The organism is Proteus vulgaris, assembly GCF_023100685.1.
GTDB lineage: Bacteria > Pseudomonadota > Gammaproteobacteria > Enterobacterales > Enterobacteriaceae > Proteus.
The window spans coordinates 115,343-230,685 of record NZ_CP090064.1 but is presented as its reverse complement, the minus strand read 5'-3'; the positions used below and the strand labels follow the sequence as shown (position 1 = coordinate 230,685).

The following is a 115,343-nucleotide window of genomic DNA, read 5'->3' as shown; positions in this document are numbered from 1 at the left end:
TCATCATATTGACTGGCTTTCACACGCTCAACTAAACCACTACCAGTATGAGTGCGAGTATTCCATTCATCCATTAAACTCAGTTGTTCATCCGATTGGTGTACAGCAATTACTGGGCCTTCGGCTAAAATATTAAGTTGAGGATCTGTCACAATGGTGGCAATTTCGATGATACGGTCACATTCAGGATCAAGACCGGTCATTTCCAGATCTATCCAGATCAGATTGTTCTCGCTTTTTGACATAATATATCCTAGCTGTTTCTAAGTGTGAGACATGATATTTTAGCGTTTATCATAGCGCGTTTACTCAATAAGCACGACAGAAGAACATCTAACCGAATAATACAAGTGAGGATCGGTGACAAAACGTAAATTATCTAAAGGCCAGCAACGTCGAGTACAAGAAAACCATAAAAAGCGTTTGCAGAGCAAAGAGAAAAAAAACCACGTTGAATTAGACGATACGCAATTAGGCGAAGCGTCCGAAGGTTTAGTCATTAGCCGTTTTGGCCAACATGCAGATATTGAAGCAACTGACGGCTCGATTACTCGATGCAATATCCGACGCACAATTTCATCCTTAGTGACAGGTGATAAAGTTGTGTGGCGCCCTGCGCTACAAATACAAGAAAATGTCCGAGTGAATGGTATCGTTGAAGCGGTACATGAGCGTACCTCTGTGCTAACACGCCCTGACTATTATGATGGAATTAAACCTATTGCGGCAAACATTGACCAGATTATTATTGTCTCCGCCATTTTGCCTGAGTTGTCTTTAAATATTATCGACCGTTACCTTGTCGCTTGCGAAACGTTAAATGTTGAACCTCTAATTGTGCTCAATAAAATCGATATGTTAGATGAACAAAGTCGTAAGACAGTTAGTGAATGGATGCAGACTTATAAAGACATTGGTTATCGTGTCCTTGAAGTCTCTAGCTATACTAAAGAAGGGCTAGATGCGCTCACGCAAGAACTTATCGGCCGTATCTCTATTTTTGCTGGGCAGTCTGGTGTGGGTAAATCAAGCTTACTTAACACGCTACTACCACCGATGGAAGAAAGTATTGTTGTTAATCAGGTCTCTGATAACTCTGGTTTAGGGCAACATACAACAACCGCATCACGTCTTTACCATTTCCCACAAGGCGGAGATGTGATTGATTCTCCAGGTGTCCGTGAATTTGGCTTATGGCATTTAACGCCTGATCAAGTGACAAAAGGATTTGTTGAATTTAGACCGTACCTTGGTGGTTGTAAATTCCGCGATTGTAAACATTTAGACGATCCGGGTTGCTTAATCAGTGAAGCCGTAAAGAAGGGTGAAATATCAGAAACACGCTTTGAAAACTACCATCGTATTTTAGAAAGTATGAGTCAGGTGAAAGTTCGTAAGAACATTAATTTAGACTCTTAATAATTGATTCACTGACAACCCTATTAAGGGTGGGTACAATAGACCCCTTTTGTCTATTTTTTATCGTTTAATCCCAGAGGTTGCCATTTTGGACAAGCTAAAAATTAAACTACAGTATTTATTGCCTAAATTATGGCTCACACAGCTAGCAGGTTGGTTTGCAAACAAAAAAGCGGGTGCAATCACCCAGTTTGTTATCAAAGCCTTCGCAAAAGCCTATAAAGTCGATATGAATGAAGCGAAAGACAGCCAGTTCCAAGCTTATTCAACATTCAATGAGTTCTTTATCCGGGCTTTAAAAGACGGCGTACGTCCTATTGTTGAAGGTGATGACAAACTTGCATTACCAGCAGACGGTGCTGTCAGCCAACTTGGTCTTATCCAAGACGATCAAATTCTGCAAGCTAAAGGACATCATTACACTCTTGAAGCGTTACTCGCAGGTAACTTTATGTTGGCAGATAAGTTCCGTAATGGTCAGTTTATTACGACATATCTTTCGCCTCGCGATTACCACCGTGTTCACATGCCTTGCGATGGTTTATTAAAAGAGATGATTTATGTTCCTGGTGATCTCTTCTCCGTTAATCCATTAACGGCGGCCAATGTACCAAACTTATTTGCACGTAATGAACGCATTATTTGTCTTTTTGAAACACAATTTGGTCCAATGATACAAATTCTGGTAGGTGCAACTATTGTCGGTAGTATTGAAACGATTTGGTGTGGCATGGTAACACCGCCTCGTGAAGGTATTATTAAACGTTGGACTTATCCTCAAGCAGACAAAGCAGGAGCGATATTCTTGAAAAAAGGTGAGGAAATGGGCCGATTTAAGTTAGGCTCAACAGTCATCAACCTTTTCCCTGAAAATACCGTTCAATTGAATAAAGATCTTATAAATGGCTCCGTTACATTAATGGGGGAACAATTAGGTTCCATCATCAATGTTGCTGGCAATGACGCTAACGCCATCAGTGAATAATACGTAATTCGGAGTAACCTTTGTGCGCCTGATAATCAGTCTTTTCTTCTCGCTCTTTTTGACTTTTTCGTTAAGCACATCTGCAATATCAGCAGATGTAGAGAAATTACGTCAAGATATTAAACAACTTGAAGGAAGTACTAATCCTCAAGATATTGAGGCTGTTCAGGCGCTACAAGGCACTATCAACTGGATTAATGATGGTGAAAAAGCGCAAAAAAATGCAGACAACTATCAAAAAACCATTGATGATTATCCAGAGATCACCAAAGAACTCAGAACTAAGCTTCTTGAAGAAAGTCACGCAGTTCCAACTATCCCAGAAAAAATTAGCATTCCTGATTTAGAACAGAAAATTATTCAAGTCAGTAGCCAATTAATGGAGCAAGCAAGGCTTCAACAGCAAGAACAAGACAAAAGCCGTGAAATCAGTGAGTCTTTAAATTTATTGCCTCAACAACTCTCGGAAGCACGTCGTTTATTGAGTGACGCAACAGCAAGGCTTGCCTCTGTCAGTGCATCAACAACACCGTTAACAGAAGCTCAAAATAAGCTGACTCAAGCTGAAGTAACAGCTCGTAAGGCGATGGTTAATGAGCTAGAAATGGCACAGCTATCAGCGAATAATCGCCAAGAAATAGCACGTCTTCGCTTAGAACTATTTAAAAAACGCTATCAACGCCTTGATGTACAACTACAACAATTACGTAGTTTATTGAATATAAAACGCCAAGAAGTCGCTGATCTTGCGTTAGAAAAAACAGAGATGTTAGCAGAACAAGGTGGCGAATTACCTGAGTTTCTGACAAAACAGATCCAAACTAATCGTGAACTTTCGCAGATCCTGAATAAACAAACTCAGGAAATGAGTGAGCTATCAGAAAAACAGCGCATCACCACCCAACAAACACAACAAGTCCGCCAAACACTAACAACTATTCGAGAGCAAGCTCAATGGTTAAGTGGCTCAACAGCCTTAGGTGAAGCACTAAGAACACAACTTTCTCGTTTACCTGAAATGCCTCGTTCACAAGAACTTGATAGAGATATTATTCAATTACGTGTTGAGCGTTTAGGTTATGAGGATATGCTGGAAAACTTAAGTAAGATCCAGCCACCAGAAACTGCCGATGGCTCTAAATTGCCTGAAGCTCAGCAATATATTTTTGATTCTCTTATCCAAGCACGCCATGAATTATTAAATTCTCTGCTATCCGGTTATGATTCTCAAATTCTTGAGTTAACAAAACTGAAAGTTGCCACAACACAATTAGCGGATGCTTTAAAAGAAACAAAAGACGCGACAAACCGTTATATGTTCTGGGTTGCCGATATCAGCCCTATCAAATTCAATTATCCGGTTTTATTAGTCAAAGATATCACTCGGTTACTTTCGTTAGATACCTTTTCACAATTAGGCCATGCAGCTGTTAGCATGCTTAAAAACCAAGATACGTTTCTATTCCTGTTTGTTACCTTATCAATTGTTGGTTTTAGCCTTCGTACTCGAAAGCACTACAACGCCTTTCTTGAAAGGGTCAGTAACCGTATTGGTAAAGTCACTCAAGATCATTTTTCACTGACAATACGCACCGTATTTTGGTCTATTTTAATTGCACTTCCGCTACCTCTGTTATGGTCTGCGGTTGGTTATGGCTTACAAAGTGTTGAATGGCGTTATCCAATGGCTGGCGCAATTGGCTATGGTGTAACGGCGGCCGCTCCCGTGTTGTGGCTATTTATGATCAGTGCAACCTTCGCACGTCATAACGGTTTATTTATTGCTCAATTTAAATGGAAAGAAAGTAGAGTCAAAAAAGCAATGCGTTTTTACCAGCTTTCCATTTTTGTCATCGTCCCGCTGATGATGTCATTAATTACCTTTGAATATTATAGTGATAGAGAATTTGCACCAACCGTTGGTCGCTTCTGTTTCTTGCTACTCTGTATCGCCCTAAGCTTTATTACTTCCAGTCTTAAAAAAGCCCATGTTCCCCTTTATCTTGATAAACATGGATCTGGTGATAATGCAATAAACACTATCTTATGGTGGTTCTTACTTCTTGCTCCTGTTATTGCAGGATTAGCCGCTGTTTTAGGTTACCTTTCTACCTCGATTGTCTTGCTTGGCCGTTTAGAAATGTCAGTAGCAATTTGGTTTGCTTTACTGATTATCTATCACATTATTCAACGTTGGATGCTTATTCAACGTCGTAAATTAGCCTTTGAACGAGCTAAACAGAAACGAGCTGAAATTCTCGCCCAACGTGCAAAAGGCGAAGATGAAAATACCATAGTAGGCAGTAGCGGTGAGAGTACTGTAGGGCTAGAAATAGAGGCTCAAGAAATAGACCTTGATGCAATCAGTGCGCAATCTATTGGTTTAGTTCGCTCTATTCTGACTATGATTGCACTAGTGTCGATGATCTTATTATGGTCTGAATTAAACACTGCATTTTCCTTTGTCGATAATATTCGTCTTTGGGATGTAACCTCATCGGTGAATGGAGTTAACACCATACAACCTATTACCATGGGATCTATTTTAGTGGCGATCCTTGTGATTATTATCACTACGCAATTGGTGAGAAACTTACCCGCTTTACTTGAACTGGCTATTTTACAACATTTAGATTTAACGCCAGGTACAGGCTATGCCATTACTACCATGACTAAATACAGCATCACTCTAATTGGTAGTATTGTAGGCTTCTCTTTATTAGGGATTGAATGGTCAAAATTACAATGGTTAGTCGCAGCAATGGGGGTTGGGTTAGGCTTTGGTTTACAAGAAATTTTTGCCAATATCATTTCAGGGTTGATGATCTTATTTGAAAAACCGATCCGTATTGGTGATACCGTAACCATTCGTAATTTGACGGGGAATATTTCTAAGATCAACACCCGAGCGACAACGTTGACCGACTGGGATAGAAAAGAGATTATCGTACCGAATAAAGCCTTTATCACAGAACAATTTATTAACTGGTCTCTGTCGGACTCTGTTACCCGTATTGTGATGACCATTCCTGCCCCCGCAGACTGCAACAGTGAGCACGTCACCAATGTCTTATTAGAAGCATCAAAACGCTCTACGATGATTTTAGAGAACCCAGCGCCTGAGGTTTATTTAGTCGATTTACAACAAGGTATTCAGATTTTCGAATTACGTGTTTATGCCGCAGAGATGGGGCATAGAATGCCAGCGAGACATGAAATTCATCAAAATATTCTCTTAGCTTTTGCAGAACATGGTATCCCATTACCATTCCCACCATTCCAAGCAAGAGTGGATATGATGGGTAATACAATTCGTAGCTCAATGCGAGCAACACCTAGAGAAGTCGGTGGGTTATAATCCCCCTTCAATTTATTTGATAAAAAGCCATTATCTTCTTGAAAAAAAAGAAAGGTAATGGCTCTATTCTTTTCTTCCTCATTCCTTTCATCCCCTTTTCTGACGCCTTTTTTATTCTATTCTGTGTAGCTGTTTCTCTTATAGCTTATTGATTGTATAAAATTAATCCGCATTTTCTTCTTAGCCTCTTATTTCTAGAAAAAAAACAAATTATTTTTTGATTTTTTGTTTAATAAAATTGATAAGTAATAACATAAAGAAACTATCTACCACTCGATAGTAGTATGAATATAATAAAGTGAGCATCATAAAAAGCTCACTATTCTTTCAGGAAAATATTTTTAATACGGTATATTTTTCTAACTAATGACCAATTTATCCAGAAAATAAAATGTCATTTTGGATAAGGTATTTAATTTACCTTAAGGTGAAATATATTTTGTCTTACCTTTATTATTTTACCGCTCTGTTAACGGAATCGGACTCCTAAATAAAATCAGCTTACAATTATTGATCTAAATCATGTCATTACGTTTTTATACTTAATTACACTCCTTAAATGAGTAGAAATTACTCTTTGTTGGTTTTTAGCTTTTAAATTATTATCGCTAACCGATCATTTTCCTTCCCTAAGTTAAATAAATTAAGTCATTTATAGCGTACAATACTTAACATCAGTATTTAAAATGCCAATAGCTTTACATAGTAGAACACTTCTGAATATCGATATTTAGCACTAAAAAATAGTCTAATTTGGATTAATAAACAGCAACTATCGTTAAAGGCAGTCTTATTTATCTTACTTTAATCACCTTAAGTCAAATATAAAATATTTAACATTCTAAGTTTTAATGCTAAGAATGAATAAGAATAGATAAAAAATAAAAAGAAAAATAATTATAAATAATAAATTCACGATTATTTTAAAACAATAAAATTTAAAACATACTTTAATTAAAATCTATAACTTAATAAAAAATTAAATTAAAAATAAAAAATGAATAAACATCAACAATAATATAAATAGAAGATATTACTTATTGTTCCAAGTAACACCTTTTAGTTATATGGAAAAAAATAACGAAAAAGAATAAAAAAAACATGTCTAATTTATAAAATAAAAATCTTCAAATAAAAAATAATAAATACTTTTCTTAGAATTGTATTACTTATTAATAGATGACATTACAGATTATAATGTTAATATTTTTTAAACTTGATTTTAAAATGAGTATTACTACCTATTAACAATGCTAAGATATATTGCTAGCTTCATTTTTAATGAGTATTAAATAAACAATAATATAAAGGTTCCATTATGGAAAAATCCCGAACGACTCTCGATCAGTGGATTACCTTACAAGCTGTCGTTGACTACGGTGGCTTTGCTCAGGCCGCAGATGCATTATATAGAACACAATCATCAATTAGCTATACTATCAATAAATTAGAGCAGACTTTAGGCGTTGAGATCCTCTCTTTAGAGAAAAGGCGAGCGGTACTTACTCATGAAGGTAAAGTATTACTTGAACTCTCTAGAGAAATTACTGAAAAAGCGATTTCATTAGAAAAAGAGGCTAAAAATTTTTTATTTAACAATAAGTTAAAGATAAACATACTGATAGATCCTTTATATATTTCAGGTCTTTTCTGGAATAAAATTTCTCAATTTATTAAAGACAATAAACACTATGATATTAATATTCATAAAACAGCGCTTAGTAAATCAGATTTTTTAGCACAAAAAGATCAAGATTTGGTGATAACACATTACAATATAAAATCATTGCAACCCATTGATTTAGAAAGTATTAAAACAGTGTTAGTAACACATCCTAAGAGTGTTTTACAACATCTACAACATGATGAATTATCAAAGGAATTACAACAACATACTTATATTTCTTTACTCGCTAACAGCTCAGATGCCGATCATAATAACCAAATTATTCATGTTGGCTCTGTGGAAACAGCAATAAACTTTGTTAAGCAAGGCCTTGGTTATTCTCGACTTCCTTTAACGGTTGTTCAAGAAGAATTGAATAAAAATACGATTAAAAAATTAAATATACATAATGAAGATAAAGAATATAAGTTCTATCTTTATTTGAATAAAAATTCATTTTCAACAGGAGATATAACAAATTTATTATCTTTAATAAATAATAAATGACTATACCAAGATTTAATTTGTGACTAATTAAACATTATTTTTAATTTTAAAAACGAACATTAAATAATTTGATATAAAGACAAAAAAACTCATGTAAATCTTTATTAACTTAAATTTTTCGTGATGTTATATTTTATTGGCATATTTTATATGCGAATAAACCAATACTTAAATCTATACTTATAAATAAATTAAAAAGTAAAGATAATTACTTTTTATATAGGACCGTTCATGAGCAAATTAAATAAATCTCTCTATTTATTAGGGATGAGTCTCTCTCTACTTTCTGCACCTGCTGCTTTTGCATCGGGCACAATTAATTTTACCGGAGAAATAACAGATCAAGCCTGTACTGTGGATAGTTCTTCTAAAAATCTAACCGTAGATTTAGGAAAAGTATCATCAAAAAGTTTAGCGACTAAAGGTGAAGTTGCTGGCCTTAAAGACTTCACTATTAAACTAATTGATTGTCCTGTTGATACGACAGTCGCTGTCCGTTTTGGCGGGACTCGTGATGCAATTGATAGCGATATTTTAGCCATTGACCAAGTCTCTGGTGGCGCGACAAATGTGGGTATCGCTCTGTTTGAAAAAGATGCCGTATCTCAAATAAACCTATATGACGATTCAAAAGAAGTCGAAATCAAAGGAACTGAAATTAACTTAGATTATGTTGCACGTTACAAAGCAACAGCCCAAGCAACACCAGGCCCAGCAAATGGATCTGCTGTTTATAGCATCCAATATAAATAATAAAAACGAGGGTAATCCTTATTACCCTCTTATTTCCCTTAACTTTGTAGCGCCATTTATGAAAAAGAATATTTTTCTAACTCTATTTTTATTATTTTCTCTCATAACGGTAAGCCATGCTGCTGGAGTAAGTGTGGGGGGAACTCGATTTGTTTATAACGATAATGCTCGTGAAATAAGCATTCCTATTCTAAATACCGATAAAGAAAAACCTTATCTCATCCAAAGTTGGGTTTCTGCTTTTCAAGGCACAGAAAAACCCCCTTTTATTGCAACACCACCGCTTTTTCGTATTGAGCCTGATGGAACAGGAACTGCGCGTATTTCCTATACTGGTGAACCGTTAAATTCCAATACTGAAGTCGTCTATTGGCTTAATATAAAATCAATCCCACCTGTTGAAAAGAGCCCTGAGAATCAATTGCAACTCGTCATTAATTCTCAATTTAAACTCTTTTTACGCTCCCATGATATTGAGCCACTTAACTTTAATAACGTCGAATTATCAAAACAAAGCCAAGGCTTGGTGCTTAACAACAAAACACCTTATCACCTCACGATCAAACATATTTTTATTGATGACAAACGCTACCCTTACGACCCTTTAATTAACCCTTATCAAGAAGTCGTATTACTTAAAGAGAGTCCAATTGCTCAGAAAGTCACTGTGCAGTTTATTAATGACTACGGTGCAACTGTAGATAAAGTATTAAATTAAGAGTGTAGAGTTATGACTTTATCCATCATCGCATTACCTACAAAACGATTATCGGTATTTCCTACTGATAATCTCTATCGCCACTGTTTACTTGCCATGGCGATAGCCTCTATTTTATTTCCTTATCAGGTCATTGCTGAAGAGCAATTTAATCCTGATGCGCTCAATTTAGGAATAGAAAATCAGGTCGCGGATATTAATAGCCTTGATTATTTTTCTTATACTGGAGGACAACTTCCTGGTATCTATTCTGTTGATATTTATCTCAATAATAAATTAATCGATAATCGCCAAGTCCGTTTTATTTTTGATGAAGAAAAAAAGACACTAGCGCCAGAGCTCACCAAACAAGATTTATTAAATTGGGGAGTAAAAGAGTCTGCAACTTCGCAATTTAACCAGCAAGCGAGTACATCAACAGTTACCGATATTGCTAGCGTTATTCCAAATGCAAAGTATGAGTATGATTTTTCACGAGCACGTTTGTCGTTTTCTATACCACAAATTGCTTTATACAATTATGGGCAAGGCTATATTCCACCAGCACAATGGAACGATGGCATAAATGCTGCCTTTGTAAATTACACTTATCGTCAAAATCAGTATTGGTATCGTGACCAAAATAATAGTAACTCTATTTTCTTAGGATTACGTAGTGGTGTTAACGTGGGCGCTTGGCGTTTACGTAACCACAGTAACTACAATAAAAACAGTGATAATTCATCTCAGTGGAATAGCTTACAGACTTATGTTGAACGAGATATTCGTAGTTTAAAAAGTCGTTTAACTATAGGTGAAACCGCTTCTGATAATGATGTATTAGAAAGTATTCCTTATCGTGGTATTAAATTAGCTTCTGATGAAAGCATGTTGCCACAAAGCCAACGTGGATTTGCTCCCATCGTCAGAGGTATCGCGCAAAGTAATGCTGTTGTCACCGTTCGACAAAATAACAGCATTATTTATCAGACCTCCGTTCCACCAGGTGAGTTTGCTATTTCAGATTTATATCCCACTTCTTACAGCGGTGATTTACAAGTTACGATCGAAGAAGCCGATGGAACAACCCGTACCTTTTCACAACCTTTTTCTGCTGTTCCCATGATGCAACGCGCGGGTAGCTTAAAATACAGTGTAGATATTGGTAAATATCATGCAGACGCAGCTGCAAGAAAACCTAATTTCTTTCAAACCTCTGCTATTTATGGGCTTCCTTACAATTTTTCCATTTATGGTGGCACATTAATCTCTGCTGATTATCAAGCTTATGCATTAGGTACTGGGATTAATCTTGGCTATTTGGGTGCCGTTTCTGCGGACATTACTCACGCGAAAACAACCTTAATAAATGACAATGAAGCCCAAGGACAATCTTATCGTGTTCAATACTCAAAATATTTACCTGATACCAAAACGGGTTTTTCATTAGCTTCTTATCGCTATTCAACAAAAGATTATTACGATTTCTCAGCGGCTAATGAGCGATTTTCTCATCTCTATCGTAAGAAAAAACAGTTTCAGTTATCTGTATCGCAATCTTTAGGAGATATGGGCTATCTCTCATTAAATGGTTATCAACAATATTATTGGTATCAAGACAGAGTCGATCGCAATGTAAATGTGAGTTTTAATTCAAATTATCGTGCATTAAGTTATAGCGTCTCTTATGCCTATAACAAGCGTCAAGAAAATGGATTAGCCGATCAGATTTTATCTATTAACTTTAGTCTTCCATTTAATATTGCTCAGAATAACAACTGGTTAAGTTATCGCTATAACACCAGCAAACAAGGTGATTCTATTAGTTCAGTGAGTTTAAGTGGTACACAGTTAAAAGATAACAACCTGCAATATGATATTTCACAAAACTACAATCATTCTCGTCAAGAATACAGTGGCTCTGTTAATGGCAACTACAGTGCTTCTGGAGGCGAGATTAGTGCAGGTTACAATTACGACAAACGCTATCAATCAATAAATTGGGGCGCGACGGGTGCACTTTTGGTTCATCAAGGAGGGATCACCTCCTCTCGCACCATTTACGATTCTGCTATTTTAATTAAAGCAGAAGATATTGATAACTTAAAAGTCAGTAACGCGCAAAGCCTTTATACCAATGCACAAGGCTATGCCGTTATTCCGAATGTTTCACGTTATGAACGTAATAAAGTGACGGTTGATCCCTCTTCTTTAACGGGTAATAACGATGTTGAATTAACATCAACAACCGTTATTCCAACCAAAGGAGCAATTGTCTTAGCCGATTTCAAAGCAAGAAAAGGCGCTCGAGTACTTGCAAACTTACACTACAACGGAACACCACTGCCATTTGGTACCCAAGTTGAGATTTATAAAGATGACCAAGTGCTTTCAAGTGGGATTGTAGCCAATGATGGTGAAGTTTTCTTAAATGGCGTACCTGAACGTAGCCAACTACGTGCTAAATGGGGCAATAGTGCTGTCGAACAGTGCCAAACAGCATTAAATGTGGATCTTGCCTTAGAAAAAATCCAATTTTTACAACTTGAATGCAGATAGGTGAGCACAATGAATAAATATATAACTCTTGGTTGTCTGTCTGCTGTTTTGTATACATCAACCACATTTGCAGAGTTTAGGGCAGACCTTACCACTAAAACAGTCACCTATTCTGCTCCCATTTATGTCTCACGTTCAGCACCTATTTTAACCGAAGTCGCAACGATTAATTTAGGAACTGTGAATGCATGGACTTGGTGGAATCTCTCCGGTGGTGCAGTAAGACCAGGGATTTATTTACCAGGCTCTTTTAATGCATCAAGCCCAAGAGTCAATGGCGCTTATGTCAAAGAGCTTAACAGCAGTGGTGTAGGTTATACCTTACATGGCACCATTAGTGGGAGTTGTAGTGGCTCTGCTTATGTCGATGGTCAGCAAAATATTGATGGTAACTACAGTAATCGCCTTATTTGCTCAACTAATGCGACCAGCGGTAATTATTCTGTGTCATTAGAAATGAAGCTTTATAAATTACGAGATAATGTGAAATCACAAACGATCCCAGCGTCATGGGTCGCAATGCTTATTCTCTACAATAATGGCTTTATTACCAGTGACTATGTAGGAAAAAGTGAACCTAAAATTAATCTATCATCTTTAAACATCATCTCTAGTGGCTGTGATGTTGTGAATAATAATATTAATGTGCCACTGGGTGCAGTACCTAAATCGAGTTTTAATGGTGTTGGCTCTGTCAGCCCAGAGAGTATCAAAGATTTTAATATTAATTTGAGTTGTGATCCGGTTTCACCAATTAAGATCCGATTTGATGGTGTTGCTGATGACCAACAAACAACTGGAACCATTGGTTTAAGTAACCCAACAGACAGCAATACCGCTAAGGGTTACGGTATCCAAGTTAAATATAAAAATCAGCCTATTAAGCTGGGGCAATTAATTACTGTGAGTGAAAAAAATAACGCCGCAGGCAGTTATTCTATTCCTTTAGAGGCAGGATATATCCAAACATCTAATACAACGAGTGCAGGCAAAGCAAATGGAACATTGCAGTTTACGATGCAATACCACTGACGAAATGTAGATAGATTTAAAAAGAACAAAGAACAAGGCGAACAACATTTTGTTCGCCTTGTTCTTTAGAAGGGATCACACTTGGTATAACTTGCGTAAATAATGAGGAACTGCTTCATCCGCATTAGCACCAATGACTTCCATATTGGGTAGCAGATCTTTTAATGCCTGATGGGCATTTTCCATAATGCAACCTTTACCCGCTATCTTTAGCATCTCTTTGTCATTCATACCATCACCAAATGCGATAGCATCTTTCGCTGAGTGTTGCATCAGTTCAGCCACTTTCTCTAGTGCCTCACCTTTAGATACGCCCCCTGCCATCACTTCTAAGCAATTACGCAGTGAGAAACTCACATTGACCTTATCACCCCAACGCTGATTAATTTCATTCTCTAGCTTCAGTAATAGCTCATGATCTTCAGAGGTGAAAAAGACCTTACAGACATTGGTAGTCGGGAATCCGGTTTTACAATATAATTCATAGCTAAAGTCTGATTCTCGAAAAAACTCACAAGCCCCCGGCATCTCTTTATTAACATACCAGTAGTCACCAGCATAAATATTAGTTTCAATTTCAGGGTGTTCAAAAACCATAAGAGCCAAGTCATAAGCGATTTCAGGCTCAAGATCTTGGCTAAAAATAAGGTCACCATGCGTGTTATGCACTCTTGCACCATTAGACGTTATCATATAAGCGTTAATGCCTAACCCGTCACGAATTTGAGCAACATCAACATGATGACGACCCGTTGCAAATACAAAATGCACCCCTTTATTAATAAGTAGGTGTAGTGTTTCTTGCGTATAGGGAGTTAATACATGATTAGGTGATAACAACGTGCCATCAAGATCTGAAGCGACTATCGAATACATACACATTCCTGATTAAAATAAATGCTTATCATAAAACTCACAGATTTCATTCAATGCTTGTGAGCGTAGCTTATCTATTTCGAACAAGATTTCATGATGCGCACCCTTAATCACCAGTGGCAATTTTTGCTTTTCTTCTCTTGTTCTGGACTGACTATAACGTTCACAGAAAGCCCTTAGCTCTTGATTATCCACCACCTTGTCATGCTCAGCTTCAAGCACTAATAAAGGGGTATCAATCTCTCCCGCATGTTCAATTAACCAATCCCCTGTTTGTAGGCTTTCTCCTATCCAATGATAAGTAGGGCCACCTAATCGTAATTCAGGATAATCAGCGTAATAACGTAAATAACGACGGTATCGTTCATGGCTATGTGTTAACACATTAAGAATAAAAGGTAGTGGAAACCATTTACCTGTTGATACTGCGTAGTTATTTCTTTCAGATTGACTTTGTTCTGCTCGATTGACTAAAAAATTAGCCACCCAGCGAGGTATCGGTAAATTAATACCAAACATCGGCGCACTTAATGCGGCTGCTTTAAAAACATGAGGATGTTTTAGAAGATATCCCGCTAAGATAGCACCACCCATTGAATGGGCTAATGCAAAATAATGTTGGTATTGATAAGGCAGCACTATCGTATCAATGAATGTTGAGAAGTCATCAATATAATCACTGAATTTTTCTACATGACCTTTTTGTGTATCTTCTAATAGTCTGCCTGACAGGCCTTGCCCTCTATGATCAAGCAAAAAAACATCGTAGCCAATATGGAAAAAATCAAATGCAACTTCAGGGTACTTTACATAGCTTTCACTACGGCCTGAAGAAATTACTAGTGCTTTATTGTGCGATGCTGAACGCCAATGAACATAACGGATCTTTACGCCATCAACGCCCGTAAACTCACCTTCTTTACGCTGGTTCCAAAAATCCAATAAAGTGCCATTCGTAAAAGCAGAAAACTGCTTTTCACGAGATAACCACGAATGTTTAAAAAGAGTGGTTGTCATTGGCTCTCCTTGTTGGCGTTATTCGAAGCCCTCAATATGGTCACGGATCAGTATCATAAAAGCGGGTCCAAATCGTTCTAATTTTCGTTGACCGACACCATTTATTAATAACAACTCATCAGGATAAACAGGGCATTGCTCTGCCATCTCTATCAATGTGACATCATTAAAGACCACAAAGGGCGGAATATTTTCTTCATCAGCAATAGATTTACGTAATTTACGTAGTTTCGCAAATAATTTTCTATCGTACTGTCTATGTGCATTTTTTGTTTGTTGATTACGGCTTTTTGTTGGACTTAATAATCTAGGCACGGCTAATTGTAATGGAACTTCACCCCGTAAGATGGGTCTTGCCATCTCAGTAAGCTGTAATGCAGAGCGGTGTACAATATTTTGTGTCACCATCCCTAAATGAATAAGTTGGCGTATCACGCTCACCCAATGTTCATGACTTTGTGCTTTACCAATACCATAAACAGGTAATGTATCGTGCCCTGCATCGCGAATACGTTGATTATTCGCGCCTCTTAATATTTCGACAATATAACCAATCCCAAAGTGCTGCCCCGTACGATAGATGCAGGATAAAGCCTTTTGCGCATCGACCAATCCATCATATTGTTTAGGAGGATCAAGACAAATATCACAGTTACCACAGGCATTTTGTCGATGTTCATCGAAATAATTAAGGAGTACTAGTCGTCGGCATGTTTGTGCTTCAGCAAATGCCCCCATTGCGTTGAGCTTATGCATTTCAATCGCTTTTTGGTCACTTTCTGGCTTTTCATCTAAACAACGACGCAACCACGCCATATCAGCGGGATCGTAAAATAATACGGCTTCTGCAGGTAATCCATCTCGCCCTGCTCGCCCAGTTTCTTGGTAATAAGATTCAATATTACGGGGTATATCAAAGTGAACCACAAAACGCACATTAGGCTTGTTTATCCCCATTCCAAACGCAACGGTTGCAACCACAATTTGCAAATCATCACGCTGGAACGCCTCTTGCACTTTGGCTCGCTGTGTCATTTCCATTCCGGCATGATAACCCGCAATACTCAACCCTCGCTTACTGAGTCGCTCTGCGGTTTCTTCTACTTTACTGCGGCTATTGCAGTAAATAATGCCTGACTTTCCTTTTTGACCACGAATAAAGAGCCAAAGTTGATCAAGTGGCTTGTATTTCTCAACTAAAGTGTAGCGGATATTCGGCCTATCAAAACTGCTGATATGAATTAAAGGATCATGCAAGACTAGCTGATTTATAATGTCATAACGCGTTGTGTTATCTGCTGTTGCTGTCAGTGCAACAATTGGAACATCGGGGAGATATTGCCTTAATAATCCAATTCCTCGATATTCAGGGCGGAAGTCATGCCCCCACTGTGAAATACAGTGCGCTTCATCAACAGCTAACAATGCAGGTTTCCACTGCACTAACTGGTGAAGAAAACTCTCCATCATCAAACGTTCAGGAGCAATATACAGCAGTTTTATTTCACCCTTTTGACAACGCACTTGAACATCAAGTTGCTCTTCACGAGTTTGTGTTGAGTTTAAATAAGTAGCTTCAATGCCATGAAGGCAAAGCTGATCGACTTGATCTTTCATCAAGGAAATCAAAGGCGACACAACGACGGTTAATCCATCTAACAATAATGCTGGGATTTGATAGCAAAGGGATTTTCCACCCCCTGTTGGCATCACAACAAGGCAATCACGTCCTGTTGTAATAGTATGGATGATCTCTTGCTGACCAGGACGAAATTGCTGATAACCAAAGGTTTCTCGCAAAATAGTCTGTGCTGATGGCATTGAATTAAGAACTTCTGCTGTGGACACGCCGTTCCTCTGAAAAGCTGCTGATAAAAACTATGATGAGGAGTCAAAGAAAAGGCACCAATATGAAGGTGCCGTCATCATTTATAGCGTTATGCTACCCCAGAACGAGGAAAATTACAGCATATCATTCAGCATCACACCCACACCAACACGTGTCTGGCGAAAATTATAGTCAATCATCGATTCACCATAACCACTAAATACTTGGGTATAAAAGCGAACATGCTTAGTAATTGGATAGCTCCAACCTAATTCAGCAGCACCATAGCCACTGTTCCAGTTATAGCGCCCAGTAGCAGTGATCACACTCTCACCTAATCGATAACCTGCTTTTAAACGATAATAGCCCATGTAACGATTAATTTCTGGATTATCATCACGTTGTGCACTTTCGCTAAAACGATACCATGGTTTTAAATCGAGCTGAAAATTACCTTTTTGTGCCATAAATCGCGCATAAACTCGATTCCAACTACGAGATGTAGGATCTGAACGCCCATTTGACTCATGATTAAAACCTGTCTCAATTTCACGAAGTGTCCAACCTGCAAATTTATAGTCAGTAGCCCAACCTAGAAAGAGTTGTGGCTCATAGTTCGTCTCACGGAAAGGTGCTGATTCTTTCTTATTACTTAATTGCCACCAAGAACGTTGGGTATAAGACGCCGCTAACACAGAGTTTTCACCCGCAATACCACGCCATAAAGGAAAGGCCAAACTGAGCTGAAATTTCACCTCATCTTTTTTAGCCTTATTACCCCAATCATAACTTTGGATAGCCTCTTTATTCATATCAGAGGTATCAGTGTAAATAATGTAATTGGATTCATAAGGATAAAGAACAAAAGGTGAGTCGTATTCTTGTAATAAACCGGAAATGATACTGCCCTGAACAAGCGGTGCAGGAGATGATGATGTTTGAATTTCGGATGCAAATCCCCATGCTGGATAGAATAAAGCCACCGCAAGTAAAGAACGGATGTAACGCATAGTTAATTATCCTGTTTCATTATTGAATAATATAAAAGTTAGTACTTACTTTGGAATTAGTTCTTATAAATGTGCTTTATTACACTTAAGCCACCATATTTTACACGTAATCGCCATTAAATCTCGTATATTTTTACACCATTATATTTATAGCACGAATGGGAAATTACGGTTTCGTCATGTATTATTAACATTATATTAACTTTATGACGTGATATCGGAGATCCTAAAAATGGAAAAGCAGCTAACATTAGAAGAGGCTCAAACCTTAATTGGTCATGTTTTTGTATATAAAATGCCATTTAACCAGTTGATTGGTTTGGAGTTAGTTCGTTTTGAACAAGATTACGCAGAAATTCAATTCCGCTACCAAGATAAATTGGTCGGTAATATTGCTCAACGTATTTTACATGGTGGCCTAATTGCTTCAGTGCTTGATGTTAGTGCAGGATTAGTTTGTGTTGGTAATGCATTAACACGTTTAGCACCTATATCCCAAGAGCAGTTAGAACAGAAACTCGCTAAAATGGGTACGATTGATTTACGGGTTGATTATTTACGACCTGGACGTGGGGAATGTTTTACTGCAAGTAGCCATATCTTGCGCAGTGGCAATAAAGTCTCTGTTGCTCGTGTTGAATTACATAATGAAAAACAAGTTCATATAGCAAGTGGGACAGCAACCTACATTGTGGGTTAAGTCTTTGTTAAAATTCATTGTGCGCTATGATGCTTAGAATGTTATTAATTACTTGTAAAAATACATGCCTAATGACACATTAGATAATGTCATTGGGTATGATAACCCCGTCACACATTTCCTTTCCATCAATTCCAGAGATAGCATGAACCAGAAAAACACGATGAAAGGCGTTTTATGTGCCTTAGGCGCCTATTTGATCTGGGGTATTGCCCCTGTCTATTTTAAAAGCATTCAAGAAGTGCCCGCTGAAGAGATCCTCACACACCGTATCCTATGGTCATTCTTTTTTATGTTGATTTTAATGACGATTAGTCGTCATTGGCCTTATTTACGCCAATTAATACGTCAACCTAAAAAAATCCTACTTTTGGCACTAACAGCAGTCATTATCGCAACTAACTGGCTTACCTATATATGGGCCGTTAACCATGGCTATATGCTAGAAGCTAGTCTTGGTTATTTTATTAACCCCCTTGTTAACGTCTTGTTTGGTATGCTTTTCTTAAGCGAGCGTTTCCGTCGTATGCAATGGGTAGCTGTAGGTTTAGCCTTTACTGGGGTATTTATTCAGTTATGGCACTTTGGATCTGTACCCGTGATTGGTTTAAGTCTCGCTGTGACTTTTGGGCTTTATGGTCTACTGCGTAAAAAATTAGGTGTCGATGCACAAACAGGAATGTTAGTCGAAACATTATGGTTATTCCCTGTCGCGTTAATTTACATCTTATTTTTTACCCATTCGCCAACAAGCAATATGCTTGAAAACAGTTGGTCATTGAATACCTTGTTAATCGCAGCTGGTATTATTACAACTGTACCATTATTGCTCTTTACTGAAGCAGCTCATCATCTGCGTTTATCAACCTTAGGCTTCTTCCAATATATTGGCCCAACTTTGATGTTTATTCTTGCCACAATGGTATATGGCGAGCAAATTGATGCAGAAAGATTAGTGACCTTTGGTTTTATTTGGGTTGCCCTTATTTTATTTACCTTAGATGCACTCTATACCCAACGTCGTTTAAGACGCGGTTAATCCCAAAACTCACTCTTCCGCTAAATTACTAATCTGTATAAAAGCGGGAGAGCGTTTCTTCTTATTTTTCTTTAGCAAATGCACACTCTTTGAGAGTTCTTCTGCATGGCGATATGAACGCCTAAATAACGTAAACATTGCGTTATTAATCACTTGAATATGGTTAATCACAACACTGTAATTGAGATTGATACGAGGAACATAATCACGCTGGTGTCTCAATAATTTACAATACAAATCCTCTTCGAATTCATTGATAGATCCACTGGAATGGTAAGTATCACAAAGAACTTCCTCAGTATTTTCGATCAAAAACTCATAACTAGAAGAAGATACCGGAGAGGTTCGCGAGCTAGGCGATACAAAAGTGTAAGTGTGAAAAAAGATACTAGAAATTTTCATCAAATAATCCCATTAAATAAGAGTAGATAACAAGATTATTAAGCAACCAAATCAAACATCCCTTAAAAAAACACCCTTACTTATTTGATAGACAAGTAAGGGTGTTTTTTATATTAAGATAGTAACTGCTCACTTTAAATGACAACTTACTCTAGTCGAGCAAATGCAGCCACCAGCCATTTAATACCTTCGCCATTAAAAGCAATTTGTAATCGGCAATGCTCACCACTACCTTCGATATTAATAATGGTCCCATCACCAAATTTAGGATGTTTCACACGTTGTCCGAGTGAATATCCCGAATCATTACTGATAATCGGAGTACCTAAACGGCTATGATTAACAGGACGTGAAACCGTCGCACGTAAACGGACTTCTTCAACACACTCTTTAGGTAACTCACCAATAAAGCGAGATGGTCGATGACTCACTTCTTTTCCATATAGACGGCGGTTTTCAGCGTAAGTAAGCGTTAACTTTTTCATTGCACGAGTTACACCAACATAGGCCAAGCGACGCTCTTCTTCTAAACGCCCACCTTCATCTAATGACATTTGGCTTGGGAACATGCCTTCTTCAACACCCACAATAAAGACTTGTGAAAATTCAAGCCCTTTAGCTGAGTGAAGGGTCATTAATTGAACCGCATCTTGATACGCATCGGCCTGGCTTTCACCCGATTCTAATGCCGCATGTGAAAGGAACGCTTGTAGTGGCATCAAATCTTCGTCTTCATCTTGATAACTAAACTGACGAGTTGCAGTGACAAGCTCTTCTAAGTTTTCAATACGAGCTTGGGCTTTTTCACCCTTTTCTTGCTCATACATCGCTTTCAAACCTGAATCACGAATGATTCGGTCTGTCTGTACATGTAATGGCATATCTGCCGTTTCAGATGCTAATGTCTCAATTAACTCTAAGAATCTCTGTATTGCTGCTGTTGCTCGCCCTGCTAGCATTTTATGTTCGATAACCTGTAATGCACTTTCCCATAAAGTAATTTGGTTATCTCTTGCAACTTGGCGAACAATATCTAATGTTCTATCTCCAATACCTCGTGTCGGTGTATTCACAACACGCTCGAAAGAAGCATCATCATGGCGATTCGCAGTTAATCGCATATAAGAGAGCGCATCTTTGATTTCTTGGCGTTCAAAGAAACGTTGCCCGCCATAAATACGGTATGGCATTGCCGCTTGTAGTAATGCTTCTTCCATTATACGAGATTGGGCATTACTACGATAAAGAATGGCACAATCTGTCAGCGCGCCGCCTTCTTCTTGCCAGCGCTTAATTCGACTAACGACATAACGCGCTTCATCTAAATCATTAAAAGCACAATATAGTGAGATAGGCTCGCCTTCCGCACCTTCAGTCCAAAGATTTTTACCTAATCTATCACTGTTATTTGCTATTAGCGCATTCGCAGCTTTTAGAATATTGCTTGTAGAACGATAATTTTGCTCTAACCTGATAGTCTCTGCGCCAGGAAATTCATTTAAGAAGTTTTGAATATTCTCAACTTGTGCACCACGCCAACCATAAATGGATTGGTCATCGTCGCCTACAATCATCACTTTACCCGTTTGACCCGCCAGCATTCTAATCCATGCATATTGAATACGGTTAGTATCTTGGAACTCATCAACCAAGATATTAGTAAAGCGATTTTGGTAATGTTCTAAAATTTGTGGCTTATTCAACCAAAGCTCATGAGCACGTAATAAAAGCTCTGCAAAGTCCACCAGCCCCGCACGATCACATGCTTCTTGATATGCTTGGTACACTTTTAACCATGTTGTTTCAACAGGATTACCATAGGTTTGAATATGCTGAGGGCGTAATCCTTCATCTTTTTTACCGTTGATATACCACATTCCTTGTCGTGCAGGCCATTGTTTATCATCAAGGTTCATCGATTTAACAATGCGACGAATAAGGCGATATTGATCGTCACTGTCAATAATTTGAAAATCTTGTGGTAGGTTTGCATCGAGATAATGTGCGCGTAATAAACGATGAGCCAAGCTATGGAAAGTCCCAATCCACATACCGCCTTGACTGGTACCAATTAAATCTTCGATACGATGACGCATTTCTGCTGCCGCTTTATTGGTAAACGTCACAGCCATAATAGAAAAAGGGGAAGCTTGCTCAACAGATAATAACCAAGCGATACGATGTACCAATACGCGTGTTTTACCACTGCCTGCGCCAGCAAGCACCAACATATTTATGCGAGGTGCGGCCACGGCTTCGCGCTGTTTATCATTAAGGCCTTCTAGCAGATATGAGACGTCCATAATTACCAATCATTTAGTGAGGAAAATACTGTGGATATATACAGAAATAGTGAGTAAGCAACAAACTAACAGGATTTCATCCGTGATGCAAAGTAAAGCCTTTTTCAATTGCGTTTATCTCTGCCATTTTGATCTAATATCACGCTAAACCAATTCTATCAGTTTACTTAAATCTGTAATTTCAATATGTGGCATCACGCGAGTTTCACCTTCTTCAAACAAACTACGGTTATCAAGGTTAATCCAGCAAGCTTGTAATCCACTATTAACAGCACCTTCAACATCCGTCACAAGATGATCACCCACATGTAAAATTTGTTGATGAGGCACTTTTAAAAGCGTTGCCGCTTTATCAAACATATCAGAATAAGGTTTAGAGCGACCATCAGGGCCAGCTTTTAAAATATGTGAAAAATACTGCCCTAAGCCACAACTTAGCGGATTTGCATTACCATTTGTAATGGCAATTAACGGAATTTTTTCTGCTAATTGAGTGAGGACTTGATGTGTATTTTGAGGCACATTAATACGACTACGCCAATAAGCAAAATGCGCCATAATTTCATCTGCACCTTGCTTTGCTTTAGCTTCACTGTAGTTGTAATCTAACAACATATTCCTAGCAGCAAGCCAACGCCACTGTGTAATATCATGAAATATCTCTGGATTATTTTCTATAAGTGGCTTTTTATAGGCATTCACATCTTCTTGTGTGAAATGATTAAAACGTAGATCATATTGGCGAATAAAAGCCAGTGTCTCTTTTTCCGTTTTATCCATCACTGGCACATTGTCATACAGCGTATCATCTAGATCAAAAGTCATCGCTGCAATTGGCGTCAGAGTTCTGTAAAAGCGCATTATGATTTTTCTCTCTTAGCTCTCGGATGAGCAGCATCATAGACTTTCGCTAAATGCTGAAAATCTAAGTGGGTATAAACTTGTGTCGTTGATAAATTAGCGTGTCCTAATAACTCTTGTACCGCACGTAAATCACCGCTGGACTCTAGTAAATGTGTAGCAAATGAGTGGCGTAACTTATGAGGATTCACATGGCTATTTAGCCCTTGTTTTATCCCCCAAAGTTCAAAACGTTTTTGTACGCTACGCACAGATAAACGCTTACCACTTTGAGTTGAGATAAAAACAGCCTTATCTTCTGGTGCATAAAGTTCTCGCATCGGAAACCAATTTTGTAACCATTCTATCGCTTTTCTTCCTAAAGGAACTTTACGCTCTTTACTCCCTTTACCTAATACACGCACTTCACCTTCATTCAGGTCAATATCGTTAATATTGAGATTAGTCAGCTCAGATAAACGCAAACCCGCACCATACATCACCTCTAGCATGGTTCTATCTCTGACAGAAAGGGGATCGTTTAAGTCGATATTCATTAATTGGTTTACTTCATCTACATCCATATTTTTAGGAAGATGACGACCTGATTTAGGTGTACGTATACCTTTCGCAGAATTAACATCCAGCATACCTTGTGCTACTTGCCAATCAAGAAAGCTACGTAACGCAGAAAAGCGCAAAGCCAAACTGGTCGGCTGTAACCCGCTTCGATGACTTTTTGCCAATAACATACGTACATGTTGGCTTTCAAGTGATTGCCATTGCGTTATTTTTATCTCGACCATCATTTGCACTAAGGCCATCAATTGGCGATGGTAGTTTTCTACCGTTACAGGACTTAATCGGCGTTCAACTTGAATGTAACGCAGAAATTGCTCAATAGCCGTGGTGAGTGTTTCTGGAAGATCGCTGGGTTGACTCATTGTCTTGCCACCCAACGTGTTAATAATTCCGGTAAGATATGGGCTAATTTATCCAACATGACGGTTCCCATTCCTTCCTGAAAATGTTGATTATCTCGACTATTAAAAATAATCACACCTAAATCACCATAATGTCCTAATAATGAGAGAGCAACCGAACCAGAACGCCGTACGTTAGGCATCAACAACATGATCTCTTGTCCATTGAGCATACCTAAATAGTGATTATCATCACCCATACGCTGAATGCGGAAGTGTTCAAAAGCTTGACGAGAGAGAGCAAGCGCTTGTGCATCTAAAGGTGGTTGTAATTGCCAACGATCAGTAAATAAACGCAATTGAACAGAGTACAGACCTAATCTTTTAGCCCAGAGGTTTAAACGCTCTAACATTTCATTGAGAGAGTCACTGCTGGATAATTCAGAAATTAATAACAAGAGTTGGCTAAACAAAGATTCATTCTCAGAAGCTTGCTCTATTAATAAACGCATATCTTCTTCAAGATAGTGAATGCGATTACGTTGGCGTGACATTATCCACTCAACTAATGAGACAGTACCTCTAACGGGATGAGGAACTTGCATTTGCTCAATGTAACTTGCATTACGGATAAAAAAACCAGGATGCTCTGTGAGGTAACGAACCACTTGTTGATCATTAAGTTCGTTTGTTTCAGGGCAACAGAACTGCTCATTTTTATCCGTCATACAGATAGCCTCTCAAAAAATAATATTATAGCTGGATGATCCCATCATAAATATGTGTCGCAGGCCCGGTCATATAAAGAGGGTTACCCACTCCTTTCCATTCGATAAACAGCGATCCACCAGGCAACGTGACTTTCACTCGTTTATCTAATAAACCTTGTGAAATACCGATCGCAGCAGCAGCACAAGCTCCGCTACCACATGCATTAGTTTCACCCGCACCACGTTCAAATACTCGCAAATGAAGGTTATTCCTGTCTACGATTTGCATAAACCCAATATTAGCACGTTCAGGGAAACGTTCATGTTGCTCTAATACTGGCCCTAATAATTCCACTTCGGCTGTTTTGATATCTTCAACCTGAATAACACAATGGGGATTTCCCATCGAAACTACACCACATAATACAGTACGTTCCATTGCCCTGATAATATAGGTCTTTTCCGCTTTTTGTGCACGAAAAGGGACTTTTTGAGGATCAAACTCAGGCTCCCCCATGTTGACGCACACATCATCATTATCCATAACGTGTAAGGTCATTCTGCCGGACTGTGTACTGACTTTTATCTCTCTTTTATTTGTAAGCCCTTTTAGTCTCACAAATCGAGCAAAGCAACGCGCACCATTACCGCATTGTGCAACTTCACTTCCATCCGCATTAAAAATACGATAATGAAAATCAAGCTCAGGATCATAAGGCGCTTCAACCACTAACAATTGATCAAACCCAACACCAGTATGACGATTAGCTAATCGACATATCAATTCTGGTGAAAAATAAACATTTTGGGTCACGGCATCGACCACCATAAAGTCGTTACCAAGACCATGCATTTTTGAAAATTGCATCTTGCCCCTGCCTGAAACGAAATTACCGTTTCTAAGATTGACTAATTGGTCTGAGTTGAGGTGCTCTCAACTTGCTGGGTTGGCTGGGATGACTGCGTCATTTTTGCCTGAGTATCTTCAGGAGGGAAATAAAGAGGGCCTTTCAAGCCACAACCCGAAAGAGAAATCAGTGTTATTATAGCAAGAGTGCAACGTAAATACGTTTTCATTCGAAATCTGCCTGTCATTTATTTGGTTAATATCCTCTATAATCGCAGTTAGATCTCGAAAAGCAAATAGGAAATGAAGATGAACGACAGTGAATTTCACCAATTAGCTGACGAACTCTTGTCAGAAATAGAACAAACTATTGATAATTATGAAGGTGACGCAGATATTGATTGTGAAATCAATGGCGGTGTAATGACATTAACCTTTGAAAATAATAGCAAAATCATTATTAATCGTCAGGAAGCGTTTCATCAAATTTGGTTAGCGACACGCTCTGGTGGTTATCACTTTGATTGGAAAGATGATCAATGGATTTGTGATAGAAGTGGTGGTGAATTTTTAACCATGCTAGCACAAGCAATAACAGAACAAAGTGGGGAAGTGTTTTCTTTCTAAGAAACCCAGTTAATTACAATAATGGGAGCTATCAAAGCTCCCATTATTGTTTATAGACCTGTACTCAATTAAGAGTGTTGCACAGCTTTATAATCTGTAAATCCGTGGGCAACAACATTCATCTCAGGTTGAGCCTCTTTATTACCTAGATCGGATAATTTACCAAATGATCCGCCAGCAAAAGGTAACACTTGTGTTGATCCTTCCACTTTCACAATTTGATAAAACTGCGGCAAGTTAAAATTAATAAAGCTTGAGCCATATGTGAATCGATCATGAGAGGAAGAGTAAAAGCGGCTAACATCTTTCACTAACTCTTCTTTGCTTCCTTCACAATGGGAATAAATTTCGACACGATTTGCTTCATCTAAAATATAGATATTAAAGACATTATTATCTTCTGTAGTTTCAAAGAAGAACTGGATAATCCCTTCACACGCAAAACCATCAATGACCGCAGGTAAATAACGAGCATCTTTATCCAGCTTAACAGGCAATCCATGAAGTTTGTTATATGAAATTGCACCATAAAACTCGATAGCATTTTCTAATTTTTGCACCGACACATTTAGGCGCTCAAAAAATAAACCCCAAGTTTGTCCAGCAATACGTAAAGCTTTAAAACGTCCCGGCTCTAAACGATTCGTTGATAAACGTAGCTCAATACATTCTGATACTAACTGTTGCACGCGGGTACGAATTAAACCACGTAGATGTTGGCTATAGCAGAATACTTCAACAGAGGCCGGTGGCGCCGCATCTTGGTGCATTTTACCTAAAATCGTTTTTAACGATTCCAACATAGATTGTGTGCCACTGAAATGAAGAGTTCTTACCTCATTCCAAGAGTTGCGGTACAACAAATCAATGCTACCAATAAGACATTGCTCTTTTTCACCAAAGCTAAAAACATCCAATTTTCTAAAATCAAAGTGAACCACTTGATCAGAAAAACTTTCTGTTGGATCTGTTTCCAAATTGACAATAATGGCTAGATGTCTAATTTCGCAAGGGCTATACAATGCTTTTGGTGTTGGAGCTGGTAAACGAATAGGGAAATGGCTCGACATATCCCTGACTAATTCATGTAGTTTAATTTCATCACAAGAGGAATCCCCTTGATGAATATAAACACGAGATCCTTTTGTTAACAGCCCATTAAAATAAGACCACGCCACTAATTTATTTAGGTAGCGGTTATATTCTAATGGTTGATGCCCAACGATATTTTCAAAATCAGGGGCACGATTATATAAATACCATCCGCTACGATTTGCTCGGCCTTGTGGTACATAAATAAAGGTTAAATGTGACTCTGATAAATCAGGTGATATTTGCGGATTAACCAGTGTTACTTTACCAGGCAATGCTTCGAATGCCGCATAAAGTTTACGTGTTAATACACCAATATCTTGTGGGCTTGCACTGACACTCAAATTATTGCGACGCGCAAAACGGATAAGATTACGATAGCTTTGCATCATCGTATCTAATAGTTCATTGTGCGCATCACGTACTCGCTCGATTTTCCAGCTATCACGGGTATCGAGTATCGTTAACCGTTCGTTATCCCATTGCCACTGAGTCACTAATTGAGATAAGACTTGTCGTCTCCAACCTTCGGATTCATTTTGTGTTTTTTCGTTAGATAATTTTTCACACACTTTTAGGTAGAAACAGCGACGGATAAGATCAAGGCGGGTTAAATCATTGATAGAAACTAAATAACGCGTAACACGCTCAAGCATCATACAATAAGCATCTAAACCGTAATTGACGATTTCACCACGGTGAAGATGTTGCTTCATCTCTAATGCCAGCAGTTTTCCATTAGGATAATCCGCGGAATAAGCTTCTAATAAAATACTTTTTAATACCGCTTTATATGGCGAATCAACGCTTTTATAAAGCTGCCATAAACTTGCACCAAAATACTCTTCGGCTGAAAGTTCACCTAACCCCCCCAAATCTAACCACTCATTGGGTGTTAATACGCCCTGAGCATAAAGAGAGTTAACATATTCATCATAATGGTGTTCTTCTTCTACTGGCACCATCGTCCATAGCAAGCGTTTACCTGCAAGACGTACCGCAGTACGGTAAAATTCGTCAAGTAAAAGAATATGTTGAGTAGAACCACAATCTTCTCCACCTAAGCTACCGCTTGCATGATGGCGAAATCTATTTTCATCGATTAAGAAAAATGTAACGTCAATGCCTAGCTCACCAGCCCACTGTTCAATCAGTTGGCACTTGCGTTGTAAAAGCGCACGCTCATCCTGATCCAGCCATGATTGATGGCAGACCCAAATATCAATATCAGAGCAGTGACTTTGCCCAATAGAAGAAGTGCTACCCATCGAGTAGATGCCAGTAATTGGCAACTCTCCGCTGGCGTACCCTTCCATTGGCTCATCACATAATGCGTTAATCAGCTTATTGGCCCATTGACGTTGCATGTCATCAGGTTCAAAGAAACATGTACCGTGAGGAACATTTCCTTGTAGGTAGCCGGGTAACTCAGGATGGTGGTAATGCAATAAAACAGGAATTAAACCATAGACCTGTTTAAAAACATCACACATCGATGCAAATGCTCGTTCCAGTCTGAGTTGATTAATCGCATCCAGCCGTTGCTTCAGTGTTTCAATATAAAGATACAAGAGTTTCGCCTGAACAATACTAAGAAGATAGTAGAATCTGAGTTTATAAGTGACCGAGCTTGAGTTAATCCATTATTAATAGATAAAACTTTACTAACAAAATCTCGGAAACGTGATCAATTTAACACCTTGAGCGCAAGGCGTAAAGAGGAACTCAAAATATAGCACCAAGATCTAAAAACGATATTTAAGGGCTTAATCGTGTAAAGCTTCAATATTAATATGTTTATAATCATATAGATAAATCATTTTATTTGTGAAAAAAATGATAATAAAAATATCTCAATCCACCATTTAACCTACAAAAACCCCTGCTTACTTGATGATGAACAACAAAATAAATACTGACAAAACTTAGAAAATGACTAAAAAAATGAAAATAAAAATAACCACTTGATAAATATATATTTTTATTTTTCTTGTTGTTTTTTTTATTTTTACATTCAAATAATGAAATATTTTTTAGTATTAAAATAATAATATTTAAATAAATGTTTTATGTTCATTAAATATTTATTTACTTTAAATTTTAATTTATTTTTTTATTTTTTATTATTTCGCTTATTTTTATTTAATAATATTTTTGTTAAATTTTATCGTATATTTATATATGAAAAAATAATTACCAAAAAAACGTTATCTAAAATAATGGTTGTTTTATCAATGTGTTCAGATTAGGTATTACATTTATCTTATTTACCAACAACCAATTGTTAACAAAAATGGATCAATGTTTTATTTTTGTAAACAACCACACTCTTTATATAGATATAAAAAGAATAAAACTCAGAAAATAAATAAATTCATCGTAGTAGATCACTATTTTACTTATTTTTTATTTCCTTTTTCTTTTTTTCTTTTTCGATTAACCCTCTATTTCTTTCATTGTTATCACGACTCAAAGCGCCTTAACTGGAAAATTGAGCCTTAAAGTGTTAAAACAATGCCTTATTTCTAAACAAAAATATCGCTAATCGCTCGGAAGAGATAATACTATTATGTCAAAAAGTACCATCCGTATTGCTACCCGCCAAAGCCCTCTTGCTATGTGGCAGGCGCTCTATGTGAAAGAACAACTACAACTTGCTCATCCAGGTTTAGTCGTCGAATTAATACCGATGGTCACTAAAGGTGACATCATTTTAGATACACCTTTAGCTAAAGTGGGTGGTAAAGGGCTCTTTGTAAAAGAATTAGAACTTGCTCTACTTGGATCACGCGCAGATATCGCCGTTCATTCTATGAAAGATGTTCCGATTGATTTTCCTGAAGGTCTAGGATTAGTGACAATTTGTGAACGCGAAGATCCTCGAGATGCCTTTGTTTCTAACCATTATGATTCATTAGAGCAACTCCCAGCAGGTAGCATTGTAGGCACATCAAGTTTACGCCGCCAATGTCAATTAAAAGCACAACGCCCTGACCTGATTATTCGTGATTTACGAGGTAATGTTGGCACCCGCTTAAACAAATTAGATAACGGCGATTACGATGCTATTATTCTTGCTGTTGCAGGCTTAAAACGCCTTGGTCTAAATGAACGTATCCGCACACCATTATCCGCAGAGCAATCTTTACCTGCAGTTGGACAAGGTGCTGTGGGTATTGAATGTCGTTTAGATGACAATGATACTCGTCAGTTATTAGATGCTCTCAATCATTCCCGAACAGCAATTTGTGTTAAAGCAGAGCGTGCAATGAATACGCGCCTTGAAGGCGGTTGCCAGGTTCCAATTGGAAGTTACGCTATTTGGCAAGATAACAAAATTTGGTTACGGGCTTTGGTCGGTTCACCTGATGGTGAAACTATTTTACGTGGTGAGCGTTTAGTATCCCCACAAGAAGCTGAAACCGCAGGTATTTCTCTGGCTGAAGAGCTTTTAGATAAAGGTGCCAGAGCCATTCTAACAGCGGTATATCAGGGTAATGCACCCGCATGAGTATTTTAGTCACTCGCCCTGATCCTGCTGGAAAAGCATTAACCCAGCGTTTAATTAATGCAGGTAAAACAGCATTTCAAGCACCTTTAATAGAGATCACCGCAGGTCGTGAGCTTCCTTTATTAGATGCTAAACTAAAAGGATTAAAGGCGGGTGATTGTGTTTTTTTACTTTCTAAAAATGCGGTGTCATACGCAAACAGGCAACTGAATCAATTACAACAATCATGGCCAGATACGCTATCCTATTATGGAATAGGTCAAAGCACAGCAAAGGATTTCCAACATTTAAGCGGTCTTTCTATTCACTATCCTGAGCAAGGAGAAACTAGCGAAGATCTTCTCGCGCTTCCTACACTCAATCTGGTGAAAAATAAACAGATCTTACTGCTTAGAGGTAACGGTGGTCGTGACTTACTTGCAACAACATTACGCCAACGAGGTGCAATGATTGATGAATGCGAATGTTACCAACGCCTATTTATTAATTATTCCCCTGACAATTTTGCGCTTCAGTGGGAAAAAGCACAGGTTGATACACTTGTTGTCACTAGCGGTGAAATGTTACAACAACTCTTTGATCTGGTCGCTGAATCTAAGAAAGCATGGCTGTTAAACTGCCATTTACTGGTGGTGAGTGAACGATTAGCAACAATAGCAAAAACATTAGGGTGGGAAACCGTCACCGTTGCTGAAAGTGCCAATAATGATGCTTTATTTCATGCATTAATATAGAACCTAAATGAGACGCCGATATGACGGAACAGAAAAATACAAATGATAATGACTTGCCAAAAGATGCAGCTAAAGCTGATGAGAATGTCCGCTATCAGGAAGTCAAACCTGTTAATAACAAGCGCTCAGGTCTAATTGGAAGTGCTGTTGCTATCCTTGTTATTTTGGCAATCGGTGGTAGCCTTTACTATTACACCAATCAACAAGCATCAAAGCTGAGTGTAGAAAATCAATCACTCAAATCTGAGCTTGCCCAATTACAACAACTCCAAAATACTTATCAACAACGCTTTGACAATATTGATAGCATGTTTAACTCACAAAAACAGACTATCGATAAATTACAAAACGAGCGCCAAACAACAGAGCGTCAAATTCAAGATCTACAAACACGTTTTGCCGCTATTTCCAGTGCAGATGTGAAAAGTTGGCTATTAGCGCAAGCCGATTTTATGGTTAAAATGGCGGGTCGTAAGTTATGGAATGACCAAGATGTGGTGACCGCAGTAAGTTTACTAAAAGGTGCGGATAGTAGCTTGGCAGAAATGAACGATCCAAGTTTACTTGAAATTCGTCGTGCTATTAATGAAGATATCAGTAGTTTAGCCGCATTAACCAAGATTGATAACGACGGCACTATCTTACAGATAAATCAATTAGCTAATCAGGTTGATAATCTGCGTTTAGCAGATCTTGAGCGTAATGGCTCACCAATGGATAAAGATGACGAAACTATTTCAGGTTCGCTGTCAGATTGGAAACAAAACCTAAGTAAAAGCTGGAAAAGCTTTATGGATGACTTCATTACTATCCGTCGTCGAGATACTGAAGCCGTTCCTTTATTAGCACCCAACCAAGATATCTATTTACGTGAGAATATTCGTTCACGTTTATTAATTGCTTCCCAAGCTGTTCCTCGCCATCAGACTGAGATCTACCAGCAATCGCTTGAAGCAGTATCCACTTGGGTTCGTGCTTATTTTGATACCTCTGATCCAAGTACAACCGCATTTTTAGATACGGTATCTGAATTAGAGAAGCAACCTATTACGCTTGCAATGCCGTCAGAATTGAAAAGCCCGATATTGCTAGAAAAGCGTGTAGAAAAACAAATCCGCAATCTACTGACACAAAATGAGTATGCAGAGCCACAAGTAACTGAAGTGCAAGCTGTTGAAGCCCAAGATGCTCAAGCCGTAGAAGCTGATAGTACATCGAAAAGCGTACAAGATGCCGCAGCTGATAGCGCAACGGCTGATACAGCAGTAACACAACAAGGAGAATAAGCTTATGTTAAAAATACTACTCCTTTTTGTGGTGCTTATTGCTGGCATCATTTTTGGTCCACTATTGGCAGGCCATCAAGGTTATGTGCTTATACAAACGGATGATTGGGATATTGAAACCAGTGTGACCAGCCTTGTCATTATGTTTGTTTTACTGCAATTAGCACTGTTACTAATTGGTTGGAGTTATCGCCGTTTTATTGGTACAGGTTCAAAAGCCTATAGTTGGTTTTCTTTCCGTAAACGTAATCGTGCTCGTAAACAAACGAGTATGGCGTTAATGAAATTAGCAGAAGGCGACTTTAAAGAAGTTGAAAAACTGATGAGTCGCAACGCAGACTATGCAGAACAGCCAGTTGTAAACTACCTATTAGCAGCAGAAGCTGCACAACAGCGTGGTGATGAATTCCGAGTTCAGCAACACCTTGAACGAGCAGCTGAACTTGCCGATACCAATCAACTCCCAGTTGATATTACACGGGTGCGTATTTTATTAGCGCAAAATGAAAATCATGCGGCACGTACTGGGGTTGATGAATTATTAAATCAAGCACCTCGCCATCCTGAGGTTTTACGTTTAGCTGAAACGGCTTATACCCGAACCGCTGCTTGGCAAGCATTGCTTGATATCATCCCATCAATGCAAAAAATTGCGTTGCATACAGATGATGAATTAGAGCAATTACGCCAAAAAGCCTACATTGGCATTATGGGACAAAAAATGTCCGAAAGTGGCTGTGATGGGCTAAAAAATTGGTGGAAAGCACAACCACGTAAAGTACATCATGATAATGCATTACGTGTTGTTTTAGCTGAACATCTTATTGAGTGCAACGATCCTGTTACTGCTCAAACGATCATTTTAGAAGGGATCAAACGTCAGTATGATGAACGCTTGATCTTACTATTGCCACGTTTAAAAAATACAGATGCTAATGTGATTTTAAAAGTACTAAATACACTGATTAAGCAACATGGTCCTACACCATTGCTCAACAGTACATTAGGTCAAATAGCCATGCAGCAAGGGCAATGGGTACAAGCAGAAACGGCATTTCGTAATGCGTTGAAACAGCGTCCTGATGTTCATGACTTTGCGTGGCTTGCTGATGTCTTGGATAAACAGAAAAAATCTGAAGAGTCGGCTAAAGTGCGTAAAGATGCTTTATTAATGACACTGAAAAAAGATTCAGTCATCTTTGAAGAGCCGAAAAAAAGTAAGTAAGCTCATTCGATAAAAATGTGATCATAAATTGTTTGATTAACTGATTTAAAAACCCTCTTTATTATGAACTGCACCCCAAAAGTTGGACACCAACTTTGGGGTGTTTTTCTATGGCTAAATATTCTCTTGATTTTAAACTAAATGTGATTAATTTTTATCTCGAAGGCAATGGTTTTCTATCAACGGCTAAGCATTTTTCTATTGATACTTCTCAGGTTCGTCACTGGTGCTCCGCTTATCAATTGCATGGTATTGAGGGGATTAAGCCTCGAAAATCCAAAGCAATCTATTCTCTTGAGCTAAAAATGCATATATTGTCTCACATGGCAAAACATTCGCTCTCTATCAGAGAAGCCGCCGCTCTTTTTAATATTCCAACCTTTACAACTCTATGGGAATGGAAAAATATTATGGATATTCATGGTATTAAAGCATTAGCTCCCAAGAAAAAAGGAATACCTACATTGACTAAAAAGAAAACAGAATTACCTAAAAATGACAAAGATAAATCGGTTAAAGAACTTTTAAAGGAACTCGAGTATTTACGTGCTGAGAATGCTTGCTTAAAAAAGTTACAAGAATTGCAGGAAACAAAACGACGGTAAAACAACGTGTTGCGGTCGTTAATCAACTAAAAATGATTTATCCTATTTTGGTTTTATTACGTGCCCTTTCCTTATCAAAAAGTACGTTTTATTACCATCAAAAAAATAGTAATAACTCAAAAGATAAATTATTAAAAGATAAAATAAGGACTATTTATCATCAACATAAAGGTCGATATGGTTATCGAAGGATCACTGCTGTACTGCGAAATGAAGCCGTTATTAATCATAAAAAAGTACAACGATTAATGCAGGCTCAAGGATTAAAATCAGTTGTAAGACCTAAAAAATATCATTCTTATAAAGGTCAATTAGGCCGAATTGCTGATAATCATCTCAAAAGAAATTTTCATGCCAGCAAGCCCAATGAAAAATGGGTTACCGATGTCACCGAATTTAAGGTAAAAGGTGAAAAGCTTTATCTTTCGCCTATTCTTGACTTATTTAATCAAGAAATTGTTTCCTATCAAATAGCTAGACGTCCTCATTACAACATGATTGAACAGATGCTTACCCAAGCCTTTTCAAAATTGACTCAGGGAGGCGAGCTTATACTGCACTCAGATCAAGGATGGCAATACCAAATGAGCCGTTATCACAATAGCCTTAAGAAACAAGGCATTACTCAAAGTATGTCACGAAAAGGAAATTGTTTAGACAATGCAGTAATAGAGAATTTTTTTGGCATATTAAAAACAGAATGTTTTTATACAAAGCAATTTAGAGATTTGGATGAACTAGAAGAAGAACTTCATGAATATATCAAGTATTACAATACGGAACGGATCAAGATAAAATTAAAAGGACTGAGTCCAGTTCAATACCGAACTCAGTCTTTACCTAACTAATTTAAACTGTCCAATAAACTGGGGTCAGTTCAATTATTGAGGGTTTTTTATTTTATTTAAAAGCCATGTTGAAATAACAACACCACTTCTACACATAAAGTCAAAAAGATATATACCCAAGCAATACGGTAAAAACGGCTGGGTATTCCTTTCACGTTTTCTTGATTAAATGACAAATAATATTTTCTTGCTTGGTAAAACACCACGATATAAATCAGTGCAATCCCCTGACAAAGAAAAGCCACATATTTAGCCCATGATTTGCCACCAATAATTAGCATAATCAACGGGATCAAAAAGAATAACAATGGGCCAAACTTCTCTATAAGAAAGAGTCTTTCCTGTGCAAGGTATGCTTTTTGTTTATTTATCATAATGCTGCTATCTCCCGCCTATCCTTGCGCTGGATGATAACGTGATAACGCGATGAACACAAAACGGATGAGCTATATGGCGTAAAAAAGAGCATATAGAAAAAAACGCCTGTATAAAACTATACAGGCGCATAAATATACAATCAGGTCTACAGACGGATGGTGCCTCACTCAACGTTTCGTCCTGTTGATGATGAATGATGTTCATCGTTAACGTGGACGTAGGCACCGAATAATCGGCTCTGCATCATTCCTAGGTTTATGAAGTCAAAGCTATCATAAGGAGTGGAATGAGCATCTACAATATAAATAATGCATTTAGCGTGCCAATTTTTATTTTTTTGATAATAAAAATCTCCCACCTCAAAAAGATAAGATAACTTATTGAATTTTAGTTTCCCTTTTCTGTTTCACTCATCCTTTATGATAAAAAGTACGTCACCTATGCTTTCATGCTGCTATTGCTAAATAGAAAAGAAAATATAAGGCCTAACATACGTCTCTTTTTCACGACAAGAAAAACACACAAGTTATTTAATGGCATTAAATCAATAGGTTAAGTGTCACCTATTGACGACATTAAAAATGCTAAGTGTTGGCATTTGCCGACATAAAAAATAAAATCTTTATATTTCATATAATTAAATTATGATTTTTTATTAATTCACCTATTCATTTTATGAAGATTAAAATAAGGCAATAAATTAAATTATTAATAAAGCTTAAGTGATAAGACCAGATATCACTTATAAAGAGTGACGATATTATTCCTATGTGAGATCAATTAAGAATAAGCACCAGAAAAAATAGCCAAAGCTAAAATTGGATATGGATATGGATATGGATATGGATATGAAAAAATAAATATGCTGAGTTTAAATGTAAAGGTATAAATCGCAGATACGAAAAAGCCCCGATAAAATCGGGGCTTTCTCTTATTGGTCGGCGAGAGAGGATTCGAACCTCCGACCCACTGGTCCCAAACCAGTTGCGCTACCAGGCTGCGCTACTCGCCGTCTGAATCACTGCTCTTATCTTGTTTATTGGTGCGAAGGGGGGGACTTGAACCCCCACGTCCGTTAGAACACTAACACCTGAAGCTAGCGCGTCTACCAATTCCGCCACCCTCGCATAAACAATAACTAAGATAAGATGGGGTGGCTAATGGGACTCGAACCCACGACAACTGGAATCACAATCCAGGGCTCTACCAACTGAGCTATAGCCACCATAACAGCTATCTTATTTACTTCTTACAACAACGCTCTTCACCGTAACTCTTAGCACGCTTTAATGGCGCGCCCGACAGGATTCGAACCTGAGACCTCTGCCTCCGGAGGGCAGCGCTCTATCCAGCTGAGCTACGGGCGCTTCACGCCGTTGCGGGAGAGGATAGTACGGATTTACGCACTGTCTGTCTAGTGCTTTTTGAAAAAAAAAGTTTGTTTGACGATAGTTTGTGCATTTCGTCGATAAATGGAGCGTTTTTACACGCTAAACGCCCCACCAGTATAATAATTAAACAATGAAGATGCTAGATGAAAGTGTGAATAAATCATTTAGCTAACAAACAAACGCTCAATGACCATCACAATTTATTGGAATAGTAGTATCCAACAAATTTTAGCAACTTAAATTGGCGCTTAATTCGGCTTGGTTGTGATAACAAACGATATAACCATTCTAAGCCAAGGTTCTGCCATGCTTTAGGTGCTCTCTTCACATGACCTGTAAATACGTCATAAGTCCCCCCCACACCCATATATAATGCATCAGGATAAATCTCACGACATGCACGAATAAATAACTCTTGCTTAGGTGAACCCATAGCAATAGTCACTATCTTCGCACCAGAGGCCTTTATACGCTCAAATAACGCATCTCTATCTTGAGGTGTGAAGTAACCATTTTGACTCCCAACAATATTCACATTCCATTGTGATTTTAGCTTATCTTCGGTTTGAGCTAGAATTTCTGGTTTGCCACCAACAAGAAAGACTGGCGTTCCTTCTTTACCTGCTCTTTCCATTAATGCTTCCCATAAATCTGCGCCCGCAATACGAGAAACATTGGCATCTGGATACTTACGGCGAATACCCCGCACAACACTAATGCCATCGGCATAAAGATAATCTGCTTCGTTAAGCAATTCATTCAAGGCTGTATCGGTTTCTGCGGTTAGGATTTTTTCTGCATTTATCGCAATTAGAGATCCACTTTTTATTTGTGTTCCTTCATAAAGATAATCCAGAAAATGAGCCATATCGCGAAATCCCCAGATATTATGTCCACGGATTGAATACTTCGGAATTGAATTGGATCCCATTACTTTTCCTTTTTCTCTAAACGAGGTTCACCTTGTATTTGACGAGTCACGTAATTACGCACTAATCCCGCGCTTTCAAATAACCAATACAGCAGTTTTGCAACAACTAAACATAAACCAAAAACCAGACAGAAAAACACAACACGAGAGACAAAGGAATCAACCCCTTCTCGCGCTAAAACAATCATATTAAAAATAGCCCCAAAGCAGAATGCTTGTAAAATAGCGGATTTATAACGATTGTTTTCATTAAGTCCTTGCTGATACAACCAATCAAACCATTTAATAATTAATCCCACCACGATTGCACCTAATGGGATAAACACAACGCCCCCCATCACCACTAAAGAACCAATTAAGGTTGGTGAAATCGCAAGGCCTGCATGGTAATCAAGGACTTCCCATGTAAAGTAGTTTGCTGAATTGAGTACCACATCAGGACGCTCAGGCCAAACCCAAGAAGGAATAAAAACATAAAAATCACGAATAATCGGAGCAAGCCCTTGGAACTCAATCTTGTCATAATTATCAAGTAATAATGCTAAATTTTCCCAAGGAGAGAACGTATCACGAGTTAGGTACAAGAAAGTATAGAAAGCCTCAGCCCCACTGACATCAAGCCCATAGCGTTTTAATGCCAGCCAGAACATCCCGACAATACTCATCACCCCCGCAGCAACCAGCATCCACAACGTTATCCAACCACGAACAATGCCGATAAATAAAAACAGAGCAAAAGCGATAATGATATTCGCGCGAGTTCCACCCACAATGATATAAGTTAAAATTCCGAAACCGACCGTTGCACACAGGAAGAAAATCCAGCGTTGTTGTGTCGGTTTTAAGAAATAAACCACCAGCATGGCGGGAATAAAGAAGTAGAAAAAGCGCTTAAGCGCCACACCAGATACTTGGCTTGAAAAAATTTGGCTGTATGTTTTGAGCTTAAAGAGTAAAAAACCATTTTGTAGGAAGAAAATTCCCACTGTCACAAATGCAATTAATGCCAATAAGATCCAAGTAAGATTAGTTTCTACTCTATTCATCGTAAATAACGACCTAGAAGGGCCGCTAACAGGCTTTCTCAACCTAACCTTATAAGTTACATAATAAATAGCATAGAAGCTGGTAGAGGCTAATAATGCGTATAATAATGAATCAACAGGAACAACGGCCACATCAAATTGGAACACCAACATACAGGTTAGTGGAAAGCCAAAATAGAATGTCAGCAAATAGAGCATTGAGAAAAAAACATTAAAATTAAAACGAACTCGACGAAACTCTTGATAAGTCAGTAATAAAATAAAACTTAAGGAGATAAAATAAACGAGTGTTAAGCCACCCAGTTCCGCCAATGTCATTGGGGCTCTCCTGTGCTTATCTCAATCAACTGTTTCCAACCTTCAGTAAAATTAGGTGCAAAGAAGGCAATATTTTGGCGATCAAGCATAAGTAATTGACGTTGAGCTTCTTCAATCAGTGCAACATCTAATTTATCACCTGAGAAAAAGACTGGAACATTTTGTTCTGTTAAATCTTGCCAAAATGGGTTTTGACGGCTAATAACAAAAGGGATCGCAAATTGGATAAGTAAACAAAGCGTACCAATGCCTTGCTGGCGATGAAAAATAAAATAGCCTAAATCGCATGTCTTTAATAAGGCTAAATAATCATCAAATGCCAGTTTGTCACGTAAAATTTCAACCTGATTATCAGGAAGTAACTGATTAACAGCGTGAGAGACTTCATCAATATATGCGTCATTATTATCAGGATATCCCATTGGGATAATCACTTTTGCGCGCGTTCCATATTGTTCTGCTATCGATTGTAATGCTTCAACATGGCGATTTGATCTGTCTCCTGAATTTCCGACAATAATAGTGATTTGTTGTGCATCAATAGATGACTTTTCTGTCACAGTCAGAGCAGGGTCCATTCTTGTTGGGAAATAGAGCAAACTTGCTGGAATATTAACGTTAAATTGCGCGAAGTAGTTAAGATCACCTCGTGTGCCAAACACTCGCCCTACCCGTTTTTGTGCCAACTTACGAAGAAGATAAAACAGTCTAAATTTGAGTTGCTTAGAATCCTGATACAGATCAGCCCCCCAAATATGCCACCAAAACTGATGACGCTTAATTTTACCTGTCAGTAATGCTAGCCAAATAGGAGCATTAAATTGGCCTAAAAAAAGGAATCGTTGGTGAGTATCGGCCTTTGCCAATGTAATCACTCTCTGCGCAACCTGCTTTTTATCCGCTAAACACTCAATGTCTAAAGCTGGGTAGCTTTCTTGCAGTGAAGTATCTTTACTGGCAACGATAAAACGAGGTTTATACGTTAATCCCGCCTCAGTAACGAGGTGGTCGTTAAAAAACCGTAACATTGTGTTGTTATGATGCACAATGTCTGAACCTAGTACGTAAATCAAAGTTGTCATTTGCGCCTGCAATAAATCACGAAAACAGAACTACAGAGAAGGAAGTAAATAATATACGTCGCCATATAGGCTTGAGCAGCACCAAGTGCGCCATGTTCAGGAATAAGCCAACGGGAAAATAGTGTTAGTAAAGCAAATTGACTTACTTCTGTAAGGATATAAAAACGTAGTGCCGCTTTTGCAATGACCAAATAGCCAAAGACATAGGCACCTACTTTTAAAACATCACCGACAAGTTGCCATGCAAATAAATCACGCATAGCGACAAATTTATCTGAAAACAGTAACCAAATTGCAAAATCACGCAATAACCACACCATAAAACTGGCAACGGCAACCGCAGGAAGTACAAACTTCAGTGATTTCACGATCTCTTTGGTAATATCACTCTTTTGCGTTAATCGAGAGAGTGTTGGCAACAAATAAACAGAAAAAGAGGCTGTAATAAACTGCAAGTAAGCATCTGAAATGCTAGTTACGCCTTGCCAAATACCAACATCATCCCAGCTATAGTGCTCAGCAAGTAGATTACGCATCATAATATAAGCGACTGGTAACGTAATCGATGTCAGTATCGCCATAATAGTAAATTTACCAAGATGGCTTGCTATTGCCTTATCCCAACGAGGTTTAAGCTCACTTAACGCAAATCGCTTACGTTTTACTACTAAAAATGTAGCAGGAAATAAAATAAGTGCAGGAACTAATGCTAGTCCAATTAATGCACCGTGATAACCCGCAAATAAATAGCATAAATAATAAGCAATAACACCAATAATGCTACCTGCGATCACAGATAAGGCATTACCAGCCGCATCACGATAACCTTTTAATATGGCAAGAAAATAGTTGCTATATGCTATTCCCATTTGAATAAAAGCAACGGCTCTTACAATATCCTGATATTGATGATAATCATCACCAAATAATACTTGGCTAATGGGAGCAGAAAAAAGAAGAAATAAAACAGCTAATAGTGTAGAGAACAGCAAGATCATAGCCGATGATGTGCCCAACACATTTTTGCGTTGAATATCATCATCTTGATATTGTGCGATTAATTTCGTTACACCATTAAAAATTCCCGCACCAGACAATACACCAAGTACGGTAATTAATTGACGAAAGTTACCTGCTAATCCCACGCCAGAAGGACCAAAGGAGACAGCGAGTAACTTGACGACAAGCAGGCCAGCCCCGATTTTTATCAGGGTTGATCCCGCTGTCCAAATTGATGCTTTGGCTAATGACATAATTAAGCAAAGAAATCGCGAATATGGCCAATAACGGTTTGCTGTTCTTCTTCTGTCATATTGTAGAACATAGGTAAACGCACTAAACGTTCACTTTCTTGCGTAGTGAAAATATCTTCACCATCAAAACGGCCAAACTTCATACCTGCTGGGCTGGTATGCAATGACACATAGTGGAAGACAGTTAAAACATCGTGCGCTTTCATATAATCATTAAACGCAGTACGTTGCTCGATATTGTTCAGTTTGATATAGAACATATGCGCATTGTGTTCTAATCCTTCAGGAACGATTGGAAGCGCTAATAAGTCTTTCTCTGCTAATGGCGTCAATGCGTCATAGTAAATCTGCCAAAACGCTAAGCGACGTTCATTAATTTTTTCGGCTTCTTCAAGCTGTGCCCATAAATATGCAGCTTGTAAATCTGACATTAAGTAACTAGAACCAATATCACGCCAAGTGTATTTATCGACTTGTCCACGGAAAAATTGGCTACGATTAGTGCCTTTTTCACGGATAACTTCTGCACGATTGATTAAGTCAGGATCGTTAATGAGCGTTGCACCACCCTCACCACCTGATGAGTAGTTTTTAGTCTCATGGAAGCTATAGCAACCAATATGACCAATAGTGCCCAAAGCCTTACCTTTGTAAGTTGACATGACGCCTTGTGCAGCATCTTCGATAACAAACAGATTATGTCTTTTCGCAATAGCCATAATCGTGTCCATTTCACACGCAACACCCGCATAATGAACAGGCACGATAGCACGAGTTTTGTCTGTAATTGCCGCTTCAATTTTTGTTTCATCGATATTCATGGTATCTGGACGAATATCAACAAAAACAATGGTTGCCCCACGTAATACAAACGCATTAGAGGTCGAAACAAAGGTAAAACTCGGCATAATGACTTCATCGCCTGGCTTGATATCTAATAAGATAGCAGCCATTTCAAGCGATGCAGTACAAGATGGCGTTAACAGCGTTTTATGACAATGAAATTGTTCTTCTAACCACTTTTCACATTTTTTTGTGAAATTGCCATCACCACAGAGCTTGCCACTTTCCATGGCCTGTTTCATATATTCTAATTCGGTGCCGACAACGGGTGGTTTATTAAACGGAATCATATTATCCCCTGTATAACCAATAAGTGGTGCTCTCTATTAAGCCCCCACTGTGTGTGTATAAACGCGAAGCTGCAATATTGCTGATTTGTGTTGCAACATATAGGGTTGAAATACCTTGCTGTTGACACCAAAACTTCGCGGCCGACATCAGTTGTTTACCAATGCCTTGTCCTGTTCTATTGGGCATTACCGCAAGTAACCCCACTCTTGCTTCACTTTCAGATAGACGACGTAAAGTGACAAAACCACTTATGTTATTTTCAATATCATAAGTTAGTAAGCAGATATCATCGAACGTGCCTAGTACGGCTTTTTTAACCCATAATGCATAAAAGCGACTGCTATCGTCTTCTTGATACCAAGGTGCTCGAAAACGACTTTGTACAAAAGCCTCTGATGCAGTTGTCATCAGTAAATTAATATCAGCGTCATTGGCTTTTCTAAAACATAATTCAGGCGCTTTCTTACAAGCATTTTCTATGCCAATTGGAAGTTTAAAATCAATTTCACCTTCCGCAAATTGAAAACCTAATTGACTGAGTTTATCGATGAGTGAAAGCTCATGAGATGCGACTTTAGCCTGAACTAGAGCAAATGCATCAAGCTGTTTGTCCATTAATACTGGCGCTCGAGTATCAAACTCAAGACGCCCTGTTTTGAGTGAGAAAAATTCACTTTCCCACTCAAGATAATTAATATTGGCGAGGACGGACATGTAATAAATCCAATAGATAGCGGCCATAACCCGTTTTAGACAGTGATTTTGCACTTTCTCTTACTTGGTCATCATTGAGCCATCCATTACGCCAAGCAATCTCTTCAAGACACGCCACTTTAAATCCTTGGCGCTTTTCAACTGTTTGAACGAAAGTACTGGCTTCAATTAAACTGTCGTGAGTGCCGGTATCTAACCATGCAAAACCACGCCCTAACAGTTCAACATTAAGCTCACCACACTCAAGATACATCTGATTAATAGACGTAATTTCTAGTTCACCACGAATTGAGGGTTTTACTTTTTTAGCAAAATCCACCACACGGTTATCGTAGAAGTAAAGCCCTGTTACTGCCCAATTAGATTTAGGCTGTTCCGGCTTTTCTTCAATCGACAGTACTTTGAAATTATCATCAAATTCAACAACACCAAATCGTTCAGGGTCCATTACTTGATAACCAAAAACTGTCGCTCCGCGTTCACGTTGAGCAACTTGTTTTAGTTTTGGACTAAACCCTTGACCAAAATAGATATTATCGCCTAACACTAAACAGCAATGATCATCACCAATAAAGTCTTCACCTAAAATAAACGCTTGAGCTAAACCATCTGGCGATGGCTGTATTTTATATTGAAGATGAACACCAAATGCAGAACCATCACCTAATAAACGTTGAAATGAGGTCATGTCATCGGGTGTTGTGATGATCAAAATATCTCGAATACCAGCAAGCATCAGAACTGAAAGCGGATAATAGATCATGGGCTTATCGTAGATAGGCAACAACTGTTTCGATACCCCTTTGGTTATCGGATGTAGTCGTGTACCAGAGCCACCCGCTAGAATAATACCTTTCATCATTTATCCTTTTACTTAATCAGTTTCCAAGCCCTAAACGTTCACCTGCGTAAGAGCCATCAAGTACACGTTTCCACCATGTTTCGTTATTTAAGTACCACAAAACAGTTTTACGAATACCTGATTCAAATGTCTCTTCGGGCTTCCAACCTAATTCAGCTTCAATTTTCGCAGCATCAATGGCATAACGCAGATCATGACCAGGTCTATCTTTTACATATGTAATTAAATCAGCGTATTGAGCAACACCTTCTGGTTTTGCTGGATATAACTCTTCTAATAGCGCACAAATTGTTTTAACAACATCAATATTACGGCGTTCATTATGACCACCAATATTGTAGGTTTTACCCGGTGTTGCTGTTGTTGCGACTAAATAGAGAGCTCGAGCATGATCTTCAACATAGAGCCAATCACGAATTTGCTCACCTTTTCCATAGACAGGTAATGGCTTTCCTGAAATCGCATTTAAAATAATTAAAGGGATTAATTTTTCAGGGAAATGATAAGGGCCATAGTTATTTGAACAGTTTGTGATCACCGTAGGTAAGCCATAAGTCCGTAACCATGCACGTACTAAATGGTCACTTGATGCTTTAGAAGCAGAATAAGGGCTACTTGGGGCATAAGGTGTGGTTTCAGTAAAGAAATCATCTGTACCTTCTAGATCGCCATATACTTCATCTGTTGAGATATGGTGAAAACGAAATGCCGCTTTCTTATCTTCAGAGAGTACTTGCCAATAATGACGAGCCGCTTCCAGTAATGTGTAAGTACCGACAATATTGGTTTCAATAAATGCCGCAGGACCATCAATAGAACGGTCAACATGACTTTCTGCTGCTAAATGCATCACAACATCTGGTTGATATTGAGCAAATAAGCGGTCAAGCTCTGCTCTATCACAGATATCAACTTGCTCAAACGCATAGCGTTCACTGTTAGCCACTGTCGCTAATGACTCTAAATTACCGGCATAAGTCAGCTTATCCACCACAACAACACTGTCATTGGTGTTTTCAATAATATGTCGAACAACAGCAGAGCCGATAAAACCGGCTCCACCCGTAACTAGAATGCGTTTCAACGCCATACTCCTTTCGTATCTACAATCCATTTTTGAGTGACTTTACTACCTGGGATCGCTTTAAATTGCTGATGATCAACGAGCATCAAGACAATATCAGCATCTTTTAATGCTTGCTCAGTTGACACTAACTCCGTGATCCCTTTCAGTTTTGTTGGTAACTCATGAATATTAGGTTCAACAGCCCATGTTGTACCGCTGTGCCAATCTGCCACTTGTTTGGTGATGTTCATAGCTGGGCTTTCACGTAAATCATCAATGTTAGGTTTAAAGGCTAAACCAAAGCAGGCTATTTTAATTTCATTAGCACGTTTACCCGTTTCAGTCAGGCAATCAGCAACCGCAGCTTTCACTTGATCAATAACCCACACTGGTTTGCCATCATTGACTAAACGCGCAGTGTGAATTAAACGAGATTGCTTTGGATTTTGTGACACGATAAACCAAGGGTCAACTGCGATACAGTGTCCACCAACACCTGGACCTGGTTGTAAAATATTGACGCGTGGATGGCGGTTCGCCAAGCTAATTAGCTCCCACACATTGATATCTTGGTCAGCGCAAATCAGCGATAATTCGTTAGCAAATGCAATATTAACATCACGGAAGCTATTTTCCGTTAGCTTACACATTTCTGCGGTACGTGCATTGGTGATAACACATTCACCTTCAAGGAAAATTTTGTATAGATCACTCGCACGCTCGGAGGATTTACGGTTCATCCCACCAACAACTCGGTCATTACGAATAAGCTCAATCATAACCTGGCCTGGTAATACACGCTCAGGACAATAAGCAATATCAATATCTGCTTCTTCACCGTCTTGATGAGGGAACGTTAAATCTGGGCGAGCTTCGGCTAACCACAGTGCCATTTGTTCAGTAGAACCAACAGGTGACGTCGATTCAAGGATAATAAGGTCACCTTTTTTCAGTACAGGTGCAATAGAGCGAGCCGCTGATTCAACATAGGCTAAATCAGGCTCATGTTCACCTTTAAACGGTGTTGGTACCGCAATAAGGAAAGCATCTGCTGGCTGTGGCGTGGTATAGGCTTTTAAATGCCCCTCTTCAACGGCTTGTTTAACAACTTTATCGAGATCAGGTTCAACAATGTGAATTTGACCTTTATTAATTGTATCAACTGCATGCTGATTAACATCAACACCAATGACGCTTTTTTTACGAGAGGCAAAAGCTGCCGCTGTAGGTAAACCAATGTAGCCGAGGCCGATAACAGAAATAGTTTCAAAACTCATAATGTCACCTGATTTTTTTTCAATGCTTCAAGAATACGTTGGCAGGCATGTCCATCACCATAAGGATTTGTCGCCTTACTCATTTGGTGATACGCGTTTTCGTCTGTCAATAAAGAGGTTACTTCGCTAACAATACGTTTGGTGTCGGTTCCCACCAAGCGAACAGAACCCGCTTCAACTGCTTCTGGGCGCTCTGTTGTGTCTCGCATGACCAGAACGGGCTTACCTAATGAAGGCGCTTCTTCTTGGATCCCACCAGAATCGGTCAAAATAAGGTAAGCATGGTTCATTAGATAAACAAATGGGAGATAATCTTGTGGCTGTATTAGTTTAATGTTGTCAATACCGTGAAGAATGCGTTGAACAGGCTCACTCACATTTGGGTTTAAGTGAACAGGATAGACAACTTCAACATCAGGGTGCGCTAAGGCAATTTCAGCTAATGCTTGGCAAATACGTTCGAAACCACCACCAAAGCTTTCGCGACGATGCCCCGTCACAAGGATCATTTTTTTATCTGGCTGAATAAAAGGATAGTTTACAGCGAGTTCATTCAAGAGTGTTTGATTGCCCATCACTCTATCACTCACCCAAAACAGTGCATCAATAACAGTATTTCCGGTAACAAAAATATTTTTATCTGCAACCGCTTCTCGTACCAGATTTAATTTTGCTGTCTCTGTTGGCGCGAAATGATACATGGCAAGATGCCCTGCAATGGTACGGTTGGCTTCTTCTGGCCATGGTGAATAAAGATTACCTGTACGCAATCCTGCTTCCACATGACCAACCGGAATTCGTTGATAAAAAGCGGCTAAACTTGCTGCCATGGTTGTCGTTGTATCACCATGCACCAAAACAACATCAGGTTGGAATGATGCTAATACCGGTTTTAACCCTTCTAAAATACGACAGGTAATATCCGTTAAATCTTGTCCTGGTTTCATAATATTGAGATCATAATCTGGTTTGATCTCAAAAAGATTTAATACCTGATCAAGCATTTCTCGATGTTGGGCCGTAACACATACCTTCGCTTCAAACGAATCATCATTTGCTAAAGCGTGCACTAAAGGTGCCATTTTTATCGCTTCAGGGCGTGTGCCAAAAACAGTCAACACTTTCACAGTGGCTCTCTTTTTTTCGTTGTTATATCGCTTATTTTTGGGAAAGCAATATGCCCTTATACTCAATACATCAGGTGCCGAAACACCTGATGTCTCGTTATTGTCATCAGACAAAATTTAATAATTATTATTTTTTTAATGAGCTACGTCTTACTAATGCAACACCTGCACCTGCCAATACACCAATTGCACCCCAAAGCACCATCATAAAGGCACGACGAGGACTATCACGTTTTACAGGATCTTCAGGAGTACGTAAGAAACGGTAAGTTTGGAAGTTATCTTGCAATTTTGCCCCCACAGCGAGGGTCGCTAACATTGCTGTATTTTGATCATAATCACTATCAAAATCAGCACCTGTTGCTACTAAAGTTTCTAGTTGCGATTGCAATAGAGGAACGCCTAGCAGAAATAATTTAGAGTCAGGTAACTCATCAATCGCAATAGAGGTCTGTTTTTGAGAAATACCTTGTTTCTCAGCAACTTTTATTGATTGCTCTAATAAGTTAATTTGACGTTGGTAAGCCGCTTGAGCTGCCATTTCTTGGCGTTTAACTAACGCTTTCATTGACTGTGTTCTTGTTGCCCATGCGGTTATCACTTCATCATTAAGATGAGTAGATGCTCTTTTATTAGCGAAAGCGATATACTCATTTAATAATTGGCTCGCCTCTTTTGATGATTCTGCAATGAGTCTTAATTGATCATTAACCAACTTTTTCTCATCAGAAGGCGTAAATTGAATATTGTTAATTAACTCATCCAATAACGCAGCATTAGCTTGCTCATCATTTTCTTTGCGTTGCTTGAAATAATCCGTTTGTAGCCAAAACTCGCGACGAGTATCAAAAGCAGCAATTTGAGTAACAAACTCTTGATAAGCTTCATCAGGAATACTTAAAGCTGGGGTTTGTGCTGATGGATTAATTTGTGTATCAAGATTACGTAAAAACTGAGATTGCGAATAATAACTGCCTAAGTTATTTATCGTTGGTTTCTCTGTCATTGCGATTGCACTCCATTTAGGTTGCATCAAATAAGATGCCCCAAGTGCAATCACGGCAAAAAGCAGAGCGAACCCTATAATCCAGCTTTTTCCTGACCAAAGCGCACAACAAAGACCTCTGATATCGAGTTCATTATCTGGCTGATTACCCTGTCGGGAGGCGTTATTTTCCGAGTTCATCACGTTAAAAGACCTCTGCTTATATTAATGCTGTTGTGTTGCTCTACGTAAGCGGCGCTTATGTCGTTTAATAAAACGAGCGACTCGCCACGCGCGTTTAATGCAATAACCATACATAACAAATGCAAGCAAGAATAATGCCAACATGAACCATTCAGGGACAAATGATAGGTTTTGACCAATAATACCAATCGCGGCTAAAAGTGCAGCAGCCACAGTTATTAAAATAAAGGCTTGGCGAGAGGTAAAACCCGCACGCATAATCAAATGATGAATATGTTGACGGTCTGGTGAGAAAGGGCTCATCCCTTTACGTAAACGGCGGTACATAATTGCCACCATATCCATAAGAGGAATAGCAATTATCCATAATGCAGTGACTGCTTTTACAGGACGAGGCTGAGTCTGTGTTGATGCAACTAATAGCCAAATAATTGTAAACCCAATCAGGGTACTACCAGCATCCCCCATAAAGACTTTGAATTTTTTACCGCAAACCCCTAGGTTTAAAAGGATATAAGGCAAAATTGCGGCAATAAATGAGAAACACCAGAATGCGAGCGCAGAATTACCACTTTGATATAACAAAATACCTAACGCGCCAAAAGAAACACAAGAAAGACCACCTAATAACCCATCAATACCATCAACCATATTGAAAGCATTAATTGCTGCCCAAACGGCAAAAAGTGTCACAATGTAACCAAAAGGTCCTAAATGCATTTCCCAAGGACCAAAAGCATGACCAAGTGTGTCCAGTTTTAATCCTGCCCCCACCATCATCACGATCCCAACAAATGCTTGGATAGTTGCTCTTATTTTGACGCTAATATCGAAGCGATCATCTAACGCACCGATAAAAACAAGAAGTCCCGCACATGCCAGATACAATTCCTTATGAGGAATGTAGATATCTGAAATATAAAATGCGAAAACAATACCAAAATAGACTGAAATCCCGCCCACAAGAGGGATCAATCCATGATGTTTTTTACGATAATTCGGTTTATCCACGAGTCCTATTTTTTTTGCAATTTTACGAGCCAAGAATAAAAATGCGAAAGAAAATAAGAACACATAAAAAACGCTTGTGCTCATTTTTAGTATATCCACAGTACTGTTCTCTATAATAAATATAGCTGGTTATTTTACCCTTCCATGTGTTTTTATTCTTTTTTCCAGCTCCACCACGACGAGTTTATTCAAAACTCACCACCCTTCATCAATTATAAGTTTTCCTTAACTATTTTTATTGATGCCATCGCTATTTTTATCAATTACTAAAACATGCAATATATATACCAACTTCTCGCTAAGATATTGCACTCAAAATTTAATTACACCCATAAAAAATAAAAACAAAAAACGCCACAATAGTGTGGCGTTTTTATCATATCGTCATTCTAACAAAGTAAACGAGCTTAACAGCATATAAATTGAGGGGATATTACTTATTCTGTAACAGACCACACTCTTTTAATATTTTAATTAGCCCAGCAGCTTTGTTAATAAATCTTATGAGCGTTTCATAAAGTCAAAGAACTCTTCATTTGTCTTCGTCATCGCTAATTTATTAATGAGGAATTCCATCGCGTCAATTTCACCCATAGGATGAATAATCTTACGCAGGATCCACATTTTTTGTAACTCATCTTGAGTCGTCAGCAATTCTTCTTTACGTGTACCAGAACGATTATAATCGATCGCTGGGAAAACACGTTTTTCAGCAATTTTACGAGACAGGTGTAATTCCATGTTACCTGTACCCTTAAATTCTTCGTAGATAACTTCGTCCATTTTAGAACCAGTATCAACGAGCGCTGTTGCAATGATAGTTAAGCTACCACCTTCTTCAACATTACGTGCTGCACCGAAGAAGCGTTTAGGACGATGTAATGCGTTTGCATCCACACCACCAGTTAACACTTTACCTGACGAAGGTACAACAGTGTTATAAGCACGCGCTAAACGAGTAATAGAGTCTAGCAGGATGATAACGTCTTTTTTATGCTCAACTAAACGTTTTGCTTTTTCAATGACCATCTCTGCAACTTGTACGTGACGAGAAGCGGGTTCATCAAAAGTCGATGCGATAACTTCACCTTTAACCAAGCGCTGCATCTCGGTGACTTCTTCTGGACGTTCATCAATCAGAAGTACCATCAATACGCAATCAGGGTAGTTATGAGCAATATTTGCTGCGATATTTTGCAGCAACATGGTTTTACCCGCTTTTGGTGGAGCAACGATAAGACCACGTTGACCACGGCCGATTGGTGCCGCTAAGTCAAGAACACGCGCGGTTAAGTCTTCTGTTGAACCATTACCACGTTCCATGCGTAAACGATTATTAGCATGTAAAGGTGTTAAGTTTTCAAAGAGGATTTTACTGCGGGCATTTTCTGGTTTATCAAAGTTAACTTCATTAACTTTTAGGAGGGCAAAATAGCGTTCACCTTCTTTAGGAGGACGGATTTTCCCTGCGATAGTGTCACCAGTGCGAAGGTTAAAACGGCGAATTTGACTTGGAGAAACATAGATATCATCGGGACCAGCAAGGTAGGAACTGTCTGCGGAACGTAGGAAGCCGAAGCCATCCTGCAATATTTCCAGCACACCGTCGCCGAAAATATCTTCTCCACTTTTCGCGTGTTGCTTCAAGATAGAGAAAATAATGTCTTGCTTTCTCATTCGAGCTAGGTTTTCTAGCCCCATATTTTCGCCAAGTGCTATCAATTCTGATACCGGCGTATTTTTTAATTCGGTAAGATTCATAATGGTGGGTTCTTAATAACTCGGGGTAACTCTCGAACTATGAACGTGAATAGTATAACAGCGAATCGCTGTCAGTTTCGTCATGTGTAAAATTACAGATTATAACTTTCTAACATAAGGGTATAACTAAAATGATAATGTTAGAGAGTATTAATACTATTAGACCAGTCTGCTTTATACCCAGAGAAGTGACATTCATTGTCTCAATGCTATGAGTGTACTTTCAACTTATGGGTTAGGAACATACTTGGAAAAATTTATATTCCCTGAATACTATAGATTATTCTAAGGCAACTTGACTGGTTAGATGAATTCAGATTACTTATATTAAATATCATATTAGATTAAATATCATATCATGTTATTCAATTCTATTACTTTGCACGCTTGATATTCAATATCTCAGACTTATTTAATCATGTCTAATCATATTGACAAGAAGATCCGATATATTATGTAAGTGGCGCTAACTTATCATGCTTCGAAGCGGACGTCTAGCGGTCAATAACAGAAATACTGACAAGGTCTAAACGTCCTACTTTATTTTTGATATCTAAATCAAATTAGATATTTTCGTCTAAAAACTCTTTTAGTTGAGTTTTTGACAATGCGCCTACTTTAGTCGCTGCAACTGCACCGTTTTTGAATAAAATCAGTGTAGGAATACCGCGAATACCGTATTTTGGTGCTGTCAGCGGGTTTTGATCGATGTTTAGCTTCGCAACTGTTAATTTACCAGCGTATTCTGTTGCAACTTCATCTAGAATAGGAGCAATCATTTTACATGGGCCACACCATTCAGCCCAGAAATCAACGAGCACGGGGCCGGTTGCATTTAATACATCAGCATCGAATTTGCTGTCAGATAAGTGAAGGATTTTATCGCTCATTGTTCTACTCCAAAGAATAATATTGACCGTACCAGTGTAACATTAAATAACAAAAGTCTGTCTGCATTTCAGCGGATAAACTTTTGTAATGCAACCCATAACTGATATTCTATTACATTATGAGCAAAACATATTTGACAGAAAAGAAGTTTTCCGACTTCGCCTTGCATCCAAAAGTGATAGAAGCCCTTGAGAAAAAAGGGTTCTCTAATTGTACACAAATTCAGGCATTGACGTTACCTATCACTGTGAAAGGTCAAGACATTGCCGGGCAAGCCCAAACAGGAACAGGCAAAACGTTGGCGTTTTTAACCTCAACGTTTCATTATCTTTTAACACACCCTGCTAAAGAAGGGCATGAAACCAATCAACCTCGTGCACTTATTATGGCGCCAACACGCGAATTAGCCGTGCAGATCTATTCTGATGCTAAAGAGCTTGCGCAAAAAACAGGGATAAAAATGGGTCTAGCCTACGGTGGCGATGGCTATGACGAACAACTCAAAGTATTAAGTAATGGTGTCGATATCGTTATTGGCACAACAGGTCGTTTAATTGACTACGTTAAGCAAGGTCATGTCAATCTTAGCGCAATCCAAGTTGTGGTACTTGATGAAGCGGACAGAATGTACGATCTTGGCTTTATTAAAGATATTCGTTGGATCTTCCGTCGTATGCCAGTTGCGGCTGAACGTATGAATATGTTGTTCTCTGCAACACTATCTTACCGTGTAAGGGAACTTGCCTTTGAACAAATGAATAATCCTGAATACGTTGAAGTAGAGCCTGAACAAAAAACAGGTTTTAGTATAAAAGAAGAACTTTTTTATCCTTCAAATGAAGAGAAAATGCGCCTTCTCCAAACGTTAATTGAAGAAGAATGGCCTGATCGCTGTATCATTTTTGCCAATACAAAACATCGTTGTGATGACATTTGGGCACACCTTGCCGCAGATGGACACCGCGTTGGTTTATTAACAGGTGATGTTCCTCAGAAAAAACGTCTACGTATTTTAGAAGATTTTACCCAAGGTAATATTGATATTCTGGTTGCCACCGATGTTGCAGCTAGAGGTCTTCATATTCCATCTGTAACGCATGTTTTTAACTATGATTTACCTGATGATTGTGAAGATTATGTTCACCGCATTGGTAGAACGGGACGTGCGGGTAATAGTGGCAATTCAATCAGTCTTGCATGTGAAGAATATGCTCTAAATTTACCTGCAATTGAGACCTATATTCAACATGCTATTCCTGTGAGTAAATATAATAGTGATGCGTTATTGACAGATCTTCCTGAGCCTAAACGTCGTCACCGTCCTCGCCAAGGTCAGCCCCGTCGCAATAATGCGCCGTCGCGAAACCGAGGAAATAATACTCAACGTAACAACCGAAATAAACGCCCGAGTCATCCATAAATTATGCTGAAATCTTCATCACTTTATGCTGCTATTGATTTAGGTTCTAACAGTTTTCATATGTTAGTCGTTCGAGAAATTGCGGGATCAATACAAGTACTTTCCCGCGTGAAACGTAAAGTTCGACTAGCAGCAGGCCTAAACAGTGAAAATGAATTGTCAGAACAGGCAATGGAACGTGGCTGGCAATGTTTACGACTGTTTTCTGAATATCTGCGTGATATTCCAGCAGAACAAATCAAAGTCGTCGCAACAGCCACATTACGTATTGCTAAAAATGCAGATATCTTTGTCGCTAAAGCCTCTGAAATTCTGGGTAATACGGTTCATGTCATTAGTGGTGAGGAGGAAGCACGCCTTATCTACCGTGGTGTTGCACATACCACAGGTGGTGCAGAACAGCGTTTAGTGGTGGATATTGGCGGTGGAAGCACTGAGTTAGTAACTGGTACAGGCGCTAAAACAACGCAATTGATGAGCCTAAGCATGGGCTGCGTGACTTGGTTAGAGCGCTATTTTACTGATCGCACTCTCACTCAAGAAAATTTTGCCAAAGCACAAGATGCGGCGAAAGCGATACTTGCCCCAATTGCAGAGAAATTACTTCAACAAGGTTGGCAAGTCTGCGTGGGTGCATCAGGTACTGTTCAAGCACTGCAAGAGATCATGATTGCGCAAGGAATGGATGAATTAATTACCTTGCCTAAGTTGGAACGACTTAAACATAAAGCTATTGAATGTGGAAAGTTGGAAGAATTGGAAATTGAAGGGCTCACTTTTGAGCGAGCCTTAGTATTTCCAAGTGGGCTTGCTATATTGATCGCCATATTCGAAACCTTGCACATTGAAAATATGATCCTTGCAGGAGGCGCATTAAGAGAGGGCCTAGTCTATGGCATGTTGCACTTACCTATTGAGCAAGATATTCGCCAACGCACCCTTCGCAATATCCAACGTCGCTTTCAAATTGATATTGAGCAAGCACACCGCGTACAACAACTGGCTGAACATTTTTTTATTCAAGTCAGTAAAAGTTGGCAGTTAGATAATCGCTGTCGTGAATTACTTAATAGTGCCAGCGCATTACATGAAATTGGCCTAAGTGTTGATTTTCGTCAAGCACCGTCACATGCAAGCTATCTACTTTCTCATCTTGATTTACCTGGATACACACCAGCACAACGACGTTTATTAGCATCGTTGCTAAAAAATCAAACAGGGATCATCGATCTTGCGCCCCTTAATCATCAAAACGCGCTACCGATAAGCCAAGCCAATCGACTGGTGCGTTTACTGCGCTTAGCCATTATTTTTGCTAGCCGTCGCCGCGATGATACACTTCCCGCATTACGATTACGCACAGAGGGTGAAACACTCATTATTACCCTGCCTTATCAGTGGCTTAATGAGCATCCATTACGTGCTGAAAACCTCCAAGAAGAGATCCAACTACAGAGTTATGTGCATTGGTCTTTAATGATTGAAGAACAAAATAGCTCTCGTATAAGTTAACTTTTTACTTATACAAAAATAAAAACCCCTTGAACATCAATATGCCAAGGGGTTAATTTTATCTACCAAGTCTTATGCTATTCAGGTTTATGCTTTGCTAGCATTGCTTTTAGTCCAGCAACACCTTTTTGCCCTTTCTCTTGTTTTTCCTCAGCACTTAATACTTTCTTTTTATTGGTATCCCAATTCAAATCATCTTGAGGTAATTCATAAAGAAAACGACTCGGATCTGGTTTGATTAATTCACCATATTGACGTCTTTCTTTACATAATGTAAACGTGAGTGTTTTTTGTGCGCGAGTTATGCCCACATAAGCAAGACGTCTTTCTTCTTCAACATTATCTTCATCAATACTGCTTTGATGTGGCAATATGCCTTCTTCCATTCCCACTAAAAAAACATGTGGAAATTCAAGACCTTTAGAGGCATGCAATGTCATTAATTGAACTTGATCTAGCTCTTCTTCTGTTTCACCGCGCTCCATCATATCGCGCAAGGTAAAACGGTTAACCACTTGAGAAAGCGTCATAGGTTCATGTAATTCATCACCTTCTAGCATTTCACTCATCCATGAAAATAGCTGATTAATATTTTTCATCCTCATTTCCGCAGCTTTTGCACTACTTGAGGTTTCATATAGCCAACTTTCATAATCCATTTCATGCAATAAATCACGCACGGCCAACAGTGGCTCTCGTTCTGATTTTTGCACTATACGCGACATCCATTGTGAGAATGCTTGTAATGAATTTAAACCTCGCCCAGTTAGCGTTTGGCTTAATCCTAAATCAAAACAGGCATTGTATAAGCTTTTATCTCGAATCTTTGCCCATTCACCTAATTTTTGGATTGTTATTGGCCCAATTTCACGGCGAGGTTTATTCACAATACGTAAAAATGCCGCATCATCATCAGGATTAGTAATAACTCGTAAATAAGCAAGAATATCTTTTATTTCCTCTCGTGAGAAAAAAGAGGTTTCCCCCGAAATACGATAAGGAATGCGATTTTGCATCAGATATTTTTCAAAAATACGAGACTGATGGTTACCACGATAAAGTATCGCGTAATCTTTATAATTAGTTTTATTAATAAAGTGATGAGCAATTAACTCACCCGCGACACGTTCAGCTTCATGCTCTTCATTATTGGCGGTTAAAACTCGCAGTTCATCACCATAACCTAATTCTGAAAATAAGCGCTTTTCAAAAACATGAGGGTTATTTTCAATTAATATATTCGCTGATTTTAAAATACGCCCTGAAGATCGGTAATTTTGCTCAAGTTTGATCACATTAAGTTGTGGAAAGTCTTTTTGTAACAACACTAAATTTTGAGGACGAGCACCACGCCAAGAATAAATGGATTGGTCATCATCACCTACAACAGTAAAACGAGCCCTTTCACCCACCAGCCATTTTACCAATTCATATTGGCTTGTATTTGTATCTTGATATTCATCCACCAGCAAATAGCGGATACGTCTTTGCCAACGCTCTCTCACTTCTTCATTCGTGCGCAATAACAAGGTTGGTCGGCTAATTAAGTCATCAAAGTCGAGTACATTACAACTACGCAGATGTTGCTCGTAACGTCGAAAGCATTCGGCAAAAGTATGATCTTGTTGCGATCTCGCCATTCCTGTGGCTTGCTCTGGTGTGAGCATGTCATTTTTCCAGTTAGAGATTTGGCTCTTTAACTGGGAAAGTAAATCTTTATCTTCTTCTAATAAATCAGCCGTTAATTCTTTAAGTAATGCAGATTGGTCTTGGTCATCAAACAATGAAAATTTAGCTTTAATCCCTAACGCTTTATATTCGCGTTTAATAATTTCTAATCCCAATGTATGAAACGTTGAGATCATTAATCCTTTCGCTTCTTGGCGACCTAAGGTTTGAGCAACTCGCTCTTTCATTTCACGCGCAGCTTTATTGGTAAACGTCACCGCCGCAATTTGCTTTGCTGGGTATTGGCATTGACGAATAAGGTGGGCAATTTTATTAGTAATAACCCGTGTTTTACCCGACCCTGCTCCTGCCAAGACCAAGCAAGGGCCTGACACATATTCTACTGCTTTTTGTTGACCAGGATTTAATCGCATACTTTTTCCAAACTTCATTAACCAAGAACATAACGGGGGATAATTGTAGCAGAAAGCGCTCAAAGTCTTGAGTATTCCCTCTTCCAATTTTTCTCACACTATAAAAACAAAAAACCGTACTCCATTAAGAAATACGGTTTTCAATAGATTAAATTTTACTCTTATTTTTACGCTTTTTATCGCATAAGGCACAACAACAAATTACCCACCAACAGAGATACGTTTCATATCTGTCATATAACCACGTAATGTTTTACCAACAGTCTCAATTGGATGTTGGCGAATTGCTTCGTTGATATCACGTAATTGTGCGTTATCTGTTCCATTATCTTGAACTTTTTTCGCTAAATCACCAGATTGCAATGTTGTCATAAACTCTTTCAGCATAGGAACAACAGCGAATGAGAACAGGTAGTTACCATATTCTGCTGTATCAGAGATAACCACATTCATTTCATATAAGCGCTTACGAGCAATGGTATTGGCGATTAATGGCAACTCATGCAGTGATTCATAATATGCTGATTCAGCAAAGATACCCGCTTCAATCATCGTATCAAAGGCTAATTCAACGCCAGCTTTAACCATTGCAACCATTAATACACCGTGATCAAAGTACTCTTGCTCACTGATTTTCCCTTCATATTCAGGGTAATTTTCAAAGGCACTCGCCCCAGTCTCTTCACGCCATGTCAGCAAGTTTTTATCGTCATTAGCCCAGTCAGCCATCATTGTCTCAGAGAATTTCCCTGAAATGATGTCATCCATATGTTTAGCAAACAGTGGAGCCATGATCTCTTTTAATTGTTCTGATAATGCATAGGCGCGCATTTTTGCCGGATTAGATAATCTGTCCATCATCAAGGTGATACCACCTTGCTTCAAGGCTTCTGTAATGGTTTCCCAACCAAATTGAAGCAATTTACCTGCATAGCCCGGCTCAACACCATCTGCAACCATTTTGTCGTAACATAACAGTGAGCCAGCTTGTAACATACCGCACAGAATGGTTTGTTCCCCCATTAAGTCTGATTTTACTTCAGCAACGAAAGAGGATTCTAAAACACCCGCTCGATGACCACCTGTTGCGGCAGCCCATGCTTTGGCTATAGCCATACCTTCGCCTTTTGCATCGTTCTCTGGGTGAACAGCAATCAATGTTGGAACACCAAAGCCACGCTTATATTCTTCACGAACTTCTGTACCCGGACATTTTGGTGCAACCATAACAACGGTAATGTCATCACGGATCTTTTCGCCGACTTCAACGATATTAAAACCATGAGAATAGCCTAATGCTGCACCTGATTTCATCAGCGGTTGAACCGCTTGAACAACCGCTGAGTGTTGTTTATCTGGCGTTAAGTTAACGACTAAATCTGCTTGTGGGATAAGTGCTTCATAGGTTCCAACCTCAAAACCGTTTTCGGTTGCACGACGCCATGAGGCACGTTTCTCATCAATCGCTTCTTGGCGTAAGGCATACGCGATATTCAAACCTGAATCACGCATATTTAAACCTTGGTTAAGGCCTTGAGCGCCACAACCAACAATAACGACTTTTTTGCCTTTCAGGTAATTTGCTTCATCAGCAAATTCTTCGCGTGACATAAAGCGACATTTACCTAATTGCGACAACTGCTGACGCAGATTCAATGTATTAAAATAATTTGTCATAGAAGACTCCAAAATCGTTGTGTATGTGTTTGCTATTATTATCCTCACTCTCCGTGAGGTGTTGCATGACTTTACTATATGGGATGAAAGCCATTGCTTAAATTGATATATTTACAAGATAGTGTTGCAAAAAACGCAACGTTCTTTTTTATCACCTAAGGTGGCTGATAATGGATATTCGTGATCTCAAACTCTTTGTACATTTAGCGGAAAGCTGCCATTTCACCAAGACGGCACAAGCAATGCACGTCAGCCCCTCTACGCTCTCTCGTCAGATTCAACGTCTTGAAGAAAGCTTAGGCCACCCCCTGTTTTTACGTGATAACCGACAAGTCACCCTTACTGATGCTGGCGAACAATTAAAGCGCTATGCCCAACAAACCTTATTGCAATATAAGCAACTCAAACACACGCTAAACCAAAATAGCCCCAGCCTTTCTGGTGAGTTACGCCTATTTTGTTCTGTTACTGCCGCTTACAGTCATTTACCGCCTATTCTTGACCGCTTTCGAGCTGAAAACCCATTAGTTGAAATAAAACTCACCACTGGTGATGCAGCTGATGCAGTCGATAAAGTGCAATCTGATGAAGCTGATTTAGGTATCGCAGGAAAACCTGAAAAGCTTCCTGAAAATATCTGTTTTGAAAAAATAGGCGAAATTCCATTAGTACTGATTGCGCCTGCTTTACCTTGCAATGTTCGCCATCTTGCAACACAAGAGAAACCCGATTGGCTCAATATTCCGTTTATCATTCCTGAACATGGCCCATCAAGACAACGGATCGCGCTATGGTTTAAGCGTCATCGTATCCACAATCCTTCGATTTATGCGACAGTTTCGGGACATGAAGCGATTGTTTCAATGGTTGCATTAGGTTGTGGTATTGCGCTTATCCCACAAGTTGTCGTTGATAACTGTCCTGAGCCTGTGCGTAATCGCATCTCTTCATTGGATAATATTTCAATGGTAGAACCTTTTGAGTTAGGCGTTTGTGCATTACACAAACGCCTTCAAGAACCTGTTATCAGTGCTTTTTGGCGGTTACTCCACGACTAAACTTGCTGTTTGCGGTGACAAGAACAATTGAAATGAAGGATTTCCTGTCTCATCATGATACTCATAACCCAAGTCATCTAAATGTCGCTCAAAACGCCCTTCCGTTTCAGGAAGTTCAAATGCCACCAGCACACGCCCATAATCCGTACCATGGCTACGATAATGAAATAAGGTAATATTCCAATAAGTCCCTAATGTTTTTAGAAACTTCATCAAAGCACCCGGAGATTCTGGGAATTCAAAGCTAAATAGGCGTTCTTTAAGTGGTTTATTCGGACGCCCACCAACCATATAACGCACATGCAGTTTTGCCATTTCATCATCAGATAAATCAGCAACTTGATACCCTGCAACGGTGAGTTCACGTAAAATTTCTTTACGCTCTGCGAGCCCTTGACTTAAACGTACACCGACAAAAATACGTGCATTTTCAGGATCAGCATCGCTATAACGATAATTAAACTCCGTAACAACACGTTGACCTAAGATTTGACAAAAACGTAAGAAACTCCCTTTTTGTTCAGGAATAGTCACCGCCAATAGCGCTTCACGTTTTTCACCGAGTTCACAGCGTTCAGAAACATAGCGTAAGCCATGAAAATTCACATTTGCACCAGAAAGAACATGCGCAAGACGCTCACCTTTGATTTGATGCTCTTCTACATATTTTTTAAGCCCTGCTAATGCTAATGCACCTGAAGGCTCTGCAATTGCACGTACATCTTCAAATAAATCTTTTACTGCAGCACAAATTGCATCGCTATCAACAGTAATTACATCATCAACATACTTTTGGCATAAACGGAACGTTTCATCACCGATACGTTTAACCGCAACACCTTCAGCAAATAATCCAACTCTTGCTAATTCAACGGGATGCCCGACTTCTAAAGCAGCTTTTAAACATGCAGCGTCTTCAGCTTCAACACCTATTACCTTAATTTCTGGCATAAGCTGTTTGATTAATACTGCGACCCCAGCAATTAAGCCACCACCACCAACAGGTACGAAAATACGATCAAGATGAACATCTTGTTGTAAGAGTTCCATTGCCAGTGTTGCCTGCCCTGCAATTACTGCGGGATGATCAAAAGGCGGAACAAAGGTGTATCCCATCTCTTCAGATAGCGCGATAGCTTTCGCTTTTGCTTCATCAAAGTTGGCACCATAAAGCAATGCTTCTCCACCAAATTGACGAACAGCATCAACTTTAATATCCGCCGTTGCCACTGGCATCACGACTAATGCCTTTACACCCATTCGATTCGCTGATAACGCAACGCCTTGCGCGTGGTTCCCCGCAGATGCAGTCACAACACCTTTCGCTTTTTGCTCAGGAGTTAGTCCCGCAATCATGGTATAAGCACCACGTAATTTAAAGCTATGAACCGGTTGTCGGTCTTCTCGCTTAACTAAAATAGTATTCTCTAAACGCTCAGAGATTTTTGTCATCTCTTGAAGCGGGGTTACTATTGCAGCCTCATAAACAGGTGCGCTTAGTGCGGCTTTTAAATACTCAGCGCTACTTGGCGCTGAATTTAAAGGTCTAAAGGCAGCCATCACTTACCCCCCTAATTTAGATTTATCACGCACCGCACCTTTATCGGCACTGGTGGCTAAAGAGGCGTAAGCACGTAAGGCAAACGAAACTTGGCGCTGTCTATTTTGTGGTGTCCATGCTTTATCACCTCGAGCATTTTGTGCATCACGACGAGCTGATAACGTTTTATCATCTACCTTTAATGAGATCTCTCGGGTTGGAATATTGATAGAGACAATATCGCCTTCTTCCACTAAACCAATGACGCCACCATTTGCCGCTTCAGGTGAAACATGCCCGATAGATAAACCCGATGTTCCACCAGAGAAACGCCCGTCAGTGATAAGTGCACAAGCTTTCCCTAATCCCATTGATTTTAAATAAGAGGTCGGATACAACATCTCTTGCATTCCAGGGCCGCCTTTAGGGCCTTCATAGCGAATAATTACCACATCGCCAGCAACGACTTTCCCACCTAAAATGGCCTCTACCGCATCATCTTGGCTTTCATATACTTTTGCAGGACCACTAAAGATCAAGTTATCTTCATCAACGCCCGCTGTTTTAACAATACAACCATCTTTCGCTAAATTACCAGATAACACCGCTAATCCACCATCTTGGCTATAAGCATGTTCTTTACTACGGATACATCCGTTTTCACGATCAGTATCTAAGGTTGGCCAACGACAATTTTGAGAGAAAGCCTTTGTTGTACGAATACCTGCAGGGCCTGCTTGGAACATTGATTTTACTTGCTCATCTTGTGTTAACATCACATCATATTGTGCTAACGTTTCTGGCAAGCTTAATCCTAAGATATTACCTACGTTACGGTTGAGTAATCCGGCTCTGTCTAATTCACCTAAAATACCCATAACTCCACCTGCACGGTGAACATCTTCCATATGATATTTTTGTGTACTTGGAGCCACTTTGCATAAATGAGGCACTTGGCGAGAAAGTCTGTCGATATCTTCCATAGTGAAATCAACCTCACCTTCTTGAGCTGCTGCTAATAAATGCAGAACCGTATTTGTCGAACCGCCCATTGCAATATCTAAAATCATTGCATTTTCAAAGGCTTCTTTTTTGGCAATATTGCGTGGTAATGCAGATTCATCATCTTTTTCATAATAACGTTTGGTTAATTCAACAATACGCTTACCCGCATTAATAAATAATGTTTCACGATCAGCATGAGTTGCAAGCAATGAGCCATTTCCCGGTTGAGATAATCCCAGTGCTTCTGTTAAACAGTTCATGGAGTTTGCAGTAAACATACCCGAACACGATCCACATGTTGGGCAGGCTGATCGCTCAATTTGTTCACTATCAGCATCACTAACATTTGGATTTGCCCCTTGGATCATGGCATCAACCAGATCTAATTTGATCAGTTGATCTGAAAGCTTCGTTTTGCCCGCTTCCATTGGCCCACCTGAGACAAAAATAACTGGGATATTTAAACGTAAAGACGCCATTAACATTCCCGGAGTGATCTTGTCGCAGTTTGAGATACACACCATCGCATCAGCACAGTGTGCATTAACCATATACTCGACAGAATCGGCAATAAGCTCACGCGATGGTAAAGAATAAAGCATTCCACCGTGCCCCATTGCGATACCGTCATCAACTGCAATGGTATTAAATTCTTTAGCAACACCACCAGCTGCTTCAATTTGCTCAGCAACCAATTTTCCTAAATCCCGCAGATGCACATGACCTGGTACAAATTGCGTAAATGAATTCACGACTGCGATAATGGGTTTACCAAAATCAGCATCAGTCATTCCCGTTGCACGCCATAAGGCACGGGCTCCAGCCATATTACGACCATGTGTCGTTGTTGCTGAACGGTATTTAGGCATTTTTCACACTCCTGCGATAAAGAAAGCGAGTAGGGAACATCTACCCGCTAAACAAATTTATTTGATTATGTTTATGAATTGATTGGATCTAACCAGCCGTATTTATCTTCTGTTTCACCTGTGAACAGACCAAAGAACGCTTTTTGAATTGCTTTGGTCACAGGGCCACAACGTCCGATACCTACTTGGATACCATCAACGCTACGTACAGGTGTAATTTCTGCCGCGGTACCTGACATAAAGACTTCATCTGCAAGATAGAGTGACTCACGAGAAAGCACTTGCTCACGTACTTCATAACCCAGATCTTTTGCCAATTTAATAATGGCATCACGAGTGATCCCTGGCAGAGCTGACGAAGTAAATGGAGGTGTAAAGATAACCCCATCTTTTACTTCAAATAAGTTTTCACCTGCACCTTCTGATAAATAACCATGAACATCTAATGCTATCCCTTCTTGATAGCCATGACGACGCGCTTCGCTACCCACTAATAATGATGATAAATAGTTACCGCCCGCTTTTGCTGCAGTTGGGATAGTATTGGGTGCCGCACGATGCCAAGAAGAAACCATCGCATCAATACCTTTATCTAAAGCTTCTTCACCGAGATATGCTCCCCAAGGGAATGCCGCGATAATCACATCCGTTTTATAACCAGCCGGAGGATTAACCCCCATACCAACATCACCGATGAAAACTAATGGGCGAATATAAGCACTGACCAATTTGTTTTTACGTAAAGTTGCGCGACATGCTTCCATTAATTCGTCAACACTTTGCTCAACAGGCATACGATAAATTTTTGCTGAATCATGTAAACGTTGCATGTGTTCACGATGGCGAAAGACCACTGGTCCTTTATGAGAATCATAACAACGCACACCTTCAAACACAGAAGTTCCATAATGTAATGCATGAGACATAACGTGTACTTTTGCCTCAGCCCATGGAACCATTTCACCGTTAAACCAAATATAATCAGCTTGCTTTGTCATTCTTTTATCCTTACATGGCACTGAGTGCACTCATGAATCGTAATTTTTCTTTCTGTTGATGTGATACTTGAATACCTGCAACATCAGCTAATTTTGTTAACTGGCTGCATAAAAGTTCTAATGGTCGCTGACTGCTTACAGTCAGGCTTAAATTGATATTATTACTTTCCGTGATATTCATATTCATTGAGCATATATGAAAACCACGATGGCGGATAACTCTCAGGATACGTTCTAAGATCTCTGGACAAAAACGGGCTTCAATTGTGATATTGTGTTGGTTCATTTTGATTTCTCCATCATCTCATCATTACTTGCGCCCGGCGGAACTAAAGGCCAGACATTTTCAGCGTCATCGATAGATACCTGTAATAAATAAGGGCCATCGCTCTCTAATAAACATGTAATTGCATCAACAACCTGTGCTTTTTCTGTAATACGTTGCCCTGGAATATCAAATGCTTTTGCTAAGGCAACAAAATCTGGGTTATCGGTTAAAATTGTTTCGCTATAACGTTGTTCAAAAAATAGCTCTTGCCATTGGCGAACCATACCAAGACGTTGGTTATCTAATAACACCAGTTTAATTGGTAATTGTTTACGTTTGATTGTGCCCAGTTCTTGCACATTCATCATAAAAGAGCCGTCGCCTGAAACGCAGATAACACAAGCATCTGGCCTAGCTATTTGAGCACCAACAGCCGCTGGGATACCAAACCCCATGGTGCCTAAACCACTTGAGGTGATAAAATTTTCAGGTGCATCAAATGTCATATGTTGCGCTGACCACATTTGATGCTGGCCAACATCTGTTGTCACAACGGTATTTTTAGGTTTGGCGTCTGATAATTGTTTTAATAACAAAGGAGCATAAATTGCAGAGCCCGGATGATCATAACGCCAAGCATGTTCTGTTTTTAATTCTTGTACTTCTTGTTGCCAAGATCCGATAGATAATGGCTGAGACAAAACAGGCAACAACGCCTTAGCATCTCCCAATAACGCAACATGCGCCTGTTTCAATTTATTTAATTCTGCATGATCGATATCGATATGGATAACCTTGGCATTAGGTGCAAAAGTATTTAGTTTCCCCGTAACGCGATCATCAAAACGCGCACCAACAGCAATTAATAAATCACTACGCTGAACAGCATAATTTGCCGCTTTAGTGCCATGCATACCTAACATACCTAAATAATTGGCATCTAATGCATCGGCACAACCTAACCCTTTTAAAGTGGAAACCACTGGCATTTCAGTTTGCTTTACAAACTCTCTTAATGCTTCCACTGCATTGCTCATGGCAACACCACCACCTACATACAAAATAGGTTTTTGTGCCTGAGCTAACATCTGCTTAGCTTGTACTAGCTCTTGTGTTGGATAAGGAAATTCTTGTTCCTCTGGTAATTCATAATTTGATAAATGGGAAGCATCGGCTAATTGAACATCTTTCGGGATATCAATTAAAACAGGGCCAGGACGACCTTGAGAAGCTATAGAAAATGCCTCTGATAACACTCTTGGTAATTCATCAACAGATGAGACTAAAAAACTATGTTTAGTACATGCCAACGAAAGACCTAAAACATCAATCTCTTGGAATGCATCAGTCCCAATTAAATCAGAGGCAACTTGCCCTGTGATGGCAACAACAGGCACAGAATCTAACAATGCATCAGCAAGTCCAGTGATAACATTAGTAGCGCCTGGGCCTGATGTCGCAATACAAACCCCCGTTGTACCAGTAGAACGGGCGAAACCGATAGCAGCAATGGCAGCACCTTGTTCATGACGACATAAAATATGTTCAACGCCGCCATCATAGAGTGCGTCATAAACAGGCATAATCGCACCACCAGGATAACCAAAGACGGTTTCAACTTGCTGTTTTCGTAATGCCTGTACTAACCACTGTGCTCCATTCATTCTCTCACCCTGCCATCTTAACTTCTTGTTTAATTTGAATTTATTTTCTATTTAATCTCTTTTCCAAACTCAGGCTCAAAAAAAACCCCCGCGCCTTTCGGTGCGGGGGTTTTTAAGAGATCCGGCTAGTTTAGTTAGCCTTTCTTCGTCCTAGTGCAGCCCCGCACGGTGGGTTAATAATCACCACCACGCTGACAATAATTAGGCTAATCACTAGGACGATAGTATTCATAGTTTTATAACTTCTTTTCTTATTTAAAATGTATGTTTGTTGTGTTTTCTTTCACTCTGTCCTTTTAGAGTTATCATGATATTTTAGAATTGACAACGTTTATTTTGAAAATAATCTCAACACAATGATTTTTATAAATATTTTTATAATCAAAACAACCAACAGAGCATTAATCTAAAAATAATTAATTTAATAGTGATTAACTCTGTTATTGCTATTATTATTTTATTTTTTTCATTATTGAATTTTATTATTTAAACTTTGAAGATAAATATATATTTAATTAATTTTATATTATTGAAAATAATTATATTTTAATATTTATTTTCATTATATTTCAATGTGTTATTTTATTTTAGAGTTATCTCGCATTTATTTAATACTCCATTTAACACGCAAGAAAAAATAAATTAAAAAGATTAAAAATAATGGAGAATAAAAAATGGCATTGGCAATAATATATACTCGTGCTTCTTTAGGAATTTCAGCACCACTTATTACGATTGAAGCACATATTAGTCAAGGATTACCTGGATTAACATTAGTGGGTTTGCCTGAGACAGTCGTTAAAGAAGCAAAAGACAGAGTAAGAAGTGCATTAATTAATAGTGGATATATTTACCCAGCAAAAAGAATAACAATTAATCTTTCGCCCGCCGATTTACCCAAAGAAGGAGCACGTTATGATCTACCTATTGCACTTGCAATATTAATTGCATCAGAGCAGCTAACCTCAAATAAATTAGAACGTTATGAGTTTATTGGAGAGCTTGCACTATCAGGTAAACTTCAACGAGTAAACGCTATTATTCCTTCAATACTTAGCGCTTCAAAAGATCATCGAATATGTATTGTATCAATAGAACATCAGACTGAAGTTTCATTATTACCAAATAGATCTGCTTTATTAGCCTCTCATCTTTTAGAAATTTGTCATCATCTAGAAAATAATACGCCATTAATTGAAGCTGAAGAATTTATTATTAATGACGCAATTGAAAATCAAGATAATAAAGATATGAGCGATATAATTGGTCAAAATAATGCAAAAAGAGCCGCAGAAATTACAGCAGCAGGAAATCACAACATTTTATTTCTTGGCCCACCGGGAACTGGGAAAACAATGTTAGCACAAAGAATAAGTACGCTTCTTCCACCTTTAACCCCTAAAGAAGCACTTGATGTCTTGGTCATTAGTAGTTTAAGGGGAATCACATTTAATGAACGAAAATGGCCTTTAAGACCTTTTAGAGCTCCGCATCATACTTCATCTGCGGTTGCTTTAACGGGAGGTGGAACACTCCCTAAACCAGGAGAAATTACCTTAGCACATCATGGGATCTTGTTTTTAGACGAATTGCCTGAGTTTGAACGCCGTGTACTTGATGCATTACGTGAGCCACTTGATGCAAGAGAGATTACTATTTCACGAGCCAAAGCCAAAATAAGCTATCCAGCGAATGTTTTACTGATAGGTGCTTTAAATCCAAGCCCAACAGGGCACTATCAAGGTAATCATAATCGAGCACCAATAAAACAGATATTACGCTATTTAAGCAAGGTTTCTGGGCCTTTTTTAGATAGATTTGATTTATCGGTCGAGATGCCCCTTCTTCCTCAAGGCACACTGATTCATCCTTCATTTGAGGCAGAAAACAGCATGACAATTAGAGCCAGAGTTTTACAAGCAAGAGAACGACAATTTTCACGGTGCGGAAAAGTGAATACTTACCTAACAGGAAAAGAAATTGAATGCTATTGCTCATTAAGTACCAGTGATGCCACTTTTCTTGAAGATACACTCAATAAATTAGGATTATCTATACGCGCATGGCATAAAATCTTAAGAGTATCGAGAACAATTGCAGATCTTGCGGGTGAAGAGAAAATACAGAGAAATCATTTAATTGAAGCATTAAGCTTTCGCGCAATGGATAGGCTAATGATCTATTTACAAAAGCAATTAGATGGATAAATAAAAAGGAGCGAAAAAACGCCCCTTTTTACTAAAACTAATGATATTAATCATCAGAGTCGGTATAGTCATCAGATGGATCGAGCTGTGGCTTTCCACCCGATAATGTATGAAAACGTTTTGGACGACTTATACGACTGGTATATTTCTTCCAAATTTTTTCTTCAACCGTTGCTGCTTCTCGTTCGCCACGACACATGGCAACAAATAATTTTTCCGCTTCAGTTGTAGGTTCTCGTTTACCTAGATCAAGTTCATTAAAGGCTTGACCATGACGTTCCAATATCTGGGATTCCTTGATAGTGAAATCGCCATGACGAGAAAAACCACGCGGATAATGTTTATTGTCAAAAAAACGATTAGTCGTGATAAAACTTTCTGCCATCTGACACACTCCTAATTCTCTATCGTCATACTTATGGCGCGGAGTATTAGATAGTCATGCGGTTCTGTAAAACAAAATATTTAAATCGTAACGACAAATTTTTTTGGAGATAGATGTGGATACCGAATTACTGAAAACCTTTTTGGAAGTCAGTAAGACTAGACACTTTGGCCGAGCCGCTGAATCTCTTTATTTAACGCAATCTGCGGTTAGTTTTAGAATACGGCAATTAGAAACACAATTAGGCACAAATCTGTTTACCCGCCACCGCAATAATATCCGCCTCACTGTTGCTGGTGAAAGGCTTATTCCTTATGCTGAATCGTTAATGAATACATGGCTTTTAGCTAAAAAAGAAATTAGCCATGCATCTCAACATTCTGAGTTATCAATTGGCGCCACAGCATCACTCTGGGAAGCTTATCTAACATCTTGGTTACAGGAATCTTATCTAGAAAGAAAAGAGCTCAGAATCGAATCTAGAGTCTCTACGAGGCAATCTCTTGTAAAACAACTTCATGCAAGAGAACTTGATCTTCTTTTTACAACTGAAGCACCCAAGATGGATGAATTAGAAAGTAAAATTATTGGTAATATTACTTTTCAGTTGATGAGAATAAAATCAGATAGAACAGAGGAAATAGCACAATTTATCAAAATAGAGTGGAGTGCAGATTTTCAGTCCTTTCTTCCAAATGGAACAGAGCAAAAAATTGATCCTGTTTTAACCACTAATTCAGCAACTATTGCCTATCAATTAATGAAAACAACACATGCTGTTGCTTTTCTTCCCACACATTGGCGTGATCTTTATTCTGATCTTATGCCAGCCTCAACAGATATTGTTCAAAAACCTTTATTTGCTGTTTGGCTAAATAACAGTGATCAACAAGCATTAATACAACAGTTATTAAAACAGCCTATAAACCAACAATAAAGCTTAGATTTCTCTATAGTTATCAATGGATCACAGTAGAATTTAAGCTTATTTTTCATTAATTAGAATAAATAATAATAGTGTCATACTGATATGCTGATATAGGGAAATATGTGTAGTCAGTTTGTTAGGATAGAGCATAATAAATGCTCAGAAAGAAAGCGATTTAGAGGATGATAGATAACAAAAAGCCCAGTTAATTAACTGGGCTACAAAGAAGTATAAATTTTGTTATTACTTAATTGGTAACTGGCAGGGGCGGAGAGACTCGAACTCCCAACACCCGGTTTTGGAGACCGGTGCTCTACCAATTGAACTACGCCCCTAAATAGTTGGCGGAACGGACGGGACTCGAACCCGCGACCCCCTGCGTGACAGGCAGGTATTCTAACCAACTGAACTACCGCTCCGCGTATTCTTTTCGCGATTAATGTTTTCCAACACTAATGCTTTAATTTAATGCCTGGCAGTTCCCTACTCTCACATGGGGAGACCCCACACTACCATCGGCGCTACAACGTTTCACTTCTGAGTTCGGCATGGGATCAGGTGGGACCGCTGCGCTATGGCCGCCAAGCAAATTCTGTTTAATCACCCGTTACTCCGATTTCTCGTCATAACCAGCAATTTCAATCTTAAACAAGCCTACTTCATCTACTCTTTGTCTCTCAGACAAAACACCTTCGGTGTTGTCAGGTTAAGCCTCACGGTTCATTAGTACTGGTTAGCTCAACGTATCGCTACGCTTACACACCCAGCCTATCAACGTCTTAGTCTTAAACGTTCCTTTAGGTCACTCAAGGTGACAGGGAAGACTCATCTCGAGGCAAGTTTCCCGCTTAGATGCTTTCAGCGGTTATCTCTTCCGCACTTAGCTACCGGGCAATGCCATTGGCATGACAACCCGAACACCAGTGGTGCGTTCACTCCGGTCCTCTCGTACTAGGAGCAACCCCTCTCAATCTTCCAACGCCCACGGCAGATAGGGACCGAACTGTCTCACGACGTTCTAAACCCAGCTCGCGTACCACTTTAAATGGCGAACAGCCATACCCTTGGGACCTACTTCAGCCCCAGGATGTGATGAGCCGACATCGAGGTGCCAAACACCGCCGTCGATATGAACTCTTGGGCGGTATCAGCCTGTTATCCCCGGAGTACCTTTTATCCGTTGAGCGATGGCCCTTCCATTCAGAACCACCGGATCACTAAGACCTACTTTCGTACCTGCTCGAGCCGTCACTCTCACAGTCAAGCTGGCTTATGCCTTTGCACTAACCGCATGATGTCCGACCATGCTTAGCCAACCTTCGTGCTCCTCCGTTACTCTTTAGGAGGAGACCGCCCCAGTCAAACTACCCACCAGACACGGTCCCCGATCCAGATTATGGACCTAGGTTAGAACATCAAACGTTAAAGGGTGGTATTTCAAGGTTGACTCCATGCAGACTGGCGTCCACATTTCATAGTCTCCCACCTATCCTACACATCAAGGCTCAATGTTCAGTGTCAAGCTATAGTAAAGGTTCACGGGGTCTTTCCGTCTTGCCGCGGGTACACTGCATCTTCACAGCGAGTTCAATTTCACTGAGTCTCGGGTGGAGACAGCCTGGCCATCATTACGCCATTCGTGCAGGTCGGAACTTACCCGACAAGGAATTTCGCTACCTTAGGACCGTTATAGTTACGGCCGCCGTTTACTGGGGCTTCGATCAAGAGCTTCTCCCTAAGGATAACCCCATCAATTAACCTTCCAGCACCGGGCAGGCGTCACACCGTATACGTCCACTTTCGTGTTTGCACAGTGCTGTGTTTTTAATAAACAGTTGCAGCCAGCTGGTATCTTCGACTGGCTTCGGCTCCGTCCGCAAGGGACTTCACTTACCGCCAGCGTGCCTTCTCCCGAAGTTACGGCACCATTTTGCCTAGTTCCTTCACCCGAGTTCTCTCAAGCGCCTGAGTATTCTCTACCTGACCACCTGTGTCGGTTTGGGGTACGATTGTTGGTAACCTGAAGCTTAGAGGCTTTTCCTGGAAGCAGGGCATCAATTGCTTCACCACCTTAGTGGTTCGTCATCACACCTCAGCATTAAGTGACCGGATTTGCCTAATCACTCTGCCTACATGCTTGAACCGGGACGACCGTCGCCCGGACAACCTAGCCTTCTCCGTTCCCCCATCGCAGTTACCACCAGTACGGGAATATTAACCCGTTTCCCATCGACTACGCTTTTCAGCCTCGCCTTAGGGGTCGACTCACCCTGCCCCGATTAACGTTGGACAGGAACCCTTGGTCTTCCGGCGTGCGGGTTTTTCACCCGCATTATCGTTACTTATGTCAGCATTCGCACTTCTGATACCTCCAGCATACCTCACAGTACACCTTCGCAGGCTTACAGAACGCTCCCCTACCCAACAATACATAGTATTGCTGCCGCAGCTTCGGTGCATGGTTTAGCCCCGTTACATCTTCCGCGCGGGCCGACTCGACCAGTGAGCTATTACGCTTTCTTTAAATGATGGCTGCTTCTAAGCCAACATCCTGGCTGTCTGAGCCTTCCCACTTCGTTTCCCACTTAACCATGACTTTGGGACCTTAGCTGGCGGTCTGGGTTGTTTCCCTCTTCACGACGGACGTTAGCACCCGCCGTGTGTCTCCCGTGATAACATTCTTCGGTATTCGCAGTTTGCATCGAGTTGGTAAGTCGGGATGACCCCCTAGTCGAAACAGTGCTCTACCCCCGAAGATGAGTTCACGAGGCGCTACCTAAATAGCTTTCGGGGAGAACCAGCTATCTCCCGGTTTGATTGGCCTTTCACCCCCATCCACAAGTCATCCGCTAATTTTTCAACATTAGTCGGTTCGGTCCTCCAGTTAGTGTTACCCAACCTTCAACCTGCCCATGGATAGATCACCGGGTTTCGGGTCTATACCCTGCAACTCATTCGCCCAGTTAAGACTCGGTTTCCCTACGGCTCCCCTATACGGTTAACCTTGCTACAGAATATAAGTCGCTGACCCATTATACAAAAGGTACGCAGTCACCCCATAAAGAGGCTCCTACTGCTTGTACGTACACGGTTTCAGGTTCTTTTTCACTCCCCTCGCCGGGGTTCTTTTCGCCTTTCCCTCACGGTACTGGTTCACTATCGGTCAATCAGGAGTATTTAGCCTTGGAGGATGGTCCCCCCATATTCAGACAGGATAACACGTGTCCCGCCCTACTCGTCGAGTTCACAATAACAGCATCTTCAGATACGGGGCTATCACCCTTTACTGCCGGACTTTCCAGACCGTTCTCCTGATGCTGCTATTGATTAAGACTCTGGGCTGTTCCCCGTTCGCTCGCCGCTACTAGGGGAATCTCGGTTGATTTCTTTTCCTCGGGGTACTGAGATGTTTCAGTTCTCCCGGTTCGCTTCATGACGCTATGTATTCACGTCATGATAATATCCATTGGATATTGGGTTTCCCCATTCGGAAATCGTCGGTTATAACGGTTCATATCACCTTACCGACGCTTATCGCAGATTAGCACGTCCTTCATCGCCTCTGATTGCCTAGGCATCCACCGTGTACGCTTATTCGCTTAACCTCACAACCCGAAGGTGTTTCTTCTTGAAGACGTCTGGGTGGTGATGGCTGTGCAGATTACATTTCGTCGTTGGGCAGTGCTCGCCATGCTCACATACTCATGTATGTTGCGCTGGCTGTGCGCTGGCCGCCTCGAACTGTAAATTGCTCGCTCATCCCACTTCGATGTCGAAAAACACATTCAAAGTTTGAGATTTTGAGAGACTCATCAATATACCTCGGTGATATATTGATTTGTTTTCAATTTTTCAGCTTGTTCCAGATTGTTAAAGAGCATAATAGTTAAAATAACTTGCTAAAATTATCTTAACTATTCTCTGATTTTCATCAGACATAGTGTGGTACGCCTTTCACTCATACCGCGCAATTGGCGTCCCCTAGGGGATTCGAACCCCTGTTACCGCCGTGAAAGGGCGGTGTCCTAGGCCTCTAGACGAAGGGGACTTCAGTCAGCTTCGCAGACGCGCTTTTGCTCGTTCTTCATCAGACAATCTGTGTGAGCACTACACATAACACGTATCTCTTAGGTAAGGAGGTGATCCAACCGCAGGTTCCCCTACGGTTACCTTGTTACGACTTCACCCCAGTCATGAATCACAAAGTGGTAAGCGCCCTCCCGAAGGTTAAGCTACCTACTTCTTTTGCAACCCACTCCCATGGTGTGACGGGCGGTGTGTACAAGGCCCGGGAACGTATTCACCGTAGCATTCTGATCTACGATTACTAGCGATTCCGACTTCATGGAGTCGAGTTGCAGACTCCAATCCGGACTACGACAGACTTTATGAGTTCCGCTTGCTCTCGCGAGGTCGCTTCTCTTTGTATCTGCCATTGTAGCACGTGTGTAGCCCTACTCGTAAGGGCCATGATGACTTGACGTCATCCCCACCTTCCTCCGGTTTATCACCGGCAGTCTCCTTTGAGTTCCCGCCATCACGCGCTGGCAACAAAGGATAAGGGTTGCGCTCGTTGCGGGACTTAACCCAACATTTCACAACACGAGCTGACGACAGCCATGCAGCACCTGTCTCAGAGTTCCCGAAGGCACTCCTCTATCTCTAAAGGATTCTCTGGATGTCAAGAGTAGGTAAGGTTCTTCGCGTTGCATCGAATTAAACCACATGCTCCACCGCTTGTGCGGGCCCCCGTCAATTCATTTGAGTTTTAACCTTGCGGCCGTACTCCCCAGGCGGTCGATTTAACGCGTTAGCTCCAGAAGCCACGGTTCAAGACCACAACCTCTAAATCGACATCGTTTACAGCGTGGACTACCAGGGTATCTAATCCTGTTTGCTCCCCACGCTTTCGCACCTGAGCGTCAGTCTTTGTCCAGGGGGCCGCCTTCGCCACCGGTATTCCTCCACATCTCTACGCATTTCACCGCTACACATGGAATTCTACCCCCCTCTACAAGACTCTAGCCAACCAGTTTCAGATGCAATTCCCAAGTTAAGCTCGGGGCTTTCACATCTGACTTAATTGACCGCCTGCGTGCGCTTTACGCCCAGTAATTCCGATTAACGCTTGCACCCTCCGTATTACCGCGGCTGCTGGCACGGAGTTAGCCGGTGCTTCTTCTGCGGGTAACGTCAATTGATAAAGGTATTAACTTTATCACCTTCCTCCCCGCTGAAAGTACTTTACAACCCTAAGGCCTTCTTCATACACGCGGCATGGCTGCATCAGGCTTGCGCCCATTGTGCAATATTCCCCACTGCTGCCTCCCGTAGGAGTCTGGGCCGTGTCTCAGTCCCAGTGTGGCTGATCATCCTCTCAGACCAGCTAGAGATCGTCGCCTAGGTGAGCCATTACCTCACCTACTAGCTAATCCCATATGGGTTCATCCGATAGCGCAAGGTCCGAAGAGCCCCTGCTTTGGTCCGTAGACGTCATGCGGTATTAGCCACCGTTTCCAGTAGTTATCCCCCTCTATCGGGCAGATCCCCATACATTACTCACCCGTCCGCCGCTCGTCAGCAAGAAAGCAAGCTTTCTCCTGTTACCGCTCGACTTGCATGTGTTAGGCCTGCCGCCAGCGTTCAATCTGAGCCATGATCAAACTCTTCAATTAAAAGTGTTTGATGCTCAAAGAAATCGAAAACTTAGCTATTCATAAATGAATTTACTTTTGTTGTTCACTCTTCAAGACTTGATACATCTAATATTTTAGAAGATATCGTCTCTGCGAGTGCCCACACAGATTGTCTGATAATTTGTTAAAGAGCAGTGCAACATTTGCTGCCGTTTCCGGTCTTCTGCGTTGTTGCGAGGAGGCGTATATTACGTTATTCCTCTGAAGAGTCAAGAGTTTTTTCAAACTTTTTTCTTTTCTCTTCGCTGTCCTTCGTGGCTGTTGTCAGCTCATCGTCGGTCAGTGGATGCGCATTATAGGGAGATCTCGGATTAGCGCAAGTGTTTATTTCAATTTTTTTTCTGTTCGTTCTCTTTTTGAACTTTGCGTCTATTTTTGATACTAAAAACACTTTTTGAGTACAAAAAATATACGCCTTATCTTTTTATTGTCTATTCGGTATATTCTATCAATCATGCTTAATTGCTCTGCTTCTACTTTTAGTATCGTATTTTCGATCTTCATAGTAACGAATAGCAAGGATCATTCTCTCGTCAACTCCCCCTATCCACTGCTATGCTTTTCTTATATACAAAGCAAAATCAAGTACGAGGCAAATTATGGGGAAATCAACAATTCGGAACTACTTAAACCTTTCACCTTCTATTGGTAAAGATGTTTTTATCGACGAGACTGCAACAGTCATTGGCGATGTACGCATTAGTAAAGATGTCAGTATCTGGCCGATGGTGGTTATTCGAGGTGATGTGAATTACATAAGTATTGGAGAAAGATCAAATATCCAAGATGGTTCCGTTCTTCATGTCACTCATATTTCTCACAATGATCCTGAAGGTTTTCCTCTTATTATTGGTGATAATGTTACTGTTGGACATAAAGCAATGTTACACGGATGCACAATAGGCAATCGAGTGTTAGTTGGAATGGGATCTATTTTACTTGATGGTGCAATTATTGAAGATGATGTCATGATTGGTGCTGGCAGTTTAGTTCCACCAGGAAAACGGCTTGAGAGTGGTTTTCTTTACTTAGGTAGTCCTGTTAAAAAAATCCGTCCACTCTCATCAGAAGAAATAGAGCACTTTATTTATTCTGCTAATAATTATGTTGGGTGGAAAAATAATTATTTAGATACTCATCAATCAGCCATTGATAAAGAATAAATAGGATGAAGAGTTGATAACTCATATTCAGTGATCAGCTCTTCAAATTCTTCTTCAATGTCCCAACGATTTTGTTTAAATAATAAAATTCCGTCTCCAACACCAAAACGCTCAATAAGCTCTTGCTCTGTAATTTGACAATTAAAAAGCATTCCATTGATCATAACAGGAAACAGAACACTATTACTCTCAGCTAGCCATGTTTCACGATCTGGAAATTGAATAGACTGGTTCATTGATTCAATTTTTCTCTTAATACAGTTAAAACAGGATTAATATCTGGTACACGCTCATACCATAGTTCAAATGCATAGGCTGCTTGCCCTACCAGCATACCTAATCCATCAGATAAACGTGTGCTGCCATGTTTTAATGCGTTGTATAAAAATGATGTCATTCCTGCTTGATAATAAAGATCGTAGCAAGCTGTTTCAAAACCATAAACATCATTAGGGATAGGTGGTAAATCATTAATCATGCTAGATGCAGATGCATTTATGATTAAATCATAATGTTTATCAGCAACATCTTCGGGGACTATCGCTCTAATTGTACCAAATTGACCAAATTCTTTTACCAGTTGCTCAGCTTTGGCGAATGTACGATTAGTCAAGGTAATATCACAATCATAATCAAGTAATGGAAGCAATATTCCTCTCGTTGCACCACCAGCGCCAATCACCAAAACGGAGCTAACTTTGCCAGGTACAATAAAATCAAGTCTGGCTAAATCCAAAATAAGCCCTTGTCCATCGGTATTATCACCAAGAAGTGTGCCATCATCCAGTTTAACAATAGAGTTAACAGCACCACATCCTTTTGCTCTATCTGTCAATTTATCAACAAAACGAAAAGCATCTTCTTTAAAAGGGACGGTAACATTAGCACCTCGTCCCCCATTCGCGAAAAACTGAGACGCTGTTTTATCAAATTCATTCAAAGGAACAAGTAAACGTCCATAGCCATACTCTATTCCAGTTTGTTTTGAAAAAAACTGATGAATGAAAGGTGATTGGCTATGTTCGACAGGATTTCCCATCACTAAATATTTTTCCATCAAAATCACCCTTGTCGATATAGTTCACCCGTTAATGCATCTCGAATTTCAGAAGGATTTTGTCTACCGCCAACATCGCCTTCAACAATAGGAATGATATCCTGAAATTGTTCTCTTACTTCTTCAACCGTACGACATGGTGGCAATCCACTTAAATTAGCGCTAGTCGAAACTAAAGGTTTTCCATAAGTTAAACATAGCTCTTTAACAATCGCATGGTCAGTCACTCTCACAGCCAAAGAAGAAAACTTGCCAGTTAACCACTTTGGTGTCGTTGATTTGGCAGGAATAACCCATGTAACTGGCCCTGGCCAAGATGCAAACATTCTGTCTCGCTGAGTATGTGTTAATGCACTATCATCAATGTAAGGTTTTAGTTGCTCATAATTATCAGCAATTAAAATTAATCCTTTCTCAATTGAACGTTGTTTTAATGCTAATAAGTCCATAACAGCGTGTTCACTATCAGGATCACAACCGACCCCGAATACAGCCTCTGTTGGATATGCGATAACTTTATTATTTTGTAGTGCTTCTATAATAGTGTTGTTTACAGGTGATACTTCGTTATTCATGTTCTTCTCTTTTTGTTTGCGGCTTCCCACATAATTTGCTGGCGCACACTAATCTTACTCCCTGAGAAGACCTTTTTTCCATCAATAATAGATAATGACAATACTCACACTCGCCATTAACAGGTTTATTATTTAATACAAATTGACATTCTGGATATTGGTTACAAGCATAAAATGTTTTACCAAACCGAGACTTACGTTGTAATAGTTTTCCTTTTTCACATTGAGGACAAGGAATAATAGTTTCATCTGGTTTATCAATTTGTTCTATGTGTTCACATTCTGGGTAATTACTACAACCAATAAACATTCCAAATTTACCCTGGCGCAACACTAAATCTGCGCCACAACATTGACAAGGTTGCCCTTCTAATACTTTTATAATTTGACCATCACCTTGCGGCTTTAATGTTTTTATATAGTGGCATTCAGGATAAGCAGAACATCCTAGAAAAGGGCCATGACCACCATTTTTCATGACCAATTCACTACCACATTCAGGGCATTTTTCCTGTTTAGGGTGCTGTGTAAACGGCATATTTTTTGCCATTGTTTTACCTCATACACTTATTCCAATCGAGTATAGCCACCAGCCACAATAACGACTTTTTCTATAAGCTCAAGTTCTAATAAAAGAGGAGCTAATTCAGATGTTGATAATCCACTATCATGAGCAATAACATCAATGGGTACTATTTCATTAAAACGTAAAAAGGGTAATATCATATCAATTGCTTGTTGTTGATTTGGTGTCAGTGGATCTATTTGAACATCCTTTTTTTTATTCTCAGGAACCTGTATAAACTTTTCGACTATCGACTCTTGTGGAGATTCATAATCACTAGTAAGCCACTGCAATGAACTATTTAAATATTCTAAAATATCATCTGGTGAAGATGCTAAATTTGCACCTTGCTTAATCAGTTGATGATTTCCTTCAAAATGAATATCCCCTAATAGCCCTGGTAAAACAAATAATTCCTTACCTTGTTGCAATGCATAGTTGGCTGTAATCAAAGAACCACTTTTAATCCCGGCTTCAATAATGAGCAATGTAGCACTTAACCCACTAATAATTCGATTACGTTGAGGGAAATGACGAGCTAAAGGCGGAGTCATTGGTAAATGTTCAGAAATTAGAAGGCCAGACTCTTTTATTTGTGTTGCAAGAGTACGATGGAATGAGGGATAAATATGTTCTAAACCACTTCCAAGTACTGCAACAGTGACACCATTATTCTTTAATGCACTTCGATGTCCTATTCCATCAATACCTTGAGCTAACCCACTCGTAATAGTAAATTCTTTCTTTACTAGTTCTTGTGCGAAGTAAGTCGCCCATTTATTGCCGTATGCTGTTGCATTTCGACTACCTATTAATGCAATTTGTGTGCTTATTAAATGTTTTCGATTTCCTGCAACAAAAAGCAAAAGCGGTGGTGATGATATTTGCTTTAATAAAGGTGGGTAATCTGAATCTGTAATAGTTAATAATGATGATTCATTTTTATCTAACCACTTTAATGTATTATTGACAGCATCTGCATGAAGTCTTAAAAATTGATGACTTTGCTGTTCTGACAAGCCACAACTTTTTAATTGTCTATAATTTAGTTGTGAGACTGATTGTAAATACTTTGCAATTTGAATTGCTTTATTAATCGGTAACCTTGAAACAGCATTAAGCCTTATCCATATTTCCCTTGCATCCATGCAGCATTATCCTAATGTTGTTTTTAGCAAACAGGATGAGTGCTAAACACACCAAATACTGTCAATCTAGATAATAAATGTCTAGAATAGACGTTAAATCCTATTCACATTTTAGAAACAGTCCGAATAAATTATGGCAGTGTTACACGTATTACATTATCCAGACGAGCGCCTTCGCACGATTGCAAAACCAGTCGAAAAAGTTGATGCAGAAATTCAAAGAATCATCGATGATATGTTTGAAACGATGTATTTAGAAGAAGGTATTGGTTTAGCTGCGACACAAGTGGATATCCACCAGCGCATAATCGTCATTGATGTCTCTGAAACAAGAGACCAAAGACTGGTATTAATAAACCCTGAGCTTCTTGATGCCGAAGGCGATACTGGTATAGAAGAAGGCTGTTTATCTATCCCAGAACAACGTGCTTTTATTCCTCGTGCTGAGCACGTAAAAGTAAAAGCGCTTGATTACAATGGTCAGCCTTTTGAATTAGAAGCTGATGACTTATTAGCTATCTGTATTCAACATGAAATGGATCATTTAGTTGGTAAACTATTTGTAGATTATTTATCTCCATTAAAACGCCAACGTATCCGTCAAAAAGTTGAGAAACTTGACAAGTTAGATAAAAAAAGAGCTAAAGCAGGACAGTAACAGTTAAATTGAAACAGGAAGAAAACGTGTCTGATTCATTACGTATTATTTTTGCGGGAACACCCGATTTTGCGGCTCGACATTTAGCTGCATTGTTATCAACCCAACATCGTGTGGTGGGAGTAATGACTCCTCCAGATAAACCCGCAGGAAGAGGTAAGAAACTGACTATTAGCCCAGTTAAAGAACTGGCGTTAACTCATGATATTCCTGTTTATCAACCAGCCTCTTTAAAACCAGAAGAGAACCATGAATGGATTATAGAACAACAAGCTGACATTATGATTGTTGTGGCATATGGGATGATCTTACCTAAAGCTGTTCTTGAAATTCCTCGTTTAGGTTGTCTAAATGTACATGGTTCTCTCCTTCCTAAATGGCGTGGCGCCGCACCTATTCAACGCGCTTTATGGGCGGGAGATAAAGAAACGGGTGTCACAATTATGCAAATGGATGTTGGTTTAGACACAGGTGATATGCTGTATAAAGCATCATGTCCAATTACAAATGAAGACACTAGCGCGTCACTTTATGAAAAACTAGCAGAACTCGGCCCTAAAGCGCTAACGACTACACTAGACCTGATTACATCAGGTAAAATAAAAGCCGAAAAACAAGATGATAGTTTAGCGAATTACGCCCAAAAATTATCTAAAGAAGAAGCAAAAATTGATTGGTCATTATCAGCAGAACAAATTGAGCGCTGTATAAGAGCCTTCAACCCATGGCCAATGAGCTTCTTTATGCTAGACGAACAGCCAGTAAAAGTATGGAAAGCACACGTTATTGTAGATGATACAAATCAACCTGTAGGAACTTTATTAAAAGCAGATAAAACAGGTATTTATATTGCGACAGGTAACGGTATTCTAAATATTACTGAATTACAGCCTTCGGGTAAAAAGCCTATGGCTTCTGCTGATTTCCTAAACTCCAAGCGAGATTGGTTCACTCCTGGGAAAATCATTCAATAATAATTCTAAACCCTGATACTTATGCTTATCAGGGTTTTCCTTTTTTCACGCCAATGTAACACTTCTCTGGCGCTCAACATTAAACGTTGACTCATTATGAAAACGTCATACAACTTACGTAGCATTGCAGCAAAAGCAATTAATCAGGTATTAGATCAAGGCTTATCTCTAAGTGCTGTCATACCTGAACTTCAAAAAAATATCTCAGATAAAGATAAAGCTTTATTACAAGAAATTTGCTTTGGTGTATTACGCACATTACCACAATTAGAATGGATTATTCAGCAACTCATGGATAAACCACTAAAAGGTAAACAACGCATTTTACACTACCTCATTATGGTGGGTTTATATCAGCTTCTTTATACACGTATTCCGCCCCACGCAGCTCTCGCGGAAACAGTAAATGGTGCTGTTGCACTAAAAAAACCACAGTTAAAAGGCTTAATTAACGGTGTGTTACGTCAGTTTCAACGCCAACAAGATATCCTTAATGAACGTTTTCAAAATAGTGAAAGTCGTTTTCTTCATCCATCATGGTTACTTGCCCGTATCAAGCGCGCTTACCCTGAACAATGGATGAGTATTGTTGAAGGCAATAACCAAAAACCACCTATGTGGTTACGTGTTAACCAGCAACACCATTCACGGGAAGAGTATTTGGTATTATTGACAGATAATGAGATTTCAGCCATTGCTGATGACAGCCATCCTTTTGCTATCCGTTTAGAAAGTCCATGTAACGTCAACCTTCTTCCAGGATTTGCAGATGGCTGGGTAACAATTCAAGATCGCTCAGCTCAACGTTGCGCTGAATTATTAGCACCAGAAAATAAAGAACAAATTCTCGATTTATGTGCGGCACCAGGGGGAAAAACAACTCATATTTTAGAAATAGCGCCCCAGGCTCAAGTTTTAGCCGTAGATATTGATGAACAACGTTTGAAACGGGTACAAGAAAATCTTACTCGTTTAAAACTCAATGCAATCGTCAAAAGTGGTGATGGACGTTATCCAGAACAATGGTGCGCTGGTATGCAATTTGATCGCATTTTACTTGATGCACCATGTTCAGCAACCGGGGTTATTCGCCGTCACCCTGATATCAAATGGCTTCGTCGTAATGACGATATTGAGCAATTAGCTCAAATTCAAAAAGAAATTCTTCATGCTATTTGGCCATACCTAAAATCCGGTGGCACACTCGTTTATGCTACATGTTCTATTCTTCCAGAAGAGAACATACAACAAATTGAAGCATTTTTGACATCAACTAAAGATGCACAATGCCATTACCAACATCAATGTTTACCAGAAGAGGAAGGTGGCGATGGTTTCTTTTATGCATTGATCAGAAAAATATGATCCTGTGATAAAAGATGATATCGGATCTAAAAGACGCTACTATTTCAACGCAAGATCATCAAGATCTTGCGTTTCTTTTCTATTTGTTAATCGAATACTCTGAGAAATTACGATGAAAATTATTATCTTAGGCGCTGGTCAAGTCGGTGGTACTCTCGCTGAAAATCTTGTCGGGGAGAATAATGATATTACTGTCGTTGATACTAATGCAGATCGTTTACGCCAACTTCAAGATAAATTCGATTTACGAGTAGTCAATGGGCATGGCTCTCACCCAAGGATCTTAAGAGAAGCAGGTGCGGAAGATGCTGATATGTTGGTTGCAGTTACCAACTCTGACGAAACCAACATGATAGCGTGCCAAGTTGCCTATACCTTGTTTAATACACCAAATAAAGTTGCACGTATACGTGCTTCAGAATTTGTTCGAGAAGCAGATAAACTATTTTTACCTGAAGCTATTCCCATTGATTATTTAATATCACCAGAACATTTAGTTATTGATTATATTTATAAACTTATTCAATACCCTGGCGCGTTACAAGTGGTCAATTTTGCAGAAGGCCAAGTCAGTATCGTTGCCGTCAAAGCCTATTATGGTGGATCCCTTGTTGGTAATGCTTTATCAACATTACGAGATCATATGCCACATATTGATACTCGTGTTGCTGCAATTTTTCGTCAAGATAGGCCTATTCGTCCTCAAGGCTCCACTATCATAGAAGCTGGAGATGAGGTCTTTTTTGTTGTCGCATCTCAGCATATTCGTGCTGTAATGAGTGAATTACAACGATTAGAAAAACCATATAAACGCATTATGATTGTGGGTGGTGGTAATGTGGGGGCAGGTTTAGCAGCAAGATTGGAAAAAGATTATAGCGTCAAACTTATTGAACATAATCAACAGCGTGCAACAGAACTAGCTGAACTTCTTCATGACACAATTGTTTTTTATGGTGATGCATCAGACCAAGAGCTTCTTGCAGAAGAACATATAGAACAAATCGATGTCTTTATCGCGCTGACTAATGATGATGAAGCAAACATTATGTCTGCTATGTTAGCAAAAAGAATGGGAGCAAAAAAAGCAATGGTCCTCATTCAGCGCAGTGCTTATGTTGATTTAGTTCAAGGTGGCGTTATTGATATTGCAATTTCACCACAGCAAGCAACTATTTCTGCACTTTTAGGTCATGTTCGCAAAGCGGATATTGTTAGTGTTTCATCATTACGCCGCGGTGTTGCTGAAGCAATTGAAGCTGTAGCTCACGGTGATGAGAATACATCAAAAGTTGTTGGTCGTCGTATACAAGATATCAAACTGCCACCAGGTACTATTATTGGGGCAATTGTCAGAAATGAAGATGTCATTATTGCAAATGCAAGCCACTCTATAGAACAGGGCGATCATGTGATTATGTTTATCACAGATAAAAAATATGTTCCTGAAGTTGAAAAGCTTTTCCAACCTAGTCCATTTTTCTTATAACGATTACGTAGAAATAAGAATAATAGTGATTGTTACTTATAATGGTCTACTATTATCATGTTAGATACTATATTTTTACATAATAAATCTATACTTAGATAAATAAGGGGTGGTTATGTCTTTTTTCAAAGAGTTTCGTGAATTTGCAATGAAAGGCAACGTTGTTGACATGGCTGTCGGTGTCATCATTGGTGCAGCTTTCGGTAAGATTGTTTCATCACTGGTTGCAGATATCATCATGCCACCACTAGGACTATTAATTGGTGGTATTGATTTTAAACAGTTTAGCCTTGTATTAAGAGATGCAAGTGGGGATGTTCCAGCCGTTGTACTAAATTACGGTATGTTTATTCAAACTGTTTTCGACTTTGCTATTGTTGCATTTGCTATTTTCTGTGCGATTAAATTAATTAACAAAACACGCCGTCAAGCAGAAGAAGCCCCGAAAGCACCACCTGCCCCATCGGCCGAAGAAACTCTATTAACAGAGATCCGCGATTTATTAAAAAATCAGCAGAAATAAAAACTAAAAGGCCAGTGATAACAATTGAAAGAATCTTTTGTTATCACTGGCCTCCCAGTTACCCTTCTTGTTATGTTTCGCTTTTCTCATAAAACTACCTTTCCCTTTCTTATTCTTTTCTACACGTTGTCTAAATAAAGGATCGTGAACCAACGCAGCTAAAGCATTATCTTTAATAACACCTTTTTGGTGCTGATATTTGCTAGACATAAAAACCTCTTAAATTGTTAAAGAACATAAAAAAATAATACGATACAGATATTATTGCTTTGTAGCTCCAGATTCAAGTATTTCTAGAATTGAACAATATGTACTCTCATGAGCACTACCACAACACGCATTACTCAACATCTTTAATGAATCTCGCATTCGCTCCATCTCTTTCAAGCGAATTTCAACTTCAGCTAGTCTTGCATCAACAATATGCTTTGATTCAACACAAGTATGATGGGCAGGATCAACACGAATAGAAAGGAGTTCAGTAATAGCATCTAATGTAAAACCCAACTCTTTTGCATAACGAATAAAACGTAAACGTTGGAGATCTTGCTCAGTATATAGGCGATAACCACCTTCTGTGCGTCTATCATGATCCATCAATCCTTGTTTTTCATAAAACCGGATTGTATCTGTTGTTACATTTGCTAATTTTGCAACCTGCCCAATACGATACATGGACCATCCTCCATTGTTAATTATGAATAAGCATAGCAAATAACCAAAAGAATAGAATTGAAATATAGTGCGAAGCTTATATTACAAAATAGCAGTATGGTGAAACAGCAGAAAATAAATATGATACAACACAAAAGAAAGTAAAGAGGAATGCAAAAATAAAATATAAAAAGAGAAACCTTTATATCTTGTGAATAGCGTTTTCCAATAGATATAAAAAAACCGGATTAAAAAATCCGGTCTTTTTATTCGCTTCACTAAATAATAATTAAATTATTCAGCTGCTGCTTCTGTTTCAGAATCAGCACGGTCAACAAGCTCAATGTAAGCCATTGGAGCGTTGTCACCAGCACGGAAGCCACACTTCAGAATACGAGTGTAACCACCTGCACGGCTCGCAAAACGCGGACCTAATACTGTAAACAGTTTTGCCACGACTTCGTTATCACGAGTACGGGCGAATGCCAGACGACGATTAGCTACGCTGTCGGTCTTGGCAAGAGTAATCAGCGGCTCAACGACGCGACGCAGTTCTTTCGCTTTAGGCAAAGTTGTCTTGATTATCTCATGACGAACTAAAGAACCTGCCATGTTACGAAACATAGCCTGACGATGGCTGCTGTTGCGGTTCAATTGACGACCACTCTTACGATGGCGCATGACCTTATCCTTCTCAGTAAAACCTTAACCTGTGATCTTATTCATCAGCGATACTTGCAGGTGGCCAATTCTCAAGGCGCATACCCAGAGATAGACCACGCGACGCCAGTACGTCTTTAATCTCAGTAAGAGATTTCTTACCAAGGTTAGGCGTCTTAAGTAATTCAACTTCAGTACGCTGTACCAGATCACCGATGTAGTGGATTGCTTCTGCCTTCAGACAGTTAGCAGAGCGGACAGTCAATTCAAGATCGTCTACTGGGCGCAGTAAGATAGGATCGAATTCTGGCTTCTCTTCTTTAACTTCTGGCTGACGAACATCACGTAAGTCAACAAAAGCTTCAAGCTGTTCAGCCAGGATAGTCGCTGCACGGCGAATCGATTCTTCTGGATCGATAGTACCGTTAGTTTCCATCTCGATTACCAGCTTATCCAAGTCGGTACGCTGTTCAACACGAGCTGCTTCCACATTATAAGCAATACGCTCAACTGGGCTATAGCACGCGTCTACTAAAAGGCGACCGATAGGGCGCTCATCTTCTTCCGAATGAATTCGGGCAGAAGCCGGCACATAACCACGACCACGCTGAACTTTGATACGCATATTAATAGATGCGTTTTCGTCTGTAAGGTGGCAGATAACGTGCTGCGGCTTGACGATTTCGACATCACCGTCATGGATGATATCGGCTGCAATAACAGGGCCAATGCCAGATTTGCTCAAAGTAAGAATAACTTCATCTTTACCATGAACTTTTACCGCCAACCCCTTAAGGTTGAGCAGTATTTCTAGGATATCTTCCTGAACACCTTCTTTGGTGCTGTACTCATGCAGTACACCATCAATCTCAACCTCTGTTACCGCACAACCCGGCATAGACGAAAGCAGAATACGGCGCAGTGCGTTACCAAGAGTATGGCCGAAGCCTCGCTCTAATGGCTCAAGGGTCACCTTGGCGTGCGTCGAACTGACTTGCTCGATATCAACCAGGCGCGGTTTTAGAAACTCTGTCACAGAACCCTGCATTGTGTCCTCTCTTTGGTGCTAAGCCTTACTTGGAGTAAAGCTCGACGATCAGGTGCTCGTTAATGTCAGCAGACAAGTCAGTACGTTCAGGAATACGTTTGAACACACCTTCCATCTTAGCAGCATCAACTTCCAGCCATGTTGGCTTTTCACGCTGTTCAGCCAGCTCTAAAGCAGCCTTGATACGAGACTGTTTTTTCGATTTTTCACGAACGCTGACTACGTCATTCGGGGAAACCTGATAAGAAGCAATGTTAACCACGCGACCATTTACCATGATTGCTTTATGGCTAACCATCTGACGTGCTTCTGCGCGAGTTGCGCCAAAGCCCATACGATAAACAACGTTATCCAGACGACCTTCCAGCAGAGTCAGCAGGTTTTCACCTGTGTTGCCTTTCAGACGAGTTGCTTCTTTATAGTAGTTACGGAATTGACGTTCTAGAACACCGTAAATACGACGTACTTTTTGTTTTTCACGTAACTGAACACCGTAATCAGAAAGACGCGGTTTACGTGCGCCGTGCTGACCTGGTGCTTGTTCCAGTTTACACTTGGTGTCAATCGCCCGAACGCCAGATTTTAGAAATAAATCTGTACCTTCACGGCGGCTCAGCTTGAGCTTAGGACCCAAATATCTTGCCATTTTCTTTCTCCAACTTTCCTAAAAACGAAAACGTTATTAAACGCGACGTTTTTTCGGTGGACGACAACCGTTATGAGGAATCGGAGTCACATCAGTAATATTAGTGATGCGGAAACCAGCCGCGTTTAATGCACGGATAGTTGACTCACGACCAGGACCAGGTCCTTTAACCATAACTTCCAAGTTCTTAATTCCGTACTCTTTAACAGCTTCAGCGCAACGTTCTGCTGCAACCTGAGCCGCGAACGGAGTAGATTTACGAGAACCACGGAAACCGGAACCACCGGCAGTAGCCCAACCCAATGCGTTACCTTGACGATCGGTAATAGTAACGATTGTGTTGTTGAAAGAAGCATGGATATGAGCCACACCGTCAGAGACTTGTTTTCTTACACGCTTACGTGCACGAATAGGTGCTTTTGCCATTGTTCAAATACCCCGATTATTTCTTGATCGGCTTACGCGGACCCTTACGGGTACGTGCGTTAGTCTTAGTACGCTGACCGCGAACTGGTAGACCACGACGATGACGTAAACCACGGTAAGTACCAAGATCCATCAGACGTTTGATGCTCAGGGTAACTTCACGACGCAGATCACCTTCTACAACGTATTTGGCAACTTCGTCACGCAGCTTGTCGATTTGCTCTTCAGACAGCTCACTGATCTTAACATTTTCAGCAATACCAGCAGCTACACAGATAGCCTGTGAGCGGGTCTTACCGATACCGTAAATCGAAGTTAATGCGATTACAGTATGTTTATGATCAGGAATGTTAATGCCTGCTATACGGGCCACTATGCACTCCTAAATTAGCATTTATACAGTACCATTCTGAAAAGCCCGTTTTCAGGATACTCAAACAATACTGTATATATTATAAAAGATTGGGCTGGCTAATTTAGCCAGCTCAACCGAACTTTGCAAGAAAAAAATGCAATAAATTAGCCTTGACGCTGTTTATGCTTAGGCTCGACGCTGCAAATTACACGCACGTGACCGTGACGTCTAACAATTTTGCAGTTACGGCACATTTTCTTGACGGAAGCACGAACTTTCATTTTTACTCTCCGTAACTTCTAAAACAAATCGCTTATCAGTAATTAACCTTTAAGATTTGCTTTTTTCAATGCAGACTCATACTGACTTGACATCAGGAGGGTTTGCACTTGAGCCATAAAATCCATGATGACCACAACCACGATTAAGAGGGAAGTACCACCAAAATAGAAAGGTACTTTCATTGCGTCACGCATGAACTCCGGGATGAGACAGATAAAGGTAATATACAAGGCACCGATTAAGGTTAAACGAGTCATTACTTTATCTATATATTTAGCCGTCTGCTCTCCCGGGCGAATTCCTGGTACAAATGCACCGGACTTCTTCAGGTTATCTGCCGTTTCTCTTGGGTTGAAAACCAACGCCGTATAGAAGAAACAGAAGAATATGATTGCAGCAGCGTATAGTAACACATAAATAGGTTGACCAGGCTGTAGATTTAAAGAAATCGTCGTCAGCCAACCCCACCCTGTACCATCGCCAAACCAAGAGGTTATTGTACCAGGAAACAGGATAATACTTGAAGCAAAAATTGCTGGTATAACACCCGCCATATTTACTTTAAGTGGTAGATGTGTACTTTGTGCCGCGTATATTCTACGCCCTTGTTGACGTTTTGCATAGTTAACAACGATACGACGTTGTCCTCTTTCTACAAAAACAACAAAGAAAGTAACCGCGAACACCAATACTGCAACCAACAATAACAGGAGGAAGTGCAGTTCGCCTTGCCGTGCCTGCTCGATGGTTTGACCAATGGCAGGCGGAAGACCTGCAACGATACCCGCAAAAATAATGATTGAGATACCGTTACCAATACCACGTTCAGTGATTTGCTCACCTAACCACATTAGGAACATTGTCCCAGTGACTAAGCTCACAACAGCCGTAATATAGAATGGTAGACCTGGATTAATTACCAGACCTTGCATTCCTGGCATATTCGGTAAGCCTGTTGCGATACCAATTGATTGGAATATCGCCAGCACCAAAGTACCATAACGGGTATATTGGCTGATCTTACGACGACCGGCCTCCCCTTCCTTCTTAATCTCTGCTAACCGAGGGTTAACCACTGATAAAAGTTGGATAATAATCGATGCCGAAATATAAGGCATGATACCCAGCGCAAAGATAGAAGCACGGCTAAGAGCACCACCAGAGAACATGTTAAACATTTCAATGATGGTGCCTTTTTGCTGATCGAGCAATTTGGCAAGCACAGTGGCATCAATACCAGGGATAGGAATAAAAGAGCCAATCCTAAAGACAATTAGTGCACCAAGAACAAACAAAAGTCTGCGTTTTAGTTCACCAACACCACCTTTAGCACTCTGAAAATCTAAACCTGGTTGTTTAGCCATCTGTCACTTATTCCTCAATTTTACCGCCAGCTGATTCGATTGCTGCACGGGCACCTTTGGTAACACGCAGACCACGAATAGTCACTGCACGGTTAACCTCGCCAGACAGAATTAATTTTGCAAATTCAATCTGTGGGCCAACAACGTTTGCGGCTTTCAGTGCATTCAGATCGATTACATCGCCTTCAACGTAAGCTAAATCAGACAGGCGGATTTCCGCAGTCACGAAAGATTTACGTGAAGTAAAACCAAATTTTGGTAAACGACGATATAAAGGCATCTGGCCGCCTTCAAAACCACGACGTACGCCACCGCCAGAACGAGACTTCTGACCCTTGTGACCACGTCCGCCAGTTTTACCTAAGCCAGAACCAATACCACGACCTACACGTTTAGGCGCATGCTTGGCACCTTCAGCCGGAGACAGAGTATTTAAACGCATCTCTTACTCCTCAACTTTAACCATATAGGAAACCAAGTTGATCATACCGCGAACTGCTGGTGTATCTTCGCGTTCTACAGTGTGACCGATGCGACGCAGTCCTAAACCAACCATTGTTGCCTTATGTTTTGGCAAACGGCCGATTGTGCTGCGTATTTGAGTAATTTTAATAGTCTTAGCCATGGTCATTACCCCAGAATTTCTTCAACGGATTTACCACGCTTAGCTGCGACCATATCTGGAGACTTCATGCTATCTAAAGCGTCCAGTGTTGCACGAACCACGTTAATCGGGTTTGTGGAACCATAGGTTTTAGCCAGTACGTTACGAACGCCAGCCACTTCTAGAACTGCACGCATTGCACCACCTGCGATGATACCAGTACCTTCGTGAGCAGGCTGCATAAATACGCGAGATCCTGTGTGGGTACCTTTTACAGGGTGGAACAGAGTACCGTTGTTTAAAGCGACGGTTTTCATATTGCGACGGGCTTTTTCCATCGCTTTCTGGATTGCTGCCGGAACTTCGCGAGCTTTGCCATATCCAAAACCAACGCGGCCATTACCATCACCAACTACTGTAAGAGCGGTGAAGCTAAATATACGACCACCTTTGACGGTTTTAGATACGCGGTTTACCGCGATCAGCTTTTCCTGCAGTTCGCCAGCTTGTTTCTCGATGTGAGCCATCTTACACTCCTACCTTAGAACTGAAGGCCAGCTTCACGGGCAGCATCTGCCAGTGCCTGGACTCGACCATGATATTGGAAACCGGAACGGTCAAATGATACTACTTTGATACCTTTTTCCAGAGCGCGTTCAGCAACGATTTTACCAACTACTGCTGCTGCTTCTTTGTTTCCAGTGTTTTTCAGTTGCTCAATGATGGCTTTTTCTGTAGTAGAAGCGGCCACCAATGTTTCAGAACCGTTTGGTGCAATAACCTGCGCATAAATATGGCGAGGGGTACGGTGTACCACCAGGCGAGTCGCACCCAATTCTTGGAGCTTACGGCGTGCGCGGGTCGCACGACGGATACGAGCTGCTTTCTTATCCATAGTGTTACCTTACTTCTTCTTAGCCTCTTTGATACGCACAACTTCGTCGGCGTAACGAATACCTTTACCTTTATAAGGCTCAGGGCGACGGTAAGCACGCAGTTCAGCTGCTACTTGACCAATCACTTGCTTATCCGCACCTTTCAGTACGATTTCAGTTTGTGTTGGGCATTCAGCTGTGATGCCTGCTGGCAGTTGGTGTTCCACTGGATGTGAAAAACCTACTGATAAGTTAACCGCATTGCCTTTAATAGACGCACGATAACCTACACCTACCAGTTGCAGTTTTTTAGTGAAGCCTTCGGTAACACCTACAACCATAGCATTTAACAGAGAACGAGTAGTACCCGCCTGTGCCCATGCATCAGCAAAACCATCGCGAGGTGCGAAAGTTAACTGGTTGTCAGCATGTTGAATTTCAACTGCATTATGGATAGTACGAGTTAGCTCGCCGTTTTTACCCTTAATCGTAATAACCTGACCGTTGAGTTTAACCTCTACGCCGGCAGGAATGACGACGGGTGCTTTTGCCACACGAGACATTCTTTCCTCCCGAATTAAGCTACGTAGCAGATAATCTCGCCACCAAGACCTGCTTGGCGAGCTGCACGATCAGTCATAACACCTTTTGAGGTAGAAACAACAGCGATGCCCAGTCCTGCCATAACATTTGGCAGCTCATCTTTTCTTTTATAGATGCGCAGACTTGGACGGCTTACGCGCTGAATGCTTTCTACTACAGCCTTACCTTGGAAATATTTTAAAGTGATTTCCAGTTCTGGCTTAGTGTCGCCTTCAATTTTAAAATCTTCAATATAACCTTCTTCCTTAAGCACGTTGGCAATCGCCACTTTCAGCTTGGAGGAAGGCATTGTGACCGCAACTTTATTCGCGGCCTGACCGTTACGGATACGGGTCAGCATATCCGCGATGGGATCTTGCATGCTCATCTGTCTTTACTCCCGTGATTCAATTATGGTAATTACCAGCTAGCCTTTCTAAGGCCCGGGATTTCACCGCGCATAGCGGCTTCACGGACTTTAATACGGCTGAGACCAAATTTCCGCAGAAAACCGTGCGGACGTCCAGTTTGACGGCAGCGGTTACGCTGACGTGAAGGACTTGAATCACGTGGCATAGTTTGCAGTTTCAGAACAGCATTCCAACGATCTTCATCAGATACATTCACATCTGAAACGATAGCTTTCAGTTCTGCGCGTTTTGCGAAGAATTTCTCAGCTAAATTCGCACGTTTTACATCACGTGCTTTCATAGATTTCTTAGCCATGAATGCCCTGCCTTACTTGCGGAACGGGAAGTTAAACGCTGCTAACAGTGCGCGACCTTCATCATCTGATTTCGCAGTCGTAGTAATGGTAATATCCAAACCACGAACACGATCCACTTTATCGTAATCGATTTCAGGGAAGATGATTTGCTCACGTACGCCCATGCTGTAGTTACCACGTCCATCAAATGACTTAGCGGATAAACCACGGAAGTCACGAATACGAGGTACAGCAATAGAGATCAGGCGTTCAAAGAACTCCCACATGCGTTCGCCACGCAGGGTCACTTTACAGCCGATCGGATAGCCCTGACGGATTTTGAAGCCTGCAACAGATTTGCGTGCTTTGGTGATCAAAGGTTTTTGACCTGAGATTGCTGCTAAATCAGCTGCTGCATTATCCAGCAGTTTTTTATCAACAATCGCTTCACCAACACCCATATTCAGGGTGATCTTCTCGACCCGAGGGACTTGCATGACAGAATGGTAACCAAACTGAGACATCAGTTGTTGGACCACCTCGCCTTTGTAGTAATCATGCAGTTTCGCCATCGTATACTCCAAATTACTTGATAGTTTCTTTATTAGACTTGAAGAAACGAACTTTTTTGCCGTCTTCAAATCTAAAACCTACACGGTCAGCCTTACCGGTTGCCGCATTGAAGATTGCAACGTTAGAAACTTGAATAAAAGCTTCTTTTTCAACGATGCCACCTGGTTGATTCAGAGCCGGAACTGGCTTCTGATGTTTTTTAACCAGATTGATACCTTCAACGATAACTTTACCAGAAGAAAGAACCTGTTTTACTTTACCGCGCTTACCTTTATCTTTACCAGTAAGAACGATAACTTCGTCTTCACGACGGATTTTCGCTGCCATTGCCTGCTCCTTAGAGTACTTCAGGTGCCAGAGAGATTATTTTCATAAACTTCTCATTACGAAGTTCACGAGTAACCGGCCCAAAAATACGCGTACCAATAACTTGCTCGCTGTTGTTGTTTAACAATACACAAGCGTTGCTATCGAAGCGAATGACAGAACCGTCAGGGCGACGAACACCCTTCTTGGTGCGCACCACTACCGCTTTCAGTACATCACCTTTCTTAACTTTACCACGTGGAATTGCTTCCTTGATGGTAATTTTGATGATGTCACCTACATTTGCGTAGCGACGGTGCGAGCCACCTAGAACCTTGATACACATTACGCGACGTGCACCGGAGTTGTCGGCCACGTTCAGCATAGTCTGTTCTTGGATCATTTTAGTGCTCCGCTAAATGTCAACTACTACTGAGCCACTTCCACATTAGAAGAGGCCGTTCAATATCCCATAATACGAGGGAGCGGCATTATAACACCACATTCTCGATATGGACAGAAAAAATAAACGGCTCGTTCAGTTTTGAGCCGTTTATTTCGTACGAAAAGGCTATTTTATTACAGAACAGCTTTTTCTACAACGCGAACTAACGCCCAAGACTTAGTCTTAGACAGTGGACGTGTTTGACGAATTTCAACTACGTCACCAATTCCACATTCGTTGTTCTCGTCATGTACATGCAGTTTGGTCGTACGACGGATAAACTTACCATATAATGGGTGTTTAACCATACGATCGATAGCAACGACAATAGATTTTTCCATTTTGTCACTAACTACACGACCTTGCAGAGTACGGATTTTATCGGTCATTACGCACCCGCCTTCTCAGTCAGTAAAGTCTTAACGCGTGCGATATTACGACGCACTTGTTTCAACAGATGAGACTGTTGTAACTGACCACTTGCAGTCTGCATACGCAGATTAAACTGCTCACGCAGTAAGTTCAGCAGTTCTGTGTTCAGCTCTTCAACGCTCTTTTCGCGCAGCTCTTTTGCTTTCATTACATCACCGTCTTAGTTACAAAGGTGGTTTTGATAGGCAGTTTTGCTGCCGCCAGCTTGAATGCTTCACGGGCCAGTTCTTCAGGCACACCATCCATTTCATACAGGACTTTACCTGGCTGGATTAAGGCAACCCAATACTCAACGTTACCTTTACCTTTACCCATACGGACTTCGAGCGGCTTTTCAGTGATTGGTTTGTCTGGGAACACACGGATCCAGATTTTACCCTGACGCTTAACTGCACGGGTCATTGCACGACGTGCCGCTTCGATCTGACGTGCAGTCAGACGACCACGGCCCACAGCTTTAAGACCGTAAGTCCCGAAGCTTACATCCGCACCAGCAGCTAAGCCACGGTTGCGGCCTTTGTGCACTTTACGGAATTTTGTACGCTTTGGTTGTAACATCAGCGACTCTCCTTACTTGCGGCCTTTACGCTGCTGCTTTTTAGGTTGAGCTGCCGGTTGTTTTTCCGCCAGTTCAACTGCAGCCATACCACCCAGGATCTCACCTTTGAAGATCCATACCTTAACGCCGAGCACACCATAAGTGGTTTGTGCTTCTGAGGTATTGTAGTCGATATCTGCACGCAAAGTGTGCAGAGGTACTCGACCTTCACGATACCATTCAGTACGAGCGATTTCAGCGCCACCTAAGCGACCACTTACTTCCACTTTAATACCTTTAGCGCCCAAACGCATTGCGTTCTGTACTGCACGCTTCATAGCACGACGGAACATAACGCGACGTTCCAGCTGTGAAGTGATGCTGTCAGCAACTAATTTTGCGTCTAGTTCAGGTTTACGTACTTCGGCGATATTAATTTGCGCAGGAACGCCAGCGATATCCGCTACGTGCTTACGCAGTTTTTCAACATCTTCACCTTTTTTACCGATAACGATGCCTGGACGAGCAGTGTGAATAGTCACACGGATGCTTTTCGCAGGACGTTCGATAACGATACGAGATACAGATGCTTTAGCCAGTTCTTTAGTTAAGTACTGACGTACTTTAAAGTCGCTGTCTAGGTTGTCAGCGAATTCATTGGTACCCGCATACCATGTGGAATTCCAAGGCTTGACAATGCCAAGGCGGATACCATTAGGATGTACTTTTTGACCCATTGCTAGTCTCCAGAGTCTCAGCGATCAGACACAACCACAGTGATGTGGCTGGTGCGCTTCAGAATACGATCTGCACGGCCTTTTGCACGAGGCATAATGCGCTTCATAGAAGGACCTTCGTCAACAAAGATCTTAGCTACTTTCAGATCATCAATGTCAGCGCCATCGTTGTGTTCTGCATTAGCAATAGCAGACTCCAGTACTTTCTTCACTAAACCAGCAGCTTTCTTGTTGGTAAAGGTTAAAATTTCCAGAGCTTGCGACACTTTCTTACCGCGAATCAGGTCAGCTACTAAGCGAACCTTCTGAGCAGAAGAACGAGCGTGGCGATGCATAGCGATAGTTTCCATCTCTTCCTCCTACCTTATTTTTTCTTAGCCTTTTTATCGGCTGCATGACCGCGATAAGTACGGGTCGGCGCGAATTCACCCAGTTTGTGACCAACCATTTCGTCGGAAACGTAAACTGGAACATGCTGACGACCATTATGGACAGCGATGGTCAAACCGATCATGTTAGGAAAGATCGTTGAACGACGGGACCAAGTCTTAACAGGCTTTTTGTCACCGCTTTCCACCGCTTTCTCTACCTTCTTCAGCAAGTGCAGGTCAATGAAAGGACCTTTCTTGAGAGAACGTGGCATGGCTTATCCTCTAATTATTTCTTAGTACGACGATGAACGATGAAATGTTCAGTGCGTTTGTTTTTACGGGTCTTCTTACCTTTAGTTTGAACGCCCCAAGGTGTTACAGGGTGTTTACCAAAGTTACGACCTTCACCACCACCATGTGGGTGATCGACTGGGTTCATCGCAGTACCGCGAACGGTAGGACGAATACCACGCCAGCGACTTGCACCAGCTTTACCCAGAACGCGTAACATGTGCTCAGAGTTGCCAACTTCACCGATAGTTGCACGGCAATCAGAAGGAACTTTACGCATTTCACCAGAACGCAGACGAATAGTGACATAAGCACCATCACGAGCAACGATCTGAACGTAAGTACCAGCTGAACGAGCTAACTGACCACCTTTACCTGGTTTCATTTCTACGTTATGAACTGTAGAACCAACCGGGATATTACGCATTGGTAAGGTGTTACCCGCTTTGATAGCAGCATCAACGCCAGACTGAACTTTATCACCCGCTTTCAGGCCTTTTGGAGCCAGAATGTAGCGACGTTCACCATCAGCATACAGCACTAAAGCGATATTAGCTGAACGGTTTGGATCATATTCCAGACGTTCTACTGTTGCAGGGATACCATCTTTGTTGCGTTTGAAGTCAACAATACGGTAAGCCTGTTTGTGACCACCACCAATATGACGGGTAGTGATACGACCATTGTTGTTACGACCACCGGACTTGCTGTTTTTTTCCAGCAATGGCGCATAAGGTTTCCCTTTATGCAGCTCAGGGTTTACCACTTTAACTACGTGGCGACGGCCCGGAGACGTAGGTTTACATTTAACAATTGCCATTGTTCTTTACTCCTCCGACTTACTCAGCGCCGCCGACGAAGTCCAGATTCTGGCCTTCCTTCAGGGTGACGTAAGCTTTTTTCCAGTCGCTACGACGACCAATACGCTGACCGTGACGTTTCACTTTGCCTTTCATCAGCAGAGTGTTAACACTTTCAACTTCGACTTCAAACAGTTTTTGTACAGCTGCTTTAATCTCTGCTTTGGTCGCGTCTTTAGCAACTTTGAGAACGATGGTGTTTGATTTTTCCATCGCGATAGAAGCTTTTTCAGATACATGCGGCGCGCGCAGTACTTTCAGCAGACGTTCTTCACGGATCATGCCAGCATCTCCTCAACTTGCTTCACAGCGTCAGCAGTCATGACGACTTTGTCGAAGGCGATTAAGCTAACAGGGTCGATTGTTGCTGCATCACGTACGTCAACTTTATATAAGTTGCGCGCTGCTAAATACAGATTCTCATCTACATCAGCAGTGATGATCAGAACATCTTCCAGAGCCATATCTTTCAGTTTCTGTGCTAAAAGCTTAGTTTTAGGCGCTTCAACAGAGAACTTCTCTACGACGATCAGACGATCTTGACGTACCAGTTCAGACAGAATGCTCTTCAGAGCACCGCGGTACATCTTTTTGTTTACTTTTTGACTGTGGTCCTGTGGTTTAGCTGCGAAGCTAACACCACCAGAGCGCCAAATTGGGCTCTTGATTGAACCTGAACGTGCACGACCTGTACCTTTCTGTCTCCAAGGCTTTTTGCCTGAACCAGAAACTTCAGCACGGGTTTTCTGAGCACGAGTACCTTGACGAGCACCAGCAGCGTATGCAACGACTACTTGGTGCACAAGCGCTTCGTTAAAGTCACGCCCGAAGGTAGTTTCGGAAACAGTCAGCGCGCCTTGCGCGTCTTTCATTACCAATTCCATTCCTATCTCCTCGACGTTACGCCTTGACAGCTGGTTTAACGATCAGGTCACTGCCAGTTGCACCTGGAACAGCACCTTTGACCAGCAGCAGGTTGCGCTCAGCGTCAACACGTACTACTTCCAGGCTCTGAACGGTAACTTGTTCGTTACCCAGTTGACCTGCCATTTTCTTGCCTTTGAACACCTTACCCGGAGTCTGGTTCTGACCGATAGAACCCGGAACACGGTGAGACAAGGAGTTACCGTGGGTAGCATCTTGAGTACGGAAGTTCCAGCGCTTTACAGTACCAGCAAAACCTTTACCTTTAGATGTTCCAGTAACGTCGACTTTTTTAACGTCAGCGAAAATTTCTACGCTAATGCTTTGACCTACAGTGTATTCTTCGCCTTCGTTCAGACGGAATTCACGTAGTAAGCGGCCAGCTTCGACACCAGCTTTAGCAAAATGACCTGCTTCAGGTTTCAGTACACGGTTAGCTTTTTTGCTACCAGTAGTCACCTGAATGGCACGATAACCGTCTTTCTCCAGATCTCTGACCTGAGTAACACGGTTGTTTTCAATTTCGATAACGGTTACAGGGATTGAAACGCCATCTTCAGTGAAGATACGAGTCATTCCTACTTTCTTACCGACTAAACCAATCATTGTTTCAACCTCTCAATCGCTTGATGACCTGATTAACCTAGGCTGATCTGCACGTCTACGCCGGCAGCCAGATCCAGACGCATCAGAGCATCAACGGTTTTCTCGGTTGGCTCAACGATGTCAACCAGACGTTTGTGAGTGCGAATTTCATACTGATCACGCGCATCTTTATTAACGTGCGGAGAAATCAACACTGTGAAACGCTCTTTGCGAGTCGGCAGTGGGATTGGACCACGAACTTGCGCACCAGTGCGCTTAGCAGTCTCTACGATTTCCGCAGTTGATTGATCAATCAGACGATGATCAAAAGCTTTCAGGCGGATACGGATTCTTTGGTTCTGCATGAGACCAGAGCTCCAACTATTTTTTATAAACGTAAATGATCACTACTCGTACCCATTTCGATTGATGAGAGAGTGTAATCGTTCTGCATATAACTCCCCAATTGGGAGTATTATATTTAATGCAATAAAAAATCTGCATTAGCTGATTAATCAGCCCCACTAAATCAGTGAGCCTGCGCATTATACTTGCCTGAGTGATGAAATCAAGCCAAGAATAAAAAATCATCGATAAAAATAAGTTTTATTATTTAAAAAATGAAAAAAGCAAAGGCAATCTTCATTCCCTTTGCTTTAAATGGATTTGTAAATATTGTCGATAAGAGAAAATTGATACCTTTTTATTGAGGACTATTCTTCAATAATCTGAGCTTGTAAGTAATTTTGAAGCCCCATACGTTCAATTAACTCAAGCTGAGTTTCAATCCAATCAATATGCCCTTCTTCATCAGTTAAAATTTCTAACATTAAATCTCGACTCACATAGTCATGAATAGAATCAGCATACGCTATTGCTTCACGTAAATCTTTGGCACCACCAAGTTCTAATTCAAGATCAGAACGTAGCATCTCTTCAACGTCTTCACCGATATTTAGTTTGCCTAAATCTTGTAAGTTAGGAAGACCCTCTAGAAATAAAATACGCTCAATATATTTATCAGCATGTTTCATTTCATCGATAGATTCATGGTATTCCATTTCATTGAGACGAGTTAGTCCCCAATTTTTGAACATTCGGGCATGCAGGAAATACTGATTAATTGCAACAAGCTCACCACCTAATAATTTATTAAGGTGGGCTATCATTTTTTTATCACCTTTCATTTTTATGCTCCTTTGCTTCCAGTCTTTTTAGTGTAGACCTTTTATACAAAGTGGAGAGAAAGGAAATTTAAAATTTGTTATGCAACTTCAGAAATTTGAGGGTAAAGGACAGATTGCTCACTTTCAATGATTTGACGAGCTTGACGTACACACTTACCGCAACAACTGCCAACGGGCAAGATCTTACGTAATTCATTAATAGTGTGGATTTGATGTTTGTGTACTGTGGAGATAATTTTTTTATCACTCACACCATGACAGAGACAAACGTACATAATAGCAACCTCATTAACTACTCACGCATCGAATAGTAAATGATAACTATTATGATTTCAATTTCTATTTAACTTAGATGTTCTAATCTAATATAGAAACTAACATGATAATAAGAGAATAAGTTGAGGACTAGATTTAGCTAAGATAAAAAGCGCTATTTCTAAATATAAAAAAGGGCATCAACGATGCCCTTTCTCTATAACTTAAAGTAGGTTAGAGATTAACCTAATACTTTAGCAACAACGCCCGCACCTACTGTACGGCCACCTTCACGGATAGCGAAACGTAAACCGTCGTCCATCGCGATTGGGTGAATCAGATCAACGATCATATTGATGTTGTCACCTGGCATTACCATTTCTACGCCTTCTGGTAATTCGATAGTACCAGTTACGTCAGTTGTACGGAAGTAGAACTGTGGACGGTAGCCTTTGAAGAATGGTGTATGACGACCACCTTCATCTTTGCTCAGAATATAAACTTCTGATTCGAATTTAGTGTGTGGCTTGATTGAACCTGGTTTAGCCAGTACTTGTCCACGTTCGATTTCTTCACGTTTAGTACCACGCAGCAGAACACCTACGTTCTCACCTGCACGACCTTCGTCAAGTAATTTACGGAACATTTCAACGCCAGTACAAGTTGTTTTAACTGTTGGTTTGATACCAACGATTTCAACTTCTTCACCAACTTTAACAACACCACGCTCAACACGACCAGTTACTACTGTACCACGGCCTGAGATTGAGAATACGTCTTCGATTGGTAACAGGAATGGTTTGTCAATTGCACGCTCTGGTTCTGGGATGTATGAATCCAGTGCTTCTGCTAATTCAACAATTTTTGCTTCCCACTCAGCTTCGCCTTCCAGTGCTTTCAGCGCTGAACCACGGATTACTGGAGTGTCGTCACCTGGGAAATCGTATTGAGACAGAAGTTCACGAACTTCCATTTCTACTAATTCCAGTAACTCTTCATCATCTACCATGTCACATTTGTTCAGGAATACGATGATGTAAGGAACACCAACCTGACGACCTAACAGGATGTGCTCACGAGTTTGTGGCATTGGGCCATCAGTCGCAGCAACTACCAGGATAGCTCCGTCCATTTGCGCAGCACCAGTGATCATGTTTTTAACATAGTCGGCGTGACCTGGGCAGTCTACGTGTGCGTAGTGACGAGTTGGAGTATCGTATTCTACGTGTGAAGTAGAGATGGTGATACCACGAGCTTTTTCTTCTGGTGCGTTATCGATTTGATCGAATGCACGAGCAGCACCACCGTAAGTTTTAGCTAAAACTGTAGTGATTGCAGCAGTCAGAGTTGTTTTACCGTGGTCAACGTGGCCGATAGTACCAACGTTAACGTGCGGTTTTGAACGTTCAAATTTTTCTTTAGACATTTAAATTGTCCCTCTAAGACACGGAATCGGTGGTTACACCACATCAACCAAGCAGTAAGTAAATTAGCGATTTGCTATTGCTTGTTAAGATTTTATTCAGGGAGGCAAGAACATGAAGGAGTGGTGCTGATAGGCAGATTCGAACTGCCGACCTCACCCTTACCAAGGGTGCGCTCTACCAACTGAGCTATATCAGCACATCTGGAGCGGGCAGCGGGAATCGAACCCGCATCATCAGCTTGGAAGGCTGAGGTAATAGCCATTATACGATGCCCGCAGAACTCGGCTACCTGACTTAAAATCAGCTTTGTATTCTACTCAAGTGTTTACTATTTGAAAACACCTAAGTAAGGAATTAATGGTGGTGGGAGAAGGATTCGAACCTTCGAAGTCTGTGACGGCAGATTTACAGTCTGCTCCCTTTGGCCGCTTGGGTATCCCACCAACTAAATTTTAATGGTGCCGGCACCAAGAGTCGAACTCGGGACCTACTGATTACAAGTCAGTTGCTCTACCAACTGAGCTATGCCGGCTAAGTGGTGCGCATTCTAGGAGGACTTTCATCATGATGCAACAAAAAAATTGCGATATTTGTTCTTTTGCTTATATTTTGTTCGGTTTTGATTGAATTGTTGATTTTTTAGGAAAAAAACGACCAAAATGACAACAACAATTCAAGATAAATTCAAATTCTAATTTATCTTTCAAGCCCTAAATTTATTGCATTTAATAAATTTTTAGAAAAAAAATTAATTACGCACTCACTAGTCTACGCTAAAAAATAATTTCCATGTCTATTTTTTATACTTTTTTTGCAAATTTATTCAGTTCGCGTCAAAAAAAGTAGAAAAATTTTAAAAATATCTACGCCAATGAAGCATGACTCGTTATGATGCTGTTTATTTTTTATCGGATACGGGTGTTTTAAACAGCCTGTCCAACCTGCGAATACTAGGCAGATGTTGGCTTATGAATAACAAAGAACGCTTTATAACCCCTTATTTAGAATTTGACAGAAAGCACTGGGCAACGTTAAGAGACTCTGTTCCTTTAACGCTAACAGAAAAAGAAATTGCAGACTTAAAAGGAATTAACGAAGAAATTTCCATTGATGATGTTATTGAGATTTATCTTCCTCTTTCGAGATTACTCAATTTTTACATTAGCTCTAACCTACGCCGTCAAGCCGTCTTAGAGCAATTTCTTGGCACAAGAAGCGCTAAAATTCCATATATTATTGGTATCGCGGGTAGTGTTGCTGTTGGTAAAAGTACAACGGCTCGCTTGCTACAAGCACTTTTAACGCGTTGGCCAGAGCATCGTAAAGTAGATTTAATTACTACTGATGGTTTTCTTTTACCTAATGCAGAGTTAAAAAAACGCGGGATAATGAAGAAAAAAGGATTTCCTGAATCCTATGATATGCATAGCCTTGTCTCTTTCGTTTCTGATATAAAATCAGGTAAGAAACAAGTGACAGCGCCTGTCTATTCTCATTTAGTATATGACATCATTCCTGATAAGAAACAGGTTATTGAGCAACCTGATATTTTGATTCTTGAAGGATTGAATGTATTACAGAGCAATCAAGATTATCCGCATGATCCACATAATGTTTTTGTATCAGATTATGTAGATTTCTCTATTTATGTTGATGCAGAAGAAGAATTACTAAAACACTGGTATATCAGTCGCTTTTTGAAATTTAGAGAAGGGGCATTTACTGATCCTGAATCGTATTTTAATAATTATTCTAAATTAAGCAGAGAAGAATCTATAGAAATAGCCTCATCCATTTGGCAAGAAATTAATGGATTAAACTTAAAACAAAACATCTTGCCAACAAGAGAGAGAGCAAGTTTGATCTTAACCAAAGGCCATAATCATACAATTAGCAATGTTAGATTACGTAAATAAAACTGAACAATTATTCACTGATTTCTTCTAGTTCTAAATAGATTTAATAATATAAATACCAAAAAAGCTTTCCGATTAGAGAAAGCTTTTTCAATTTCAGACATTCGACGCAATTCAAAACATTAAGATGCACTTCTTAGTGAAATTTCACCACCTATATAAGGTGTAATTTTACCATTTTGCTCTAAAAGTAAAGCCCCTTGATCATTAATACCTTTAGCGATACCAAAGATTTCTTTTTCGCCAATAATCAGTTTTACACGTCTATCCATAAAGTTATCTAAACTTTTCCAGCGTTCTATAAAAACAGACAACCCTTGTTTTTCAAACTGGATAAATGCTTCTCTTAATGCATTAGTAATTTCACAAGCAAGTTCATTTCTGTCAATCTTAATACCAACTTGCTCTAAATTGATCCATTGTTGGTTGATAACCTCATTTTGATTTTTACTCATCGCAATATTGATGCCAATACCCGTTACAATATGAGCAACATCACCCGTCTTCCCTGTTAATTCAACAAGAATACCTGAAAGCTTTTTATCATTTAAATAGAGATCGTTAGGCCATTTTACTTTAACGCCATTTGCGCCAAGTTTTTGCAATACTTCAGCCATAATAACGCCGACAACCAAACTCAATCCTATTGCAGCAGCAGGCCCTTGCTCGAGTTTCCAATACATACTCAAATATAAATTTCTACCAAAAGGCGAGATCCATTGGCGACCTCTTCTACCTCGTCCAGCAGACTGGTATTCAGCAATACATACATCACCTGATTTTAATTCGCTAATACGTTGGATCAAATACTGATTTGTAGAATCTATAACAGGAATAACGCTAGCAGGCTCACCTTTAATATTCTGATTCACAATATCTGCATTCAATAAATTCATTGGCGCATCTAATTGGTACCCTTTTCCAGCAACCGTCTGAACGTCAATACCCCAGCTACGCAATGTTTGAATATGTTTATTAATGCCTGCTCGAGTCATTCCTAAACTTTCGCCTAATTGCTCTCCTGAATGAATATTCCCATCAGCAAGAATTTTAATTAATAATAAAGGAATTGGTGTTTCTTTCATGAAATAGCATCCACAGCATTGATTTCGCCATATTGGCCAATAAAGCGAACTTCTGGCTCTAATTTTACACCGAAGCGTTCTGAGACTTTCTGGCGAATATATGCGGCTAAGTTCACAATATCTTCACCTGTCGCGGTGCCTTCTTTATTAATAAGTACCAGTGCTTGTTTAGTGTGAACTGCCGCACCACCAATTTGATGTCCTTTAAGACCACATTGATCAATCAGCCAACCAGCCGCAATCTTCACACCATCTCGCTGTACATATTGAGGACAAAATGGATATTCTGTTTTTAATTGTTGTGCAATACGAATATCAACAATTGGGTTTTTAAAAAAACTTCCAGCATTACCCGTTATTTTTGGATCTGGTAGCTTGCTCGTTCTCATTAAGCATACAGATTCGAATACATCCTTTGGTGTAACAGTTTCTAATGATAATTTTGATAAATCACCATAAGTAAGAATAGGTTCCCATTTTTTACTTAGTAGTAAACCGACAGCAATAATAGCAAAGCCTTGCTGATAATGATGTTTGAAAATACTGTCGCGATAACCAAACTCGCATTCTTCATTTGTTAATCGACTAATATTGCCTGTACTTAATTCAACAATATCAACATAGGCACAAACATCTTTCAGCTCTTTACCATAAGCACCAATATTTTGTATTGGCGCAGAACCAACATTGCCTGGGATCAACGCTAAATTTTCTAGTCCATAGATATTTTTTTCTAACAGATATTCAATAAGCGCATGCCAACACTCGCCAGCTCCAACATGAACAGACCAATATTGCTCATCTTCAGTAATTTCAATGCCAGCAATACAGTTACGGATAACAATACCATTAAAATCTTCAGTAAATAGCACGTTACTACCGCCACCTAGAATAAGGGTTGGTAATCTCTTCTCATGGGCATTTTGCCAATATGTACAAAGCTCATCTTTATTATTTGCAGTTTCTATTTGGTGAGCTTTTACTCTCAAACCAAATGTATTAAATGCTTGCAATGAAACCGATTCTTTCATGAAAGTCTACCTCATTTAGCTGATAGCTTAGTTTAACAGTCAAGCATCATTGAGGATAGCAAAGTGATAAGTGATTAGAGGAGAGAAAGTATATTTGTGTTTTAAATGTCTTAAACGCAAAAAAGCCAACCCATTGGGTTGGCTTTCTCGTCTTATTTAATGCCTGGCAGTTCCCTACTCTCACATGGGGAGACCCCACACTACCATCGGCGCTACAACGTTTCACTTCTGAGTTCGGCATGGGATCAGGTGGGACCGTTGCGCTATGGCCGCCAAGCAAATTCTGTATTTATAACTGTCTGCTTATGCAGTTATAATAATTTTTTATTGGTGCTGATACCCAGATTCGAACTGGGGACCTCACCCTTACCAAGGGTGTGCTCTACCAACTGAGCCATATCAGCACTAGTGGCTTATTGTCACCGGCTGACACAGCCTAAATTTAATGCCTGGCAGTTCCCTACTCTCACATGGGGAGACCCCACACTACCATCGGCGCTACAACGTTTCACTTCTGAGTTCGGCATGGGATCAGGTGGGACCGCTGCGCTATGGCCGCCAAGCAAATTCTGTTTAATCACCCGTTACTCCGATTTCTCGTCATAACCAGCAATTTCAATCTTAAACAAGCTTACTTCATCTACTTTTTGTCTCTCAGACAAAACACCTTCGGTGTTGTCAGGTTAAGCCTCACGGTTCATTAGTACTGGTTAGCTCAACGTATCGCTACGCTTACACACCCAGCCTATCAACGTCTTAGTCTTAAACGTTCCTTTAGGTCACTCAAGGTGACAGGGAAGACTCATCTCGAGGCAAGTTTCCCGCTTAGATGCTTTCAGCGGTTATCTCTTCCGCACTTAGCTACCGGGCAATGCCATTGGCATGACAACCCGAACACCAGTGGTGCGTTCACTCCGGTCCTCTCGTACTAGGAGCAACCCCTCTCAATCTTCCAACGCCCACGGCAGATAGGGACCGAACTGTCTCACGACGTTCTAAACCCAGCTCGCGTACCACTTTAAATGGCGAACAGCCATACCCTTGGGACCTACTTCAGCCCCAGGATGTGATGAGCCGACATCGAGGTGCCAAACACCGCCGTCGATATGAACTCTTGGGCGGTATCAGCCTGTTATCCCCGGAGTACCTTTTATCCGTTGAGCGATGGCCCTTCCATTCAGAACCACCGGATCACTAAGACCTACTTTCGTACCTGCTCGAGCCGTCACTCTCACAGTCAAGCTGGCTTATGCCTTTGCACTAACCGCATGATGTCCGACCATGCTTAGCCAACCTTCGTGCTCCTCCGTTACTCTTTAGGAGGAGACCGCCCCAGTCAAACTACCCACCAGACACGGTCCCCGATCCAGATTATGGACCTAGGTTAGAACATCAAACGTTAAAGGGTGGTATTTCAAGGTTGACTCCATGCAGACTGGCGTCCACATTTCATAGTCTCCCACCTATCCTACACATCAAGGCTCAATGTTCAGTGTCAAGCTATAGTAAAGGTTCACGGGGTCTTTCCGTCTTGCCGCGGGTACACTGCATCTTCACAGCGAGTTCAATTTCACTGAGTCTCGGGTGGAGACAGCCTGGCCATCATTACGCCATTCGTGCAGGTCGGAACTTACCCGACAAGGAATTTCGCTACCTTAGGACCGTTATAGTTACGGCCGCCGTTTACTGGGGCTTCGATCAAGAGCTTCTCCCTAAGGATAACCCCATCAATTAACCTTCCAGCACCGGGCAGGCGTCACACCGTATACGTCCACTTTCGTGTTTGCACAGTGCTGTGTTTTTAATAAACAGTTGCAGCCAGCTGGTATCTTCGACTGGCTTCGGCTCCGTCCGCAAGGGACTTCACTTACCGCCAGCGTGCCTTCTCCCGAAGTTACGGCACCATTTTGCCTAGTTCCTTCACCCGAGTTCTCTCAAGCGCCTGAGTATTCTCTACCTGACCACCTGTGTCGGTTTGGGGTACGATTGTTGGTAACCTGAAGCTTAGAGGCTTTTCCTGGAAGCAGGGCATCAATTGCTTCACCACCTTAGTGGTTCGTCATCACACCTCAGCATTAAGTGACCGGATTTGCCTAATCACTCTGCCTACATGCTTGAACCGGGACGACCGTCGCCCGGACAACCTAGCCTTCTCCGTTCCCCCATCGCAGTTACCACCAGTACGGGAATATTAACCCGTTTCCCATCGACTACGCTTTTCAGCCTCGCCTTAGGGGTCGACTCACCCTGCCCCGATTAACGTTGGACAGGAACCCTTGGTCTTCCGGCGTGCGGGTTTTTCACCCGCATTATCGTTACTTATGTCAGCATTCGCACTTCTGATACCTCCAGCATACCTCACAGTACACCTTCGCAGGCTTACAGAACGCTCCCCTACCCAACAATACATAGTATTGCTGCCGCAGCTTCGGTGCATGGTTTAGCCCCGTTACATCTTCCGCGCGGGCCGACTCGACCAGTGAGCTATTACGCTTTCTTTAAATGATGGCTGCTTCTAAGCCAACATCCTGGCTGTCTGAGCCTTCCCACTTCGTTTCCCACTTAACCATGACTTTGGGACCTTAGCTGGCGGTCTGGGTTGTTTCCCTCTTCACGACGGACGTTAGCACCCGCCGTGTGTCTCCCGTGATAACATTCTTCGGTATTCGCAGTTTGCATCGAGTTGGTAAGTCGGGATGACCCCCTAGTCGAAACAGTGCTCTACCCCCGAAGATGAGTTCACGAGGCGCTACCTAAATAGCTTTCGGGGAGAACCAGCTATCTCCCGGTTTGATTGGCCTTTCACCCCCATCCACAAGTCATCCGCTAATTTTTCAACATTAGTCGGTTCGGTCCTCCAGTTAGTGTTACCCAACCTTCAACCTGCCCATGGATAGATCACCGGGTTTCGGGTCTATACCCTGCAACTCATTCGCCCAGTTAAGACTCGGTTTCCCTACGGCTCCCCTATACGGTTAACCTTGCTACAGAATATAAGTCGCTGACCCATTATACAAAAGGTACGCAGTCACCCCATCCTCAAATGTCCCGCTTGCTTTTACTGTCAAACTGGCTCGATTTTTTAACTTCCGTTGCTCGTGTACTTCTATGTACACTGCGCGACGGCTTGAAATAATCAACCCATTTTGTAGGTAAACGCTTCGCTGTTTTCGAGTGGTTTGTCCAATCACTCAGTGCAAGGCACTTGAGTGATGGGGCTCCTACTGCTTGTACGTACACGGTTTCAGGTTCTTTTTCACTCCCCTCGCCGGGGTTCTTTTCGCCTTTCCCTCACGGTACTGGTTCACTATCGGTCAATCAGGAGTATTTAGCCTTGGAGGATGGTCCCCCCATATTCAGACAGGATAACACGTGTCCCGCCCTACTCGTCGAGTTCACAATAACAGCATCTTCAGATACGGGGCTATCACCCTTTACTGCCGGACTTTCCAGACCGTTCTCCTGATGCTGCTATTGATTAAGACTCTGGGCTGTTCCCCGTTCGCTCGCCGCTACTAGGGGAATCTCGGTTGATTTCTTTTCCTCGGGGTACTGAGATGTTTCAGTTCTCCCGGTTCGCTTCATGACGCTATGTATTCACGTCATGATAATATCCATTGGATATTGGGTTTCCCCATTCGGAAATCGTCGGTTATAACGGTTCATATCACCTTACCGACGCTTATCGCAGATTAGCACGTCCTTCATCGCCTCTGATTGCCTAGGCATCCACCGTGTACGCTTATTCGCTTAACCTCACAACCCGAAGGTGTTTCTTCTTGAAGACGTCTGGGTGGTGATGGCTGTGCAGATTACATTTCGTCGTTGGGCAGTGCTCGCCATGCTCACATACTCATGTATGTTGCGCTGGCTGTGCGCTGGCCGCCTCGAACTGTAAATTGCTCGCTCATCCCACTTCGATGTCGAAAAACACATTCAAAGTTTGAGATTTTGAGAGACTCATCAATATACCTCGGTGATATATTGATTTGTTTTCAATTTTTCAGCTTGTTCCAGATTGTTAAAGAGCATAATAGTTAAAATAACTTGCTAAAATTATCTTAACTATTCTCTGATTTTCATCAGACATAGTGTGGTACGCCTTTCACTCATACCGCGCAATTGGCGTCCCCTAGGGGATTCGAACCCCTGTTACCGCCGTGAAAGGGCGGTGTCCTAGGCCTCTAGACGAAGGGGACTTCAGTCAGCTTCGCAGACGCGCTTTTGCTCGTTCTTCATCAGACAATCTGTGTGAGCACTACACATAACACGTATCTCTTAGGTAAGGAGGTGATCCAACCGCAGGTTCCCCTACGGTTACCTTGTTACGACTTCACCCCAGTCATGAATCACAAAGTGGTAAGCGCCCTCCCGAAGGTTAAGCTACCTACTTCTTTTGCAACCCACTCCCATGGTGTGACGGGCGGTGTGTACAAGGCCCGGGAACGTATTCACCGTAGCATTCTGATCTACGATTACTAGCGATTCCGACTTCATGGAGTCGAGTTGCAGACTCCAATCCGGACTACGACAGACTTTATGAGTTCCGCTTGCTCTCGCGAGGTCGCTTCTCTTTGTATCTGCCATTGTAGCACGTGTGTAGCCCTACTCGTAAGGGCCATGATGACTTGACGTCATCCCCACCTTCCTCCGGTTTATCACCGGCAGTCTCCTTTGAGTTCCCGCCATCACGCGCTGGCAACAAAGGATAAGGGTTGCGCTCGTTGCGGGACTTAACCCAACATTTCACAACACGAGCTGACGACAGCCATGCAGCACCTGTCTCAGAGTTCCCGAAGGCACTCCTCTATCTCTAAAGGATTCTCTGGATGTCAAGAGTAGGTAAGGTTCTTCGCGTTGCATCGAATTAAACCACATGCTCCACCGCTTGTGCGGGCCCCCGTCAATTCATTTGAGTTTTAACCTTGCGGCCGTACTCCCCAGGCGGTCGATTTAACGCGTTAGCTCCAGAAGCCACGGTTCAAGACCACAACCTCTAAATCGACATCGTTTACAGCGTGGACTACCAGGGTATCTAATCCTGTTTGCTCCCCACGCTTTCGCACCTGAGCGTCAGTCTTTGTCCAGGGGGCCGCCTTCGCCACCGGTATTCCTCCACATCTCTACGCATTTCACCGCTACACATGGAATTCTACCCCCCTCTACAAGACTCTAGCCAACCAGTTTCAGATGCAATTCCCAAGTTAAGCTCGGGGCTTTCACATCTGACTTAATTGACCGCCTGCGTGCGCTTTACGCCCAGTAATTCCGATTAACGCTTGCACCCTCCGTATTACCGCGGCTGCTGGCACGGAGTTAGCCGGTGCTTCTTCTGCGGGTAACGTCAATTGATAAAGGTATTAACTTTATCACCTTCCTCCCCGCTGAAAGTACTTTACAACCCTAAGGCCTTCTTCATACACGCGGCATGGCTGCATCAGGCTTGCGCCCATTGTGCAATATTCCCCACTGCTGCCTCCCGTAGGAGTCTGGGCCGTGTCTCAGTCCCAGTGTGGCTGATCATCCTCTCAGACCAGCTAGAGATCGTCGCCTAGGTGAGCCATTACCTCACCTACTAGCTAATCCCATATGGGTTCATCCGATAGCGCAAGGTCCGAAGAGCCCCTGCTTTGGTCCGTAGACGTCATGCGGTATTAGCCACCGTTTCCAGTAGTTATCCCCCTCTATCGGGCAGATCCCCATACATTACTCACCCGTCCGCCGCTCGTCAGCAAGAAAGCAAGCTTTCTCCTGTTACCGCTCGACTTGCATGTGTTAGGCCTGCCGCCAGCGTTCAATCTGAGCCATGATCAAACTCTTCAATTAAAAGTGTTTGATGCTCAAAGAAATCGAAAACTTAGCTATTCATAAATGAATTTACTTTTGTTGTTCACTCTTCAAGACTTGATACATCTAATATTTTAGAAGATATCGTCTCTGCGAGTGCCCACACAGATTGTCTGATAATTTGTTAAAGAGCAGTGCAACATTTGCTGCCGTTTCCGGTCTTCCGCGTTGTTGCGAGGAGGTGCATTCTACATCTTCCTCATTCAGTGTCAAGCGTTTATTTTCAAGGCTTTTCACTTTTTTTCTTTGTTCTCTCGGCTAACTCACTTAGCGTGGTTTGCCGTGACAACGAGGGCGCATTATAGGGAGTTTTGTGAAGCTGGCAACACTTTTTTTGAGTTTTTTTACTGACCGTTGAATTTTCCACCAAATTTCACTTAAAGCGCCAGTTTTCTGAGCGATTCAAAGCCAAAACTTGCTAAAACAGGTTTTAGCAATTCGCTATTCTCATCTTCTTTTAGACAATAAGCGAAACTAATTTCATTTGAACCTTTTATTTTCGCTTGATTTACGACCAACCACGCAGTTCTTCGTGCAATTGCAGCCCCAGAATCGATAATTCGTGTGCCATCAGGTAAAACAGAAAGAAGCTCGTCTGCTAATAAAGGGAAATGAGTACAACCTAATACTACCGTATCTGGTGGCTCTTTCATTTTTAGCCAAGGTGTAAGAATTTTACGAAGCTCATCTAGAGAAACTTCTTCACCATGAAGTTTTCTTTCTGCTAGTTCCACCAGCTCGGCTGAACCTAAAGAGTGAACTTTGCAATCAGTTGCAAAGCGCTCTATCAATTCATGGGTATAAGGACGTTTAACTGTTGCTCTTGTCGCTAATAATCCAACCACCCCATTACATGTTAATTTAGCAGCGGGCTTAATAGCAGGAACAACTCCCACAATAGGAATATCAGTAAACTTTGCACGTAAAGCCGGAAGGCTTACAGTACTAGCGGTATTACAGGCAATAACAATTGCTGCGAGAAAGTGCTTCTCAGCAACCGCGCTAATGATATGAACAACACGGTCAATAATGAATTCCTGTGATTTTTCACCATAAGGGAAAGCTTCATTATCAAAAACATAGATATAGTGAGCATCCGGTAATTTTTCACGGATCTCACGATAAACAGATAAACCGCCAACCCCTGAATCAAAAACTAATACAGTAGGGTTAGCGGTAAGTTGTGCATCAGAAGTTGTAGCTTCCTGTGAGGAAGTATTCACGTCCTGGCGTGCGATAGCCATAAGCTGTCTCATAATCTTTATCAAACAGGTTGGCTATTCTACCACGAATTGAGAGATGTGATGTAATAGGATATGACGCAGTTAAGTCCCAAATACTCACTCCACCTAAAGAAACATTCTCATACGTGCCGTAATCTTTATCTGTACGTTGACCGATATATTGGTAAGTCACTCCCATATCGAGTTTCTCAACTTGCCAATCAAGTTGATATTTCAACTGTTGACGAGCGCGACGATCAAGACGTTGATGTGTTTCTTTATTTCTTGCATCTATATATTGAAGGTTAAAGGTATGATGAAAAATCCACGTATCCATTTCCCCTGTAAATTCCACGCCTTTAATTAATGCCTTTCCAACATTGTAATTACGATATGGGTAGTTCGATTCACTTTGGATCAACGAATCAACATCATTACGATATGCAGTTAATCGCCACTCTAAAGGCCCTGTTAATCCTTCAAAGCCCCCTTCCCACTGTTTACTCTTTTCGGGTTGTAAGTTTGGATTACTTCCCCATTCACTATAAAGTTGCATCAGTGTTGGTGCTTTAAATGCCGTACCATAACCACCAATCACACGATAGCCATCGACAAATTCCCAACCTAAGTTAGTTTGCCAAGTGGTATGCCAACCATATTCAGAGTGTTTATCTGAACGCACTGAAGCTTCAGCGATAATCTCACCTAACTTTTGCTGTCCTGTTAGATATAAGCCGGTATTGTCGAAGTGTTCTTTATTAGGAAATCCACTAGAGCCTGCTTTAATAGATTGGCGTTGCCAATCAACACCTCCACCGATACTGCCATTTTCTAATAAAAGGTGATTACCCCACTGCACGTTATATTGTTCAGAGTTAGTAAAACGACTTCCTTTACCATAGCGACCATAACGTGGATCATAGTCATAATCTTTGGTGTAGTTATAGCTGGTATTGAAAGAAGAAGAGTAGTTATCACGATGGAACTTCACTCCGCCATCATAGGTACGGCTAAATAGTGCTCTTGTATCCGTTAAGATATCGTTACCACTGTCATAATAAGCATCATAAGCGGTGCGATTATCAAAACCATAAGCGCGTGCATATAAAGAAACGTCATCGTTAATATCGTGATTAACCCCTAACCACAACGATTTGTTCATAAATCCATCGCGATCAGGTTGTGGATGCCCACCGGTATTCCCATTGGCTTCTACATCATAGCCTTTGGTATAGAGATAACTGCCCGCCGCTGTTAATGTCGTTCTATCTCCAACTTTCTGTTTTACAGAGCCATCATATTCTTGATAACCATGAGAACCCATTGTGGCATTAAGCGTTCCTCCTTCCGTTTTTCTTTCTGTCAGGATATTAATCACTCCGCCAATTGCATCTGAACCATAAACAGAAGAACGAGGCCCTCTTATATATTC

General features: G+C 40.6%; 107 protein-coding genes, 13 tRNA genes and 7 rRNA genes (2 of these 127 running past the window's edge). 28 read left to right on the top strand and 99 right to left on the bottom strand.

Going from position 1 to position 115,343, the window contains the following annotated elements:
• Window positions 1-245: the 5' end (the start) of an oligoribonuclease gene (orn, locus tag LW139_RS01155; protein ID WP_166540276.1), read on the bottom strand. It extends 301 nt beyond the left edge of the window; 245 of the gene's 546 nt are visible here — the first part of the coding sequence; it begins with the start codon at window positions 243-245; the stop codon falls past the left edge of the window.
• 115 nt (window positions 246-360) lie between these two features.
• Here orn and rsgA point away from each other — a divergent pair, with 115 nt between their 5' ends.
• The 8 genes from rsgA (at window position 361) to LW139_RS01115 (ending at window position 12,976) form a co-directional block, all read left to right on the top strand.
• Window positions 361-1,419 carry a small ribosomal subunit biogenesis GTPase RsgA gene (gene rsgA / locus LW139_RS01150; RefSeq protein ID WP_166540275.1) on the top strand — a complete coding sequence of 353 codons (1,059 nt, stop codon included), beginning with the start codon at window positions 361-363 and terminating at the stop codon, window positions 1,417-1,419.
• Between the two features lie 88 nt (window positions 1,420-1,507).
• A complete protein-coding gene (gene asd, locus LW139_RS01145) occupies window positions 1,508-2,404 on the top strand; it encodes an archaetidylserine decarboxylase (RefSeq protein ID WP_247850512.1) in 897 nt (298 codons plus the stop codon).
• 22 nt (window positions 2,405-2,426) lie between these two features.
• Window positions 2,427-5,762: a miniconductance mechanosensitive channel MscM gene (mscM, locus tag LW139_RS01140; protein WP_166540274.1), complete on the top strand. Its 3,336-nt coding sequence runs from the start codon at window positions 2,427-2,429 to the stop codon at window positions 5,760-5,762.
• Between the two features lie 1,318 nt (window positions 5,763-7,080).
• The gene (locus LW139_RS01135; RefSeq protein ID WP_247850511.1) at window positions 7,081-7,935 is read left to right on the top strand and encodes a LysR family transcriptional regulator; all 855 of its coding nucleotides are present in this window, start codon (window positions 7,081-7,083) and stop codon (window positions 7,933-7,935) included.
• Between the two features lie 231 nt (window positions 7,936-8,166).
• The gene (locus LW139_RS01130; protein ID WP_166540272.1) at window positions 8,167-8,688 is read left to right on the top strand and encodes a fimbrial protein; all 522 of its coding nucleotides are present in this window, start codon (window positions 8,167-8,169) and stop codon (window positions 8,686-8,688) included.
• Window positions 8,689-8,746: 58 nt separating this feature from the next.
• Complete coding sequence (locus tag LW139_RS01125; RefSeq protein ID WP_166540271.1) at window positions 8,747-9,406, top strand: fimbrial biogenesis chaperone; 660 nt, start codon at window positions 8,747-8,749, stop codon at window positions 9,404-9,406.
• A gap of 12 nt (window positions 9,407-9,418) precedes the next feature.
• Window positions 9,419-11,944, top strand: coding sequence for a fimbria/pilus outer membrane usher protein (locus LW139_RS01120; RefSeq protein WP_166540270.1), 2,526 nt, complete (start codon window positions 9,419-9,421; stop codon window positions 11,942-11,944).
• 9 nt (window positions 11,945-11,953) lie between these two features.
• Window positions 11,954-12,976, top strand: coding sequence for a fimbrial protein (locus tag LW139_RS01115; RefSeq protein WP_208105161.1), 1,023 nt, complete (start codon window positions 11,954-11,956; stop codon window positions 12,974-12,976).
• A 75-nt stretch (window positions 12,977-13,051) separates the two neighbouring features.
• Here LW139_RS01115 and yigL read toward each other — a convergent pair whose 3' ends face one another.
• The 4 genes from yigL to pldA all read right to left on the bottom strand — a co-directional run bounded on the left by yigL (window position 13,052) and on the right by pldA (window position 17,707).
• The gene (gene yigL, locus LW139_RS01110) at window positions 13,052-13,852 is read right to left on the bottom strand and encodes a sugar/pyridoxal phosphate phosphatase YigL (RefSeq protein ID WP_247850510.1); all 801 of its coding nucleotides are present in this window, start codon (window positions 13,850-13,852) and stop codon (window positions 13,052-13,054) included.
• 12 nt (window positions 13,853-13,864) lie between these two features.
• Window positions 13,865-14,869, bottom strand: coding sequence for a lysophospholipase L2 (gene pldB / locus LW139_RS01105; protein WP_247850509.1), 1,005 nt, complete (start codon window positions 14,867-14,869; stop codon window positions 13,865-13,867).
• An 18-nt stretch (window positions 14,870-14,887) separates the two neighbouring features.
• Window positions 14,888-16,717 carry an ATP-dependent DNA helicase RecQ gene (gene recQ, locus LW139_RS01100; protein ID WP_247850508.1) on the bottom strand — a complete coding sequence of 610 codons (1,830 nt, stop codon included), beginning with the start codon at window positions 16,715-16,717 and terminating at the stop codon, window positions 14,888-14,890.
• 114 nt (window positions 16,718-16,831) lie between these two features.
• Window positions 16,832-17,707 (bottom strand): phospholipase A, encoded by an 876-nt coding sequence (pldA, locus tag LW139_RS01095; RefSeq protein ID WP_109410164.1) that lies wholly within the window; start codon window positions 17,705-17,707, stop codon window positions 16,832-16,834.
• Window positions 17,708-17,939: 232 nt separating this feature from the next.
• On the opposite strand from pldA, the gene LW139_RS01090 reads away from it, so the two are divergent.
• Window positions 17,940-18,407, top strand: a complete 468-nt coding sequence (locus tag LW139_RS01090) for a thioesterase family protein (RefSeq protein ID WP_036939522.1) — start codon at window positions 17,940-17,942, stop codon at window positions 18,405-18,407.
• Window positions 18,408-18,552: 145 nt separating this feature from the next.
• On the top strand, window positions 18,553-19,446 hold the full coding sequence (gene rarD / locus LW139_RS01085) for an EamA family transporter RarD (protein WP_166540267.1): 894 nt from the start codon (window positions 18,553-18,555) through the stop codon (window positions 19,444-19,446).
• Window positions 19,447-19,455: 9 nt separating this feature from the next.
• Here rarD and LW139_RS01080 read toward each other — a convergent pair whose 3' ends face one another.
• The 7 genes from LW139_RS01080 to lptM form a co-directional block, all read right to left on the bottom strand.
• Window positions 19,456-19,848, bottom strand: coding sequence for a hypothetical protein (locus LW139_RS01080; RefSeq protein ID WP_166540266.1), 393 nt, complete (start codon window positions 19,846-19,848; stop codon window positions 19,456-19,458).
• Between the two features lie 146 nt (window positions 19,849-19,994).
• The gene (uvrD, locus tag LW139_RS01075) at window positions 19,995-22,151 is read right to left on the bottom strand and encodes a DNA helicase II (RefSeq protein ID WP_166540265.1); all 2,157 of its coding nucleotides are present in this window, start codon (window positions 22,149-22,151) and stop codon (window positions 19,995-19,997) included.
• 144 nt (window positions 22,152-22,295) lie between these two features.
• Window positions 22,296-23,012 carry a 5-amino-6-(5-phospho-D-ribitylamino)uracil phosphatase YigB gene (yigB, locus tag LW139_RS01070; protein WP_166540264.1) on the bottom strand — a complete coding sequence of 239 codons (717 nt, stop codon included), beginning with the start codon at window positions 23,010-23,012 and terminating at the stop codon, window positions 22,296-22,298.
• Window positions 23,012-23,935 (bottom strand): tyrosine recombinase XerC, encoded by a 924-nt coding sequence (gene xerC / locus LW139_RS01065; protein ID WP_166540263.1) that lies wholly within the window; start codon window positions 23,933-23,935, stop codon window positions 23,012-23,014. Before xerC ends, yigB begins: the two co-directional genes overlap by 1 nt.
• Window positions 23,932-24,642: a DUF484 domain-containing protein gene (locus LW139_RS01060; protein ID WP_109410169.1), complete on the bottom strand. Its 711-nt coding sequence runs from the start codon at window positions 24,640-24,642 to the stop codon at window positions 23,932-23,934. Before LW139_RS01060 ends, xerC begins: the two co-directional genes overlap by 4 nt.
• A 25-nt stretch (window positions 24,643-24,667) precedes the next feature.
• Entirely contained in the window at window positions 24,668-25,492 is an 825-nt protein-coding gene (gene dapF, locus LW139_RS01055) for a diaminopimelate epimerase (RefSeq protein WP_227336294.1), read from the bottom strand.
• 41 nt (window positions 25,493-25,533) lie between these two features.
• Window positions 25,534-25,701, bottom strand: a complete 168-nt coding sequence (gene lptM / locus LW139_RS01050; RefSeq protein ID WP_166540261.1) for an LPS translocon maturation chaperone LptM — start codon at window positions 25,699-25,701, stop codon at window positions 25,534-25,536.
• Between the two features lie 79 nt (window positions 25,702-25,780).
• On the opposite strand from lptM, the gene cyaY reads away from it, so the two are divergent.
• On the top strand, window positions 25,781-26,098 hold the full coding sequence (gene cyaY / locus LW139_RS01045) for an iron donor protein CyaY (protein ID WP_166540260.1): 318 nt from the start codon (window positions 25,781-25,783) through the stop codon (window positions 26,096-26,098).
• 68 nt (window positions 26,099-26,166) lie between these two features.
• Here the strand turns inward: cyaY and LW139_RS01040 are convergent, their stop codons facing one another.
• Window positions 26,167-28,761 carry a class I adenylate cyclase gene (locus LW139_RS01040; protein ID WP_166540259.1) on the bottom strand — a complete coding sequence of 865 codons (2,595 nt, stop codon included), beginning with the start codon at window positions 28,759-28,761 and terminating at the stop codon, window positions 26,167-26,169.
• A gap of 998 nt (window positions 28,762-29,759) precedes the next feature.
• Here LW139_RS01040 and hemC point away from each other — a divergent pair.
• The 5 genes from hemC to LW139_RS01015 all read left to right on the top strand — a co-directional run bounded on the left by hemC (window position 29,760) and on the right by LW139_RS01015 (window position 35,399).
• A complete protein-coding gene (gene hemC / locus LW139_RS01035) occupies window positions 29,760-30,701 on the top strand; it encodes a hydroxymethylbilane synthase (protein ID WP_166540258.1) in 942 nt (313 codons plus the stop codon).
• A complete protein-coding gene (hemD, locus tag LW139_RS01030) occupies window positions 30,698-31,435 on the top strand; it encodes a uroporphyrinogen-III synthase (protein ID WP_227336293.1) in 738 nt (245 codons plus the stop codon). Before hemC ends, hemD begins: the two co-directional genes overlap by 4 nt.
• 20 nt (window positions 31,436-31,455) lie before the next feature.
• Window positions 31,456-32,721 carry a uroporphyrinogen-III C-methyltransferase gene (gene hemX / locus LW139_RS01025; RefSeq protein ID WP_247850507.1) on the top strand — a complete coding sequence of 422 codons (1,266 nt, stop codon included), beginning with the start codon at window positions 31,456-31,458 and terminating at the stop codon, window positions 32,719-32,721.
• A 4-nt stretch (window positions 32,722-32,725) separates the two neighbouring features.
• Window positions 32,726-33,946, top strand: a complete 1,221-nt coding sequence (gene hemY, locus LW139_RS01020) for a protoheme IX biogenesis protein HemY (RefSeq protein ID WP_247850506.1) — start codon at window positions 32,726-32,728, stop codon at window positions 33,944-33,946.
• A gap of 110 nt (window positions 33,947-34,056) precedes the next feature.
• Window positions 34,057-35,399, top strand: a protein-coding gene (locus LW139_RS01015; RefSeq protein WP_432652198.1) for an IS3 family transposase whose coding sequence is annotated in 2 segments (ribosomal slippage) — window positions 34,057-34,507 and window positions 34,507-35,399 — 1,344 coding nt in all. Because the reading frame shifts where the segments join, the coding sequence is not laid out codon by codon here.
• Window positions 35,400-35,455: 56 nt separating this feature from the next.
• On the opposite strand, the gene LW139_RS01010 is transcribed toward LW139_RS01015, so the two are convergent.
• From LW139_RS01010 to trxA, 19 genes are all read right to left on the bottom strand, one after another.
• On the bottom strand, window positions 35,456-35,773 hold the full coding sequence (locus LW139_RS01010) for a hypothetical protein (protein WP_166540254.1): 318 nt from the start codon (window positions 35,771-35,773) through the stop codon (window positions 35,456-35,458).
• Between the two features lie 939 nt (window positions 35,774-36,712).
• Window positions 36,713-36,789, bottom strand: a tRNA-Pro gene (locus tag LW139_RS01005).
• Between the two features lie 28 nt (window positions 36,790-36,817).
• Window positions 36,818-36,904 (bottom strand) — tRNA-Leu (locus LW139_RS01000).
• A 22-nt stretch (window positions 36,905-36,926) separates the two neighbouring features.
• Window positions 36,927-37,002: transfer RNA gene (locus tag LW139_RS00995), tRNA-His, on the bottom strand.
• Between the two features lie 65 nt (window positions 37,003-37,067).
• Window positions 37,068-37,144, bottom strand: a tRNA-Arg gene (locus tag LW139_RS00990).
• Window positions 37,145-37,361: 217 nt separating this feature from the next.
• On the bottom strand, window positions 37,362-38,099 hold the full coding sequence (gene wecG, locus LW139_RS00985; protein ID WP_166540253.1) for a lipopolysaccharide N-acetylmannosaminouronosyltransferase: 738 nt from the start codon (window positions 38,097-38,099) through the stop codon (window positions 37,362-37,364).
• A complete protein-coding gene (wzyE, locus tag LW139_RS00980) occupies window positions 38,099-39,463 on the bottom strand; it encodes an ECA oligosaccharide polymerase (RefSeq protein WP_166540252.1) in 1,365 nt (454 codons plus the stop codon). Before wzyE ends, wecG begins: the two co-directional genes overlap by 1 nt.
• The gene (locus LW139_RS00975; RefSeq protein WP_210813286.1) at window positions 39,460-40,545 is read right to left on the bottom strand and encodes a TDP-N-acetylfucosamine:lipid II N-acetylfucosaminyltransferase; all 1,086 of its coding nucleotides are present in this window, start codon (window positions 40,543-40,545) and stop codon (window positions 39,460-39,462) included. Before LW139_RS00975 ends, wzyE begins: the two co-directional genes overlap by 4 nt.
• Window positions 40,542-41,798 (bottom strand): lipid III flippase WzxE, encoded by a 1,257-nt coding sequence (wzxE, locus tag LW139_RS00970; protein WP_109410122.1) that lies wholly within the window; start codon window positions 41,796-41,798, stop codon window positions 40,542-40,544. Before wzxE ends, LW139_RS00975 begins: the two co-directional genes overlap by 4 nt.
• A 2-nt stretch (window positions 41,799-41,800) precedes the next feature.
• On the bottom strand, window positions 41,801-42,931 hold the full coding sequence (gene rffA, locus LW139_RS00965; RefSeq protein WP_227336290.1) for a dTDP-4-amino-4,6-dideoxygalactose transaminase: 1,131 nt from the start codon (window positions 42,929-42,931) through the stop codon (window positions 41,801-41,803).
• Between the two features lies 1 nt (window position 42,932).
• Window positions 42,933-43,646 carry a dTDP-4-amino-4,6-dideoxy-D-galactose acyltransferase gene (rffC, locus tag LW139_RS00960; RefSeq protein WP_247850504.1) on the bottom strand — a complete coding sequence of 238 codons (714 nt, stop codon included), beginning with the start codon at window positions 43,644-43,646 and terminating at the stop codon, window positions 42,933-42,935.
• Window positions 43,624-44,505: a glucose-1-phosphate thymidylyltransferase RfbA gene (rfbA, locus tag LW139_RS00955; RefSeq protein ID WP_247850503.1), complete on the bottom strand. Its 882-nt coding sequence runs from the start codon at window positions 44,503-44,505 to the stop codon at window positions 43,624-43,626. The genes rffC and rfbA overlap by 23 nt, the downstream gene beginning before the upstream one ends.
• Before the next feature lie 19 nt (window positions 44,506-44,524).
• Window positions 44,525-45,592: a dTDP-glucose 4,6-dehydratase gene (gene rffG / locus LW139_RS00950; RefSeq protein WP_109410139.1), complete on the bottom strand. Its 1,068-nt coding sequence runs from the start codon at window positions 45,590-45,592 to the stop codon at window positions 44,525-44,527.
• Window positions 45,589-46,851 (bottom strand): UDP-N-acetyl-D-mannosamine dehydrogenase, encoded by a 1,263-nt coding sequence (gene wecC, locus LW139_RS00945; protein ID WP_247850502.1) that lies wholly within the window; start codon window positions 46,849-46,851, stop codon window positions 45,589-45,591. Before wecC ends, rffG begins: the two co-directional genes overlap by 4 nt.
• Window positions 46,848-47,978 (bottom strand): non-hydrolyzing UDP-N-acetylglucosamine 2-epimerase, encoded by a 1,131-nt coding sequence (wecB, locus tag LW139_RS00940; RefSeq protein WP_069369918.1) that lies wholly within the window; start codon window positions 47,976-47,978, stop codon window positions 46,848-46,850. The genes wecC and wecB overlap by 4 nt, the downstream gene beginning before the upstream one ends.
• A 127-nt stretch (window positions 47,979-48,105) precedes the next feature.
• A complete protein-coding gene (wzzE, locus tag LW139_RS00935; protein WP_166540365.1) occupies window positions 48,106-49,164 on the bottom strand; it encodes an ECA polysaccharide chain length modulation protein in 1,059 nt (352 codons plus the stop codon).
• Between the two features lie 24 nt (window positions 49,165-49,188).
• On the bottom strand, window positions 49,189-50,277 hold the full coding sequence (gene wecA / locus LW139_RS00930; protein ID WP_109410128.1) for a UDP-N-acetylglucosamine--undecaprenyl-phosphate N-acetylglucosaminephosphotransferase: 1,089 nt from the start codon (window positions 50,275-50,277) through the stop codon (window positions 49,189-49,191).
• A gap of 402 nt (window positions 50,278-50,679) precedes the next feature.
• A complete protein-coding gene (gene rho / locus LW139_RS00925) occupies window positions 50,680-51,939 on the bottom strand; it encodes a transcription termination factor Rho (RefSeq protein ID WP_036939597.1) in 1,260 nt (419 codons plus the stop codon).
• A 563-nt stretch (window positions 51,940-52,502) separates the two neighbouring features.
• Window positions 52,503-52,829 (bottom strand): thioredoxin TrxA, encoded by a 327-nt coding sequence (gene trxA / locus LW139_RS00920; RefSeq protein WP_006535838.1) that lies wholly within the window; start codon window positions 52,827-52,829, stop codon window positions 52,503-52,505.
• Window positions 52,830-52,948: 119 nt separating this feature from the next.
• Between trxA and rhlB the strand changes: the two genes are divergently transcribed.
• A complete protein-coding gene (rhlB, locus tag LW139_RS00915; protein WP_247850501.1) occupies window positions 52,949-54,250 on the top strand; it encodes an ATP-dependent RNA helicase RhlB in 1,302 nt (433 codons plus the stop codon).
• A 3-nt stretch (window positions 54,251-54,253) separates the two neighbouring features.
• Complete coding sequence (gppA, locus tag LW139_RS00910) at window positions 54,254-55,762, top strand: guanosine-5'-triphosphate,3'-diphosphate diphosphatase (RefSeq protein WP_227336287.1); 1,509 nt, start codon at window positions 54,254-54,256, stop codon at window positions 55,760-55,762.
• A gap of 77 nt (window positions 55,763-55,839) precedes the next feature.
• Here the strand turns inward: gppA and rep are convergent, their stop codons facing one another.
• The gene (gene rep / locus LW139_RS00905; RefSeq protein ID WP_166540244.1) at window positions 55,840-57,864 is read right to left on the bottom strand and encodes a DNA helicase Rep; all 2,025 of its coding nucleotides are present in this window, start codon (window positions 57,862-57,864) and stop codon (window positions 55,840-55,842) included.
• A gap of 201 nt (window positions 57,865-58,065) precedes the next feature.
• A complete protein-coding gene (ilvC, locus tag LW139_RS00900) occupies window positions 58,066-59,541 on the bottom strand; it encodes a ketol-acid reductoisomerase (RefSeq protein ID WP_166540243.1) in 1,476 nt (491 codons plus the stop codon).
• A gap of 170 nt (window positions 59,542-59,711) precedes the next feature.
• Here ilvC and ilvY point away from each other — a divergent pair, with 170 nt between their 5' ends.
• The gene (gene ilvY / locus LW139_RS00895; protein WP_109410133.1) at window positions 59,712-60,599 is read left to right on the top strand and encodes an HTH-type transcriptional activator IlvY; all 888 of its coding nucleotides are present in this window, start codon (window positions 59,712-59,714) and stop codon (window positions 60,597-60,599) included.
• Here the strand turns inward: ilvY and ilvA are convergent.
• The 6 genes from ilvA to ilvL all read right to left on the bottom strand — a co-directional run bounded on the left by ilvA (window position 60,585) and on the right by ilvL (window position 67,175).
• Window positions 60,585-62,159, bottom strand: coding sequence for a threonine ammonia-lyase, biosynthetic (ilvA, locus tag LW139_RS00890; RefSeq protein ID WP_109410140.1), 1,575 nt, complete (start codon window positions 62,157-62,159; stop codon window positions 60,585-60,587). The genes ilvY and ilvA overlap by 15 nt on opposite strands.
• Before the next feature lie 3 nt (window positions 62,160-62,162).
• On the bottom strand, window positions 62,163-64,013 hold the full coding sequence (gene ilvD, locus LW139_RS00885) for a dihydroxy-acid dehydratase (protein ID WP_109410134.1): 1,851 nt from the start codon (window positions 64,011-64,013) through the stop codon (window positions 62,163-62,165).
• 71 nt (window positions 64,014-64,084) lie between these two features.
• On the bottom strand, window positions 64,085-65,011 hold the full coding sequence (locus LW139_RS00880; protein WP_109410135.1) for a branched-chain amino acid transaminase: 927 nt from the start codon (window positions 65,009-65,011) through the stop codon (window positions 64,085-64,087).
• A gap of 10 nt (window positions 65,012-65,021) precedes the next feature.
• On the bottom strand, window positions 65,022-65,297 hold the full coding sequence (ilvM, locus tag LW139_RS00875; RefSeq protein WP_075674044.1) for an acetolactate synthase 2 small subunit: 276 nt from the start codon (window positions 65,295-65,297) through the stop codon (window positions 65,022-65,024).
• The gene (gene ilvG, locus LW139_RS00870; RefSeq protein WP_247850500.1) at window positions 65,294-66,943 is read right to left on the bottom strand and encodes an acetolactate synthase 2 catalytic subunit; all 1,650 of its coding nucleotides are present in this window, start codon (window positions 66,941-66,943) and stop codon (window positions 65,294-65,296) included. Before ilvG ends, ilvM begins: the two co-directional genes overlap by 4 nt.
• 130 nt (window positions 66,944-67,073) lie before the next feature.
• Window positions 67,074-67,175, bottom strand: a complete 102-nt coding sequence (gene ilvL, locus LW139_RS00865; RefSeq protein WP_071788577.1) for an ilv operon leader peptide — start codon at window positions 67,173-67,175, stop codon at window positions 67,074-67,076.
• A gap of 442 nt (window positions 67,176-67,617) precedes the next feature.
• On the opposite strand from ilvL, the gene LW139_RS00860 reads away from it, so the two are divergent.
• On the top strand, window positions 67,618-69,150 hold the full coding sequence (locus LW139_RS00860) for a YifB family Mg chelatase-like AAA ATPase (RefSeq protein WP_109410137.1): 1,533 nt from the start codon (window positions 67,618-67,620) through the stop codon (window positions 69,148-69,150).
• 46 nt (window positions 69,151-69,196) lie between these two features.
• Here the strand turns inward: LW139_RS00860 and LW139_RS00855 are convergent, their stop codons facing one another.
• Entirely contained in the window at window positions 69,197-69,535 is a 339-nt protein-coding gene (locus LW139_RS00855) for a DUF413 domain-containing protein (RefSeq protein WP_036939631.1), read from the bottom strand.
• 115 nt (window positions 69,536-69,650) lie between these two features.
• Between LW139_RS00855 and hdfR the strand changes: the two genes are divergently transcribed.
• A complete protein-coding gene (gene hdfR / locus LW139_RS00850) occupies window positions 69,651-70,472 on the top strand; it encodes an HTH-type transcriptional regulator HdfR (protein WP_166540239.1) in 822 nt (273 codons plus the stop codon).
• Between the two features lie 250 nt (window positions 70,473-70,722).
• Here hdfR and LW139_RS00845 read toward each other — a convergent pair.
• The 6 genes from LW139_RS00845 to LW139_RS00820 all read right to left on the bottom strand — a co-directional run bounded on the left by LW139_RS00845 (window position 70,723) and on the right by LW139_RS00820 (window position 76,138).
• A tRNA-Trp gene (locus LW139_RS00845) sits at window positions 70,723-70,798 on the bottom strand.
• A gap of 7 nt (window positions 70,799-70,805) precedes the next feature.
• Window positions 70,806-70,882 (bottom strand) — tRNA-Asp (locus LW139_RS00840).
• A 51-nt stretch (window positions 70,883-70,933) separates the two neighbouring features.
• Window positions 70,934-71,049: ribosomal RNA gene (rrf, locus tag LW139_RS00835) — 5S ribosomal RNA — on the bottom strand.
• A 116-nt stretch (window positions 71,050-71,165) separates the two neighbouring features.
• Window positions 71,166-74,068: ribosomal RNA gene (locus LW139_RS00830) — 23S ribosomal RNA — on the bottom strand.
• Window positions 74,069-74,435: 367 nt separating this feature from the next.
• A tRNA-Glu gene (locus tag LW139_RS00825) sits at window positions 74,436-74,511 on the bottom strand.
• Window positions 74,512-74,595: 84 nt separating this feature from the next.
• Window positions 74,596-76,138, bottom strand: a 16S ribosomal RNA gene (locus tag LW139_RS00820).
• The 16S, 23S and 5S rRNA genes sit together here with 3 tRNA genes alongside, the layout of an rRNA operon.
• 620 nt (window positions 76,139-76,758) lie before the next feature.
• Here LW139_RS00820 and LW139_RS00815 point away from each other — a divergent pair.
• Window positions 76,759-77,322, top strand: a complete 564-nt coding sequence (locus tag LW139_RS00815; protein WP_109410197.1) for a gamma carbonic anhydrase family protein — start codon at window positions 76,759-76,761, stop codon at window positions 77,320-77,322.
• Here LW139_RS00815 and LW139_RS00810 read toward each other — a convergent pair.
• From LW139_RS00810 to dprA, 5 genes are read right to left on the bottom strand one after another with little or no spacing between them, the layout of a single operon-like run.
• On the bottom strand, window positions 77,298-77,558 hold the full coding sequence (locus LW139_RS00810; RefSeq protein ID WP_072071072.1) for a DUF1488 domain-containing protein: 261 nt from the start codon (window positions 77,556-77,558) through the stop codon (window positions 77,298-77,300). The genes LW139_RS00815 and LW139_RS00810 overlap by 25 nt on opposite strands.
• Window positions 77,555-78,379 (bottom strand): shikimate dehydrogenase, encoded by an 825-nt coding sequence (gene aroE / locus LW139_RS00805; RefSeq protein WP_166539183.1) that lies wholly within the window; start codon window positions 78,377-78,379, stop codon window positions 77,555-77,557. The genes LW139_RS00810 and aroE overlap by 4 nt, the downstream gene beginning before the upstream one ends.
• 5 nt (window positions 78,380-78,384) lie before the next feature.
• Entirely contained in the window at window positions 78,385-78,954 is a 570-nt protein-coding gene (gene tsaC / locus LW139_RS00800) for an L-threonylcarbamoyladenylate synthase type 1 TsaC (RefSeq protein WP_166539182.1), read from the bottom strand.
• Window positions 78,947-79,504: a DNA topoisomerase family protein gene (locus tag LW139_RS00795; protein ID WP_166539181.1), complete on the bottom strand. Its 558-nt coding sequence runs from the start codon at window positions 79,502-79,504 to the stop codon at window positions 78,947-78,949. The genes tsaC and LW139_RS00795 overlap by 8 nt, the downstream gene beginning before the upstream one ends.
• A 17-nt stretch (window positions 79,505-79,521) precedes the next feature.
• The gene (gene dprA / locus LW139_RS00790) at window positions 79,522-80,667 is read right to left on the bottom strand and encodes a DNA-processing protein DprA (protein WP_109410202.1); all 1,146 of its coding nucleotides are present in this window, start codon (window positions 80,665-80,667) and stop codon (window positions 79,522-79,524) included.
• A 133-nt stretch (window positions 80,668-80,800) separates the two neighbouring features.
• Here dprA and def point away from each other — a divergent pair, with 133 nt between their 5' ends.
• The 5 genes from def to mscL all read left to right on the top strand — a co-directional run bounded on the left by def (window position 80,801) and on the right by mscL (window position 85,676).
• Window positions 80,801-81,325 (top strand): peptide deformylase, encoded by a 525-nt coding sequence (gene def, locus LW139_RS00785; RefSeq protein WP_109410203.1) that lies wholly within the window; start codon window positions 80,801-80,803, stop codon window positions 81,323-81,325.
• A 26-nt stretch (window positions 81,326-81,351) separates the two neighbouring features.
• The gene (gene fmt / locus LW139_RS00780; protein ID WP_247850499.1) at window positions 81,352-82,299 is read left to right on the top strand and encodes a methionyl-tRNA formyltransferase; all 948 of its coding nucleotides are present in this window, start codon (window positions 81,352-81,354) and stop codon (window positions 82,297-82,299) included.
• Window positions 82,300-82,395: 96 nt separating this feature from the next.
• A complete protein-coding gene (gene rsmB / locus LW139_RS00775; protein WP_227336285.1) occupies window positions 82,396-83,664 on the top strand; it encodes a 16S rRNA (cytosine(967)-C(5))-methyltransferase RsmB in 1,269 nt (422 codons plus the stop codon).
• 112 nt (window positions 83,665-83,776) lie between these two features.
• Window positions 83,777-85,153: a Trk system potassium transporter TrkA gene (trkA, locus tag LW139_RS00770; protein WP_036933204.1), complete on the top strand. Its 1,377-nt coding sequence runs from the start codon at window positions 83,777-83,779 to the stop codon at window positions 85,151-85,153.
• A 115-nt stretch (window positions 85,154-85,268) separates the two neighbouring features.
• Window positions 85,269-85,676, top strand: coding sequence for a large-conductance mechanosensitive channel protein MscL (mscL, locus tag LW139_RS00765; protein WP_023583476.1), 408 nt, complete (start codon window positions 85,269-85,271; stop codon window positions 85,674-85,676).
• Between the two features lie 3 nt (window positions 85,677-85,679).
• Here the strand turns inward: mscL and LW139_RS00760 are convergent, their stop codons facing one another.
• The 37 genes from LW139_RS00760 to LW139_RS00580 form a co-directional block, all read right to left on the bottom strand.
• Complete coding sequence (locus LW139_RS00760; RefSeq protein ID WP_072071080.1) at window positions 85,680-85,886, bottom strand: alternative ribosome-rescue factor A; 207 nt, start codon at window positions 85,884-85,886, stop codon at window positions 85,680-85,682.
• A 51-nt stretch (window positions 85,887-85,937) separates the two neighbouring features.
• Entirely contained in the window at window positions 85,938-86,351 is a 414-nt protein-coding gene (gene zntR / locus LW139_RS00755) for a Zn(2+)-responsive transcriptional regulator (protein WP_069368787.1), read from the bottom strand.
• 273 nt (window positions 86,352-86,624) lie between these two features.
• Window positions 86,625-87,011, bottom strand: a complete 387-nt coding sequence (gene rplQ, locus LW139_RS00750; protein WP_004246940.1) for a 50S ribosomal protein L17 — start codon at window positions 87,009-87,011, stop codon at window positions 86,625-86,627.
• Window positions 87,012-87,048: 37 nt separating this feature from the next.
• Entirely contained in the window at window positions 87,049-88,038 is a 990-nt protein-coding gene (locus LW139_RS00745) for a DNA-directed RNA polymerase subunit alpha (protein ID WP_006535513.1), read from the bottom strand.
• A gap of 25 nt (window positions 88,039-88,063) precedes the next feature.
• Window positions 88,064-88,684, bottom strand: coding sequence for a 30S ribosomal protein S4 (rpsD, locus tag LW139_RS00740; protein WP_004246942.1), 621 nt, complete (start codon window positions 88,682-88,684; stop codon window positions 88,064-88,066).
• Window positions 88,685-88,720: 36 nt separating this feature from the next.
• Window positions 88,721-89,110 carry a 30S ribosomal protein S11 gene (gene rpsK, locus LW139_RS00735; RefSeq protein WP_002919257.1) on the bottom strand — a complete coding sequence of 130 codons (390 nt, stop codon included), beginning with the start codon at window positions 89,108-89,110 and terminating at the stop codon, window positions 88,721-88,723.
• Between the two features lie 16 nt (window positions 89,111-89,126).
• Entirely contained in the window at window positions 89,127-89,483 is a 357-nt protein-coding gene (gene rpsM / locus LW139_RS00730; protein WP_036914623.1) for a 30S ribosomal protein S13, read from the bottom strand.
• Between the two features lie 146 nt (window positions 89,484-89,629).
• A complete protein-coding gene (rpmJ, locus tag LW139_RS00725; RefSeq protein WP_071788572.1) occupies window positions 89,630-89,746 on the bottom strand; it encodes a 50S ribosomal protein L36 in 117 nt (38 codons plus the stop codon).
• Window positions 89,747-89,788: 42 nt separating this feature from the next.
• The gene (secY, locus tag LW139_RS00720; protein WP_006535510.1) at window positions 89,789-91,111 is read right to left on the bottom strand and encodes a preprotein translocase subunit SecY; all 1,323 of its coding nucleotides are present in this window, start codon (window positions 91,109-91,111) and stop codon (window positions 89,789-89,791) included.
• 7 nt (window positions 91,112-91,118) lie between these two features.
• Window positions 91,119-91,553 (bottom strand): 50S ribosomal protein L15, encoded by a 435-nt coding sequence (rplO, locus tag LW139_RS00715; protein ID WP_004246944.1) that lies wholly within the window; start codon window positions 91,551-91,553, stop codon window positions 91,119-91,121.
• Window positions 91,554-91,556: 3 nt separating this feature from the next.
• A complete protein-coding gene (gene rpmD / locus LW139_RS00710) occupies window positions 91,557-91,736 on the bottom strand; it encodes a 50S ribosomal protein L30 (RefSeq protein WP_166539178.1) in 180 nt (59 codons plus the stop codon).
• Window positions 91,737-91,741: 5 nt separating this feature from the next.
• Window positions 91,742-92,242 (bottom strand): 30S ribosomal protein S5, encoded by a 501-nt coding sequence (gene rpsE / locus LW139_RS00705; RefSeq protein WP_023583472.1) that lies wholly within the window; start codon window positions 92,240-92,242, stop codon window positions 91,742-91,744.
• A 14-nt stretch (window positions 92,243-92,256) separates the two neighbouring features.
• On the bottom strand, window positions 92,257-92,610 hold the full coding sequence (gene rplR, locus LW139_RS00700) for a 50S ribosomal protein L18 (RefSeq protein WP_023583471.1): 354 nt from the start codon (window positions 92,608-92,610) through the stop codon (window positions 92,257-92,259).
• 9 nt (window positions 92,611-92,619) lie between these two features.
• Window positions 92,620-93,153, bottom strand: coding sequence for a 50S ribosomal protein L6 (gene rplF, locus LW139_RS00695; protein ID WP_036933221.1), 534 nt, complete (start codon window positions 93,151-93,153; stop codon window positions 92,620-92,622).
• Window positions 93,154-93,167: 14 nt separating this feature from the next.
• Entirely contained in the window at window positions 93,168-93,560 is a 393-nt protein-coding gene (gene rpsH / locus LW139_RS00690) for a 30S ribosomal protein S8 (protein ID WP_100158931.1), read from the bottom strand.
• A 32-nt stretch (window positions 93,561-93,592) separates the two neighbouring features.
• Window positions 93,593-93,898, bottom strand: a complete 306-nt coding sequence (gene rpsN / locus LW139_RS00685; protein WP_006535503.1) for a 30S ribosomal protein S14 — start codon at window positions 93,896-93,898, stop codon at window positions 93,593-93,595.
• Window positions 93,899-93,910: 12 nt separating this feature from the next.
• On the bottom strand, window positions 93,911-94,450 hold the full coding sequence (gene rplE, locus LW139_RS00680; RefSeq protein ID WP_166539177.1) for a 50S ribosomal protein L5: 540 nt from the start codon (window positions 94,448-94,450) through the stop codon (window positions 93,911-93,913).
• Between the two features lie 13 nt (window positions 94,451-94,463).
• Window positions 94,464-94,778 (bottom strand): 50S ribosomal protein L24, encoded by a 315-nt coding sequence (rplX, locus tag LW139_RS00675; RefSeq protein ID WP_166539176.1) that lies wholly within the window; start codon window positions 94,776-94,778, stop codon window positions 94,464-94,466.
• 10 nt (window positions 94,779-94,788) lie between these two features.
• A complete protein-coding gene (gene rplN, locus LW139_RS00670) occupies window positions 94,789-95,160 on the bottom strand; it encodes a 50S ribosomal protein L14 (protein ID WP_047961675.1) in 372 nt (123 codons plus the stop codon).
• A gap of 176 nt (window positions 95,161-95,336) precedes the next feature.
• Window positions 95,337-95,591 (bottom strand): 30S ribosomal protein S17, encoded by a 255-nt coding sequence (gene rpsQ / locus LW139_RS00665; protein WP_023583468.1) that lies wholly within the window; start codon window positions 95,589-95,591, stop codon window positions 95,337-95,339.
• On the bottom strand, window positions 95,591-95,782 hold the full coding sequence (rpmC, locus tag LW139_RS00660; protein ID WP_064718511.1) for a 50S ribosomal protein L29: 192 nt from the start codon (window positions 95,780-95,782) through the stop codon (window positions 95,591-95,593). The genes rpsQ and rpmC overlap by 1 nt, the downstream gene beginning before the upstream one ends.
• A complete protein-coding gene (gene rplP / locus LW139_RS00655; RefSeq protein WP_006535500.1) occupies window positions 95,782-96,192 on the bottom strand; it encodes a 50S ribosomal protein L16 in 411 nt (136 codons plus the stop codon). The genes rpmC and rplP overlap by 1 nt, the downstream gene beginning before the upstream one ends.
• Before the next feature lie 12 nt (window positions 96,193-96,204).
• Window positions 96,205-96,909 carry a 30S ribosomal protein S3 gene (gene rpsC / locus LW139_RS00650; RefSeq protein WP_166539175.1) on the bottom strand — a complete coding sequence of 235 codons (705 nt, stop codon included), beginning with the start codon at window positions 96,907-96,909 and terminating at the stop codon, window positions 96,205-96,207.
• Between the two features lie 17 nt (window positions 96,910-96,926).
• Window positions 96,927-97,259, bottom strand: coding sequence for a 50S ribosomal protein L22 (gene rplV, locus LW139_RS00645; RefSeq protein WP_006535498.1), 333 nt, complete (start codon window positions 97,257-97,259; stop codon window positions 96,927-96,929).
• A gap of 14 nt (window positions 97,260-97,273) precedes the next feature.
• A complete protein-coding gene (rpsS, locus tag LW139_RS00640; protein ID WP_004246960.1) occupies window positions 97,274-97,552 on the bottom strand; it encodes a 30S ribosomal protein S19 in 279 nt (92 codons plus the stop codon).
• Window positions 97,553-97,566: 14 nt separating this feature from the next.
• Window positions 97,567-98,391: a 50S ribosomal protein L2 gene (gene rplB / locus LW139_RS00635; RefSeq protein ID WP_006535497.1), complete on the bottom strand. Its 825-nt coding sequence runs from the start codon at window positions 98,389-98,391 to the stop codon at window positions 97,567-97,569.
• Between the two features lie 19 nt (window positions 98,392-98,410).
• A complete protein-coding gene (rplW, locus tag LW139_RS00630) occupies window positions 98,411-98,713 on the bottom strand; it encodes a 50S ribosomal protein L23 (RefSeq protein ID WP_004246962.1) in 303 nt (100 codons plus the stop codon).
• Entirely contained in the window at window positions 98,710-99,315 is a 606-nt protein-coding gene (rplD, locus tag LW139_RS00625; protein ID WP_023583466.1) for a 50S ribosomal protein L4, read from the bottom strand. Before rplD ends, rplW begins: the two co-directional genes overlap by 4 nt.
• A 16-nt stretch (window positions 99,316-99,331) precedes the next feature.
• On the bottom strand, window positions 99,332-99,961 hold the full coding sequence (rplC, locus tag LW139_RS00620; RefSeq protein WP_023583465.1) for a 50S ribosomal protein L3: 630 nt from the start codon (window positions 99,959-99,961) through the stop codon (window positions 99,332-99,334).
• A gap of 32 nt (window positions 99,962-99,993) precedes the next feature.
• Complete coding sequence (gene rpsJ, locus LW139_RS00615; protein WP_001181005.1) at window positions 99,994-100,305, bottom strand: 30S ribosomal protein S10; 312 nt, start codon at window positions 100,303-100,305, stop codon at window positions 99,994-99,996.
• Between the two features lie 348 nt (window positions 100,306-100,653).
• Window positions 100,654-101,127 (bottom strand): bacterioferritin, encoded by a 474-nt coding sequence (bfr, locus tag LW139_RS00610; RefSeq protein WP_109410208.1) that lies wholly within the window; start codon window positions 101,125-101,127, stop codon window positions 100,654-100,656.
• Between the two features lie 77 nt (window positions 101,128-101,204).
• Window positions 101,205-101,402: a bacterioferritin-associated ferredoxin gene (bfd, locus tag LW139_RS00605; protein WP_166539174.1), complete on the bottom strand. Its 198-nt coding sequence runs from the start codon at window positions 101,400-101,402 to the stop codon at window positions 101,205-101,207.
• 221 nt (window positions 101,403-101,623) lie between these two features.
• Window positions 101,624-102,808, bottom strand: a complete 1,185-nt coding sequence (tuf, locus tag LW139_RS00600; RefSeq protein WP_166539077.1) for an elongation factor Tu — start codon at window positions 102,806-102,808, stop codon at window positions 101,624-101,626.
• 121 nt (window positions 102,809-102,929) lie between these two features.
• Window positions 102,930-103,005 (bottom strand) — tRNA-Thr (locus LW139_RS00595).
• A 5-nt stretch (window positions 103,006-103,010) separates the two neighbouring features.
• A tRNA-Gly gene (locus tag LW139_RS00590) sits at window positions 103,011-103,085 on the bottom strand.
• An 82-nt stretch (window positions 103,086-103,167) separates the two neighbouring features.
• Window positions 103,168-103,252: transfer RNA gene (locus LW139_RS00585), tRNA-Tyr, on the bottom strand.
• A 13-nt stretch (window positions 103,253-103,265) separates the two neighbouring features.
• Window positions 103,266-103,341: transfer RNA gene (locus LW139_RS00580), tRNA-Thr, on the bottom strand.
• Between the two features lie 436 nt (window positions 103,342-103,777).
• On the opposite strand from LW139_RS00580, the gene coaA reads away from it, so the two are divergent.
• A complete protein-coding gene (gene coaA / locus LW139_RS00575; protein WP_072071181.1) occupies window positions 103,778-104,725 on the top strand; it encodes a type I pantothenate kinase in 948 nt (315 codons plus the stop codon).
• 122 nt (window positions 104,726-104,847) lie between these two features.
• On the opposite strand, the gene birA is transcribed toward coaA, so the two are convergent.
• From birA to btuB, 10 genes are all read right to left on the bottom strand, one after another.
• Window positions 104,848-105,810 carry a bifunctional biotin--[acetyl-CoA-carboxylase] ligase/biotin operon repressor BirA gene (birA, locus tag LW139_RS00570; protein WP_227336284.1) on the bottom strand — a complete coding sequence of 321 codons (963 nt, stop codon included), beginning with the start codon at window positions 105,808-105,810 and terminating at the stop codon, window positions 104,848-104,850.
• A complete protein-coding gene (murB, locus tag LW139_RS00565; protein WP_227336283.1) occupies window positions 105,807-106,841 on the bottom strand; it encodes a UDP-N-acetylmuramate dehydrogenase in 1,035 nt (344 codons plus the stop codon). The genes birA and murB overlap by 4 nt, the downstream gene beginning before the upstream one ends.
• A gap of 161 nt (window positions 106,842-107,002) precedes the next feature.
• Window positions 107,003-107,118, bottom strand: a 5S ribosomal RNA gene (gene rrf / locus LW139_RS00560).
• A 51-nt stretch (window positions 107,119-107,169) separates the two neighbouring features.
• Window positions 107,170-107,245, bottom strand: a tRNA-Thr gene (locus LW139_RS00555).
• A gap of 43 nt (window positions 107,246-107,288) precedes the next feature.
• Window positions 107,289-107,404 (bottom strand): 5S ribosomal RNA (gene rrf / locus LW139_RS00550).
• A 116-nt stretch (window positions 107,405-107,520) separates the two neighbouring features.
• A 23S ribosomal RNA gene (locus LW139_RS00545) occupies window positions 107,521-110,597 on the bottom strand.
• A 367-nt stretch (window positions 110,598-110,964) separates the two neighbouring features.
• A tRNA-Glu gene (locus LW139_RS00540) sits at window positions 110,965-111,040 on the bottom strand.
• Window positions 111,041-111,124: 84 nt separating this feature from the next.
• Window positions 111,125-112,667, bottom strand: a 16S ribosomal RNA gene (locus tag LW139_RS00535).
• A gap of 398 nt (window positions 112,668-113,065) precedes the next feature.
• The gene (gene murI, locus LW139_RS00530; RefSeq protein WP_166539350.1) at window positions 113,066-113,932 is read right to left on the bottom strand and encodes a glutamate racemase; all 867 of its coding nucleotides are present in this window, start codon (window positions 113,930-113,932) and stop codon (window positions 113,066-113,068) included.
• Window positions 113,877-115,343, bottom strand: partial view of a TonB-dependent vitamin B12 receptor BtuB gene (gene btuB, locus LW139_RS00525; RefSeq protein WP_166539349.1) — the 3' portion only. The gene runs 402 nt beyond the window's last position; the window shows 1,467 of its 1,869 coding nt (coding positions 403-1,869); its start codon lies off the right edge, out of view — the gene reads right to left on this strand; the stop codon is at window positions 113,877-113,879. The genes murI and btuB overlap by 56 nt, the downstream gene beginning before the upstream one ends.

Excerpts from the sequence above, each read along its gene's own strand:
- LW139_RS01135 (WP_247850511.1), top strand. The coding sequence starts at position 7,081 with ATGGAAAAATCCCGAACGACTCTCGATCAGTGGATTACCTTACAAGCT.
- LW139_RS01130 (WP_166540272.1), top strand. The coding sequence starts at position 8,167 with ATGAGCAAATTAAATAAATCTCTCTATTTATTAGGGATGAGTCTCTCT.
- LW139_RS01125 (WP_166540271.1), top strand. The coding sequence starts at position 8,747 with ATGAAAAAGAATATTTTTCTAACTCTATTTTTATTATTTTCTCTCATA.
- LW139_RS01120 (WP_166540270.1), top strand. The coding sequence starts at position 9,419 with ATGACTTTATCCATCATCGCATTACCTACAAAACGATTATCGGTATTT.
- LW139_RS01115 (WP_208105161.1), top strand. The coding sequence starts at position 11,954 with ATGAATAAATATATAACTCTTGGTTGTCTGTCTGCTGTTTTGTATACA.
- yigL (WP_247850510.1), bottom strand. The coding sequence starts at position 13,852 with ATGTATTCGATAGTCGCTTCAGATCTTGATGGCACGTTGTTATCACCT.
- pldB (WP_247850509.1), bottom strand. The coding sequence starts at position 14,869 with ATGACAACCACTCTTTTTAAACATTCGTGGTTATCTCGTGAAAAGCAG.
- pldA (WP_109410164.1), bottom strand. The coding sequence starts at position 17,707 with ATGCGTTACATCCGTTCTTTACTTGCGGTGGCTTTATTCTATCCAGCA.
- LW139_RS01090 (WP_036939522.1), top strand. The coding sequence starts at position 17,940 with ATGGAAAAGCAGCTAACATTAGAAGAGGCTCAAACCTTAATTGGTCAT.
- rarD (WP_166540267.1), top strand. The coding sequence starts at position 18,553 with ATGAACCAGAAAAACACGATGAAAGGCGTTTTATGTGCCTTAGGCGCC.
- LW139_RS01080 (WP_166540266.1), bottom strand. The coding sequence starts at position 19,848 with ATGAAAATTTCTAGTATCTTTTTTCACACTTACACTTTTGTATCGCCT.
- uvrD (WP_166540265.1), bottom strand. The coding sequence starts at position 22,151 with ATGGACGTCTCATATCTGCTAGAAGGCCTTAATGATAAACAGCGCGAA.
- yigB (WP_166540264.1), bottom strand. The coding sequence starts at position 23,012 with ATGCGCTTTTACAGAACTCTGACGCCAATTGCAGCGATGACTTTTGAT.
- xerC (WP_166540263.1), bottom strand. The coding sequence starts at position 23,935 with ATGAGTCAACCCAGCGATCTTCCAGAAACACTCACCACGGCTATTGAG.
- LW139_RS01060 (WP_109410169.1), bottom strand. The coding sequence starts at position 24,642 with ATGACGGATAAAAATGAGCAGTTCTGTTGCCCTGAAACAAACGAACTT.
- dapF (WP_227336294.1), bottom strand. The coding sequence starts at position 25,492 with ATGCAATTTTCAAAAATGCATGGTCTTGGTAACGACTTTATGGTGGTC.
- lptM (WP_166540261.1), bottom strand. The coding sequence starts at position 25,701 with ATGAAAACGTATTTACGTTGCACTCTTGCTATAATAACACTGATTTCT.
- cyaY (WP_166540260.1), top strand. The coding sequence starts at position 25,781 with ATGAACGACAGTGAATTTCACCAATTAGCTGACGAACTCTTGTCAGAA.
- hemC (WP_166540258.1), top strand. The coding sequence starts at position 29,760 with ATGTCAAAAAGTACCATCCGTATTGCTACCCGCCAAAGCCCTCTTGCT.
- hemD (WP_227336293.1), top strand. The coding sequence starts at position 30,698 with ATGAGTATTTTAGTCACTCGCCCTGATCCTGCTGGAAAAGCATTAACC.
- hemX (WP_247850507.1), top strand. The coding sequence starts at position 31,456 with ATGACGGAACAGAAAAATACAAATGATAATGACTTGCCAAAAGATGCA.
- hemY (WP_247850506.1), top strand. The coding sequence starts at position 32,726 with ATGTTAAAAATACTACTCCTTTTTGTGGTGCTTATTGCTGGCATCATT.
- LW139_RS01010 (WP_166540254.1), bottom strand. The coding sequence starts at position 35,773 with ATGATAAATAAACAAAAAGCATACCTTGCACAGGAAAGACTCTTTCTT.
- wecG (WP_166540253.1), bottom strand. The coding sequence starts at position 38,099 with ATGGGATCCAATTCAATTCCGAAGTATTCAATCCGTGGACATAATATC.
- wzyE (WP_166540252.1), bottom strand. The coding sequence starts at position 39,463 with ATGACATTGGCGGAACTGGGTGGCTTAACACTCGTTTATTTTATCTCC.
- LW139_RS00975 (WP_210813286.1), bottom strand. The coding sequence starts at position 40,545 with ATGACAACTTTGATTTACGTACTAGGTTCAGACATTGTGCATCATAAC.
- wzxE (WP_109410122.1), bottom strand. The coding sequence starts at position 41,798 with ATGTCATTAGCCAAAGCATCAATTTGGACAGCGGGATCAACCCTGATA.
- rffA (WP_227336290.1), bottom strand. The coding sequence starts at position 42,931 with ATGATTCCGTTTAATAAACCACCCGTTGTCGGCACCGAATTAGAATAT.
- rffC (WP_247850504.1), bottom strand. The coding sequence starts at position 43,646 with ATGTCCGTCCTCGCCAATATTAATTATCTTGAGTGGGAAAGTGAATTT.
- rfbA (WP_247850503.1), bottom strand. The coding sequence starts at position 44,505 with ATGAAAGGTATTATTCTAGCGGGTGGCTCTGGTACACGACTACATCCG.
- wecC (WP_247850502.1), bottom strand. The coding sequence starts at position 46,851 with ATGAGTTTTGAAACTATTTCTGTTATCGGCCTCGGCTACATTGGTTTA.
- wzzE (WP_166540365.1), bottom strand. The coding sequence starts at position 49,164 with ATGAACTCGGAAAATAACGCCTCCCGACAGGGTAATCAGCCAGATAAT.
- rho (WP_036939597.1), bottom strand. The coding sequence starts at position 51,939 with ATGAATCTTACCGAATTAAAAAATACGCCGGTATCAGAATTGATAGCA.
- trxA (WP_006535838.1), bottom strand. The coding sequence starts at position 52,829 with ATGAGCGATAAAATCCTTCACTTATCTGACAGCAAATTCGATGCTGAT.
- rhlB (WP_247850501.1), top strand. The coding sequence starts at position 52,949 with ATGAGCAAAACATATTTGACAGAAAAGAAGTTTTCCGACTTCGCCTTG.
- gppA (WP_227336287.1), top strand. The coding sequence starts at position 54,254 with ATGCTGAAATCTTCATCACTTTATGCTGCTATTGATTTAGGTTCTAAC.
- rep (WP_166540244.1), bottom strand. The coding sequence starts at position 57,864 with ATGCGATTAAATCCTGGTCAACAAAAAGCAGTAGAATATGTGTCAGGC.
- ilvC (WP_166540243.1), bottom strand. The coding sequence starts at position 59,541 with ATGACAAATTATTTTAATACATTGAATCTGCGTCAGCAGTTGTCGCAA.
- ilvY (WP_109410133.1), top strand. The coding sequence starts at position 59,712 with ATGGATATTCGTGATCTCAAACTCTTTGTACATTTAGCGGAAAGCTGC.
- ilvA (WP_109410140.1), bottom strand. The coding sequence starts at position 62,159 with ATGGCTGCCTTTAGACCTTTAAATTCAGCGCCAAGTAGCGCTGAGTAT.
- ilvD (WP_109410134.1), bottom strand. The coding sequence starts at position 64,013 with ATGCCTAAATACCGTTCAGCAACAACGACACATGGTCGTAATATGGCT.
- LW139_RS00880 (WP_109410135.1), bottom strand. The coding sequence starts at position 65,011 with ATGACAAAGCAAGCTGATTATATTTGGTTTAACGGTGAAATGGTTCCA.
- ilvM (WP_075674044.1), bottom strand. The coding sequence starts at position 65,297 with ATGAACCAACACAATATCACAATTGAAGCCCGTTTTTGTCCAGAGATC.
- ilvG (WP_247850500.1), bottom strand. The coding sequence starts at position 66,943 with ATGAATGGAGCACAGTGGTTAGTACAGGCATTACGAAAACAGCAAGTT.
- ilvL (WP_071788577.1), bottom strand. The coding sequence starts at position 67,175 with ATGAATACTATCGTCCTAGTGATTAGCCTAATTATTGTCAGCGTGGTG.
- LW139_RS00860 (WP_109410137.1), top strand. The coding sequence starts at position 67,618 with ATGGCATTGGCAATAATATATACTCGTGCTTCTTTAGGAATTTCAGCA.
- LW139_RS00855 (WP_036939631.1), bottom strand. The coding sequence starts at position 69,535 with ATGGCAGAAAGTTTTATCACGACTAATCGTTTTTTTGACAATAAACAT.
- LW139_RS00815 (WP_109410197.1), top strand. The coding sequence starts at position 76,759 with ATGGGGAAATCAACAATTCGGAACTACTTAAACCTTTCACCTTCTATT.
- LW139_RS00810 (WP_072071072.1), bottom strand. The coding sequence starts at position 77,558 with ATGAACCAGTCTATTCAATTTCCAGATCGTGAAACATGGCTAGCTGAG.
- aroE (WP_166539183.1), bottom strand. The coding sequence starts at position 78,379 with ATGGAAAAATATTTAGTGATGGGAAATCCTGTCGAACATAGCCAATCA.
- tsaC (WP_166539182.1), bottom strand. The coding sequence starts at position 78,954 with ATGAATAACGAAGTATCACCTGTAAACAACACTATTATAGAAGCACTA.
- LW139_RS00795 (WP_166539181.1), bottom strand. The coding sequence starts at position 79,504 with ATGGCAAAAAATATGCCGTTTACACAGCACCCTAAACAGGAAAAATGC.
- dprA (WP_109410202.1), bottom strand. The coding sequence starts at position 80,667 with ATGGATGCAAGGGAAATATGGATAAGGCTTAATGCTGTTTCAAGGTTA.
- def (WP_109410203.1), top strand. The coding sequence starts at position 80,801 with ATGGCAGTGTTACACGTATTACATTATCCAGACGAGCGCCTTCGCACG.
- rsmB (WP_227336285.1), top strand. The coding sequence starts at position 82,396 with ATGAAAACGTCATACAACTTACGTAGCATTGCAGCAAAAGCAATTAAT.
- trkA (WP_036933204.1), top strand. The coding sequence starts at position 83,777 with ATGAAAATTATTATCTTAGGCGCTGGTCAAGTCGGTGGTACTCTCGCT.
- mscL (WP_023583476.1), top strand. The coding sequence starts at position 85,269 with ATGTCTTTTTTCAAAGAGTTTCGTGAATTTGCAATGAAAGGCAACGTT.
- LW139_RS00760 (WP_072071080.1), bottom strand. The coding sequence starts at position 85,886 with ATGTCTAGCAAATATCAGCACCAAAAAGGTGTTATTAAAGATAATGCT.
- zntR (WP_069368787.1), bottom strand. The coding sequence starts at position 86,351 with ATGTATCGTATTGGGCAGGTTGCAAAATTAGCAAATGTAACAACAGAT.
- rplQ (WP_004246940.1), bottom strand. The coding sequence starts at position 87,011 with ATGCGCCATCGTAAGAGTGGTCGTCAATTGAACCGCAACAGCAGCCAT.
- LW139_RS00745 (WP_006535513.1), bottom strand. The coding sequence starts at position 88,038 with ATGCAGGGTTCTGTGACAGAGTTTCTAAAACCGCGCCTGGTTGATATC.
- rpsD (WP_004246942.1), bottom strand. The coding sequence starts at position 88,684 with ATGGCAAGATATTTGGGTCCTAAGCTCAAGCTGAGCCGCCGTGAAGGT.
- rpsK (WP_002919257.1), bottom strand. The coding sequence starts at position 89,110 with ATGGCAAAAGCACCTATTCGTGCACGTAAGCGTGTAAGAAAACAAGTC.
- rpmJ (WP_071788572.1), bottom strand. The coding sequence starts at position 89,746 with ATGAAAGTTCGTGCTTCCGTCAAGAAAATGTGCCGTAACTGCAAAATT.
- secY (WP_006535510.1), bottom strand. The coding sequence starts at position 91,111 with ATGGCTAAACAACCAGGTTTAGATTTTCAGAGTGCTAAAGGTGGTGTT.
- rplO (WP_004246944.1), bottom strand. The coding sequence starts at position 91,553 with ATGCGTTTAAATACTCTGTCTCCGGCTGAAGGTGCCAAGCATGCGCCT.
- rpmD (WP_166539178.1), bottom strand. The coding sequence starts at position 91,736 with ATGGCTAAGACTATTAAAATTACTCAAATACGCAGCACAATCGGCCGT.
- rpsE (WP_023583472.1), bottom strand. The coding sequence starts at position 92,242 with ATGGCTCACATCGAGAAACAAGCTGGCGAACTGCAGGAAAAGCTGATC.
- rplR (WP_023583471.1), bottom strand. The coding sequence starts at position 92,610 with ATGGATAAGAAAGCAGCTCGTATCCGTCGTGCGACCCGCGCACGCCGT.
- rplF (WP_036933221.1), bottom strand. The coding sequence starts at position 93,153 with ATGTCTCGTGTGGCAAAAGCACCCGTCGTCATTCCTGCCGGCGTAGAG.
- rpsH (WP_100158931.1), bottom strand. The coding sequence starts at position 93,560 with ATGAGCATGCAAGATCCCATCGCGGATATGCTGACCCGTATCCGTAAC.
- rpsN (WP_006535503.1), bottom strand. The coding sequence starts at position 93,898 with ATGGCTAAGAAATCTATGAAAGCACGTGATGTAAAACGTGCGAATTTA.
- rplE (WP_166539177.1), bottom strand. The coding sequence starts at position 94,450 with ATGGCGAAACTGCATGATTACTACAAAGGCGAGGTGGTCCAACAACTG.
- rplX (WP_166539176.1), bottom strand. The coding sequence starts at position 94,778 with ATGGCAGCGAAAATCCGTCGTGAAGACGAAGTTATCGTTCTTACTGGT.
- rplN (WP_047961675.1), bottom strand. The coding sequence starts at position 95,160 with ATGATCCAAGAACAGACTATGCTGAACGTGGCCGACAACTCCGGTGCA.
- rpsQ (WP_023583468.1), bottom strand. The coding sequence starts at position 95,591 with ATGACCGATAAAATCCGTACTCTGCAAGGTCGTGTAGTTAGTGACAAA.
- rpmC (WP_064718511.1), bottom strand. The coding sequence starts at position 95,782 with ATGAAAGCAAAAGAGCTGCGCGAAAAGAGCGTTGAAGAGCTGAACACA.
- rplP (WP_006535500.1), bottom strand. The coding sequence starts at position 96,192 with ATGTTACAACCAAAGCGTACAAAATTCCGTAAAGTGCACAAAGGCCGC.
- rpsC (WP_166539175.1), bottom strand. The coding sequence starts at position 96,909 with ATGGGTCAAAAAGTACATCCTAATGGTATCCGCCTTGGCATTGTCAAG.
- rplV (WP_006535498.1), bottom strand. The coding sequence starts at position 97,259 with ATGGAAACTATCGCTATGCATCGCCACGCTCGTTCTTCTGCTCAGAAG.
- rpsS (WP_004246960.1), bottom strand. The coding sequence starts at position 97,552 with ATGCCACGTTCTCTCAAGAAAGGTCCTTTCATTGACCTGCACTTGCTG.
- rplB (WP_006535497.1), bottom strand. The coding sequence starts at position 98,391 with ATGGCAATTGTTAAATGTAAACCTACGTCTCCGGGCCGTCGCCACGTA.
- rplW (WP_004246962.1), bottom strand. The coding sequence starts at position 98,713 with ATGATCCGTGAAGAACGTCTGCTGAAAGTACTGCGCGCGCCGCATGTA.
- rplD (WP_023583466.1), bottom strand. The coding sequence starts at position 99,315 with ATGGAATTGGTAATGAAAGACGCGCAAGGCGCGCTGACTGTTTCCGAA.
- rplC (WP_023583465.1), bottom strand. The coding sequence starts at position 99,961 with ATGATTGGTTTAGTCGGTAAGAAAGTAGGAATGACTCGTATCTTCACT.
- rpsJ (WP_001181005.1), bottom strand. The coding sequence starts at position 100,305 with ATGCAGAACCAAAGAATCCGTATCCGCCTGAAAGCTTTTGATCATCGT.
- bfr (WP_109410208.1), bottom strand. The coding sequence starts at position 101,127 with ATGAAAGGTGATAAAAAAATGATAGCCCACCTTAATAAATTATTAGGT.
- bfd (WP_166539174.1), bottom strand. The coding sequence starts at position 101,402 with ATGTACGTTTGTCTCTGTCATGGTGTGAGTGATAAAAAAATTATCTCC.
- tuf (WP_166539077.1), bottom strand. The coding sequence starts at position 102,808 with ATGTCTAAAGAAAAATTTGAACGTTCAAAACCGCACGTTAACGTTGGT.
- coaA (WP_072071181.1), top strand. The coding sequence starts at position 103,778 with ATGAATAACAAAGAACGCTTTATAACCCCTTATTTAGAATTTGACAGA.
- birA (WP_227336284.1), bottom strand. The coding sequence starts at position 105,810 with ATGAAAGAAACACCAATTCCTTTATTATTAATTAAAATTCTTGCTGAT.
- murB (WP_227336283.1), bottom strand. The coding sequence starts at position 106,841 with ATGAAAGAATCGGTTTCATTGCAAGCATTTAATACATTTGGTTTGAGA.
- murI (WP_166539350.1), bottom strand. The coding sequence starts at position 113,932 with ATGGCTATCGCACGCCAGGACGTGAATACTTCCTCACAGGAAGCTACA.